Source organism: Mesorhizobium ciceri WSM4083 (assembly GCF_000519305.1).
Lineage (GTDB): Bacteria > Pseudomonadota > Alphaproteobacteria > Rhizobiales > Rhizobiaceae > Mesorhizobium > Mesorhizobium ciceri_B.
This window is the reverse complement of the sequence record NZ_JAFG01000007.1, coordinates 54,329-165,343: the sequence shown is the minus strand read 5'-3', so window position 1 is coordinate 165,343 and position 111,015 is coordinate 54,329. Positions and strand designations below refer to the sequence as shown.

Sequence of the window (111,015 nt, the reverse complement as noted above, 5' to 3'; positions counted from 1 at the left end):
GCTTCCGATTTGCCGGAAGGTGCGGTCTTGCGGATGTCGAGGCTGGTGCGCGAGACCGAGACTTCTTCGCGGGCACGAGCGGCACGATAGTTGATGCGAAAGGCGATGTAGACGGCGGCCACGTCGAGGCCGAAGAAGCCGAACACCGGCCAGGCGCCGCGCGACAGGAAAAACGCGCCTGTCACCAGCCAGCCGAACAGCAGCGCGCCCATCAGGATGAAGAAGCCCGTCCGGCCCAGAGACCGGTGGGGGGTGAGTAGCGCCTGAAAGAATGGCTCGTCGGCCTGAAACGAGGCGTTTGTGTCGCTCATGAGGGGATATTATAGGAGGGAAATGGCGAGCCCCAAGTCCAAAGATTCTTCCCTGTCCAAAAAAGAGCTGTTGCCCGCACGACGCGATGGGTCGAACGCCAAGCCGCGCCCGCGGCCGGTGCGAAGCTCGTCACGCTACAGCCCGGCCGAAGTGAACGAGATATTCCGGCGCTTTTCCGTCCAGCGGCCCGAGCCGAAGGGCGAGCTCGAACATGTCAACGCCTTCACGCTGCTGGTCGCGGTGGTGCTGTCGGCGCAAGCGACGGATGCCGGCGTCAACAAGGCGACGCGGGCGCTGTTCAAGGCCGCCGATACGCCGCACAAGATGCTGGCGCTGGGGGAGGCAAGGGTCGGCGAATATATCCGCACCATCGGGCTGTGGCGCAACAAGGCGAAGAATGTGATTGCGCTGTCGCAGGCGCTGATCCGCGACCATGGCGGCGAGGTACCCGATAGTCGTGATGAATTGGTCAAGCTGCCCGGGGTCGGGCGCAAGACCGCCAATGTCGTGCTCAACATGGCCTTCGGCCAGCACACGATGGCGGTCGACACACACATTCTGCGCATCGGCAACCGGCTCGGATTGGCGCCCGGCAAGACGCCGGAACAGGTCGAGCAAGGATTGTTGAAGATCATTCCGGACGAATATATGCGCCATGCACATCACTGGCTGATCCTGCATGGCCGCTACGTCTGCAAGGCGCGCAAGCCGGATTGCCCGGCCTGCGTCATCGCCGACATCTGCAAGGCCGAGGTCAAGACGACCGATGTGCCGGCACCGCTGGTGCCGATCGCACCGCTCGACCCGGTCGACGAGATTCGGGGCGGCAGCGGAACGGCGTAAAATTCAACTCTCCTCCACAAACACCTCTTCGCGCTTTTTCTTGACCGCCGGCAGGAAGACGACGGCGAGCACGGCGAGCGCGATGAGCAGCAGGCCGGCGCTGATCGGTCTGGTCACGAAAGTGCTCGGGTCGCCGCGCGAGAGGATCATGGCGCGGCGCAGGTTTTCCTCGAGCAGCGGGCCGAGCACGAAGCCGAGCAGCAGCGGCGCCGGTTCGCAGCGCAGCTTGGTCAGGAGGTAGCCGAGGAAGCCGAAGAAGGCGACGGCGTAGAGGTCGTAGACGTTGCTGTTGACGCTGTAGACGCCGATCGAGCAGAACGCCATGATGATCGGGAAAAGCACGTAATAGGGGATCGTCAGCAGCTTCACCCAAAGCCCGATGAGCGGCAGGTTGAGGATGATCAGCATCAGATTGCCGATCCACATCGAGGCGATGATGCCCCAGAACAGCGCCGGCTGTTCGGTCGCGACATTGGGGCCGGGTACGATGCCCTGGATGATCATGGCGCCGATCATCAGCGCCATGACCGGGTTGGCCGGAATGCCGAGCGTCAGCATCGGGATGAAGGAGGTCTGCGCACCGGCATTGTTGGCCGATTCCGGTCCGGCGACGCCTTCGATAGCGCCCTTGCCGAACTCCTGCGGGTTTTTCGAGACGCGTTTTTCGACCGTGTAGGACGCAAAAGCTGCCAGGATCGCGCCGCCTCCCGGCAGGATGCCGAGCGCCGAACCGATGATGGTTCCGCGCACGATGGGCGCTGCCATGCGCCGAAAGTCCTCGCGGGTCGGCATAAGGCCGGTGACCTTGCGGATCATCACGGAACGCTCATCCTCGTTTTCGAGGTTGCGCAGGATCTCGGCGACTCCAAAGACGCCAACCGCCACCGCAACGAAATTCAACCCGTCGGCATATTCCCGGATTCCAAGCGTGAAGCGCGGCGTGCCGGTGTAAATGTCGGTGCCGACAATGCCGAGCAGCAGGCCGAGCACGACCATGGCCAGCGCCTTGACGATCGAGCCGTGGGCGAGTGCGACGGACGAAACCAAACCGACGATCATCAGCGAAAAATACTCGGCCGCGCCGAACTTCAGCGCTATCGCCGTCAGCGGCGGGGCAAAGATGGCGACGAGGAACGTCGACACGGTGCCGGCAAAGAACGAGCCGATGGCCGCGATCGCGAGGGCCGCGCCGGCGCGGCCGTTCCTGGCCATCTGGTAGCCGTCGATCGCAGTGACGGCGGACGAGGATTCGCCGGGCATGTTGATGAGAATGGCGGTGGTCGAGCCGCCATATTGCGCACCGTAATAGATGCCGGCGAGCATGATGAGGGAGGAAACCGGGTCGCCGATCTGGAAGGTGATCGGCAAAAGCATGGCGATGGTCGCGGTGGCGCCGATGCCGGGCAGAACGCCGATCAGCGTGCCGAGAAGGACGCCGATCAGGCAGAAACCGAGGTTGGTCAGCGACGTCGCCGTCGAAAAACCGAGCGCGAGGTTGTCGAGCAGATCCATGCTCATCGCTTCACGACACCAACCATGGGGCCAGCCACGGGCCGAAGCGGCGGAACGGCAGGCCGAGCGCGTAGCTGAAGACGAGGTACGCAAACAATGTCAGGCCGGCCGACAGCACGAGCGCGGTCAACGGCTTCATGCGGCGGCTGGCAAACGACGCGATCAACGCCGTGAGAAAGATCGACGGGATGAAGCCGAGGCCGCGCACCGTCAGGCCGAAGAAGATCGGAGCAGGCAGGATGAGCAGCATGCCGCGCCACGCAATGTGCCCGATTGCTTCGCCCCCGACGCGTACGGCCTGGACGAGAATGACGGCGCCAAGCAGGATCAGCACGATCGCCAGGACCAGCGGAAAATAGCCTGGACCCATGCGCAAGGCGGTGCCGATTTCGAGGCCGAGCGATTGCAGCGCGAACCATGCGCCGAAACCGATGAACAGGGCGGCGCACAGGCCGTTGGCCCTGTCGATCGCGAAAGGTTTCATGATGGTTCTCCCAAGCCCGCAGTGGCTGGTGGATGCCGAGCGAACAGGGGCGCCGGTGGCGCCCCTGTTCAACCCTTAGTCGGCGTACTGGCCGGCGGCTTCGATAATCGGCTTCCAGCGCGCGATCTCGCTTTCCAGCTTGGCCTTCAGTGCGGCGGGCGTCGCATCGGCCTCAAGCGACGGCTTGGTGCCGAGTTCGGCGAAGCGGGCCGCGACGTTCTGGTCCTTCAGCGCGACCTGCAGCGATTTCGACAGGCGTTCGGTGATCTCGGCCGGCGTGCCCTTGGGTGCGTAGAGACCGTGCCAGATGCCGACCTGCACCTCGGGCAGGCCGCCTTCCACCGTGGTTGGGACGTCTTTCAGCACATCGAGACGTTCCGGCGAGGTGACGGCATAGGCCTTGATCGTGCCGCCCTGAATCTGCTTGGTGGTGTTGGTCGTCTGGTCGCACATGATGTCGACCTGGCCGCCGAGGAGATCGGTCATGGCCGGGCCGGTGCCCTTGTAGGGCACGGTGACCAGCGGCGTCTTGATGGCGCTCATGAACAGCATGCCGCACAGATGCGAGGCCGCACCGATGCCGGCATTGGCGACGGTTATGGAATCCTTGTTGGCCTTGGCGTACTCCACCAACCCCTTGAGATCGGTCGGCTCCAGGTCCTTGCGGCCGACGATGGTCATCGGCACCTCGGTGACGAGGCCGACATATTCGAAGGCGTTCAGCGTGTCGTAGGCGAGCTTTCTGTACAGCGTCGCACTTGTCGCCATGCCGATATGATGGAGCAGCAGCGTATAGCCGTCAGGCTCGGCGTTGGCGACGCGGCCGGCACCCAGCGTGCCGCCGGCGCCGCCGACATTCTCGACGATGACTTGCTGGCCGAGATCCTTCGACATGGCTTCAGCGACGAGGCGCGTGACCGTGTCGGTCGGGCCACCGGCCGCAAAGGGCACCACAACGGTGATGGTGCGTTCAGGATAGGTCTGCGCGCCGGCAGTGAACCCATAAAGCGTGACGGCCGCGGCAGCAGCCAGAGTGGCGACAAATCTTCTCATCGTGATCTCCTCCCGGGATATGAATCTCCAACCGCTGTGCGGAACTCCTCTCAACACCGGCTGCGCATGAAGCAACAACCAGGGCAAGCTAGCAGACTACAATCGGACTCAAATGGCAAACTGCCGATATCCGCAGACATCTGCACTCAAGGGATGGAAAGGTTCTCAGAGTTTGGGTTCACAAAGCTGGCGATTGATAGCGAGATGCGGCTGCAATTTCATGCGGCATCCCATTCCGGTGCGAAGGGCGGCCGGACGAAGCGCTGGTCCTTCGGGAGAGCCGCGATCGCCGCCCGATCCTCATCGTTGAGCCGGATGCCGCGCGCGTCGATATTGGACTTCTGGCTTTCAGGGCGAGCGGCTTTCGGGATCACGATGACGCCCTCCTGATCCAGAAGCCACGCGATGGCCAGCTGCGCGGCGCTACAGCCATGCTTGCGCCCGAGGGCAGCGAGCGTTGCGTCGTTCGCGGCCCGGCCCTGGGCGAGCGGTGCGTAGGCCGTCAACGGGATGCCTTTGCCCCGCAGGTAGTACAGCATCCGGTCCTGCGACAGGAATGGGTGGTATTCGACCTGTACGCTCGCGATCGGCGCGCCGATCTCTTCCACGGCGCGGCGGATCATCGGCAGATTGAAGTTGCACACGCCGATCGCACGCGTGAGGCTGCGCTCTCGCAGCGACATCAGCGTCTGCAGCGTCGCCGTCATGTCCATTTCTCTGGACGGCCAGTGGATCATGTAGAGATCGACATGGTCGAGCCGCAGTCTGCCCAGGCTGGTGTCAAAGGCCCGGCGGAGCGCATCCGGCGCAAGCTGGTCGTGCCAGACCTTCGTCGTGACGAAGAGCTCGTTCCGGTTCACGCCGGACGCCGTGATGGCGGCGCCTACGGCGGCCTCGTTCTCGTACATCGCCGCGGTGTCGATATGCCGGTAGCCGAGCGCAATCGCGCTCTCGACGACCGGTTGGGCGTCGCCTCCTGGCATGCGGAACGTGCCGAAGCCGAGGCGTGGAATCGCAACGCCTTGTGCGGTGATTGATTCCATGGTGGTGTCCTTTCGCGGATGTGGCGGCGGGGCTACACGCGCCCCCGCCGCATCGCGCCGCCGCTGGTTCGGGTATCCATGCGGTAAGTCGTGATCGTGTCAGGCAGCTGTCTTGGCTTGGCTCGCCCTGACGAGTTCGACGATGACGCTTTCAAGTGTCGTGGTGCCCTTCACCGCCGATCGGCCGTGGTCGCTGAACTCGATCCAGCCCTCGTTGAAGCCGTCAAGCATCCGGATCCGGGGTGACGGATTTTGCGTGCCTTGGGAACGGAAGATCTCCTCCCAGCTTTCGCGCGGCACTGTCTCGACCCTGACCGGGCGCTCCAGCACCGTGGCGAAGGCGCGGGCGAGATCGTTGGGCGAGACGCGTGCGGGCCCTTCCAGCTCGACGACCCGCGTCCCGCTCCAGTCCTCACGGAGGAGCATGGCGGCCTGGCGCCCGACATCTTGCGTCCCAACCATCGGGAACGGCCTGTCAGCCGGCTGCAGGAAGCTGCACAACACGCCTTCATCGCGCGCCGAGGGAACGTCCCAGAGCGCATTTTCCATGAACCAGCCGGGCCTCAGGAAGGTGACCGGAAGGCCGATCTCCCCCAGCGACTGTTCCATCAGCGTGCGCTGGGTCAGCAGGTTCTCGTGCGGAGCATCGGCGCCGATGGTCGACAAGCAGACCACCTTGCCGGGACGCGCCTCGGCCAAAGCCGCCGCCACGGCCGCGATGACGCGCCTGGCCTCGGGAAAGCCTGGCTCCGGGTCGAACTCGGAGGGCGGCAGGATGAAGACGCCCGTGGCACCCCTGAAGGCTGAAGTAAGGCTTGCCGTATCGTTCATCTCGGCCAGAGCGACGTCACAGCCCCGGGTTCTCCACTCCGCCGCCTTGGTCTCGTCGCGCAGAACGGCGCGGACGGGCTGTCCTTCGGCGAGAAGGCTGCGCGCAAGTGCGCCGCCGACCTTGCCGCTGATTCCGGTGATTGCGTACATGATGGTTCTCCAGATGTTGATGTCGATCGCTGGGCTCAGGCAAGCCCGGCATAGAGGCCGCGCTCGAACGCGCCGTAGAGCGCGACGACCCGCTCGTCGTAGAAGGGCAGGACCTGGGTGAAGAGCGCGCCGGTGACGTGCTTCACCGGGTCGAGCCAGAAGTAGCAGTTGAGCAGACCTGCCCAGGAGATGCTGCCGGCGGAGCGCCCGTTCGGTCCTGCTTGCACGTTGATGTCGAAAGACAGACCCCATCTGTGCGGCTGTCCCGGGAACTGGTCGAAGCTGCGGGAATAGGACGGCTGCGCCGAACGCATCTCCTGGACGTTCAGCTCGCCGATCTGGTTCTGCATCATCATGGCGACCGTCTCCGGACGCAGGATTCGCACGCCATGCAGCGCGCCGCCGTTCAGCAGCGCCTGCAGAAAGGCCATGTAGTCGCGCGGCGTCGAGAAGGCGCCGCCGCCGCCCATGAAGAACTCCGGCCGCTGCGGCATCTCGAAGGGTGCCGGCTGCAGCCCGCCATCGGCGCGGCGGCTGTGGAAGCTGGCGACACGCCGCTTCTGCTCGGTGCCGATCAGGAAGCCTGAATCCTTCATGCCGAGCGGCGCGAAAATGTTTTCGCGGAAGTAGATTTCGAGCGACTGATCGGACACCGCCTCGACCAGCTTGCCGACCCAGTCCATGCTGATGCCATATTCCCATCGCTCGCCGGGCTCGAATTCGAGCGGGGCGGTGAAAGCGGCGTTCCTGCAGGTCGCGATGTCGGGCATGCCCGTCACCTTCTCGTAGCGGGTCAGAGCCTCGCTCCAGATCGAGTAGGTGTAGCCGGAGGTATGCGTCAGCAGATGGCGAACCTTGATCGCGCGCTTGGCCGGCCGCAGTCGCGGCGTTCCATCCTCGGCAAAGCCGTCGAGGATTTGTGGAGAGGCCAGTTCCGGCAGGTATTTCGCCGCATCATCGTCCAGATGCAGGCGGCCCTGTTCAATCAGCTGCATACAGGCCGTCGCCGTGAACGCCTTGGTCATCGACAGCAGCCAGAATACCGTGTCGAGCGTCATCGGTGCGTCCGTTGCGACGTTCGCCTTGCCGAAGGCACCCTCGTAGATCATGCCTTTGCGTGTCGCCGCGACGGCGATGACACCGGCCACGTCATCCTTTGAGACGCCTGCCTGCAAGGCGGCGTCGATCGCCTTGAACCGCACTGACGAACCGGCTGGCATTCTTTTGGCCAGGGCGGGGCTGACCGTATCGAGAGCCAGAATGGCCCCCAGCATTCCTCCGCGCTGAAGCATGGTTCTGCGTGTGATCTGGTTCATGACCAACTCCTTTCTGGATCGAGGGAAATCCGATTTTCTCGGCCGGCTCGTCCGCAATGTTGCCAGGACGTCACCTTGTAAGTCGTGCCATGACATGATTCACGCGCATTAGAATCAATGTTACAGTGACTCAGATTCACTGATTGCTGCCTCTAAGTGAGGCTCCGGCCTGGACCTGCTGAGACGAAGGAGAATCGAATGGTTTTCGACACGCGGCTTCTGACCGGCGTCGGGGTCCTGGCAGCGGTTGCGGAGGCTGGGAATTTCGCTCGCGCCGCGGAGATGCTCGGCCTGACGCCATCAGGGGTGAGCCGGGCCGTCGCGCGTCTGGAGGCGCGGGTCGGCGTGCGGTTGTTCGATCGCAATCCGCGCGCAGTCACCCTCACCGAGGAAGGACGCCGCTTCCACGCACAGGTGATGCCGCTTCTTGCAGGCCTGGATGAGGCGGCGGCCGAGGCCGCGGGCGCCGCGGCGCTCGTACGCGGCCGGCTGCGCGTATCGGTGGACCCGTGGTTCGCACGCATGGTGCTCGCGGCCGGGCTGCAGCGGTTCCTCGCCCGCTATCCGCTGCTGATGCTGGATTTCTTGACCAGCAATTACCGCGAGGAGATGATGACCGGCGTGGACGTGGCGATACGCTTCGGGCCGCCCGATGCCTCATCCCTCATCATACGCAAGCTCCTGGAAACCCCGATCCTGACAGTTGCGGCGCCGGCCTATCTCGAACGGCACGGCCAGCCACAGTCGCCGCACGACCTCGTCCATCACGAGGCGCTTCTCTTCCGTGATCCTCAAACCGGCCTTCCTTTTCCATGGGAGTTTCACCGGGGCGGAGAGATCGTCAGGGTCGAGGTCTCAAGCCGCCTGGTGTTGGATGATCCTTCCGTCGCGGTCACAGCCTGCGTGGCGGGCCAAGGCATTTTCCAAAGCCTCGCCATCGGCCTTGCGCCGTTCCTGGCACGGGGAGACCTCGTGCCGATCCTGCGGGAGTGGTCGGAAGAACTTTACCCGCTCTACGCCTATCACCCATCGCGCCATCTGCCGCCGGCTAAGGTCAGAGCATTTCTGGATTTTATCCGGGAGATTGCCGCTAGTTTGTGATCGAGACCAGCTTGCGAGTAGAGGTTCGGCCTCAGTATCCGTAGCCGCGCGCCATCACCGCGGCAAAGACCGGGATCAGCAGGAAGATGAAAGCTTCGGCGCGGATGTAGGTCTTCACGGACGCAAGCTCGGTCGCCGGCACCTGGAACGAGGCATTGGCGCTCGCCTGCCTGTTCCAGGATATGAAGCGGACGGTTGGGATGATCGACAGCAGGCCGACAGGGCCGAACGCCGCTATCTTGGCCCAGAACACCCAGTTGTAGACGTAGAATTCCCAGCCCTTGAGGCCATAGAAGACGCGGCCGATGCCGACGACGATGATCAGCGTGGCAATGATGCCGTAATGGCGGTCGATGCCTGCGAGCCTCTTGAGCGTCGCAGCACCCAGGTCGCCGCGGATCAGGACGAATTCGGCGCCGATGATCCCCGCCAGCGAAAACACCAGCAGATGATGGAAGATCGCAAGCACAAGATCGGTAGTGTCCATGCTCTTTCCCTGGGTTTGACGGCGCCAATGCGCGCTTGAAAGTCGCGCTGGCAGGTGTTGAAATCGGCCTGCGGTGAAAATAACACCGTCTCGCAAAATTCCCATAGCGGCGCCTGGATGATGGGCCGTGTTGCCCTGGCCCCTTGCGCCGCACCGGCGATTTGCTAAGCGCTGACGATCCGTGCGAGGCAGATCCCATGAACAATCCACAAGCGACCAGCGCTCCTGTCATCGAAACGAAGCGCACCATCCTGCGGGCACACCGGCTGGACGATTTCGACACCTATGCCGCGATGTGGACGGATCCCGTCGTCACCCGCTTCATCGGCGGCAAACCGCGCACGCGCGAAGAAAGCTGGATGCGCTTCCTGCGTCACGCCGGCCTGTGGTCGCTGCTCGGCTATGGCTTCTGGGCGATCGAGGAGAAGGCGACCGGCCGCTTCATCGGCGAGGCCGGGTTTCACGACCTGAAGCGCGACATGGAACCATCGATCGAAGGCATTCCCGAAGCCGGGTGGGCGCTGGTGCCGGCCGCGCACGGGGCGGGCTTCGCCACCGAGGTGGTTGGCCGCATCCTGGCGTGGGGCGAAGTGATTTTCGGGCGCGAGAAGACCGTCTGCATCATCGATCCGGAAAACGGCGCTTCGCTGAGGGTGGCTGCGAAGTGCGGTTACCGGGAAGTGGTGAAGACCACCTATCACGATACTCCGACCATCCTGCTGGCCCGGTGACCTGAGCGGGGGCTTCCAACGAGGACGTGTTCTACCGCATGGCGTCCGCTGCCAGGCTTGCCCGCTCGAGCATGGAGGCGTCCTCGCCGAAGGCGCGGGTGGCGCGGGCCGCCGCCTCGAGCAGCGGACGCTTCATACGCTGCAGAAATGCCGCATCGACGCGCGTGCTTGGTCCAGCCAGGGTCAAGGCGCCGAGCAGGACGCCCCCCGGCCCGAACACCGGCGCCGACACGCCCCCCGTCTCGGGATCGCGGTCGCCGACGGCGAGACAGTTGCAGGTCTTGCGGATGGTCTCGTAGGGTTCGCCCTGCTGGCCCGAAAACGCTGCGAGCACGCGGCCGCCCGAGCCGAGCAGCAAAGGCAATACGTCGCCTTCGCGTATCGTGTAGCGGATCGGGTGCTTGGATTCGACGCGGTAAAGACAGGTGCGGACGTCACCCGAGCGAACGTAGAAGGCAACGCTCTCCCAGCTTCGCTCGGAAAGATCGCGCATGATCGGCAGCAGGATATCGACCGCCACGACCGAACGCTGGTAGAGCGCACCGAGCCGAAAGGTCGCGGGTCCGACGCGGTAGCGCCCATTGTCGAGGCGCTCGAGCAATCGTCCGCGCATAAGGGAATTCGCAAGCCGCAGGATGGTGCTCTTGTAGAGGCCGGTGCGCGCCGCGATTTCGGCCAGGCTGAGCGACCGGTCATCCGTGGTGAAGGCATCGAGGATGGCAATGGCCCGATCAAGCGCGGCAACACCGTCCGCCGAGGTGCGATCTATTTCCCCATCTGCCGATTTGCGTGGCGAGTCCATGGCGGTTCCAGTTTGAAGAAAGCCGAGCGACGCGACTGTGTCGCGCCACCATATCGTTCTGTCCAGTAGAATATCGTTTCCGTTGACAGAACTCCGTAACATCTGCTTGAAATCGATGACGGGTCTGGATGCAGGCGCGTTTTGGCGGGCACCGGAGGAGGTGTCGTGATTTGGAGGAATCCCCATGCTGAACAGACGCAGATTTTTGATGAGCACCGCAGCCGTGGGCGCCGGGCTGATGACGTCGCATCTTTCTCCCGCTTTCGCCGAAGGCGCGCCCCAGATACAGCTCTTCGTGCCTGCCGCACCCGGTGGCGGCTGGGACCAGACGGCGCGCACGATCGACCAGGTGCTGCGCAGTGAAAAGCTGATCTCGGGTTCGCAGATCACCAATGTCGGCGGCGCCGGCGGCACTGTCGGGCTGCCGCAATTCATCAGCCAGTGGAACGGCAAAGGCAATTCCCTGATGGTTGCCGGCATGGTCATGGTTGGCGCCATCATCGCCAACAAGGCCGCGAACAATCTGACGCAAGTCACCCCGATCGCCCGCCTCACCGGCGAGTTCGAGGCCTTGGTCGTGCCGGCGGAGTCGCCGTTCAAGACGGCCGCTGATTTCGTCGCCGCGCTCAAGGCCGATCCGACAAAGGTTCCTGTCGCCGGCGGCTCGGCAGGCGGTTCCGATCACATCCTGTTCGGCTTGATTGCCAAGACCGTCGGCGTGCCGGCGACTAACCTGTCCTACGTGCCGTTCGCCGGCGGCGGTGAGGCGTTGTCGGCGCTGCTCGGCAACCAGGTCGCGGCTGGCATCTCCGGCTTTGGCGAGTTCTCCGAGCAGGTCAAGGCGGGCGCGCTCAGGCTGCTCGCGATCTCGGCAGACAAGCGCCAGGACGGCATCGATGCGCCGACGCTGAAGGAGGCCGGCATCGATGTCGAGCTGTTCAACTGGCGCGGCGTCTTCGCACCGCCCGGCGTTTCCGACGCCGACAAGGCGGCGATGGTCACAATGATCGAGACCATGGCCAAGAGCGATGCATGGGCAACCGAGTGCAAAAACCGCAACTGGACGCCCATCCTTTTGACTGGCGACGACTACGCAAAATTCCTCACCGAGGACACGGCCCGCATCACCGCGATCCTCAAGGATCTCGGCCTCGCCTGATGTTTTCAGGGGGCGGTTAGAGTGCCGCCCCCTTCCCATCTCGCCTGCCGCATGGACATATGATGCGGCGAAACTGCGGATGCGGCCGGCTGGAGGATGCCGGACACCTTGGGAGGATACCGATGAGCACCAGCGACCAGCAGGCGGCGCCGTGGCGCCTTGCCGTGCCGGAATTGTTGATAGGCATCGGGCTCCTGGCCTGCGCCGGCGCCGTCGCCTGGCAGACGCTGGCAATCCCGGTGTCGCCGCTCTACTCCAAGGTCGGCCCGACCGTCTTTCCCTACCTCACCATGTTCGGCCTGGTGGTTCTTTCGCTGTTGCTCATCCTCGCTGCCTTGCGCGGCGGCTGGCAGCCGGAGGAGGAAAAGGAGACGCCGACCGACTGGAAGGCGATGGGCTTCGTCGTCATCGGCCTGATCGCCAATCTGCTGCTCATCCGACCGCTCGGCTTCACGGCGGCATCCGTCATCATGTTCGTGCTCGTCTGCTACGGCTTCGGCAGCAAGCGCACACTGCGTGACGCAGTGCTCGGCCTGATCCTGGCGCTGGCCGCCTATTTCGGCTTCGCCAGGGCGCTTGGCGTCAACATCGGTGCCGGTTTCATCGAGAACCAGCTGAACACGGTCATCGATGCATTCATCACCATGTTGAGGGGCTGACGCCATGGAAACGCTCGGACATCTCGCACATGGCTTCTCGGTCGCCTTCACCCCGGTCAACCTTCTGTGGTGCCTGCTTGGCACCACGCTTGGCACCGCCATCGGCGTGCTGCCCGGTCTTGGGCCGGCACTGACCATCGCGCTGCTTTTGCCGATCACCTATCAGGTGGCGCCGGAAGCGTCCTTCATTCTGTTTGCCGGCATCTACTACGGCGCCATGTATGGTGGTTCGACGACGTCGATCCTGCTCAACACGCCCGGCGAAAGCGCCACCATCGTCACCGCCCTGGAAGGCAACAGGATGGCGCGGTCCGGCCGTGGCGGCGCGGCACTTGCCACCTCGGCGATCGGCTCCTTCGTCGCCGGCACGCTCGGCACGCTCGGCGTCGCCTTCCTGGCGCCTGTGGTGGTCAAATTCGCCCTGGCCTTCGGCCCGGCCGAGTATTTTTCGCTGATGGTGCTGGCCTTCATCACCGTTTCGGCCGTGCTTGGCTCGTCCTCGGTGCGCGGGCTCACCAGCCTGTTTGCCGGCTTCGTCATCGGCATGATCGGCGTCGACCTGCAGACCGGCCAGCCGCGCTTCACCTTCGGCTCGACCGAACTGCTTGATGGCGTCGATGTCATCATTGCCGCGGTCGGCCTGTTTGCCGTCGGCGAGACGCTCTACATGGCTTCGCGCCGCTATGCCGGGAAGGACGAGATCGTGCCGCTGAAGGGCTCGCTTTACATGACGGCGGCCGAGTGGGGGCGTTCGTGGAAACCCTGGCTGCGCGGCGCCGCGATCGGCTTCCCGATCGGCGCCATGCCGGCCGGCGGCGCCGAAATCCCGACCTTCCTGTCCTATGCCATCGAAAAGAAGCTGTCGAAGCACAAGGAGGAGTTCGGCACGGTCGGCGCCATCGAGGGCGTCGCCGGCCCCGAGGCCGCCAACAATGCCTCCGCAGCCGGCGTGCTGGTGCCGATGCTGACGCTTGGCCTGCCGACCTCGGCGACGGCGGCGATCATGCTGTCGGCCTTCCAGAGCTACGGCATAAACCCCGGACCGCTGCTTCTCACGACCCAGGGCGACCTCGTCTGGGGATTGATCGCCAGCCTGTTCATCGCCAACGTCATCCTGGTCATCCTCAACCTGCCGCTGATCGGCCTGTGGGTGCGGCTGCTGAAAATCCCGGCGCCGCAGCTCTATGCCGGCATCCTGGTGTTCGCCACGGTCGGCACCTATGGCATTTCGCAATCGCCCATCGACCTCGTCATCCTCTATCTGCTGGGGGCGGCCGGTTTCCTGATGCGGCGCTTCGATTTCCCGACCGCGCCCGTCATTATCGGTATGATCCTTGGGCCGCTCGCCGAAACCCAGTTCCGCCGGGCGATGACCATCTCGAATGGCGACTGGTCGGTGTTTTACACCCACAAGCTGTCGCTGACGCTGCTGACGCTCGCCTTCATCGGCCTCGCCGGGCCGCATATCTGGGCCTTCATCGAGCATCGGCGTCGGCGCGGACCGGAGCATGTGCCCGGCGATGCCTGATCGATCCATGAAGCCATGACAGAACTGCTTTCCGGTATCCGCGTCCTCGACCTGACCAATGTCCTGGCCGGTCCCTACTGTGCCTATCAGCTGGCGCTGCTTGGTGCCGACGTGATCAAGGTCGAGGCGCCGCAAGGCGGCGACCTGGCCCGCCAGCTCGGCGGTTCGCCAGAGCTCAACAGCGCCGGCATGGGCGCCTCGTTCCTGGCGCAGAACGCCGGCAAACGGTCGGTTGTGCTCGACCTCAAGAAGCAAGCCGATCGCGAGCGCTTTTTCGATCTGGTGGCCAGCGCCGACGCACTGGTGGAGAATTTCCGCCCCGGCGTGATGGATCGGCTCGGCCTTGGCTACGAGGCGCTGAAGGCGGTTCGTCCCGGCCTCGTCTATTGCGCGATATCGGGCTTCGGCCAGACCGGGCCGATGCGCGACAATCCCGCCTATGACCAGATCATCCAGGGCCTGTCTGGGATCATGAGCATCACCGGCACACCGGAAACGGCGCCGCTGCGGGTCGGCTATCCCGTGGCCGACACGCTTGGCGGACTGGTCGGCGCGTTCGCCATTACCTCGGCGCTGCTGCGGCAGAAGACGAGCGGCGAGGGTGCCTTTCTCGACGTCTCGATGCTCGAATGCACACTTTCCGCACTTGGCTGGCCGGTTTCCAATTATCTGACCGCAGGTATCGACCCCAAGCCGATGGGCAATGAGAACATGACGGCGGCACCCTCCGGTGCGTTTCGCACCGGCGACGGGCTCATCAACATCGCCGCCAACAAGCAGGAGCAGTTCGTGGCGCTGTGCCGGCTGATCGGCCGGCCGGAACTGGCTTCCGATACCCGCTTTGCCGAGCGCGAGACGCGCAAGCGCAACCGTGCGGCGCTTAAAGTCGAGATCGAGGACGCCCTGGCGGGCGCGCCGGCCGCGGCCTGGGAAGAGATGCTCAATCGCGCCGGCGTGCCTGCCGGCAGGGTGCTGACGATCCCGCAAGTGCTGGCCGAGCCGCAAGTCCTCGAACGCCAGGTGACCGCGAATTTCGACGATGTGGCTGGCATGGACAAGCCGCTGACCGTTCTGCGCGGCGGCTTCTTGGTCGATGGCGAGGCGCCCTTGCCGACAAAGCCGCCGCCGGCGCTCGGCGAACATATGGGCGAGGTGTTCGCCGACCTGCCACCCCGCGCCAAGACAAAGGCACGAGCATGAGCGGCACGGAGAAGAAGACTGGCCGTGAGCGCGGCGAGGAATGGTGGCAGACCGATATCATCGAGATGCGGCCTGGTGTCATCCGGCTGCGCGGCTACGAGATCCAGGATCTGATCGGCCGCGTCAGCTTCCCGGCTGTCATCTGGCTGATGCTGCGCGGCGAACTGCCCAGCGAGGACCAAGCCGAGTTGCTCGGCATTGCCTTGGCTGCCGCCGTCGACCACGGACCGCAGGCGCCATCGATCGCCATCGCCCGCATGGCTGCAACCTGCGGCGTCGGTATCAACAGCGCCATGGCCTCGGCCATCAACGTTCTCGGCGACGTGCACGGTGGCGCCGGCGAGCAGGCGCTTTCCTTCTATGGTGACATTGCTGGGGCGATCGATGCCGGGATGACGCCGAATGAAGCGGTCTCGGCGCGGCTCGACCGGTTCTTCGCCGAGGAGAAGGGCTATGTGCCGGGGCTCGGACATCGCTTCCATCCTGTCGACCCGCGCGCGCCGCGGCTGCTGGAACTGACCCGCGAATTTGCCGTGCGCGGTGCCGTCAATGGACGTTTCGCCGACATTGCAGAAGCGATCGAGGCTGACGTCGCGCGACGCAGGGGGAAAAAAATACCGCTCAACATCGATGGCGCAACCGCCGTCATCTATGGCGAACTCGGTTTCCCGCCGCCGCTGACGCGAGGGCTTTTCGTGCTGTCGCGCTCGGTCGGCATCCTGGCGCATGCCTGGGAGCAGTCGCAGCAGGCCGAGCGAAACAAAGGGCCGCTGCCGCGCGAGTGGCTGTGGGCCTATACCGGCACGCCGGTGCGGCCGTTTCCCGAAAGCGATGAGCCCGGCGAGTGAGGCTTTACGCCTGGTCCACCGGCACAGGCTGAGGGATCTTCAGTGTCTTCACCAGCGTTGAAAGATCCGGCTCGTCGATGAGCATGGCCGCATCGGCTGGCGCCAGCCAGGCCCGCTGGCGTCGTTTGGCTTCCTGCCAGTCGGCCAGTTCCTCGCTTACCTCGAGCAGATAGACGATGACGTCGACGCGGACAAAGCGATTGGCCAGCCGCTTCCAGTAGGAATAGGTGCCCGCCGGCTGCTTCAGCGTCTTGCCGAGCACGCCGGCTTCCTCCTGCGCCTCGATGGTGGCCGCCTTGCGTCCGCTCTTGCCCTTCATCGGCCAGCCCTTGGGGACGATGAAGCGCCTGGTGGTACGCGACGTGACCAGCATAACCTCGATGTCGCCGTGCGGGGTCAGCCGAAAGGGAATAGCCGCCACCTGGCGGATCCTCTCGCCCTTCTTTGCCTTGCGTACGGCCTTCTTCTTGGTGGCTGCCATTCGTCAATCCAGTCGATGCAATGCCGCATAGCCCGACAAGGCGTCGTTGCAAAACCAAAACTTTCGAATGTGCCGAAAGACACTCGAAATACATAAGTCGGCTAAATAAACGAAAAAGGCCTTGATGTCAGCGACAATTGCTCACGGCGGTGGTGCCGATTATCTGGGTTTGGCAGCTTGGCTTGAGCTGCTGCACGACCGGTGGCGGTTGCTGAACGATCTGGCGGTCCTGGGCGCGATTCTGCTGTTGTTGCTGCTGATATTGCTGCCGTTGTATCCTGTTTTGCAGGATTTGCAGGTCGTTCTGCCGGATCAGCGCATTGTTGCCGGTAGCGGAATTGAGCGCTTGCGCGGAAGCCGGCAGGCAAGCGCCCGCCAGCACTGCCGTGGCCAGCATTGCCACTGTGAAGGTCGTTGATGGCCGAAGTGCCGACATCCGCTCATTCCGCGCAAAGACTCTGTCCACTGATATAGGACGTTTGCGCGGCGATGCCATGGCCAGCGGGTCGAGGATCGCGAAATCGGGCAGTTCAATCGCTTTGTTCTGCGATTCCGGCCGCGAAACGGCAGATAGTCGTCATATGACGACTATGAAACGTCAGTGGCTTTGGTCAGTGTTCCCCACGTAAATTTTCGGTTTCATCCGGCATAAGTTAATGTATTCTAATTGAGCCAGAGCTCCGCAAGTGGGAATGCGGATGCTCTGTTTTAATGCATTGAACCTTATTGCGCAGTGCCGGCATCCTTATTGCAATTGCATGAGCAGAGCATAGCGGTGGCGTCGGACTCAAGCAGGCATTGAGGGCGCGCCCCCGTAAAACGGGGGGTAAGTGCATGGCTTTGTTTTTGAGGCGCGGTGGCTTTGCCATCAAACGCGCATTCGCGGTTTCGGGTTCCGGTATCGACGCTGCCAATGCCCATGTGGCAGAAGTATCCCAGCAAGCAGGGCTTGCCCGCCAAGCGCTGCCCGGCAGTTCGCCTTGTTCGCTTCGTGCGGCGCAAGCGTGGACTTTGTTTAAACTTGGACCGGCGGCATGTGCGCAAGAAGCGTCTGGCTCGGGTCGCCGTCGCCGGCCAGGTGTGATTGCCGGACGGTTCATGGTCCTCCTCGGCGCCACCGCGCTGGTGGGTTTTCCGCCGATACCGGCGGCGCATGCTCAGTTCGTCATAGACGAGAACGGCCCGGATGCTCCGGACAGGGGACCTGGTGGTTTTGACGCAGATGGTGATAATGGCGATCCCGGCGGATCGATTACAAATGCCACCCCTGGAGCCGTAAACAACACCCCGCAGATAAACGTCAACGCATCTGGATTTGGCGGCACTGCCAATGGCGGCGACGGCGGCGACGGCGGCGAAGGCCTGGCTGGAACGCCCATTGAAACCAATGGTGGTGAGGGCGGCAATGGCGGTGTTGGCGGATCCGTCGATGTTCTCAACAACGCCACGATTTCGACCATCGGCTCGGGCCATCATGGATTCATAGCTTCCGCGATCGGCGGCGATGGCGGCAGTGGCGGTGGCGCCCTTCCGGCGATCGCGAACCTCGGCGGCGACGCCGGAAGCGGCAACACCGGCGGCAGCGCCAACGCCGTTGCGTCTGGCACCAGCGATATCACGACGACGGGCGACTTCTCCTACGGCATCTTTTCCAACGCCAGCGGCGGCAATGGCGGCCAGGGCGGTGACAACATCGTCAGTCTCGGCGTCGATGCTGGTGACGGCGGTGATGGCGCTTCCGGCGGCACCGCATCGGCAAGCAACGCCGGCAAGGTGGAAACATCGGGATTGGCCTCTTATGGCATGCTGGTGCGGTCGGCAGGTGGTGTGGGTGGCAATGGCGCCGATGGCGTCGGGGTCGTCAGCGGCGGCGGCAACGGCGGCGGCGCCACTTTGGGCGGAAATGCCACGGGCAGCAATTCGGGCGGCATCATAACGCATGGTGATTTCGCCAGCGGCATGGCCGTGCAGTCGGTCGGCGGCGGCGGTGGTGGCGGAGGCGACGCCTTCGGCCTGTTCGGTGGCGGTGGCACCGGAGGCGCGGGCAATGATGGCGCCAATGCAACCGGTACCAACACTGGCAACATCACCACCGATGGTCGGGGTGCTATTGGCATGCTGGTCGAATCGGTCGGCGGCGGCGGCGGTGATGGCGGCGGGGCAGCCGGCATCGTATCGATCGGCGGCACAGCCGGCGGCGGCGGCAAAGGCGGAACTGTCATCGCCAATGTCGGCGGCACGATAACAACTGGCGCTGACGGCAGCGGCGATGGCGCGCATGGCGTGCTGGCTCAGTCGGTCGGTGGTGGTGGCGGCAATGGCGGCTTTGCCCTGTCGGTCGCCCCGGCAGTCGCTGTCGCGGTCGGCGGCGGCGGCGGAACCGGCGGCAATGCCGGAGCCGTCAACGTCAACCAGGCCGCGACCGGTCCGACGGTCGACACCAACGGTCGTTCGGCCATTGGCATCCTCGCACAGTCGGTGGGTGGCGGCGGCGGCAATGGCGGTGGCGCCTTTGCGCTTGGCGGCATCGTGTCTGTTTCGGTCGGCGGCAGCGGCAGCGCGGCCGGCAACGGAGACGAGGTCACCTACAACATCGCAAACGCCAAGGTCACGACGCGCGGCACCGATTCCATCGGCATCCTCGCCCAGTCGGTGGGCGGCGGCGGCGGCAATGGCGGCTTCGCTCTCGGTGGCGCGGGTCTCGTGGCTGTCGGCGTCGGCGGCTCGGCTGGCTCAGGCGGCTTCGCCAGGAAAGTCGACGTCACCACCGGCGGCTCGGTCGAAACCCTGCAGGACCGGTCGGGAGGCATCGTCGTCCAATCGCTTGGCGGCGGCGGCGGCAATGGCGGCTTTGTCGTGGAAGGCGCCCTCTTCGGAGCGAGCGTTGGAATCGGCGGCAAGGGCAGCGGCGGCGGCGATGGCGGCGACGTGTTCTTCCGCACCGCCAATGGCGGCCAGCAATCGATCATCACGCGCGGCACCGACTCGATCGGCCTCGTCGTACAGTCGGTCGGCGGCGGTGGCGGCAATGGCGGCTTCGTCGGCACGTTTGGCGCGATCGCCAATCTGGGCATCGGTGGCGGCGGCGGCGCGGCAGGCGCGGGCAAGGCAGTCGATGCGACCTATAATGGCTCGGTCGAGACCTTCAAGGAAAGGTCGGCCGGTATCATCGTGCAATCGATCGGCGGCGGCGGCGGCAATGGCGGCGGGGTCATCGGTGTCGGCCTTGGCCTGACCGTCGGCATCGGCGGCAGTGGCGCCGGCGGCGGCGCCGCGGGTAAGGTCGTCTACAACTCCACCACCTCGAATATCACAACCCACGGCGCCGACTCCGCTGGCCTGATCGTTCAATCGATCGGCGGCGGCGGCGGCAATGGCGGCTTTTCCTTCAATGGCGCTATCGCTGCGACCATCGGCATCGGCGGCAAAGGCGGAGCGGCCGGCGAGGCCGAGACGGTCAGGGCCACAATTGGTGGCGGCTTGATCCATACGATCGGCGATCGCTCGACGGGCATTGTCGCGCAATCCATCGGCGGTGGCGGCGGCACCGGCGGCGGTTCCGCAGGGCTGAACCTGGGCCTCGGCATCGGGATCGGTGGCAAGGGCGCCGGCGGTGGCGGCGGCAAGACCGTTGATGTCATCAATGGCGCCGTCGTGCAGACCGAAGGCGTCCACTCGCACGGCATCATGGCGCAGTCGGTCGGCGGCGGCGGCGGCTCCGGCGGCTTTGCGGTGACGGTTGGCGGGCCTTCCTTCTCGCTCGGCGGCAATGGCAGTTCCGGTGGTGGCAGCCAGAAAGTCTATGTCGAAAATACGGCTCGGATCACCACTGACAGGGACCTCTCGATCGGCATCTTCGCGCAGTCGGTCGGTGGTTCAGGTGGTGATGGAGGCCTGGCGGGCGCCGGTGGCGCCTTTGCGGCTGTCGCTGTCGGTGGTCAGGGCGGCGCTGGCGGGGCAGGTGGCCAGGTCGAGGTCAAAAACACCGCAAACATAACCACCAAAGGCGCGCTCGCGCATGGCATCCTGGCGCAATCGGTCGGCGGTGGCGGCGGTAATGGCGGTAGCGCCGGCGCGGTCGCGGTCGGTGTATTCGGTGCAGTTGGCGTCGCGATCGGCGGCGGAGGCGGGGATGCGAACCTGAGCGATCAGGTCACCGTCACGCACAAGGGCGACATCCATGTCGGAGGCGCGGGCGCCAAAGCCATCCTGGCGCAATCGGTCGGCGGCAGCGGCGGCAATGGCGGCAACGCCTATTCCGGAGCTTTCAGTGCGGGTTTCTACGCATCGGCAGCGGTCGGCGTTTCGGTTGGCGGCGAGGGCGGCGATGGCGGCCCTGGTGGCAAGGTTACGGTCAGGGCGGACGGCAACATCATCGCCGACACCGACGCGGTCGGCTCGGGCGGCATCGTGGCACAGTCGATTGGCGGCGGCGGCGGCAATGGCGGCCGTGCGGCCACGATGGCCGGCTCGGTCAGCAACGGCGTCAATGTCAGCCTCGGCGTTACTGTCGGCGGCTGGGGTGGCGACGGTGGCCGCAGCGATCTGGTGATCGTCGATACCGGCCTCAGCGGCGGCGGCAGCATCGTCACCAAGGGTTACCAGGCTGGCGGTATTCTTGCCCAGTCGGTTGCGGGCAGCGGCGGCAATGGCGGCGATTCCTGGGCTGCGGCTGGCGGCTATGGCGTCAATGTCAGCGTCAACGCCACGGTGAGCATCGGCGGCGGCGGCGGCGACGGCAATGTCAGCGACGATGTGCTCGTCCACAATGCCATGACGGTGCAGACGGATGGCGACATGAGCGCGGCGATCCTTGCGCAGTCGATCGGCGGCGGCGGCGGCAATGGCGGCTCGACCAACGGTGCGACCGCCGATCTGGGCGGCGGCCAAGGCGTCAACGTTGCGGCCAATGTAACCGTCGGCGGCGGTGGCGGCACCGGCAATATCTCCGGCGCGGTCGACGTGATCAACACCGGCAATTTGACGACCAAGGGCGATTTCTCCTCGGGCATCGTCGCGCAATCGCTGGGCGGCGGCGGCGGCATGGGCGGATCGAGCAACGCCAAGGCGTTCCACCTTGGCGGCACCAGCGAGACGAGTGTCACCGTCAATGTCGGCATTGGCGGTTCGGGCGGCTCCGGCAACGATGCGGCGTTGTTCCGCCTGGATGACGGCAACAACGTCATCGGCGCCGGCGTGCATGTCGACAATTCCGGGGTAATCCGGACCCAGGGCTTCAACTCCATCGGTATCCTGGCGATGTCGGTCGGCGGCGGCGGCGGCGGCGGCGGCGCGGCTTCGACCGACGAGGAGATCGTTGGCGGAGGCAGCGAAGGCGAGACGTCCGTCGGCATCGGCGCGGCGATCGGCCTCGCCGCGGGCGGCGCCGGCAATGGCGGCACGGTCTCTGTAACCAACCGGAGCCTGATCGTGACCGACGGCGCCGATTCGTATGGTATCAGCGCCAACTCGATCGGCGGCGGTGGTGGTGTCGGCGGCTCGGCGACATCGGGCGTATTGGGTAAATATGCGATCGGTGGCGCGCTTGGCGGGGCGGGCGGCGGCGGTGGCAGCGCTTTCCAGGTCGACGTCTTCAATCTCGCCACGGCCGGCATCTGGACCCAGCAGGAGCGTTCCATCGGCATCTTCGCACAGTCGGTGGGCGGCGGCGGTGGCGCCGGTGGCGCCGGCGAAAGCACCGGTCATACCGATGAATCGGAAGTCAGTGTCAACCTGTCACTGGGCGGGTCCGGCAACGTTGGCGGTAATGGCGGCAAGGTCAATGTCGAAAACAGCGGCTGGATCCAGACCGAGAAGGCCTATTCGCACGGCATACTGGCGCAGTCGATCGGCGGCAGCGGCGGCGTCGGCGGCGCTTCGGGCACCTCGGCCAAGGACTCCAATGTGGCCATAACCTTGAGCCTCGGCGGCGCCGGCGGCACCGGCGGCAAGAGCGGCGAAACCGTTCATGTGACTAATTTCGGGTCGGGCGAGATCCTGACCAAGGGCGATAATTCACACGGCATCTTCGCGCAATCGGTGGGCGGTGGCGGTGGCGCGGCGGGCGCCGGCTCGACCGAGACAGGCAGCGCGGAAACGTCGGTGACGCTGGCGATCGGCGGGCTGGGCGGCGGGGGCAGCAGCGGTGGCGAAGTAATCGTCGACAATCATGGCAAGATCACCACGCTCGGCTATCTTTCGCACGGCATTTTCGCGCAATCGGTAGGCGGTGGCGGCGGTGCTTCAGGTGCCGCGGCCAACGCTTCGGAGGCCGACATGACGATCGGCGGCGCGATTTCTCTGCCGAGCGGCGACGGCTCCAATGGCGGCCATGTCACGGTCAACAATGACGGCATCATCGAAACCTGGAAGGATGGGGCGCTCGGCATCTTCGCCCAGTCCGTCGGCGGCGGCGGCGGCTATGGTGGCGTGGTATCGGCCGACACGGCGGGAGACGATTCGGTCGCGCTGCAGCTTGGCGGCTTCGGCGGCAATGGCGGCAATGGTGGCAAGGTCGATGTCACGGTTTCCGGCATCATCATCACCCATGGCGAGCGCGCGCATGGCGTGGTCGCGCAATCGGTCGGCGGCGGTGGCGGCTATGGCGGCGACGCCAAGGGCAAGAGCTCGAATGCGTTGGCCATTGGCGGTCTCGGCGGCAATGGCGGCGATGGCGGCGATGTTACCGTCATCCGCACCGGCACGATCACGACGACGGGCAAGGATTCCATCGCCATCATCGCGCAGTCGGTCGGTGGTGGCGGTGGCATCGGTGGTGCCGGTTTCGGCCGCTTTGGCGCCGACGACGACGGCGGCGGGCCGAATGCCATCGGCTTCAACACGCCTGGTGGCACCAAGGGCACCGGCGGCAAGGTTACCATCATCCAGTCCGGCGCCATTGAGACCGATGGCGACCGTGGCCACGGCATCGTTGCCCAGGCGGTCGGCGGTGGCGGTGGCGCTGGCGGCATGGATTCGCTGGCCATGGGCCAGTCGGCGGCCGGCTCGCAAGGTGGTATCGGCGACGCTGCGGCGTCGGCCGCAAGCACGGACAGCCAAGTCTGGGTCAAGGGCGCAAGTTCGTATGCGATGTTCGGCCAGAGCGCGACAGGCGACGGCAATGCCCATGCGGTCGATCTGACGGCGGGTGACAGCCTCTTCGCGCAAGGTGCGGATTCCGTGGCTGTCTATGGCGAGAGCACGGCCAAGGGCGCCAAGGGCAACATCACCATCAACCTGAATGGCCAGTACACGATCGGCGGTGCCGGAACCGGCGTGGCGGCGATGCTTGTCGGCGGTGCCGACAACAATCTGATCAATCACAGCCTGCTCTATGCAATGGGCGCAACGCCGAGCTTCACCATCCAGGCGTCGCAATTCCAGGCATTCCAAGCCTTCCTGTTGGCGCCCGGTCCCGTCGTGCCGACGAATGCGATCCTGGAATCGCTTCTGGACGATTTCAGCCCACTGGCTATCACCGGCACATCGGGCGATGACCATGTGGAGAATTCGAAGATTGCCGACACGCTCGGGCGGGTGATCGGCAACATCGATCTCGGCGGCGGCACCAACAGCTTCCACAATATCGCCGACGCCTCCATGGTCGGCCTCAAGACCATCGATCTCGGCGGCGGCAAGTTCACCAATGACGGGCTGTTCACCAACCAGGGCATCGGCGTCGTGGCCAAGGTGGATGTCACAGGCGGCTTCACGCAGATATTCTCGGGCGACTTCGTCACCGACGTCGATCTCAACAACCAGATCACGGATGCCCTGGCGCTGAGCGCGGCCGGCGACTTCGACGGCGAGGCGCCGCTGAACTTCCTGTCGATCGACAAGCTGTTCACCGAATATGTGCTGGCCAAGGGTTCGGCGATGACCGATTCCGGCATCACCCCGACGACGCTGCATCCGGCGGTCGGCTTCAATTTCCTGACCAAGGTGGTCGGTGGAACGGATCTGGTTCTCTACGCCGACAATCCGACCTTCCTGGAGTTGGCACAGGATCCGAACTCCGGCACGACCGATCCCGGTGTCTTCCAGATGGCGCAGTATCTCGACGATGTCGAGGCTTCATCGAGCCCGGACAATCCGATGGCGCTTCTGATCAACATGCTGCGCTTCCTGCCCGATGAAATGGAGCTCGGCGCGGCCCTGACGCGGCTGACGCCGCACTATGCCGTGCACACATTCGAGATGATCAACCGCTCCACCGACATCATGCTGGAGACGGCGCGCGAATGCACCGGGGTTCCGGCCTACAAGAACCCCGACGGCCGCTGTGTCTGGGCATCGATCAGTCCGCAGGCCGAATACAGCCGCGACGCGGGTGCCGGAACCACCAGCCGAGACGACGTCATGAAGACGATGTCGCTTGGCGGCATTGGCGAGGTCAGTCAGCACTGGTCGCTTGGCGCAACGATAGGCCGGACCGAATTCGACTCGAAAATCGATTTCAACGGCGAGCTTCTGTCGGCGACGAGAGGCGAATCCTGGCAGGCCTATGCGCTGGCGAAATATGCCGACAAGAACTACTTCATCGACTTTGCGCTCGGCGGCGGCACCGGCTCCTTCAAGGGCGAGCGCGATACGCACCTCGATCAGGTGGCCTTCATTCCTGGCGAAACGCTGGTCGGCGACTATCTGCCGGAGGAATTGCTGCCCGGCATCGGCAACAGCGTCACCTACACGCAGAAAACCGCCCAGTTCGGCGGTTCGGCGCGGCTCGGCATAACGCAGGAGATGGGTGCTTTCTACCTGCAGCCGACCCTGCAGTTCGACGCGCGCTGGCTGCGTGTTTCCGGCACGGAAGCGGGCTCGGTTGCCGCCTTCAACTTCGACGGCAGCGCCAACATGTATTATTCGGCGACGCCGGCTTTCGAGATCGGTACCGACATTGCACTCAGCGACATTGCCAGCCTTCGCGTCTACGGCAAGGCTGGCGTGGAGTTTTCCAACAAGGAGTGGGAAATCGAAGGTCGCTTCGCGGCGGCGGAGAATCTGCCTGGCAACCCCGCATTGCACTTGACGGAGGCTGTCGATTCGCCGCTCTATCGGGTCGGCGCCGGCCTTGAGCTGAATGGCGTCAATGGCGTCGGCATGTCCGTCAGATATAATGGCGCCTTCGGCGAAACGGTTAAACAGAACGCGATCAGCGCGTCTCTCAAGGTCAGCTTCTAGCTGGCCCGAGGCGGAGCCGGGGCGGGAGGGATCTTGATGAGGAAGTACGCGTATTTCGTGGCGATGCTGGGTGTTGCCTGCACCGTCGGTGTGCCGGCCGTGGCGGCGCAAACCAAGACCGACAAGGCGGTCGCTGCACCCGCTGCCGCCAATGCGCCGCAGTTGCCCGGCGGCGCGTCGGCACTGTCCGAAACCCATGGCGACTGGACGGTCAATTGCCAGATATCGGGCACGGCCAAGACCTGCAGCCTGTCGCATCAGCAATTCAACAAGCAAAACAATCAGCGCCTGCTGGCGATCGAGCTGTCGAGCAAGACCGGCGAGGATGCCACGGGAACGCTTGCGCTGCCGTTCGGCCTGGCGCTGGCCAAGGGAGTGAGCCTGACCATCGACGATCAGAAGCTTGACGGCAGCCTGGCATTCAACACCTGCCAGGTCGTCGGCTGTCTGGTGCCGGTGGTGTTCGATGCGACTGTCACGCCGCTGCTGAAATCAGGCACCACCCTGAAGATCGACGCTTTCGCGGCAGACACCGGACAAGCGGTGAGCTTTTCCATTCCGCTCAACGGCTTCGCCGGCGCGCTTGCCCGGACCGCGCAGCTTTTGACCAATTGATGTAGAGCCGCAGGACTTGAAGCGCGCCGCCTGAATGCCGTTCCGTGGCAGGGGCGGTGTGTCACTGCAGCAGAACGTCTTTCAGCTCAAACGACGATCGTTTTAAGCCTTTCGGCGATCAAGGCGGCGAGCCGCGCCGCCACATCGTCCTTGCTCATCTCCGGCCATTCCTCGACGCCAGCCTTTGACACGATCCGCACCCGGTTGCGATCGCCGCCCATCACGCCCGAAGAACCGACGCCGCTTCCCTGCGACACGTCGTTGGCGACGATGAGATCGGCGCCTTTCTTCTTGAGCTTGGCCTCCGCGTTGCGCAGGAGATCCCGTGTCTCGGCGGCGAAGCCGATAACCAGGCCGGGTCGCTGGCTGTGATGGCCGACGCCGGCGAGAATGTCTGGATTCTCGACCATGCGCAGCACCGGCGGACCTTCGCCCGCGACCTTCTTGATCTTCTCACCGGCCGAGTTCTCGGTGCGCCAGTCGGCCACGGCGGCGACGAACACCGCCGCGTCTGCGGGAAGGAGCTGTTCCACCGCGTCGCGCATCTCTTGCGCACGTTCGACATGGATGGTCTTCACGCCTGCCGGATCGGCGATGCCGACAGGGCCGGAGACGAGGTGCACATCGGCACCGAGCCTGGCCAATGCTGCCGCGATGGCATGACCCTGCTTGCCGGACGAACGGTTGGCGATGTAGCGCACCGGGTCGATCGGCTCATGCGTCGGGCCGGAGGTGACGATGATCTTGCGTCCCGACAGCGGCTTCGGGCCGACATCGAGCAGCGCCTCGATCGCGGCGACGATCTCCAGCGGTTCGGCCATCCGGCCTTCGCCCGCCTCATTGCTTTCGGCCATCTCGCCCTTGGCCGGACCAACGAAGGTGACGCCGTCCTTCTGCAGCGTCGCGCGGTTGCGGCGGGTGGCCGGATGCGCCCACATCCTCGGGTTCATGGCCGGCGCTATCAGCACCGGCTTGTCGGTGGCGATGAGCACCGTGGAGGCCAGATCGTTGGCGTGTCCATTGGCGAGCTTGGCCATCAGGTCGGCGGTGGCTGGCGCCACCACCAGTAGGTCGGCCTCGCGCGACAACCTGATGTGGCCGACATCGTGCTCGTTCTGGCGGTCGAACAGTTCGGTAAAGACATGGTCGGCGGAGAGCGCGCCGGCCGACAGCGTGGTGATGAATTCCTGCGCGGCCGATGTCATGAGCACCCGAACCGCGGCCCCGCGCTCGCGCAGCCGGCGGATGAGATCCAACGCCTTGTAGGCGGCGATGCCGCCGCCGATGATGAGCAGGATGCGCTTGCCGGAGAGGCCGCGGGGCATGATTTTCCCTGCGACAACTGGGGTCGCCAAGCCGCGCGCGCTTGCCAGTTCGCGCAAGGTCTGTTCGATCTGGTCGATGCGGCCGGCCGAACCAAGCTGGCCTTCGACGGCAGCACGGATCATGACCCGCGCCTGTTCTTCCATGGAACGGTCGTTCTCTGCCGCCAGTCGGCGCAACAGCTCCTTGACCTCGTCGTCAAGGTTGCGGATGGTGATGCTCGCCATTTGATTGCACTCTGCTGCGATTGGTGAAGGCAATGATAGCAATGCGATCAGAATGCTGCAAGTTTGCGGCTCCCGGGGTCGAAGCAGCTCGGCGCTAGATGATCTTCCAGGCGATATAAACCAGCGTCAACGCAATCACCCAGAGTGCCCAGCGGCCGGAGCGGCTGTAGCGCGCCTCGGCCTTGCCGATGGCGTGGGCGGTGGTCTCGTCGAAGCGCAGGCCGTGCTCTGCCATCAGGTCGATCTCGCGCGACAGCCGGTCGGTGCGCGCCGCAAGCTCGGGCACCTGGCGGGCCAGCGTCAGCAGCGCCTTGGCGCCATCGCGTGCATCGATCATCATGCCACGCGGCCCAAGATTGCCTGATATCCAGTCGCCGACCACCGGCTCAGCCGTCTTCCACATGTTGAAGGCCGGGTCGAGCGTGCGCGCCACGCCCTCGACCACCACCATGGTCTTCTGCAGCAGGATCAATTCGGGCCGCGTCGCCATGTCGAAGAGCTCGGTGACCTCGAACAGCAGCGTCAGAAGCTTGGCCATCGAGATGGTCTCGGCCGGCTGGCCATGGATCGGCTCGCCGATCGCCCGGATCGCCTGCGCGAAGGCCGCGACATTGTGCTGGCGCGGCACATAGCCGGCCTCGAAATGCACCTCGGCGACGCGCAGATAGTCGCGCGTGATGAAGCCGTAGAGGATTTCGGCGAGGAAACGGCGCTCCTTCTTGCCGAGCCTGCCGGCAATGCCGAGATCGACGGCGACGATGGTGCCGTTCGCCTCGACGAAGAGGTTGCCCGGGTGCATGTCGGCGTGGAAGAACCCGTCGCGCAGCGTGTGGCGCAGGAACGACTGGATGAGATTGGCTGCGATCGCCTTCAGATCGTGGCCGGCGGCTTCCAGGCCGGCAATGTCGTTCATCTTGACGCCGTCGACCCACTCCATGGTCAACACGTCGCGGCCGGTGCGCTCCCAGTCGACGGACGGCACGCGAAAGCCGGGGTCCTCCCTGGTGCTTTCGCCGAGCTCCGAGAGAGCCGCCGCCTCAAGGCGAAGGTCCATCTCGATCTTGGTGGTCTGCGCCAGCGTCTGGGTGACCTCGACCGGCCGCAGCCGGCGTGACGAGGGGATGTATTTCTCCTGCAGGCGAGCGGCAAGGAAATAGCTTTCGAGATCCTGGAAGAAGCGGCGGCGCACGCCGGGCCGGATCACCTTGACCGCCACCTTGGTGGCAACGCCGTCATGCATGGCATCGGCGGCATGGACCTGGGCGATGGAGGCGGCGGCGACCGGGTCGCCGAATTGCGTATAGAGATCGCCGACCTTGCGCCCGAGCGAAGCCTCGATCGCCGCGATGGCCTCGGCCCGGGGGAAGGTGTGCATCTTGTCCTGCAACATGGCGAGATCGAGCGCCATGTCGTTGCCGACGACATCGGGCCGTGTCGCCAGGAACTGGCCGAGCTTGACGTAGGATGGACCGAGCCGGACGACCGCCTTGGCCAGCCGGTCGCTGCGCTCATAGGCCAGCGCGCGGCGGCGGGTGAACAGCCGCGCCATGCGCCATCCGAACTTCGGCAGGCCGGACAGTTCCTCACCCGGCAGAGCGGCGACGACACCCTCGCGGACCAGCACCCAGCCGGCCCTTACGAGCCGGAAACCTGCACTGACATTGCTCATGGCAGCGCCAACCCTGCCGGCTCTTTGAGCCGGCATAGCACACGTCGATTGTGAGAAATGCGGTCCGGACTCAAAGCTTCCAGCCCGAATGAAGTGCTGCAATACCGCCGGAATAATTGCGGAAGGAAACGCGATCGAAGCCGGCGCGGGAAATCATCGTCGCGAAATTCTGCTGGTTGGGAAACCTGGCGATCGATTCGACCAGATAGGAATAGGGCTCGCCGTCACCGGTGACCATCTTGCCGATCTTGGGAATGGCATTGAACGACCAGGCTTCGTAGGCTTTGTCGAGCAGCGGCATCTCGACCTCGGAAAATTCCAGGCACAGGAAGCGCCCGCCCGGCTTCAGCACGCGAAACGCTTCGCCCAAGGCCACCTCTATGCGCGGTACGTTGCGGATGCCGAAAGCGATGGTGTAGGCATCGAATGTGGCATCAGGGAAGGGCAGCTCCTCGGCATTGGCCTCGACGAAATCGGTGTTGCCGGACAGGCCTTTCTTTTCGGCCCGGTCGCGGCCGACGGCCAGCATCGAGCCATTGATGTCGAGCACGGTGGCATGGGCGGTGCCGTGGCTGGCATCGACGATGCGGAAGGCGATGTCGCCGGTGCCGCCGGCAACGTCCAGCACGCGCCAGCCGATCCTTTTGGGAGGATTGAGCCAGGTGACCATGGCGTCCTTCCACAGCCGGTGCAGGCCGGCCGACATCAGATCGTTCATCAGGTCGTAGCGGTTGGCGACCTTGTGGAAAACATCGTTGACCAGGGACTGCTTGTCGCCAGCCCCTACACGCTTGAAACCATAGGAGGTTTCCATGCCGCCCGCGGCCGTGGTTCTCTCAACTGACATTTTTTTGATCCGTCATAAAACCGGCGGGACCATAGCCGATCGATGGTGCGGGCGCTATTGTTTAAGGCGCGGTGTTCAGCCGCGCTTCCAGGTGGCGGGTTTTCAAGACCTGGACGGACCGACGGGATGATTGAATGCCTTTGAAAGCGGAACTGCACTGCCACATCGAAGGGGCAGCGGCGCCCGAACTCGTCATCCGCCAGGCGCAGAAATACGGCAAGGACACCTCGCCCTATATCCAGAACGGTTCCTTCGTCTGGCACGATTTCACCTCCTTCCTGGCGGCTTATGATTTTTCCGCCGATCTGTTCCGGACCGAGGAGGACTATGCGCGGCTGGCCGACCATTATCTGACCAGTCTCGCTCGCGATGGTGCCATCTATTCCGAGGTGTTCACCTCGCCGGACCACGCGAAAAAGGCCGGCCTGTCGCCCAAGGCCTATACCGATGCGCTCGGCGAAGGCATGGCCCGCGCCAAGGCCAAGACCGGCATCGAGGGCCGCATGATCGTCACCGGCGTACGCCATGTCGGGGTCGAGTCGATCGAGCAGGCGGCGCGCTTCGCGGCGCGCTGCGGGCATCCGCTGGTCACCGGTTTCGGCGTTGCCGGCGATGAGCGCATCGGCGATATGGAGGACTATGTCAGGGCTTTCGAGATCGCCCGCGAGGCCGGGCTCGGCATCACCGTCCATGCCGGCGAACTGACGGGCTGGGAGACCGTCCAGGCGGCGCTCGATCACATCCGCCCGTCCCGCATCGGCCATGGCGTGCGCGCCATCGAGAACCCGGACCTCGTCCGGCGCATCGCCGACGAGGGCGTCGTGCTGGAATGCTGCCCCGGTTCCAACATTGCGCTCAAGGTGTTCGACAGTTTCGCCGATCATCCGTTTCCGGCCCTGCAGGCGGCCGGCTGCAAGGTGACGCTCAATTCCGACGATCCGCCCTATTTCTGGACCTCGCTGAAGCGCGAATACGACATTGCCGCCGAGCATTTCTCGATGAACGAAAAGGCGCTGGCCGCCGTCACCCGCACCGCCATCGAAGCCGCTTTCGTCGATAGAAAGACGAAGACCGCGCTTCTTGCCCGGTTGAACGGCGCGGCGCGCTGATTTCCGCCGACAAAGCTGTGGTCGGTGCGGGCCAAGCGGTTCCTTGGCCGGCGCATTGCCGCTAGGGTTCGCCCAGGCAGCTTGAAGCGCGGCGCGTCCGAAAGGGCCATGCGCGCATTTTCGGGCGCAGGCATCAGGAGAACACCATGAAGGGCGTCACCGTCGTCGACCACCCGCTTGTCCAGCACAAGCTGACCATCATGCGCAAGAAGGAAACCTCGACGGCCGGCTTTCGCCGGCTGCTGCGCGAAATCTCGCTGCTGCTCGGCTACGAGGTCACCCGCAACCTCGAACTGACGACGACGACCATTGAAACGCCGATGGAAACGATGGAAGCGCCGACGCTTGAGGGCAAGAAGCTGGTCTTCGCCTCGGTGCTGCGCGCCGGAAACGGCTTGCTGGAAGGCCTGCTCGACCTGGTGCCGGCGGCGCGCGTCGCCCATGTCGGTCTCTACCGCGATCACGAAACGCTGGAAGCGGTCGAATATTTCTTCAAGGCGCCGAGCGACCTCGCCGACCGGCTGGTGATCGTCGTCGATCCGATGCTGGCCACCGCCAATTCGGCGATCGCGGCGATCGACAAGCTGAAAGAGCGTGGCGCCACCAACATCCGTTTCCTTTGCCTGTTGGCGGCGCCTGAAGGCATCGACCGCTTCATCAAGGCGCATCCGGACGTTCCCGTCTTCACCGCTTCGATCGACCGCCAGCTCAACGAGAAGGGCTACATCATGCCTGGCCTCGGCGACGCCGGCGACCGCATGTACGGGACCAAGTAATACCAGGCGAAGTCGCTTGGTACGATTTACCAAATGTTTACGCAAAGGCGCGGTTTTGGCGCGCGTTAAAGCGGCAAACACCATCCGGGCTTAACGATCGGCTGTCACTGCAGCGCCCCGCGTCCATTTCGGACGCGCAAAGGACACTGCAGCACTTTGATTTGCGCGTGAGCCTTCGAAAATCGATCCCGATTTTCGGGGTCATGCGGCGAGGCCGACCCATGCTGCGCAAACTTCTGATCCTAGCCGTTTTCGCCGGTACATCGGCCTCGATACCGATTGTGTATCAGTCGAATCCGCAACTCGTCGAAAATCTGCTGAGGTCGGCGGTGCCGGGCAAACAAGCGGCCGAAGCCCAACCGGACGTCAATCTGGCATCGGTGCCCAACAAGCCCGCGGCACCGCTGCCGATGGGCCGCAAGGTCGTCGTTGCGGCAGACGAGCGCGGACATTTCTCATCGGCCTTCAAGCTCAATGGACGTCAGGTCGACGGCATGATCGACACCGGCGCCACGCTGGTCGCCATCAACATTTCGACGGCGCGCCGGATCGGCCTGTCGTTGAACGCTTCCGACTTCAACCGCGAGGTCAACACCGCCAACGGCACCATCAAGGCGGCCGTGGCCACGATCGACCGCCTGCAGATCGGCAACATCACGGTCAATGACGTCCAGACCATCGTGCTCGACGACAGGGCGCTGCGCACCAATCTGATCGGCATGAGCTTCCTCAACCGGCTCGACAAATACCAGGTCGAGAACGGCACGCTGCTGCTCGTCCAGTAACGCTATCCGTTTTCCGCAATTCCCAAGGAAAAGCGCTATGCGCTTTTCCCGGGAAGCCGTTTCACACTTTTCCTGGAATTGCTCTAGCCGCGCGGCAGAATCCGCCGGATGACCGACTTGTCGGCCGGCGGCTTCGAGGCGCCGACCGTATAGGCCGAAAGCACGGTTGCCGCGGCGGCCTCGGCATCGGCCGATGAGCGGGCATGGATCAGCGCCAGCGGCTCGCCGATCCCAACCTCCGCACCGACCGGCAACAGCCTGGTGATGCCGACCGCGGGGTCGATCTGGTCGTCCGGCCGCGTGCGCCCACCTCCCAGGCCGACCACGGCGAGCCCGATATCGCGGGTGGCGATGCCGGTGACGAAGCCGTTTGCGGTCGCCTTGACGGCAAATTCGATCGCTGCCGCTGGCAGATATTTTTCCGGTTTCTCGACGAAATCGACGGGGCCGCCAAGCGCGGCCACCATGCGCGCGAAAGTGGCGGCGGCGCGGCCGCTGGCGAGCGTCTCGGTGGCGCGCCGCATGCCATCCTGATTGGACGATACCAGTCCCGCCGACTGCAGCATTGCGGCGGCGAGCGCCAGCGTCACGTCCTCAAGCCTCCGGTCGCGAAACCGGCCGGTGAGGAAATCGACGGCGTTGCGCACCTCGACGGCGTTGCCGGCGGCCGACGCCAGCGGCTCGTTCATCCCGGTGATCAACGCCGAGGCCTTCAGTCCGGCGCCGTTGGCGATCTCAACCAGGCTGTTGGCGAGTGCGGTGGCGTCGCGCGATTTTTCCATGAAGGCGCCGTTGCCGACCTTGACGTCGAGCACCAGCGATTGCAGCCCGGCCGCCAGCTTCTTCGACAGGATCGAAGCGGTGATCAGCGGCACCGATTCGACCGTGCCGGAGACGTCGCGGATCGCGTAGAGCCGTCGATCAGCGGGCGCGAGGTCGGCGGTCTGGCCGATGATGGCACAGCCTGTTTCGAGCACCGCCTTGCGAAACAGCGCGACGTCGGGCTGGCTGACGTAGCCGGGGATGGCATCCATCTTGTCCAGCGTACCGCCGGTGTGGCCAAGGCCACGGCCCGAGATCATCGGCACATAGGCGCCGCAGGCGGCGACGATCGGCGCCAGCATCAGCGAGACATTGTCGCCGACGCCGCCGGTCGAATGCTTGTCGGTGACCGGGCCGGGCAGGTCCGACCAGTCGAGCACATCGCCGGAATCGCGCATCGCCAGCGTCAGCGCCACGGCCTCGTCGCGGTTCATGCCGTTGAAGAACACCGCCATGGCGAAGGCGCCGGCCTGGCCATCGGTAACGGCGCCTGACGTCACGCCCTCGACGAAGCCGGCGATCTCTCCTTCCGACAGCCTGAGGCCATCGCGCTTGCGGCGGATGATTTCCTGGGGAAGCATCAGGTCTCCAGCAGTCCGTCGTGGAACACGCGCTGCAGGATCGTCGCCAGCCGCGCGCCGCCGACCGGCGCCATGTCCTTGGTTTCCTGGTGCGATAGCTCGGCCCCGGTCATGCCGGCCGCCAAATTGGTGATGACCGAACAGGCGGCGACGCGCAGTCCGAGGAAGCGGGCGAGAATGACTTCAGGTACGGTCGACATGCCGACCGCATTGGCGCCCATGATGCGCGCCATGCGGATTTCGGCCGGCGTTTCGAAGCATGGGCCGGAGAACCACATATAGACGCCCTTGTGCAGGGTGGTGCCGGTCGCATTTGCCGCCCCTTCGATGGCCTGGCGGATGCCGGCATCATAGGGTTCGGTCAGGCCGACGAAACGCCGGTCGCTGGGTTCGCCGATCAGCGGATTGGTGCCCGAGAAATTGATGTGGTCCGATATCAGCATCACCGAGCCCGGCGGCATGTCCGGATCGACCGAGCCGGCGGCATTGGTAAGGATCAATTTCGTGATGCCGATGCCGGCAAGCACTTCCAACACCGGGCGCATCGCCGCGGCGTTGCCGTGCTCGTAGTAATGGGCGCGGCCCGACAGCATCAGCACCGGCACGCCGGCAAACAGCCCTGCCACCACTTCGCCGGCGTGCCCGGTGACGCCGCTTCTGGGAAAACCCGGCAGGTCGGCATAGGAGATGCGGATCGGGTCCTCTATCTGGTCGACCAGACCGCCGAGGCCCGAACCGAGCACCAGTGCGGTGGCCGGCGCCAGGCCGTCCAGCCTTTCGACGAGATGATCCAGGGCTTTTTCAGTCATCGCCGCCAGCTGTTCATTTGAGCCCGTTGTTCATTTCAAAATATCGCCGCGGAAACCGTAAGGCAGCATGTCGCCCATGGTCACGGTCTCGGCCACACCCGCATTGTCGCAGAGATAGAGCTTTGTTTCCGGCCGGCAGAATTCGGCAAGCCGCTGGCGGCAGCCGCCGCAAGGCGAGCATTTGGCCATGCGTTCGGCAAGGACGGCGATCTCCACGATCTTGCCGCCGCCGCCCATGATGTAGTGGCCGAGCGCCGTGGTCTCGGCGCACCAGCCTTCCGGATAGGAGGCGACTTCGATGTTGGCGCCGGTAAAGACGCGCCCGTCCTCGGTGCGCAAGGCAGCGCCGACCGGAAACTTGGAATAGGGCGCGTAGGCCTTGGCCATGGCGGCCTTGGCGGCCTCGAACAGATCATGCGACATTCAGGTGTTCTCTCCGATGATCGTGTTCAAAACCCGGCGCAAAGCCGACCTGCCGCTCAACGTTCCTTGACATAAGGCACGCCGCCGGCGCGTGGCGGAATGGCCTTGCCGATGAAGCCGGCGAGCAGGATGACGGTGAGGATGTAGGGCAGCGCCTGCATGAACTGCGCCGGCACCTTGCCGATGATGGGCAGCGGTGATCCTTGCAGGCGGATCGACGCCGCGTCGAGGAAGCCGAACAGAAGGCAGGCGAACATGGCGTTGACCGGCTTCCACTTGGCGAAGATCAGGGCTGCCAGCGCGATGTAGCCCTTGCCGGCGGTCATGTCCTTCACGAAGCCGCCATTTTGCACCATCGACAGGTAGGCGCCGGCAATGCCGGTGAGAATGCCGGTGCAGATCAGCGCCCTGTAGCGCAGCCAGGCGACGGATATGCCGGCGGTGTCGACGGCGGCCGGGTTCTCGCCTACGGCGCGCAGCCTGAGGCCAAAACGGGTGCGAAACAGCACCCACCAGGTGAACGGCACCATCAGGAAGGCAAGATAGACCAGGATCGAGTGGCCCGACAGGAGTTCGGCATAGATCGGTCCGATGATCGGCACGTCGCGGATGGCCTCGGCGCCCGGCAGGGTGATGGCCTCGAAGCGCTCGCCCGGTTGCAGCGCCGGCGTGCGCCCGCCCTGCTGGAACCAGGCCTGGCCGAGGATGATGGTCGAGCCGGCGGCGATGAAATTGATCGCCACGCCGGAGACGATCTGGTTGCCGCGATGGGTGATCGAGGCAAAGCCGTGGATCATGGCAAAGGCGACCGAGATCAGGATCGCCATGCCGAGGCCGAGAAAGGCCGAATGAAACACGGAAGCCGCCGCCGCGCCGGCGAAGGCGCCGACCAGCATCTTGCCTTCGAGGCCGATGTCGAAGATGCCAGCGCGTTCCGAATAGAGGCCGGCGAGGCAGGCAAGCAGCAGCGGCACCGAGAGGCGGATGGTGGAGTCCAGTGTCTGGATGATCGCGTTGAACACATCCATCTCAGGCACCTTTCCCCTTGACCGCTTCCATGCCGACCGATCGCGGACTGAACGAGGCGAACAGCGCCTGGATGTAGGGCCGGAACATGTGCTCGAGGGCACCGGCAAACAGGATCACCAGGCCTTGAATGATGACGATCATGTCGCGGCTGATTGCCGGCATCTCGAAGGCGAGTTCGGCGCCGCCCTGGTAGAGCATGCCGAACAGGATCGCCGCCAGCACGATGCCGACAGGGTGCAGGCGGCCCATCAGCGCCACGGCGATGCCGACGAAGCCGGCGCCGGAAACGAAGTCGATGGCGACATTGTGCTGATCGCCCATCACCGGATTGAGCGCCATCATGCCGGCCAGCCCGCCCGAGATCATCATGGCGGTGATGATGATGCGGGTTTCGGAAATGCCGGCATAGCGTGCCGCTTTCGGGCTGTGACCGTAGGTGCGCATCTCATAGCCGAGCTTGGTGCGCCAGATCAGCAGCCAGACCAGGAAGGCCATGACCAGCGCCAGCAGGAAGGTGACGTTGAGCGGCGCCGACCGGATCTTGGCGCCGAACAGCTCGATGATCCAGTTGAGCTTGGGCAATTCCGCGCCGGCGAGGAAGTTGCGCGTCTGCGGCGCTTGCGAGGCGGCTGGCTTCAACGGGCCGACCAGCAGGTAAACCATGATCGAGGCGGCGATGAAGTTGAACATGATGGTGGTGATGACGATGTGCGAGCCACGCTTGGCCTGCAGATAGGCCGGGATGAGCGCCCACAATGCGCCCACTGCCGCCGCCGCAATGATCGCCAGCGGGAAGGTCAGCCACCATGGCAGTGTGCTGTCGAAGCTCAGGCAGACGATGGCGATGCCGAGGCCGGCGATGTAGGCCTGCCCCTCGGTGCCGATGTTGAACAGGCCGCAATGCGCGGCCACCGCCACCGAAAGGCCGGTGAAGATGAAGGTGGTGGCATAAAAGAGGGTGAAGGCGATGCCGGTGCCTTTGCCGAAGGCGCCTTCGACCAGGATGACGGCTGCGCGCAGCGGATTCTCACCGACCAAAAGCACGACGAAGCCGGCGACGACGAAGGCGACGAACAGATTGATCAGCGGGATCAGGCCATAGTCGGCCCAGGCCGGCAGTTTGGCGTAAGGCGTGCTCATTCGGCTGCCTCCTGGTGCTCGATGCCGGCCATGAGCAGGCCGAGCTCGCCCTCGGTCGCTTCGGGACCGCGCTCGCCGACGATGCGGCCGGCAAACATCACCAGGATACGGTCGGACAGCGAACGGATCTCGTCCAGCTCGACCGACACCACCAGCACCGCCTTGCCTTGGTCGCGCATGGCGATCAGGCGCTTGTGGATGAATTCGATGGCGCCGACATCGACGCCGCGTGTCGGCTGGCCAACGATCAGAACACCCGGGTCCTGTTCCATCTCCCGCGCCAGCACGATCTTCTGCTGGTTGCCGCCGGAGAAATTGGCGGTCTTCAGCCGACAGTCGGCCGGCCGGATATCGTATTTCGTGATCTTGTCCTTGGCATCGTTGCGGATGGCATCGATGTTGAGGAAAGGACCCCGGAGATAGCGGGGATCGTCGTGATAGCCGAGGATCGAATTCTCGTTCTCCTCGAAGGCCAGCACCAGCCCGACGTGATGGCGGTCCTCCGGCACATGCGCCAGGCCACGGTCGCGCAATTCGCCGGGATCTGCCGCACCGGTCAGGTCGATCGGCTTGCCGTCGAGCATGACCGAGCCGGACACGGCGCGCCTGATGCCGGAAATCGCCTCAAGCAGTTCGGATTGTCCGTTGCCGGCGACACCGGCGATGCCGACGATCTCGCCCGCCCTGATATCGAAGGAGATGTCGTCGACCATGGTGACGCCGCGCGTATCCCTGACCGTCAGGTTCTTGACCGCGAGCTTGACGGCGCCGGCTGCCGCCTCGCCCTTCTCGACCCGCAAGAGCACGCGCCGCCCGACCATCAGCTCGGCCAGTTCCTCGACCGTGGTCTTGGCTGTCTCGCGCGTCGCCACCATCGTGCCCTGGCGCATCACCGACACGGTGTCGGTGATGGCCATGATCTCGCGCAATTTGTGGGTGATCAGCACCACCGTCTTGCCCTGGTCCTTCAACTGCCGAAGGATGCGGAACAGATGGTCGGCCTCGGCCGGTGTCAAAACGCCCGTCGGCTCGTCGAGGATCAGGATCTCGGCGCCACGATAGAGTGCTTTCAGGATCTCGACACGCTGCTGCAGGCCGACCGGCAGTTCCTCGATGATTGCATCGGGATCGACTTCCAGCCCGTATTCACGCTCCAGCCGCTCCAGTTCGGAGCGCGCCTTGGCGATGCTCTTCTTCAAGAGCGCATCGCTTTCGGCGCCGAGGATGACGTTCTCCAGCACCGTGAAATTGTCGACCAGCATGAAGTGCTGATGCACCATGCCGATGCCGAGCGCGATGGCGTCATTGGGGGTCTTGATCGAGGCCGGCTGGCCGCCAACGCGGATCTCGCCGCTGTCGGCCTGGTAGAAGCCGTAGAGGATCGACATCAGTGTCGACTTGCCAGCTCCGTTCTCGCCGACAATGCCGTGGATCGTGCCGCGACCGATCTCAAGGTTGATGTCCCGGTTGGCGCGCACCGCACCAAAACTCTTGTTGATGCCGATCAACTCGATTGCGGCTTGCGCCATGCAGCCTGTCCCACTCTTATTTTTTTATCGCTTGGTCAAAACGCCTAGCATGACACTCCGCCCGTGCCAATTGGCGGAGCAGGTTCACTCTCGACAAATCCCGGTGCGCTTGTCAATTTGCAACGTGGCCGGGGCCTTCACATTCGCTAGTATGACGGAGCCGAAATTCGCATCACGGCGCAAGACATCGCGGTCAACGACATCGCGGTGAACGTCATCGCGGTGAAGATTGGGGAATTCACATGATCATGCCCGCCGACCGGCTGACGACGCTGGAAATTCGCGCCACCGAGCAGGAGAAGACCATCGAGGAACTGTCCGGCCAGATCGCCGAGCAGTGGAAAGTGATCGAGCGCATGCAGCGCAAGCTCGACGCACTGAGCGATCGCTTCCTGGCGCTGGAGGAGCAGACAGGCGATGATGTGCCGGTAACCAAGCCGCCGCACTGGTGAGAGACTGTTTGGAAATTCTACTCTGGCGGCCATCTGATGGCGTTTTCTGCGCTTCCCCGTTCTACTGCGTGCAGTAGAACTGAGCTCACGCACCAAATGTCCGCTCCGCTACGGTTCTCGAAAGCACCATCATATGACTCTCCAGAGCGAATTTCGAACCAGTCTCTGAGGTTCGAACCAGTCTCTGAGGAAAAGGGGGAGGGTGCACGCCGTGGTCAGTGAAAGCGATCGCATCGCGCGGGCCGGCGACTACGTGCTCGGTCTTATGAACGATGTGGACCGTGAAAGGGCAGAGCGCGACCTGGAGATCGATCCCGCCTTCCGCGACGCGGTCGTGCAGCTTGCCGAACGCATGCACATCTTTGACCGTGCCGACCCAGCCAGCGGCGAGGAGCGCTGGAAACAGATCACGCAGCGGATTGGCGACCTGCCGCAGATGCGTAGTTCTGGCCTGAGCGACGCCAGGCCGCCAACCGTGATCCGAAGCCTGTCGCAGCGGCCGCATGGCATCGGCCTGCACACGCTGGGCGGCCGGCGCGGATTTGTGGTTGCCGCCGGACTGATAGTGGCGTTCGCGCTGGGCTGTCTCGTCGCGAAGCTGCTATAGGCGAGGCCGGCGTGACATCAGCGCCATCGTCTCGCCGTCCGAACCGCATATCTCAACGGTATTCCAGCCAAGGGTCGCGTAGAAATCACGCGCATCCCATGTGTAGAGATAGAGCGTCTCGACGCCCCGTGACGCGGCATGGGCTTCCGTTGCCTTGACCAGCGCGGTGGCGATGCCTCGGCGTCGATACCTTGCATCGACAACCAACCCGGCCAGCCATGGCGTCAGATCATGCGCGGGCTCCAACTCGTGGCGGACCAGCAGGCATGTCCCGACCGGGGTGTCGCCGACCCGGGCCACGAATGCCGCCTCGAAGCCGTCACCGGCGATCAAGTCGCGAAGCCCTGCCGCATCTTCCCCGAGGCTCCTTCCGGTTCCCTCGAAAAAGGCAGCCAGGCGCAGTTGCGCGGCAGCTGCTACGTCGTGCTCGCCCATGGGTTCGATCGTCGGCTGCATCTGTATCCCGAAACGGTGTCCGGCACGGAGCGAAGGTTTCGCTCGAACCCGTATAAGGCAAAACCGCCGGGCTGGCGCCCGGCGGTTTGCAGATCATGGCTGTGTGTTCGTGCCGCTCAATAGGGGCAAGCGTTGTCAGCCGTATAGTCGTGTACTTCGACCTTGCCGGCAATGATGTCGGCCTTGGCTTTTTCGACGGCCGCCTTCATCTCGTCCGTCACCAGCGCCTTGTTGTTGTCGTCCATGGCGTAGTCGACGCCGCCTTCCTTGAGGCCCAGATTCTCGACTCCGCCCTTGAAGGTGCCGTTCTTGCCGTCCATGAAGGCGGTGTAGACGGCGACGTCGACGCGCTTCAGCATCGAGGTCAGCACCTTGCCCGGCTGCAGGCCGTTCTGGTTGGAATCGACGCCGATGCCGAGCTTGCCGGCATCTGCCGCCGCCTGCAGCACGCCGACGCCGGTGCCGCCTGCCGCGGCATAGACCACGTCGGAGCCCTGGTCGATCTGCGTCTTGGCGATCTCGCCGCCCTTGGCCGGATCGTTCCAGGCAGCCGGCGTATCACCCGTCATGTTCTGGATGACGTCGGTCGCGCCCGCTGACTTGGCGCCGCCGACATAGCCGCATTCGAACTTGCGGATCAGCGGGATATCCATGCCGCCGACGAAGGAGACCTTCTTCGACTTCGAAGCCATGGCCGCCAGGACGCCGACGAGGTAGGAGCCCTCCTGTTCCTTGAACTTCAGCGACCGCACGTTCGGCAGATCGACCTGGTCGTCGATGATGGCGAAGTTCAGGTCGGGATATTCGGCGGCGACCTTGGCCAGCGCGTCCGTCCAGGCAAAGCCCGCCATGACGATCGGGTTGCGGCCGTCCTCGGCGAAGCGGCGCAGCGCCTGCTCACGCTGCGAGGCATTGGAGACCTCGAATTCGACGTAGGCCGTGCCGGTTTCCGTCTTGAATTTTTCGGCGCCGTTGTAGGCAGCCTCGTTGAAGGATTTGTCGAACTTGCCGCCGAGATCATAGAGGATGGCCGGCTGGACATCCGCGGCGAAAGCCGGAAGAACCATTGCGGTTGCGGCCAGGAGGCCGAGAACGATACGTTTCATGTGATCCACACCCTGTCGGTTATTTTTTCCGTTACGCGCCGCATGCCGGCCCGGTTCTCCGGCAGGCATACGACGTCAGCCAGGAGTGTACTCCCTCCCGCTCGGCGGCAATCTGGCATGGCCCGAAACAAAATTCACGCGGAATTTTGACCTTTTGGAAAAGCTTGGTGCGGGCAAGCCGCACCGCAGCTTGTCCTTGCGCCAAGTGTCAGGCGGAGGCGGCGGCAGGGATGGCGCAAGCGACGCCGTTGCCTTTGAGGTTGCACGTGCCGTAAGGGTTCTTCGCCAGATATTGCTGGTGATCGGCTTCGGCGAAGTAGAATTCGGCCGCCGGGGCGATCTCGGTGGTGATCCTGCCGTGGCCGGCACCGCGCAGCGAGGTCTCATACGCATCGCGCGAGGCGCTCGCCGCCGACAATTGCGCCTCGTCGCTCGTGTAGATCGCGGAGCGATAGGCGGTGCCGACATCATTGCCCTGGCGCATGCCTTGCGTGGGGTCGTGGCTTTCCCAGAACAGCCTCAGAAGCCCAGCATAGGAGGCGATCTCGGGGTCATGGACCACCAGCACCACTTCGGCATGACCGGTAAGCCCGGTGCAGGTCTCCTGATAGGTCGGATTGGGCGTGAAGCCGCCGGCATAGCCGGCCGCGGTGACCCAGACGCCTTCGATCTGCCAGAACAGCCGCTCCGCAGCCCAGAAGCAGCCGAGTCCGAACATCGCCGTCTCCAGCCTCTCGGGATAAGGACCCTTGAGCGGTCTTTTCAAGACCTTGTGCCTGGATGCGGTCGGGATCGCCCTGGCGCGGCCCGGCAGAGCCTCGGAGGGCTTCGGCAGATTGAGCTTCTTGTTCAGCATGTCGCTGAGAAAGAACATGCGCGGCTCCTCTTCGGGTGAACGCAAAAAGCCGCATGACGGCGGCTTTGTTTGAGCATCGGGTTTCCCAAAACCGGCAACCGCTTTTGGGTCCGATGCTCTAGGTGGCGGCGAATTGACCGGTACGCGGTGACCGCCTGTAGCCTATCGCATAGAGCAGGAAAGCCAGCACCGCGAACACGGCGAAGCCCGGCTGGTTCAGCACCCAGGCGATGGCCCCGTCCCACAGCAGCGGGCTGGCCTTGGTCCGGATGAAGGTCTCGAAGGCGGCCCGCGTGTCGGGCGAGACCGCCAGCCAACTGGTGTTGAGCGGGGTCAGCACCAGCACGGAGGCCGCCACGGTGCGTGTCGCGTCGAGCACCGCCATGATGACGGAAATCGACAGCGCGATCATGGCGGCAAGACGAAAGACGAAGCGAAACATCAGAACCCTCCTCCGGGCAGGTCCCCCTCCCGAGGGGCCTTTCAGAGATAGAATGCGCATGGCCGGATCGCAATCGCCATACGCGAATTTGCAGGTTCCAAACTCAGGTCAACAGAAGGCCGCACAACAGTCGGCCGGGTGGCTTTTCATTGACATGTGAGGGCAGCTATGCTACTAATTTCGATATGGTGCTGACTTGCGCCGACCACCCGCCGCATAGGCGGGTTTTTGCATTTGGTGCCTCGCAAATCGACGCGCCGGCGAAGTCTCGAAAGCCCGGGGGAACCCGGATTCGTTGCCCTGCGCGAACTATACAGCCGGCTTCCTTTTGCGCCGATGGACACGCCAGACGGCGAAAATGCCGCCGCCGATGGCGCCGATCACGAGGCCGGCCAGGCCGGTGAACACGGCAAAATAGCCGCAGGCGCCCTCGAAACAGCTCATCTCGGTGGCATCAGCGATCACCGAGCCGATGGCGAATCCGGCCACGGCGCCGATAACCGCGCCCAGGACGATGCCGAGCAGCGCGGCGATGACGGAGACGAAGACAGGCGGGCTTTCGGTTTCCGGATTGACATAAACGGCATCGGCTTCGGATCCACGGCGCAGCAGATGGATGCAGAGACCGCCGATGGCGATTTGAGCAGCCGTGATGGCAAGCGCCTGACCCGAAAAGACGAAATCCGAAATCGTCAGTGCAGCGGTCTGCCAGGCCACCAGCCAGACGATTGTGGCGACCTGCCAGATGATGAACCGGCGCGGGAAGCGGGCCGAGCGGCCGAAGGCGAGGCCTAGCAGGTAAAGCCCCCACAGGATGGTGACGACGTCGATGAAGAGCCCCGCATAGATAAGGTAAAACACGCTGTCTGGCAGGCCGGTGGCGCCGACCGCGGGCCAGACGGAGATCAGGCCGTAGACCGACCACGCCATGACGAAGACAAGCCAGCCCACCGGCACGAAGGAAAGCCCGCTGTCCGGCCGCCTGACTGGCGTCTGTCCATTGCTCGATGTCATGTCCGCTCAATGCCCCCGCAAAGCCTCGGCACCCGACAGGCAACTCCGGGGGAAGTCAAGGGCGGCCGGCCCGGCGGTCCTGCCTGTGCACACCATTGCAGCGGCGGCGCCCGCAAAAACGGGCATGCCGGCGGCCCTGCGAACACTGTGTGGCCGGCAAAGCGAATAGACGGCTGATATGGCTTGGCATTCGGCGCCGGATCGACTAGATGAGCCCCGCGCCTGTTGCTTCGACGGCTCAGGTGCAGGGGAAGGTGTTTGCTGGTTGGCGACGCCGATGGCGGAAGTTCCGCCTTGCCCAAAGGGAGGTGCATCTCCCCAACCCGCGCGGCAAAACCGGCCGACGCGACATGCATGGACGGAGAGGTGGCCGAGTGGTTGAAGGCGCACGCCTGGAAAGTGTGTTTACGGGAGACCGTAACGCGGGTTCGAATCCCGCTCTCTCCGCCATCCCGCTTCGTTCTACGAGCTTCGCAGGACAAGCCCGAGCCTCTGCGCGAAGGAGGGCGGTAAACATCCCGCCGCGCTTTGCCCTTGAAACCTGCCAATCACAGGAGATGGCATGCCGAACGATGTAATCGTGCGCGACAGCAATGGCGCTCAATTGAATGACGGCGATTCCGTCACGCTGATCAAGGACCTCAAAGTCAAAGGCACTTCGGAGACGATCAAGCGCGGCACGTTGGTGAAGGCCATCCGCCTGAACGGCAATCCCGGCGAGATCGAATGCAACACCAAGCAAGTGAAAGGCCTGGTGCTCAAGACCGAGTTCGTGAAGAAGGCGTGAGCCTCAAGGCGGGGAGGAGCGATCTCGATGGCTCCTGCGGGATTTTGGAGAGCCTGCCGTCGCCAACTGGGCTGCGGAGCCGTTGAGCGTCCGGCACGCGATCGTTGCGCTGCGAATTGATAATTTCGCCGACCAGGCACAATCAAAAATCGCCAAGTCCCAAGCTGGAACCTCCGGCCTCGTTGCGCGTTTCACGGCGTCCCGTTCGCGGACCCGCCCGGATATCTCTCCAAGCGCGCGAAAAACCAGGAGCCCGCTTCATGCACGACAAGCTGTTTCATTCCCCGGTCGCACTGTCGGTCGGACTCGGCTTCAAGCGCGAGATTGCCTCGCTGGCCGAAATGCACGATTTCCTCACCAATTGGACGACCTCCCGCCGCGGCCCGCTTTACCGCAACGCGGTGGAAGCATGTGAACTCGCCATCCCAGGCTATGTGACCATCGAGCAGGCGCGCCAAGCGCTCGTCCAGTTTGCGCAAGCTTCTTGTATCCTGTGGCCGGACCTCGAGCCGGTGGCGGGCGTGCACGCCGTTGCGCGTGGCTATGGCGGCTACGCCGCCTGAAGATCGTACCCTCCGTGGCGGCTAAAGCCACACCACCATAGAAAGCCCGGCTGGTCCCCAGCCGGGCTTTCCCGTTTCCGGCAGTTCGCAGGGAAATCGCAATCCTGTGGCTGGCCGCGTGTCTTGCGCGACAATCCCTGCGTGTCGGGAAGAGCCCGCGCAAAAATCTTTATGAAATTCCTATTTCTTTCCACTGCGCCCCGTCTCGAACCTTTATGGCGATCGGGTCCATATTCCTTTCAGAAAACACAATCGGTTCCGTCGCCAAAGATGCGCCGGGCCACTTTCGAGATATTGCGAACTCTCTTGTCAAATTCGCAAAGTACAAAGAACAAAAGGAATAAACACAATGGATATGACCGTTATCGGGACCGGAATTTTGTTCTTTGCCCTTTGTTTCGCCTACATCAAAGCTTGTGACGCGCTCTAGAGCGAGGCTGAAAAAATGATCGTCGACTATATTCTCGGTGGCGGCGTGACGCTGTTCCTGCTCGCCTACCTGACATACGCCCTCGTTCGTCCAGAACGCTTCTGAAGGCACCGAAAGCCATGACACTGAACGGTTGGATACAGATCCTGGTCTATTGCGGGATCGTCATATTGCTCGTGAAGCCGCTCGGCGGCTACATGCACCGCGTCTTCAACGGCGACCGGACGCTGCTTTCGCCCCTCTTCGGCCCGCTTGAGCGCGGGCTGTACCGCCTTTGCGGAACCAGCGAACGCGAGGAACAGCACTGGACCACCTACGCGGTCGCCCTGCTGCTCTTCAACCTTGCCGGCTTCCTGGTGCTTTATGCCCTGCAGCGCCTGCAGGGCAGCCTGCCTTACAATCCGGCCGGCATGACAGCGGTCGAGCCTGGGCTCGCCTTCAACACCGCCGCCAGCTTCATGACCAACACCAACTGGCAGAACTATGGTGGCGAGAGCACGATGTCATATCTCGTGCAGATGGCCGGACTGACGGTGCAGAACTTCGTTTCGGCGGCCACCGGCATTGCCATCGCCATTGCGCTGATCCGCGGCTTTGCGCGGGCGTCGGGCAAGTCGATCGGCAATTTCTGGGTCGATATGACCCGCTCCACACTTTATCTGCTGCTGCCGTTCTGCATCGTGCTGACGCTGGTCTATGTCTGGCTCGGCATGCCGCAGACGCTCGGCGCCTACGTCAACGCCACGACGCTGGAAGGCGCGCAGCAGACCATCGCCGTTGGCCCGGTCGCCTCGCAGGTGGCCATCAAGATGCTCGGCACCAATGGCGGCGGTTTCTTCAACGCCAATGCCGCGCACCCGTTCGAGAACCCCGACGCGATCTCCAACCTGATCCAGATGGTGTCGATCTTCGCCATCGGCGCCGCCTTGACCAATGTCTTCGGCCGCATGATCGGCAACCAGCGCCAGGGCTGGGCGATCCTCTCGGCCATGGGCGTCATGTTCATCGCCGGTGTCGCCATCTGCTACTGGGCGGAAGCCGCCGGCAACCCGCTGGTGCATGCGCTGGGCATCGACGGCGGCAACATGGAGGGCAAGGAGAGCCGCTTCGGCATCGCTCTGTCGGCGCTGTTTGCCGTCATCACCACGGCCGCTTCCTGCGGTGCGGTGAACGCCATGCACGGCTCGTTCACGGCGCTCGGCGGCATGATCCCGATCATCAACATGCAGCTTGGCGAAGTCATCGTCGGCGGTGTCGGCGCGGGTCTCTACGGCATCCTGATGTACATCGTCGTCGCCGTCTTCGTTGCCGGCCTGATGGTCGGCCGCACGCCCGAATATCTCGGCAAGAAGATCGAGGCCAAGGAGGTCAAGATGGCGATGCTGGCCATACTGTGCCTGCCGCTGGCGATGCTGATCTTCACGGCCATCGCCGTCGTGCTGCCGACCGGCGTGGCGTCGATGGGCAATGCCGGCCCGCACGGCTTCTCCGAGGTTCTGTACGCCTACACTTCGGCGGCGGCCAACAACGGTTCCGCCTTTGGCGGCCTCAGCGGCAACACGCCCTGGTACAACATCACGATCGGCATCGGCATGCTGATGGGCCGCTTCCTGGTCATCATCCCGGCGCTGGCCATTGCCGGCTCGCTGGTGGCGAAGAAAACGGTTCCGGCCTCCGCCGGCACCTTCCCGACCGATGGCCCGCTGTTCGTCGGGCTGCTGGTCGGCGTCATCCTGATCGTCGGTGGCCTCACCTTCTTCCCGGCGCTCGCCGTCGGGCCGATCATCGAGCACCTGGCGATGGCTCACGGGCAGACCTTCTGAGACCGTCATGTCCTGGTTCAATGCCATGCGCCGCAAGGTCGGCCACAGCGCCGATCACGGAAAGGAGGAGAGACCTCCTCCTTTCCCGACCCTGTCGACGTTTCTCGGCCTTGCGGCAGTCATGCTCGTCCTCTGGCTGCTGGCCTACGGGCCGCCCCATCTCTTTTCGGCATCCGATCATCCGGTGCCGTCCAACAACACCGAAGCCGGAGCTTCAAAATGAGCAACTCGAAATCAGCCAGCATCATGGATGCCAGCATCCTGCTTCCCGCCATTGGCGGCGCCTTCCGCAAGCTCGACCCGCGCACGTTGGCCAGGAACCCGGTGATGTTCGTCGTTGCCGTCGTCTCGGCGCTCACCACGGTGCTGTTCGTCAAGGACCTGGTCACCGGCGGCGGCAATCTCGGCTTCACGCTGCAGATCATCATCTGGCTTTGGTTCACCGTCCTGTTCGCCAACTTCGCCGAAGCGGTCGCAGAAGGCCGCGGCAAGGCGCAGGCGGATTCGCTGCGCAAGGCACGCACCGAGACCCAGGCCAAGCTTTTGACCGGTGAGGACCGCACCAAATACAAACTCGTGCCCGGCACCAGCCTCAAGGTCGGCGATGCCGTGCTGGTCGAGGCCGGTGACATCATCCCGTCCGACGGCGAGGTGATCGAAGGCGTCGCTTCGGTCAACGAGGCTGCGATCACGGGCGAATCCGCGCCGGTCATCCGCGAATCCGGTGGCGATCGTTCGGCGGTCACCGGCGGCACGCAGGTGCTGTCCGACTGGGTCCGCGTGCGCATCACGGCGGCTTCCGGCCACACCTTCCTCGACCGCATGATCTCGCTGGTCGAAGGTGCCGAGCGCCAGAAGACGCCGAACGAGATCGCGCTCAACATCCTGCTCGTCGGCATGACGCTGATCTTCGTGCTGGCCACCGCGACGATCCCGAGTTTTGCTTCCTATTCGGGCGGCTATATCTCGGTGACCGTTCTGGTGGCGTTGTTCGTCACCTTGATCCCGACCACGATCGGCGCGCTGCTTTCGGCCATCGGCATCGCCGGCATGGACCGTCTGGTGCGATTCAACGTGCTGGCCATGTCGGGTCGCGCCGTGGAAGCCGCAGGCGACGTCGACACGCTGCTGCTCGACAAGACCGGCACGATCACGCTCGGCAACCGCCAGGCGACGCAGTTTCGCCCGGTCAAGGGTGTCACCGAGCAGGAACTGGCCGACGCGGCCCAGCTGGCCTCGCTCGCCGACGAAACGCCGGAAGGCCGCTCGATCGTCGTGCTGGCCAAGGAGAAATACGCCATCCGCGCCCGCGACATGGCAACGCTGCACGCAACCTTCGTGCCCTTCACCGCGCAAACCCGTATGAGCGGTGTCGACATCGATGGTTCGTCGGTGCGCAAGGGCGCCGTCGATTCCGTGCTTGCCCATGTCAACCAGTCGACGGTCGCAGCCCACGCCACGCGGCCCGGCAGCGATACCGTCAGGGATCTCCAGGCCATCGCCGACGAGATCGCCAAGTCCGGCGGCACGCCGCTGGCGGTCGAACGCGACGGCCGCCTGCTCGGCGTCATCCACCTCAAGGACATCGTCAAGGGCGGCATCAGGGAGCGCTTCACCGAACTGCGCCGCATGGGCATCCGCACGGTGATGATCACCGGCGACAATCCGATGACGGCAGCAGCCATCGCCGCGGAAGCCGGCGTCGACGACTTCCTCGCCCAGGCCACGCCGGAGGACAAGCTCAAGCTGATCCGCGACGAACAGGCCAAGGGCAAGCTGGTGGCCATGTGCGGCGACGGCACCAACGATGCGCCAGCCCTCGCGCAAGCCGATGTCGGTGTCGCCATGAACACCGGCACGGTCGCAGCGCGCGAAGCCGGCAACATGATCGATCTCGACAGCGATCCGACCAAGCTCATCGAGATCGTCGAGATCGGCAAGGCGCTCTTGATGACGCGGGGCTCGCTGACGACCTTCTCGATCGCCAACGACGTGGCCAAGTATTTCGCCATCATTCCGGCGATGTTCGCCGTCTTCTACGTCGCGCCGGGACAGACGACCGGCCCGCTGCAGGCACTCAACGTCATGCATCTGGCGACGCCGCAGAGTGCCATCCTGTCGGCCATCATCTTCAACGCGCTGATCATCATCGCGCTGATCCCGCTGTCGCTGAAGGGCGTCAAATATCGGGCCATCGGCGCCGGCGCGCTGCTCAGCCGCAATCTTCTCGTCTACGGCCTCGGCGGCCTCATCGTGCCTTTCGTCGGCATCAAGGCGATCGACATGATCGTCACCGCACTTGGCCTCGCTTAAGGAATTACGCTCATGTTCAAACAGATACGACCCGCGATCATCATGATCGTCTTCTTCACGGTGCTGACCGGCCTGATCTATCCTCTGGGCATGACCGGCATCGCCCAGGCGCTGTTCCCGCGTCAGGCCAATGGCAGCCTGGTCGAGAAAGACGGCAAGATCATCGGCTCCGAACTGATCGGCCAGGGGTTTGCCAGCGACAAGTATTTCCACGGCCGCCCGTCGGCTGCCGGCGACGGTTACAATGCGGCCGCCTCGAGCGGCAGCAATCTCGGCCCGACCAATCCCAAGCTGATCGACCGCATCAAGGGCGACGCCGAGAAACTGAAAGCGGAAAACCCGAACCAGCCCGTGCCGATGGATCTGGTGACGACGTCCGGCAGCGGCCTCGATCCCGACATCAGCCCGGAAGCCGCCTACTTCCAGGTCGCCCGGGTGGCCAAGGCCAGGGGTATCGACGAAGCCAAGATCAAGGCGCTTGTCGATGCCCAAGTCGAGGGCAGGGAGCTTGGCTTCATGGGCGAGCCTGTGGTCAATGTGCTCGGTCTCAACCTTGCGCTGGACGCCGCGAAACAGTGAATGGTGCGGGCCGGGGATCGACAGTATCTCCGGCGCCATCCATGATCGGTCCCGATGCCGGACGACAGAAACAACGACGCCAGACCTTCTCCCGACGCACTGCTTGACCATGCCGAGCGGGAAGGTCGCGGCCGGCTGCGGATATTCCTGGGTGCCGCTCCCGGCGTAGGCAAGACCTACGAGATGCTGATGTCGGGCCGCGCCAGGCTGACCGACGGCGTGGATGTGGTGATCGGTGTCGTCGAGACGCATGGGCGCAAGGAGACACTGGCCCTGGTCGAGGGTTATGAGGTCATTCCCCGCCGCAAGGTCGACTACAAGGGGCGCATCCTCGACGAGATGGATATCGATGCCATCCTCGCCCGGCGCCCGGCGCTGGTTCTCGTCGACGAACTCGCCCACACCAATGCGCCCGGCAGCCGGCACCCCAAGCGCTATCTCGATGTCCAGGAAATCCTGACGCACGGTATCGACGTCTACACGACGCTCAACATCCAGCATGTCGAAAGCCTGAACGACGTCGTCGCCCAGATCACCAAAGTCAGGGTTCGCGAGACGGTTCCCGATTCCATCATAGACCAGGCCGACGATGTCGAGATCATCGATCTCACCCCCGACGACCTGATCAAGCGGCTCGAGGAAGGCAAGGTCTATTTCCCCAACACCGCGCAGCGCGCGATCGAGAACTATTTCTCGCCGGGCAATCTGACGGCGCTCAGGGAACTGGCGCTGCGCCGCACCGCGCAGCGCGTCGACGACCAGTTGCTGATCCATATGCAGGCCCACGCCATTCCCGGACCGTGGGCCGCGGGGGAAAGGGTTCTCGTCTGCGTCGACGCGCGACCGGGCGGGGCTTCGCGTATTCGCTACGCGCGCAGGCTGGCCGACCGGCTCCGTGCCCCGTGGACGGCGCTGCATGTCGACAGCCCTCGCTCGGCCAGCATGCCCGAAGCGGACAAGGATCGGCTGGCTACGAACCTGCGGCTTGCCGAACAGCTCGGCGCCGAGGTGACCACCATTCCCGGTCAGAACATCGCGCAGGACATTGTTCGCCATGCGACGGCGAACAATTTCACCCATATCGTGGTCGGCAGGCCGACCCGGTCGCGCTGGCGGGAGTTGATCGAAGGCTCGCTCACCTACGATCTCATCCGCAATGCCGGCGACATCAGCGTCCATGTCATTTCAGGAACCGAACGCAACGCCGAGGTGACGTCGAGGAGCGTCAAGGCGGCGGACGAGCAGTGGCAGTTCGAGATCTGGCCCTATCTCAAGGCCACGGCCTTTGTCATCGGTTCGCTCGCCTTCGCCGTCGTTCTCGACCAGTTTCTCGACGTTCGCAACCTGGCGATCATTCTTCTCATCGGCGTACTGGCATCGGCGGTAACCGGCGGTCTGTGGCCGGCTCTGTACGCTTGTTTCGCCAGCGCCCTTGCTTTCAATTATTTCTTCCTGGAGCCTCGTTATACGCTGACGATCCGGGATCCGGAGAGCATCGTGGCGCTCGGCGTCTTTCTCGTCGTTGCGGTCATCGCCAGCAATCTGACGGCGCGCGTGCAGCGCCAGGCGGTTGCCGCCCGCTCGCGGGCGCGGGCCACGGAAGACATCTACCTCTTTTCAAAAAAGCTCGCCGGCGCCGGCACGCTCGACGACGTCCTTTGGGCCACGGCCTTCCAGATCGCCTCGATGCTGAAGCTGCGGGTGGTGCTGCTTTTGCCGGAGGACGGGACCATCACCGTCAAGGCCGGCTATCCGCCCGACGACACGCTGGCCGAGGCCGACATCGCCGCCGCCCGCTGGGCCTGGGAGCACGATCGTGCCGCGGGTCGCGGCGCCGACACGCTTCCGGGCGCCAAGCGCCTCTATTTGCCCTTGCGCACCGGGCGCACGGCGATCGGCGTCGTCGGCCTCGACAACGACAAGCAGGGGCCGCTGCTGACGCCCGAGCAGCAGCGGCTGCTCGACGCACTGGCCGACCAGGCGGCGGTCGCCATCGAGCGTATCCAACTGGTCGCCGACGTCGACCGCGCCAAGCTCGCGGCCGAGGCGGACAGGCTGCGCTCGGCACTGCTCACCTCCATTTCCCATGATCTGAAGACGCCGCTCGCCGCCATCATGGGCGCGGCCGGCACGCTGCGGGATTTTTCAGCAGCACTTCCCGAACCGGACCGGGCCGAACTGCTGTCGACGGTGCTCGACGAATCCGAGCGGCTGAACCGCTTCATCGCCAATCTGCTCGACATGACCAAGATCGAGTCCGGCGCGATGGAGCCGAACTACGCCTTTCACTATGTCGGCGACATCGTCGGCTCCGCCCTGCAAAGGGCCAGGAAAATCATTGGCGAGCACAAGATCGAGACGGACATCCCCAGGGATCTACCGATGTTGAAGGTCGACCCGGTGCTGTTCGAGCAGGCGCTCTTCAATCTTCTCGACAATGCGGCGAAATATGCCCCGGAAGGCTCGACGATCCGCGTGCAGGGCTGGACCGACAATGGCTCCGTCTTGCTGCAGATCATGGATGAAGGGCCGGGCATTCCTCCCGGCGATCTTGAGCGGATTTTCGACACCTTCTACCGGGTGCGCAAGCGCGACCAGATCCGCGCCGGCACCGGGCTCGGCCTGTCGATCTGCCGCGGCTTCATCGAGGCGATGGGTGGCACCATCATGGCGGCAAACCGGACAGATCGTTCGGGCGCGGTGTTCACCATCAAGATGCCCAAGCCGGCAAACCCGCCCAATTTCGACGCTTCGAATACTGACGATGTGGGTGACCTGGCATGACAAACTCGAACGTCAGGATACTGGTCGTCGATGACGAGCCGCCGATCCGCAAGCTGCTGCGCGTCGGGCTCGGCAGCCAGGGCTACGCGATCAGCGAGGCGCCGAATGCCAGGGCGGCGATCGAGCTGATGGAGGCGGAGAGGCCGGACCTCGTCCTGCTCGACCTCGGCCTGCCCGGCATGAGCGGCCTTGAGCTGCTGCGCAAATGGCGCGACGACGGGCTCGACATTCCAGTGGTCATCCTGTCCAGCCGGACCGACGAGGCCGGCATCGTCCAGGCCCTGGAACTCGGTGCCGACGACTATGTCACCAAACCTTTCGGCATGAACGAGCTGGTGGCGCGCATTCGCGTGGCGCTCCGCCACAAGTTCCAGCAACAGGGCGAGAAGCCGATTTTTCAGACCGGCGATCTCAGCGTCGACCTGGTCAAGCGCATCGTCAAGGTAGAGGGCAAGGAGGTAAAGCTGTCGCCGAAGGAATACGACATCCTGCGCATGCTGGTGCAGCACGCCGGCAAGGTGCTGACCCATCATTTCCTGTTGAAGCAGGTCTGGGGCGACTCGACCGACGTGCAGTATCTCAGGGTCTATGTGCGCCAGCTCAGGCAGAAGATCGAGAAGAGCCCCGACCAGCCGCGCTACATCACCACCGAGACGGGCGTTGGCTACCGCCTGCGCGAGGTCGAGTGAGCAGGCCAGGTTTTAGCCGATAGCTTCCCGCGGCTGATCAAGGGGCGTGGACACGCGCAAAGCCGCCAGGCAGCCGACAATGCCGAGCGGCACGAAGGCGAGAAACAGCCAGGACGCGACATTCGCCGCCGCGTCGTGGTTCAAGCCTTGCGAAAAGCCACTGGCATTGGCGACGATGCCGGCAAGGGCTGCACCCACGGCATAGCCGATGCGCTGCATGGTCGGCACCGCCGCCGAGGCGATGGTCTGCTCGCCCTCCGGTGCGGAGGCGACGATGACGCGTGTCAGGAACGGCCAGGCGATGCCGAAGCCGCCGCCTTGCAACAGGGCGCACATCAGGATCAGCGGGATGGAGCCCAGGGGTATCGTGTAGGCAAAGCCGGCGATGCCGGCCGCGATCATCACCGCGCCGCCGATGATGATCAGCCGCTCGCGTTGCGGCGGTGCGTTGGCGACGAGGATCGACAGGATCGACCAGGCGATCGATTCGGCGGCGATGATGTAGCCGGTGGTCAGCAGCGGAATGTCGTGCAGGCTGGTCAGCAGCAGCGGCCCGTAGACGCCGAAGGAACAGGTCGCCACCGAAAAGGCGGCAACCATGGTCATGCCGGCGCCGACCGGCGTGCGCCATGAGAACAGCCGCGCCGGGAACAGCCGCGAACGCGGCTTCAGCGCGTCGATGGTGAAGAACAGCACCAGGCCGATGAGGCCGACGGCCATCAGCAGCGAAGAGCGCAGCAAGGCGATGTCGACGCCGGCCGAGGCGATCAGCACCACGGCGACGGCAAGGCAGCCAAGGGCCGCGAACGGGAAGGGCGGCGCCCCGCCTGTGCTTGCCCTCGGCCTCGTCGCCTCCGGCGTGTTGAGCACGAGGAAGCTTGCCAGCGCCATGGCGGCGCCGCCGAGGGTGAAGATGCCGAAGGCCCAGCGCCATGACAACAGCTCGGTCATGATCGCGCCGAGCAACGGTCCGCTGAAGGCGGCGACGCCCCAGATCGCCGACATGATGCCGAAAAGCTGCGGCCAGATTGCGCGCGAGAACAGCCGTTCGACCGAGACGAAGGCCAGCGACACCAGCGCACCGCCGCCAAGTCCTTCGATCAGGCGGCCGGCGAGGAACAGTTGCATGGAAGGCGAGGTGGCGCAGATCAGGGCGCCTGCTGCGTAAAGCAGCGCGGCGACCACCATGTTGGTGCGCAAGGGGACATAACTCACCAGTCGTCCGGCGGCCGCGCCGGCAACGATGGCGCCGAGTTCGTAGATGGCCAGCGACCAGCCGACGAGCTGTACGCCCGCCAGTTCGCCGACCATGGCCGGCATCACCGTTGCCACCATCGTCTCGTTGGTGGCGTGCAGCAGGATGCCGAGGCTGATGAAGCAGAAGCGCGCCAGGTCGCCGCTTGCCCACAATACGCGCCAGTCGACCCTGTTTGTGCTGATCTCGGTCATTTCCACCCCTGTCTTGCATATCTCGACGCCAGCGCAGCACGCCAGAAGCCAGTACAAGTTTCCGGCAGGACCATGCGAATCGACAGCGCCGGATCGAGCGTTGTTGCGCTCGAGGCAGGCTTGTAAAACCTCAACTGGGGTTGAGCTCAAGCGGTTTTTTGAGGATCGTTCGCGCGGCAGCCTTTCCGCCTGGCGGGTTCGTAGCGCGATCAGTTCTCGGTGCTGCGCAGCTGGAACTGGCTGACGCCGATCGCGAGGTTTATGCCGGTCTGCGTCTGCAAGCTGAGCGGCTGCAAGGTGAAGGCCTGAGAGGAGCCGCCGACCAGTAGATTGGCGCCAGCGCCGACGGCGGCCGTCACCTCCGCGCTGGCGCCGATGTAGTCGCCGGCCAGCGCACCCGGCGCATAGATGTTCTTCAGCGGCGTCAGCACGATCCACTGCATGATCGTCTGCTTCGTCGTGCCGATATCGAGGCCGTATTTGTTGACGGCGCCGAAATAGGCTTCCGGCGCGAAGCTTTTGTCGGCGGGGTTGAAGGTGCAGCTCAGATCCTTGCTCGAGCCGAAGATGAAGCCGGTGCCGCCGCCAATCGCACAGTCAAGCGTGCCGAGTTCCATGCCTCGGTCCTGCGCCTGCACGGCTCCGGATAGCGTGGTGAACATGGCGGCAGCGATGGCTGTCTTCAGCATGATGGTCCCCTCAAAAATCAACGGCGCGGAACCATCCTATCTGGTTCCGCGCCGCGGAGTGAGGGGGCATGGAGCGCATGGCTCCATGCAATCACTTGAATGAATGGATCAGCTGCAGCGAAGTCACGGCCACGGCAAGGTTGACGCCGGTCTGCGCCTGGACGCTGAGCGGCTCCAGCATGAAGGCGCTGTCCAGGCCGCCAACCAGCAGATTGGCGCCGCCGCCGGTCACCACGCTCGCTTCGGCGTTGACGCCGTAGTAGCTGCCGGCGAGATCGCCTCCGTCACTGTCCCGGGTCGCAGCCAGCACGGCCCAGACGAGCTGGCCCTGATGCGTCTGCCCGACATCGAGGCCGATCTTGGAAATGACGCCTGTGTAAACCTCGGACGGCCCGTGATGATGAGGCCGGAAGACACAGGACACGCCCTTGTTGGAAGCGACGATATAAGCGGTGCCGCCGTCGATGGTGCAATCGAGCGTGCCGAGTTGCAGCTTGCCGGCGCTGGCCGGAGCCACCGCGAACATCGTCGTGGCGAGGGCAGCGGCGCAGGCGAGTTTCTTGATCATGGGAGGGTCCTTTCGCAAAATACTTTCAACAACGGCTTGGGTGGGTAGACCGTTCCGCCGAAAACTTGGCGCGATCAAGGCAGGGGCCGAAAGCCTCCTGCCGGGGTTAATGCGCGGTTGCGAAGTGCGTCCTTTCGGACACGCAAAGGATCCCGCGGCACTTGGATGTCACGCGGATTCGTATGGGAAGCGCTTGCCGAAACCGGGATCAGCTGACGCGGGCGAGGCCATCCTTGGCCGGCTGGTAGGTCGGATCGAGCCGAACGGCTTCCTTGTAGGATTTCGCTGCCTTGGCCTTGTCGCCGCGCCGCTCGTAGATCAGCGCCTGGTTGGACCAGGCCTCGGCATTCCTGCCGTCGAGCTTGATCGCCATGTTGAAATCGGAGAAGGCGTTGTCCTCGTCGTTGGTCGCCAGATAGGAGAGGCCGCGGCCGTTGTAGGGCTCGGCGGCGTCCGGCGCTAGCGAGATGGCTGTCGAGAAGTCCTCGATGGCGAATTTGTGCTGGCCCTGGCTCTGATAGATCAGGCCTCGATTGTGGTAGGCGCGCGCGTCGGTCGTATCGAGCTGGATCGCCTTCTGGAAGTCGTTGAAGGCGTCCTGGGTGCGACCCGCCTTGCGGTAGAGATTGCCGCGGCCGATATAGGCGGCGTCATAGTTCGAGTTGATCTGGATCGAACGGTTGTAGTCCGCGAGCGCGGCTTCCTGGTTGCCGAGGAAGCGCTGGATGAGCGCGCGATTAGAATAGGCCTGGAAGAAATTCGGATTGAGCTGGATGGCTTGATTGAAATCCTTGAGCGCCGCCTGGTACTGACCGCCACGGCCATAGGCCGAGCCGCGCACATTGTAGCCTTCGGGATCCTGGGGATTGCGCTGGATGACCCCCGACAGCGAGGAAATGTTCTCGCTCGACCCTTGCGCCTTGTCGATGTTGTTGAATTCACCGGTCGGGCCCGCCGTTTGGCAGCCGGCAAGCGCCAGTCCGGAGAGCAGGGCTGCTGTCAGGGCGAAACCACGCAATGCGGTCCCGCGCTCCACGCTTGTTGCGTTCATGTCTGCCCTGTCCTCACTTCAAGCCGCGTCGTTCAGGTCCGGCTCCCCCTCCGGACCGGTCACATCAAAACAAAAAGGTGGCGGCGATTCCACATCGCGCCACCTCTGATATCCTTCGAAAAGGACGAAAAATTGGCGTTAGAACCGCGGCGGACGCGGAGCGCCACCTGGACCACCAGCGGCGCCAGCAGCAACAGGGCGCGGCGTCATCGGCAGCAGGCCTTCGCGCTGGGCGCGCTTGCGGGCCAGCTTGCGGGCGCGGCGAACGGCTTCAGCCTTTTCGCGGGCGCGCTTCTCGGACGGCTTCTCGTAGTGACCGCGCATCTTCATTTCGCGGAAAATGCCTTCGCGCTGCATCTTCTTCTTGAGAGCGCGAAGCGCCTGATCAACGTTATTGTCGCGGACGAGTACCTGCACGGGCAATCCTGTCTTTCGGGTTTGATATCAACAGGCAAGCAGCCATAGCCACTAGCCTCCGCGGCGGTTTACACCACGAATTGGGGCGGCTGATAGCAGAATCATGCCGCGCTGTCCACAGCGGAAATGATTTTGCGGGGCCAGCCGCCGTCTGTTTGCCCTGGGACAAGTGTGCCACTTGCCCATGAGATAAGGAGCCGACTAGGCGGTCGCGAGGTGCAGCCGCTCGAAACCCTCGAAGAACTCGCCGTAGTCGCAGGTGATCTCCTCGCCCACGGCGATGTCGCGGGTTGCGGTGGCCCCGCCATATTGCGAAAAATCCGTGTTCGGATTGCTGGAATGGTTCATGAAGCGGCCATTGTCGACTTCATAGACCATGAAGCCCGGCCGGTCCGGGCTCGGATAGGCATAGCGGTCGAGCAGTTCCCTGAGATGCGGGGGTGCCGTCTCGTATTTGTCCATGGGGATCAGCCGGTCGAAATCCGGATCGAGCCGCCAGATCGAAGCGCCTTTGCCGATAGGCTCCGCGGCGAACACGCCGACGCCTTCGATCGCACTCGCAGTCACATAGGTTCTGATCAGCATCATGGTTCCAGACCCGCTTTTGGACAGAAACGGAATCACCAAATCGCGGCGAAAAATCAAGACCGGCCGTCTGCCCGGAGGCTATGAACATGCATCCCGCCGCTAGAATTCTTCACGTCCGGTTGATCGACACGCCGCCATCGGTAAACAGAGCCGCTCCGGTGGTGAAGCTCGAGGCGTCGGAGGCGAGATAGAGCGCCGAACGGGCGATCTCCTCCGGCATCGCGATACGCTTCAAGGCATGCAGGCCTTCGACGAAGGCCCGTGATTCCGGGGTCTTGAAGGTTGCCGCCGGTGTGTCGGTCCCGCCGGGCAGCAGCGCGTTGACCCGCACGCCTTTCGGGCCGTATTCGGCGGCAAGCACCTGTGTCAGTCCGATCAGGCCGGCCTTGCTCGCGGCATAGCTTGTCATGCCTGGCATGCCGACTGTGTGGCCGACGAAGGTGGAGGTGAAGATCAGCGAACCGCCGCCACGCTCGATCATTGCCGGCACCTGGTATTTGGCGCCGAGAAACGCGCTGGTGAGATTGGTGTCGAGCGTCTCGCGCCAGCCTTCCAGCGGCAGGTCCGAAATCGGCCCCATCCGGCCGACAGCGCCTGCATTGTTGAAGGCGATGTCGAGCCCACCGAACTTTTCGACCGCCAGATCGACAAGGGCTTTCGCGTAGGCTTCGTCGCGAACATCGCCGGCAAGCGCGACGGCGATGCCGTCGGCGTCCGCGATTTCCGCGACGAGCGCATCGAGCTCGGCATGGCGGCGGGCGGCGACGATGACCCTGGCGCCTTCCTCGGCAAAGAGTTTTGCGGTGGCCCGGCCGATGCCGGAACTGGCGCCGGTGACGATGGCGACCTTGTTGGCGAGTGCAAACATCTTCTGCATCCTTTTCTTCGCGCCGGCTTCACCGGCAGTTGGGATGCTTGGTCGCAGATGGGGCAAGCACGAGCCACCCGATACCTGCCAATGTGTGGAAGCGCCGGATGCGTCTTTTTCACCACGGCGCAAAACGGCAAGCGCCGTCGCAAACAGCGCAAGGGTGGAAGCGCTGTTTCGCTAGTGATACACCTCGCGCGCCGGGACCGAATGAATGCCGGCCGCCATTCGCGAAGCCTTTTTGGGGCGAGGTTGGGACGTTGAAGAAATATTCGGTATTCGCCATCGCCCGTGAAGCCATGCGCGGTCACAAGGGCTGGGAGGAACAGTGGTCCTCGCCTGAGCCGAGGAAAGAATACGACGTCATCATCGTCGGCGCCGGCGGCCATGGCCTGGCCACAGCCTATTACCTCGCCACGGTGCACGGCATCACCAATGTCGCGGTGCTGGAAAAGGGCTGGCTCGGCGGCGGCAACACCGGCCGCAACACCACCATCATCCGCTCCAACTATCTCTATGACGAGAGCGCCGGCATCTACGACCACGCGCTGAAGCTGTGGGACGGGCTCAGCCAGGAGCTCAACTACAACGTCATGTATTCGGCGCGCGGCGTCATGATGCTCGCCCACAATGTGCACGACGTGCAGGTGCTGAAGCGCCACGTGCACGCCAACCGGCTGAACGGCATCGACAATGAATGGCTGACGCCGGAACAGGCGAAGGAATTCTGCCCGCCGCTCAACACCTCCAAGGATGCGCGCTATCCGGTGGTCGGTGCGGCGCTGCAGCGGCGCGGCGGCACGGCGCGCCACGATGCGGTTGCCTGGGGCTATGCACGCGGCGCCTCGGCGCGCGGCGTCCACATCATCCAGAATTGCGAGATCACCGGCGTCAAGCGGGCAGCCAATGGCGCGGTCATGGGCGTCGACACGACGCGCGGCTTCATCGGCGCCAAGAAGGTCGGCGTCGTTGCCGCCGGCCATTCCTCCGTCATCATGAACATGGCCGGCGTGCGCATGCCGCTGGAAAGCTATCCGCTGCAGGCGCTGGTGTCGGAACCGGTCAAGCCGGTGGTTCCCTGCGTGGTGATGTCGAACACGGTGCACGCCTATATCTCGCAGTCCGACAAGGGCGAGCTGGTGATCGGCGCCGGCACCGACCAGTATGTCTCCTATTCGCAGACAGGCGGCCTGCACATATTGCAGCATACGCTGGACGCCATCTGCGAGATGTTCCCGATCTTCACACGCATGAAGATGCTGCGCTCGTGGGGCGGCATCGTCGACGTCACGCCCGACCGCTCGCCGATCCTGGCCAAGACGCCGGTGCCCGGCCTCTATGTCAATTGCGGCTGGGGCACGGGCGGCTTCAAGGCGACGCCGGGTTCGGGCCATGTCTTTGCCCACACCATCGCCAAAGATGATCCCCATCCGATCAACGCGCCCTTCACCATCGAGCGCTTCCGCACCGGCCGGCTCATCGACGAGGCGGCGGCGGCGGCGGTGGCGCACTGATGATGGCGCAGATGGCTGTCGCGATGCCGCTGATGCTGGCGGGGGAACAAGTGCTGGCGGGGGAACGGGGCATGTTCCATTTTCCGTCGGCGGACGAAGTGCGCACGCAGCCGATCAGCCGCACCGGCAACGAAACCGTCTGGCCGTTTTCGGTCGACGACGGCACGCTGGCCTGCGTCTGGAGCGGCGGCCAGAGGGTGGTTGTCTTCTTCGAAAACAGGCCTTCCGATCTAGACGAGGACGAGACATTCCAGCCGCGTCAAGTCATCGTCACCACCGATCCGATGCAGCTCACTCTCGGCAACATGGCGTCCCGCGATCTGTTTCGTCCCGCTGCAAGTGTGGAAGAACGCATCCGGCTCGTCGCGCCGTTCGCGACGCTGGGACAGAAGCTTTGCGATCAACCGGCGGGCGCCCGCGTCGGCCACGGCGAATTGTAGGAACGAACCAAATGCTTCTCATCCGCTGCCCCTATTGCGAGGAAGAGCGTCCGGAACTCGAGTTCCGCAACGCCGGCGAGGCGCATATTGCGCGCTCGGCCAATATGGCCGGCGAGAGCGACGACGATTTCGAAAAGTTCTTCTTCATCCGCTCCAACCCCAAGGGCATCATCTATGAGCGGTGGCGGCACATGCATGGCTGCGCGCGCTTCTTCAACGCCGTGCGCGACACCGTCACCGACAAGTTCGTCATGACCTACAAGGCCGGCGAGCCCAAACCCTCCAAGCTGCCGGGAGCTGGCAAATGAGCGGCGCGTTCCGCATTCCAGGAGCCGGCCGCTTCAAACAGGCGAAGACCGCGCGCTTCAGCTTCGATGGCCAGTCCTACACAGGCATCGAAGGCGATACGCTGGCCTCGGCGCTGCTCGCCAATGGCGTCCATCTCGTCGGTCGTTCGTTCAAGTATCACCGTCCGCGCGGCATCCTTTCGGCGGGCGCCGAGGAGCCCAACGCCTTGGTCGAGATCAAGCGCGACGCGGCGCGCAAGACGCCGAACGTGCGGGCGACCGTGCAGGAGCTTTATGAGGGGCTCGACGCGCAGTCGCAGAACCGCTGGCCGTCACTGTCCTTCGACCTCGGTGCGGTCAGCGATGTCGCCTCACCGCTGCTTTCGGCCGGCTTCTACTACAAGACCTTCATGTGGCCGAAGGCGGCGTGGAAGAGCCTCTACGAGCCAAAGATCCGCGCGGCGGCCGGGCTTGGCGTTTCCCCTGATAAGCCCGATCCCGACCATTATTCATCGCGCTATGCGCATTGCGACGTGCTGGTGCTGGGTGGCGGTGCCGCGGGCATCGCGGCGGCATTGGCAGCGGCGGAGACCGGCGTGCGCGTCATCCTCGCCGACGAGCAGGCCGAGTTCGGCGGCAGCCTGCGTTTCGAGAGCGGCGCGAAAATCGACGGCCAGGACGGTTTTGCCTGGGCGCAAGCTGCGGTGGCGAAACTCGCCGCCATGGACAATGTCCGCGTGCTCCCGCGCACGACGGCGTTTGGCTATTACGCTCAGAATTTCATCGGGCTGGTCGAGCGTGTCAGCGATCATCTGAAGGCTCCCGGCCACGATCTGGCGCGCGAGCGGCTGTGGCAGGTCCGGGCCAAGCGCGTGGTGCTGGCCTCGGGCGCGATCGAGCGCCACATGGTGTTTGCCGACAATGACCGGCCGGGCATCATGCTGGCGGGTGCCGCACGCACCTATCTCAATCACTATGGCGTCGCGGTCGGCAGGAATGTCGGCGTCTACACCGCCAATGACTCGGCTTACGCGGCGGCGATCGACCTGAAGAAGGCCGGCGTCAACGTGGCGGCGATCGTCGATCTGCGCGACAATCCGACCGGACCGGTGATCGATGAGGCGAGGGCGCTCGGCATCGAGGTCAATTTCGGCCGCGCGGTGATCCGCGCCGGCGGCAAGCTGCGCGTTTCCTCGATGACCGTACAGCCGAAGAATGGCGGCGGCGAACGCACCATCGCGGTCGATGCGATCCTGATGTCGGCCGGCTGGACGCCGTCGGTGCATCTGTTCTCGCAGTCGCGCGGAAAGGTCGCCTTCAACGACGAGACCAAGCGCTTCGTGCCGGGCACCTATGCGCAGGACTGCGTCTCGGTGGGCGCCTGCAACGGCACCGATGGGCTGTCGGCGACGGTGGACGAGGCCTATGCGGCGGGCGCCAAGGCGGCGAAAGATGCCGGCGCCAAGGCCGCCAAGGGCAACAAGCCGAAGGTCGACGCCTCGGAGAGCTGGTCGCGCGGTATGTTGGGCGCGGCGCCCGGCGCCGGGCCGGACACGACGGTGAAGGCGTTTGTCGATTTCCAGAACGACGTCACCGCCAAGGATATCCGTCAGGCGGTGCACGAAGGCATGCGCTCGATCGAGCACGTCAAGCGCTTCACCACCAACGGCATGGCGACCGACCAGGGCAAGACCTCCAACATGCACGGCCTGGCGATTGCCGCCGAGACGCTGGGCAAGGCGATCCCGGAAGTCGGCCTGACCACGTTCCGGGCGCCCTACACGCCGGTCACCTTCGGCGCGATCGTCAGCCATGCGCGCGGTCCGCTGTTCGACCCGACACGCAGAACCGCGATCCATCCCTGGGCCGAGGCGCAAGGTGCGGTGTTCGAGGATGTCGGCCAGTGGAAGCGCGCCTGGTATTTCCCCAAGGCGGGCGAGGACATGCACGCCGCGGTCGATCGCGAATGCGTCGCCGTGCGCAAGACGGCCGGCCTGTTCGATGCCTCGACGCTGGGCAAGATCGAAGTGGTCGGGCCGGATGCGGCCAAGTTCATGGAACTGCTCTACACCAACCCGTGGGAGAAGCTGGAACCCGGCCGCTGCCGCTACGGCATCATGCTGCGCGAGGACGGCTTTATCTATGACGACGGCGTCGTCGGCAGGCTGGCCCCCGACCGTTTCCACGTGACGACGACGACCGGCGGCGCGCCGCGTGTCATGAACCATATGGAGGACTATCTCCAGACCGAGTTCCCGCATCTCAACGTCTGGCTGACCTCGATTACCGAGCAGTGGGCGGTCATCGCGGTGCAGGGACCGAAGTCGCGTGACATCATCGCGCCGCTGGTCGAAGGCATCGACATGTCGGACGAGGCGCTGCCGCATATGTCGGTGCGCGAAGGCAAGATCTGCGGCGTGCCGACGCGGCTGTTCCGCATGTCGTTCACCGGCGAGCGCGGCTTCGAGGTCAATGTGCCGGCCGACTATGGCCAGGCGGTCTGGGAAGCCCTGTGGGCCGAGGGCCAGAAGCATGGTGCGGCCGCCTACGGCACCGAGGCGATGCACGTGCTGCGCGCCGAAAAGGGCTATATCATCGTCGGCCAGGACACCGATGGCACGGTGACGCCGAACGATGCCGGCCTCGACTGGGCGGTCGGCAAGAAGAAGGCCGATTTCGTCGGTATCAGGGGCATGGCGCGGCCAGATCTGGTCGCCAAGGGCCGCAAGCAACTGGTCGGCCTGAAGACCAAGGACCCCAAGGTGGTGCTGGAAGAGGGCGCGCAGATCGTCGAGGATCCGAAGCAGGCGATCCCGATGAAGATGATCGGTCACGTCACCTCGAGCTACTGGTCGGAAAATTGCGGCCGCTCGATCGCGCTGGCGCTGGTCGCCGGCGGCCGCGAGCGCATGGGCGAGACGCTCTATGTGCCGATGCCGGACGGGGTGATCGAAGTGGAGGTTACCGGCATGGTGTTCTTCGACGAGACGGGAGGGCGCCTCAATGGCTAAGGCCGCTGCAAGGAAGACGGCTCCGGCCGCATCGCCTTCGGTTGAACGCCGCCCGGCGCTGACTGGTCGCAGCACCACTGCTGCCGGCGTCAAGGTCGAGGTGCTGCCGCCGGCCGAGCGCATGTCATTGCGTGCGCCGGAGGCCTCGGTTGCAGCGCTTTCGAAAGCGCTCGGCGTGACCTTGCCGAAAAAGCCGAAGACGCTTGCCTCGAAGGGCGGGCGCACCGCTTTGTGGCTCGGCCCCGACGAATGGCTTGTTATCGACGAGGCCGGCAATGATCCGCTCGCCGATTGTGCTGGGGTTTCCGCTTTGCACTCGGCGGTCGGTATCTCGCATCGCAACATCGCTATCGCCGTGACGGGCGCCGGGGCAGCGGCGACGATCAATGCGGGCTGCCCGCAGGATCTGTCGCTCGATGCCTTCCCGGTGGGAGCGGCGTCGCGCACGATCCTGGGCAAGACCGAGATCGTGCTGCTGCGCACGGCGGCGGACGCCTTCCGGGTTGAATGCTGGCGTTCCTTCTCGGACTATGTCTTTACTTTCCTGTCCGAGGGATCGCGGGACGCGGCGGTCTGAACTCGGAACGCTTTGCAGGGCACGCTCGTTCTGCATCCGCACGCCGAGGGAGAATTCCCATGCTGTCGAATTCCGCGCCGAAGTCACCGGTCAAAAAGACATCGGCCGTCCGTTCGCTCGAACGTGAGCGGCACGAAAAGCCGAGCGCTGAAGAGGAACTCGAGGAGGGCCTCGAAGACACGTTCCCGGCCAGCGATCCGATATCCATTACCGGAACCGCCATCGCCGGTGCACCGGCGAAACCGGGCAAGGCCAAGACCGTGCCGGGGCGCAAGAAGCGCAAGACCTAGTATTCCATCGGGCCAGATCGCATCGGACCTTCTCAATCCCTTTGGGCGTGCTATTTAAAGCGCTTTGGGAGATGAAAATGCCGACAAAAGCGATAGTTTGGGGCGAGAACGTCCACGAGCAGACCAATGAAGCCGTGCGCGACCTCTATCCGTTGGGGATGCACGGCACCATTGCCGCCGCCCTCAACCAGGACATGGGCATCGAGGCGACCACCGCCACCTTGCAGGAGCCCGAGCACGGCCTGAGCGAAAAGCGTCTGGCAGCCACCGACGTGCTTTTGTGGTGGGGCCACGCGGCGCATGGCGAGGTCAAGGACGAGATCGTCGAGCGGGTGCAGAAGCGGGTGTGGGAAGGGATGGGCCTGATCGTGCTTCATTCCGGCCACTACTCGAAGATATTCAAGCGGCTGATGGGCACGCCCTGTTCGCTGAAATGGCGCGAGGCGGGCGAGCGCGAGCGCGTCTGGGCGATCAACCGCGGCCACCCGATCGCGCAAGGCATCGGCGAGTGCCTGGAGATCGGCGAGACCGAAATGTATGGCGAGCCGTTCGCGGTGCCGGAGCCGCTGGAGACGGTGTTCGTCTCCTGGTACGAGGGCGGCGAGGTGTTCCGGTCCGGGCTGACGTACCAGCGCGGCGCGGGACGGATCTTCTACTTCTCGCCCGGCCACGAGACCTATCCGATCTATCACAATGAGGGCGTGCAGCAGGTGCTGCGCAACGCCGTCCATTGGGCGCACAATCCGGCACCGGCATGGTCCGGCATCACCAATGCGCCGAACGTGCCGACGGATGCGGCCAAGGAGAAGATCGTGCAGAAGGGGCTGCGCTTGCATGCCGACGGCGACAAGGGCCTGAGTTGATTGGGGCCTGAGCTGATCGGGGCCTGAGTTGCTTAAGGCGTGAGTTGATTTGGGGGCTTGGGGCTAATGCATCGAATTCTTCTGCTCGGCACCGGCGGTATCGCCGGGCATCATGTCGAGGAGTTTGCCGGGATTCCCGGCTGCAGCATCGTCGCCTGTGTCGACCAGGTGCCCGGCCGCGCGGCGGCGTTCGCCGCGGCCAGCAAGATCGGCGACTTCTTCGAGAGCCTGGAGGCGGCGATCGCCTGGGGCCAGTTCGATGCCGCCATCAACGCGACGCCGGATGGTGCGCATATGGCGACCACGCTGGCGCTGCTTGCCCAGGGAAAGCATGTGTTTTGCGAAAAGCCGCTGGCGCCGAACCACGCCGACGCGCTTGATATGACGCAAGCGGCCGAGGCTGCAGGGGTGGTCAACATGGTCAACCTGACCTATCGCAACTCACCGGCGATCCACGAGGCACGGCGCATGGTTCAGGCCGGCGAGATCGGCGCGTTGCGCCATGTCGAGGCGAGCTATCGGCAAAGCTGGCTGGTCAGCCAGTCGTGGGGTGACTGGCGGGTCGAGGACAAATGGCTGTGGCGCTTGTCGAGCCGGCACGGTTCAACCGGTGTGCTGGGCGATGTCGGCATCCATATCCTGGACTTCGCGACCTATGGCGCCGGCCAGGACATCGTCAGCCTGCATGCCGATCTGGTGACGTTTCCGAAGGCCGAGGGCGAGCGCATCGGCGACTATGTGCTGGACGCCAATGACAGCGTGGCAATGACGGCCCGGCTTAGCTCCGGCGCGCTCGCCACGATCGTGGCGAGCCGCTACATGACCGGCCACGCCAACGATCTGTCGCTGGCCCTGCACGGCACCAAGGGCGCCATCAAGGCCCAGACCGACGGCAAGGCATCGAGCCTGTCGGCCTGTCTCGGCGGGGATGTCGATCTGCAGCGTTGGCGAACGCTGGCGCTGCCCGATGTCAAGCGCAATGCCCGGCGCTTTGCCGACGCGCTGGATACAGGCCGCAACGGCGATCCGTCGTTTCGGCGCGCCGCAGACATGCAGAAGCTGATTGATGCCGCCTTCGAGAGTTCAGCGGGCAAACGGCCGATCATGGTCGCCTGAAACTGGCCGGCTTGCGCCGGCCAGACGTGATTTCTGCAGATAATCAGAATGCGCTCGGCACAATCCATGGATTGATGCTGATGCCGAGGCGCGGGCCCTTGCCTTCAGCGGTGTTTTCCGTGGCACCCTTCTTCTCGACCGAGCCGGTCGAAGCGCAATCGAGCTTCACGTTGGTCTTGATGTCGATGCAAGTTGCAGCCGGCGCATGCTTGACCGGGTGGGTGGTGTTGGCGGCGAAGGCCGAACCCGAAAGTGCAAGCACTGCGGCGAGGGTGAGAAGTGTCTTTTTCATCGTCAGTCTCCGTTTTCCGGGGTCGAATTCAATTCGTACCGGCGGGTAAATTTTTCTCGTACATGTACGATACGTTGTACAGATACGTCCGCCGCTCGCGAAGTTCAAGGCAAAACCGTACGCGTACGGTAAATTTTTTGTTAACCAAGAAATTCGCCCCGGTTTGGTGGGGAAGGGTGGGGAGGAAATATGGAAACGAACGGAGCTGGCGTTCAGCAGTTGACCGGGGTCTCGGTCAGCGGCGGCACGTTTTGCGTGCTGAGCGTTGCAAGCGTGAAATCGCACATCCGCTTCACGAAGGCCTGCGGGTCGCCGAAGGGGTAGAACGGAAAGGTGATGAGCAACGAGATCGTGCCGTGGCCGACCGCCCACAGCATGGTGGCGATGGCGCGCGGATCGCCCTGCAATTTGCCGGCGGCGACGCAGGCTTCGACCCGGCTGATCAGCGCCTTCATCGCCGGGTTGCTCTCTTCCATTTCGTTGTAGCCTTCCGGCAGCTTGGTCTTTTCGGTCATGAACACGGTGCGGTATTCGTTGGGATTGCCAAGCCCGAAGGCGGCGTATTCGGTCATCACCGCCTGCAAGGCCTCGATCGGATCGTCGGAGGGATGCTCCTCGATGCGGCGGGCCAGCGTCTCGAACGCATCCTCGGCCAGAGCGAACAGGATGTCCTGCTTGTCGGCGAAATAGGAATAGACCGACATAGGAGCATAGCCGACCCGCTTGGCCAATTTGCGTATGGTCAGGCCCTCATAGCCCTCTTCATGGACAAGCTTGTGCGCGGCCTCGAGCAATTCGGAGCGCAGTTCTGCCTTTTGTTTCTCGCGGCGTGTCTGGACGCTCTGCGGCAAGATCTGGGGCCTTTGGTTGGGTTGGTGCCTGGCTAAATTATATACGCTGTACGGAAACGGACAAGGGCACGGGAAGTTCCCAAACGGTATGCTTCGGATCGTGCCGGCGCTTGTCGAAGTTGGCGGCACCCGTGATCGGCACTGTTGCTCGCCCAGGCGCACATCGTCACGCCTTCTTGTCGATCAATCTTGCGGCGAGATGCGAAAGCAGTTTCACCGCCTCGCCATAGGTTTTCGCCTTTTCCGGATTGGAGGCGTTGCCGTCCAGCGCCCTTTTGAAGACACCCTGGCAGATCGCGGCCAGCCGGAAGAAGGAAAAGGCCAGGAAGAACGTCCAGTTGCCGATACCGCTGAGCCCGCGCCGCCGGCAGTAGCTGGCGACGTAGTCCGTTTCGGAGGGCAGCCCGAGCGCCGCGCGGTCGATGCCGCCCAGGCCGCGAAAGCCGGAAGCATGCGGCAGCCGCCATTGCATGCATTGATAGGCGATATCGGCGAAGGGGTGGCCTGATGTCGACAGTTCCCAGTCGAGCACCGCCAGCACCGTTGGCCGGTCCGGCGCGAAGATCAGATTGTCCAGCCGGTAGTCGCCATGCACCAGCGAGATCCGGCCGTCATCGGCGGGCATATGCGTTTCCAGCCAGGCAATCAGCTGGTCCATATCGGTCACGGTGCCGGTTTCCGAGGCACGGTACTGGCTCGTCCAGCGCGCCAACTGGCGCTCGAAATAATTGCCCGGCCGGCCGAAATCGCCGAGACCCACAGCCTCGACATCGACCTCGTGCAGCGCCGCGAGGGTATGGTTCATGGCATTGTAGATGGCAGCGCGTTCTTCGTTGTCGCGAGCCTCCGGCAGGGCCGGATCCCAGAAAATGCGGCCGTCCAGGAAATCCATAACGTAGAACATGCGGCCGATCGGTGAGTCCTCAGCCGACAGATGCAGCATGGCAGGCACAGGCACGGCGGTGCCGGCAAGCGCGCTCATCACCCTGAATTCGCGGTCGACCTGGTGCGCCGATTTCAGCAATTGCCCCGGCGGCTTGGCGCGCAGCACGTAACGGCCGCTTGCCGCCGTCAAAAGGTAGGTCGGGTTCGATTGGCCGGATTTGAATTTTTCGACCGCAGCAAGCCCGGAAAAGCCAGGTATGTTCGCCTCCAGGTAAGGCGCAAGCGCTGCCTGGTCGAGAACGGGATCACTCATGCGGTCTCGGGCTGGCGTTCTATCAAGGTCAGCGTCAGCCAGCGCGCGGTCAGTGCCGGCTTCTTCGAACCCTCGATCTCGATCGTCACGTCATGCGCGGTCTGCACCCAGCCCGACGGCCTGACCTTGACGTCGGCCAGCACGAAACGCGTGCGGATGCGCGCGCCGGTTTTCACCGGCGCCAGGAAGCGCAGGGAATCGAAGCCGTGGTTGACGCCCATCTTGCCGTTTTCCAGCGGCGGCATGGTCTCGAAGGTCATCGCCGATAACAGCGACAGCGACAGGAAGCCGTGCGCGATGGTGCCGCCGAACGGCGTTTCGCGCATCGCCCGCTCCGGATCGCAGTGGATGAACTGGTGGTCGTCGGTGGCGTCGGCGAACTGGTCGATCATGCGTTGCGTCACCACCCGCCACGGCGATACGCCAACCTCCTTGCCGACACTGGCCAGAAGCACATCGAGACTGATCGGTTCCACGCGGATGTCCTCCAGTTCACCCCCGGCTTCCATGGCCGGAAAATGTCATTCCTTGAACAGCGTCAGCCCATGCTGCACCGACTGTCCGCCGTCGATCGGCAGTATGGCGCCGGTGACATAGCTGCCTGCACGGCTGCACAAATAGAGCGTTGCGCCGGCAATGTCATCCGGTGCGCCGATACGGCCGATCGGAACATGGTTGCCGACGTGCGTGGCCTGTTCCTCTGTGGCGGTGGCAAATGCCGTCATCCGGCTCTGGAAGGGGCCGGGGGCAAAGGCGTTAACGGTGATGCGGCGGGCGGCGAACTCGAGCGCCAGTGTGCGCGTCAGATGATGAACCGCCGCCTTGGAGGCGGTGTAGGAATAGGCGTCGTCGGCCAGCGGCTGCGTGCCCATCACCGATCCCAGGTTGATCACCCTGGCCGGATCGGCATCGCTGGCGGCGGCATCGAGCAGCGGCAGCAATTCGCGGGTCAGATGGAAGACCGCGGTGACGTTGATGCCGAGCACCTTCGCCCATGCCGAATAGGGGAAGCTTTCCAGCGGTGCGCCCCAGGAGACGCCGGCATTGTTGACCAGGATGTTGAGCCTGTCGGTCCGCGCCTTGACCTCGGTGACGAGTGCGGCGATGCCGGCTTCGCTGGAGACATCGCCGGCAAAGCCTTCGGCCCGGCCGGAAGCGCCAAGACCGTTCAGTTCTTCGGCCACCTTGATGCAGTCATCGCCCTTGCGCGACGCGATCATCACGCTGGCGCCGGCCCTGACCAGTGCGGTCGCCGCCATGCGGCCGATACCGGTCGCGGCACCCGTCACCAGCGCGGTCTTGCCAGCCACCGAAAACAGCTCGTCCAGATAGCTCATCACAATCCTCCGCGCTCGGCATGCGGGCAAACAGTTCGCGTTGACAAGGCTATCCGAAATACGGTCATCCTTGCCACTGACAAAATGCCTAGCGTGTATGAAGGGTTAGCGACCGATGACGGAGATGAATCTCGGCATGACCGAGCGGCTGAAGCCGATCCACGCGCGCGTCGCGGCCATGGTGCGCGACGAAATCATGCCGCTCGACAGGGAGTTTCTCAGCGAGGTGGGCAAGGAAGGCGACCGCTGGGTCTACAGTGCGCGCCAGAGCGAGATCCTCGAAGGGCTGAAGAAGACCGCACGAGAGCGCGGCCTGTGGAATTTCTGGCTGACCGGCTCGGAACGCGGCTACGGCCTTTCCACCGTCGAATACGCCTATCTGGCCGAGGAGATGGGCAAGGCGCATCTCGGCGCCGAGACCTTCAACTGCTCGGCGCCCGACACCGGCAACATGGAGGTGCTGGAGCGGTACGGCTCGGCCGACCACAAGAAAGCATGGCTGGAACCGCTGCTCGATGGCAAGATCCGTTCGGCCTATCTGATGACCGAGCCGGACGTCGCCTCGTCCGACGCCACCAACATTGCCATGCGCTGCGAGCGTCAGGGCGACGACTATGTGCTCAACGGCGAGAAATGGTGGGCCTCTGGCGCGGGCGATCCGCGCTGCGCCATCTACATCGTCATGGTCAGGACCGGCGGTGATGAAGAGCCGCAGCACCGCCGCCACTCCATGATCCTGGTGCCTTCCGACACGAAAGGCGTGGCCAAGGTCCGGGCCATGCAGGTCTATGGCGACGATGACGCGCCGCATGGCCACATGCACCTTCGCTTCGACAATGTGCGCGTACCGGCGTCGAACCTGATCCTGGGCGAGGGCAGGGGGTTCGAGATCGCGCAAGGGCGGCTCGGCCCCGGCCGCATCCATCACTGCATGCGCGCCATCGGCCATGCCGAGATGGCGCTCGAGATGCTGTGCCAGCGTTCCATGCGCCGCGAGGCCTTCGGCCAGAAGCTGGCAAAGCTCGGCGCCAATTTCGACATCATCGCCGAATGCCGCATGGAGATCGAGATGGCCCGCCTGCTCTGCCTCAAGGCGGCGTGGATGATCGACCAGGGCGATGCGCGGGCCGCCGCCCCCTGGATCAGCCAGATCAAGGTGATCGCACCGCGCGTCGCGCTGAGGATCACCGACGAGGCTGTGCAGATGTTCGGCGCGCAAGGCATCAGCCAGGACACGCCGCTGGCGCGGTCGTGGACGCATCTGCGGACCTTGCGCCTTGCCGACGGGCCGGACGCCGTGCATCGCCGTCAGGTGGCGCGCACCGAGCTGAAGAAGTACACGCAGGAAAAGGTCTGAGCGCCGGCATCGTCATCCGGCGACGCCGACGGGGCCAGGCGAGGAGTGTTCCGATGACCGTCCCCTCCGAAATGAAGGCGCTGCTGCTGGTCGGCGACGGCTACACCAGGACGCCGAGCGGCAGCGTGCTGGAGGCGATGGAGCCCTATCTCGAGCCGGGCAACATCGCGGTGCCGACACCAGGGTCGACGCAGGTGCTGATCAAGGTCAGCCTCGCTTCGATCAATCCGTCCGATGTCGCCTTCATCAAGGGTCAGTACGGCCAGCCGCGCGCCAAGGGCCAGCCGGCCGGCTTCGAGGGTGTCGGCATCGTCGTCGCCAGCGGCGACGAGCCCTATCCCAAAAGCCTGATCGGCAAGCGCGTCGCCTTTGCCACGGGCGTCACCAACTGGGGCTCATGGGCCGACTATGCCGTCGCTGAAGCTGCTGCATGCATTGCGCTGCTCGACACGGTCCGCGACGAGGATGGCGCGGCGATGATCGTCAACCCGCTCACCGCGCTTGCCATGTTCGACATCGTCAAACAGGAAGGCGAAAAGGCCTTCGTCATGACCGCCGGCGCCAGCCAGCTCTGCAAGCTGATCATCGGCCTGGCCAAGGAAGAGGGTTTCCGGCCAATCGTCACCGTGCGGCGTGACGATCAGATCGCTTCGCTGAAAGCGCTTGGCGCGGCGCACGTCCTCAATGAAAAGGCGCCGGATTTCAAGGCGGCACTGCGCGAGGTGATGAAGGCCGAACAGCCGCGCATCTTCCTGGACGCGGTGACCGGGCCACTTGCCTCCGCCATCTTCGACGTCATGCCGAAGCGTTCGCGCTGGATCATCTATGGGCGGCTCGATCCCGAAGCCACCGTTATCCGCGAGCCCGGTCAACTGATCTTCCAGCATAAGCATATCGAAGGTTTTTGGCTGAGCGAGTGGATGCGCCAGTTCCGCGACCGCCGCGGCCCGGCGATCCTGGAAGCGCAGAAGCGTTTTTCCGATGGGCGCTGGTCGACCGACGTGACGGCGGTGGTGCCGCTCGCCGAGGCAATGGCGCGGGTGCCAGCGGAACTGGCCAAGCCTAACGGGAAGGTGTTCATCCGGCCTTAGGCCAATTCGAAAGATTCGAGAAGCTTGGACGCGGGGGACCTCGGAGTGCTTTGCGGGCAGAGATTGCCGGTTATCCGCCGCCGCGGGACCGTCAGGCCGATATCCGCGTCCATCAACCCCCTATGCCACGCCGCTTCGTCCGTGATATGCCGCCGCCATCGAATGCCGGGACAGGCTGGACTGATCCAGTTCCGGGATTGTGTGGAGCGCCTTGATGACGATTTCCAAGCCGGTTTTCGACCGTTTGGGGTTTGGCCTGTGGATCGGAGCGTTCCTGGTCGTTCTTGCCCTGGTCCTGTGGTCACCGCACACGCGGACGGTATGGCAGGCCTATATCGACGGCAGCGAGGCGCTTCAGGCCGGTCTGCCGCTCTACGACACCCAATCCGAGATGGGGTATCTCTACGCGCCGGCCTTCGCCGCGCTCTACACTCCAATAGTCAAGCTCGGTCCGCATCTGGGCGGCGTGGTGTGGCACTCCCTCGGGTTTGCGGTGCTGACCTATGCCGCGATGCGGCAGGTGCGCAAGCTCGGCGGCGGCGAACTGACATGGCTGCTTTCTTTCGGCCTTTTTCTCGCTTTGCCGATGGCGGTGGGGGCGATCCGCAACGGCCAGGCGACGATCCTTTTGACCGGCGCTTGCTGGCTTCTCACATTGTCGGCGCTGGAAGGCCGGCGGGCGGAGACGTTCTTCTGGGCTTCGCTTGCCATCATCGCCAAGCCGACCGCGATCATCATGCTGTTGTTGGCAGGAGCCCTTCGGCTCCGATTGATACCGGTGCTGGTGCTGGCGGTGCTGTTCGTGCTCGCACTGCCTTACGCTTTTGCTCCCGCGGGCTATCTCAACGATCAGTATCGTGCCTTCGCCCAGATGCTGACCTCCATGGCTGTCGACAACACCAGCCATTTCGTGTCCACCGATTTCACGGCACCGTTCACCACGATAGGACTGCCGATTCCGGAATTTGGCGCAACGATCGTGCGCATGGTCATGGCCCTGCTTACGCTCTCTGCCGTCATCTGGTTCGACCGCAGGCTCGAACAGGGAAAAGCGGCGCTGGCGATCTTCCTGACAGCCACTTTCTACATGTGCGTCTTCAACCCGCGCGTCGAGCCCAACACCTTTGCCATGATCGCGGCGCCAGCCGGTCTTGCCATCGCCCTGTTGTGGCGCGAAGAACGAGGCGGCGTCCTTGCCTCGGTGCTGTCGATGACGCTGTTCGTGACCGGGCTGAGCGGCGTCGAGCGCCATGTGCACGATTTCCTCTTCCCCTGGTTCCGGCCGGTCGCCGTCACTCTCATCGCCGGTTCGCTGATCTGGTGGTTCTGGGCCAAGGCACGGGAAAAGGTGGTGAATGCGGGAGTCGCGAATGGTTGAGTTGCGGCCGAGCCTCGATATCGTCGCACCGTTCTTCAACGAGGCGGCATCGGCATCGGCCTTCGCGCGCCTGCTGGGCGAACTCGAAGCGGCCGTGGCACAGCGCTTTGGCATGACCGTGCACAAGATCCTGGTCGATGACGGCAGCCGTGACGATGGCGCCGGACGATTTTCGCAGGCGCTGACGGGATCGTGGGAGATCGTGCGCCTCAGCCGCAATTTCGGCAAGGAAGTCGCTGTGCTCGCCGGCCTCGACCAGTCGCGCGGCGACATGGTGCTGATCATGGACGCCGACCTCCAGCATTCCCTGGACATCAGCCTGAAGCTGATTGCCGAGTTGGTGGACCATCCCGACATCGACGTCGTCTATGCGCAGAACGACCGCCGCGAGGCGAGCTGGCGGCGCAGCCAGCTGGCACGGCTCTTCTACAGCCTGATCAACTCGAGCCAGCGTTTCGACATTCCCGAAAATGCCGGCGACTTTCGCGTCATGCGCGGCGCCGTGGCGCGCGCACTGACCAGCCTGCGTGACAAGCGTCGCTTCAACAAGGGCCTGTTTGCCTGGGCGGGCTTTCGCCAGAAAGCATTGCCCTATTCGCCGGAAGGCCGCGCCAGCGGCACATCGAAATGGAGCCGGCTCAACCTGATCGCCTTCTCGCTCGAAGGGTTCACCTCGTTCTCCGTCATTCCGCTGCGCCTGATCAGTCTTAGCGGGCTGCTCGCGGCGTTGGCCGGCGCGCTCTATGGCGCCAAGGTGTTCTTCGAGGTGATCTTCTACGGCATCGCCGTTCCGGGCTACCCCAGCCTGCTGGTTGCTGTCGTTCTGCTCGGCGGCCTCAACCTGACCCTGCTTGGCCTGATCGGCGAATATGTCTGGGTGACGCTCAGCGAGAGCAAGGATCGGCCGGTCTATCTCGTGCGCGATGTCGTGCGCAGCGATGCCCCCGCCGCCCGGCCGGAGCCGGGCTCTTCGAACAGATGACGCGGCGCATTCGCCTGATCGCCGACGATTACGGCCTGGCGCCTGGCGTTTCCGCCGGGATTCTCGATCTTCTCGATCGGGGGCGCCTGACCGGCACCAGCTGCATGACCGGCTTTCCGGAATGGGAAGCGGAAGCAGAGCGCATAAAACCGCTGTGCGGCCGGGCCGCGGTCGGGCTGCATCTCACCTTGACCGACCAGTTGGCCGTTACCGGCCGGTCGGCCCTGGCGCCGGAAGGCCGGCTGCCACCGCTCCGCGCACTGGCGTTGCCTGTTCTGCGCGGCCGGATCGCCGAGCGCCATGTCCATGCGGAACTCGACGCCCAGTACAGCCGCTTCGTCGAGGCGCTTGGCCGCCGCCCCGATTTCGTCGACGGGCATCAGCATGTGCATTTCCTTCCCGTCGTGCGCACATGGCTGCGCGCGCGGTTTCCAGAAGGCGCCGACAGGCCGGCCCTGCGCGGCGCCCCGGCGCTGGCCGCAGGGTCGAAAGTCGCCGCGATTGCCGCGCTCGCTGCCGGGTTCAACCGCTCGATGCAGCGCGCCGGGTTCATCGTTTTCCAGCCGCTCGCCGGCATCTATGACTGGCGGTATCCTGAAAAGTTCACTGCGGTTCTGCAGGCCGCCGTCGAAGGGTTGCCGGAACGAGGGCTGTTCATGTGCCATCCCGGTCATGTCGACGAGACGCTGCGCGCACGCGACACGATGCAAGGTGCGCGCGAGGTCGAATTCGCGGCCCTGGCATCGGACGCGTTCGGAGCCAGCCTGGCCCGCGCCAACGTCGCAATCATGGATGGTAGGGGATGAGCGACGCCGAGCGGCCCCCGCGTTCGACCGGCAACAAGATCGTCCGCTTTGCCATTGTCGGACTGGCGAACACGGCCATCGACCTTGCCAGCTTCTTCCTGCTGCTCAAGCTCGGGGTTTCGCCGCTGCCGGCCAACATCGCTGCCTGGTTCATCGCCGTCACCTTCTCGTTCGCGGCGAACGGCTTCTGGTCATTCGAGCGCAATCGAGCCATCCGTTTGCGTGACGCCTTCCTTCGTTTCGCTTCGCTTGGGGGGCTGATTTCGCTCGGCGTCTCCAGCCTCTCGATCGCGCTGTTTGCCGGCATCGCCGGAGTGTGGCCGGCAAAGATCGGCGGCGTCGTGGTGGCGGCGGTGCTGAATTTCCTCGCCGCGCGCTGGTCGATCGAAGGCCGGTTCCTGAGATAGGCGAACTATTTTTCTTACGAAATTCCGGAGGGAAAACCGCTAAACACTTTTCCCTAGATTTCTCTACTCCGCCGGTTCCACATTGGTGTAGGCGGCTTCCTCCAACTCGCGCTTCAGTCGCGCTTCCTCATGGGTCTTCGGCGTGACGAAGCGGCCAAGCAGGAGATAGGCGACCGGCGTCAGGAACAGCGTCGAGACGGTGGCCAGTCCCAGGCCGCCGACGATGACCCAGCCGAGCGCGACGCGCGCCTCGGCACCGGCGCCGCTCGCCAGCACCAGCGGCAAGCCGCCGAGCACGGTGCAGATCATCGTCATCATCACCGGCCGCACGCGGATGATCGAGGCCTGCTCGATCGCTTCGCGCACGCCAAGCCCGCGGTCGCGCAGCTGGTTGGCGAATTCGACGATCAGGATGCCGTTCTTGGCCATGACACCGACCAAAAGCACCAGGCCGATCTGGCTGTAGGCGTTGAGACTGGTGCCCGAGAGCAGAAGCGCGAAAATCGCGCAGGCCAGTCCGAGCGGCACCGTCGCCATGATGATGACGGCACTGACAAAACTTTCGAACTGGGCGGCCAGCACCAAAAGGATGATGACCAGCGCGAAGCCGAAAATGGTGACCATGGCGCTGTTGGTCTCGCCCAGCGTCGCCGCCTCGGCCAGCGGCAGGATCCGGCTGCCCGCGGGCAGCAGCGGCGTGGCGATCTCCTCGGCGCGGGTGAGCGCATCGCCGAGCGCGAAGTCGCCACTAAGGTTGGAGGTGATGGCCACCGAGGGCTGCTGCTGTTCGCGCGACAGTGATGGCGGCACGGCACGTTCGGTCAGCGTGGCGATGGTCGACATCGGCACGAAACGTCCGTCGGCCGTTTTCAGGAAGATGTTTTCCAGATCCGTCGGATCGTTGATCGGATTGGTGGTCGAGACCAGCTTCACGCCGTAGCTGCGGTCGGCGATGTAGACGTCGACGACATCGTTGCCGTCGAGCATGGCCTGCAAGGTGTTGGCCAGTCCTGATATGTCGATGCCGAGGTCGGAAGCGCGCTCGCGGTCGATGGCCACGGCGAGCTGCGGCTGCGTCGGGTCGATCGACAGGCGCGGTGTCTGGAAGCGCGGGTCCTTCTGCATCTCGGCGATGATCTTCACGGCGGCGTCACCGAGCGCCTTGCGGTCGTTGCCGACCAGCGCGAATTGCAGGCCGTTGCCGGCGCCGCGGATGCCGAGGCTGTTGGGCTGAACCGGGAAGATGCGCACGCTCGGCACCTGCCTGGTCAGCTGGCTGATCTCGGCCATGATCTCCTGCTGGCTGCGGCTGCGCTCGTTCCACGGCGCCAGCGTCATCACCATGAAGCCCGAGTTGTAAGAGCCGTTCTGGCCGGCATTCTCGAAGGTGCTGCGGATCTCGCCGGAATCGCGCATCGGCTGGATCAGTCTTTCGATCTTCTGCATCTGCTGCGTCGTGTAGTCGAGGCTGACGCCTTGCGGGGCGCTGATGCGCAGAAGCACGGCGGCGCGGTCCTCGGTCGGCGTCAGTTCCTGGCGGATGGTGCCGAACAGGGTAAAGGCGGTGCCGGCAAACAGCACCGCGACCAGAAGCACGATCCATGGCGCGTCAAGGCAGGCGTGCAGGCTGCGCTTGTAGGCCGTATTGAGCGCACCGCCGATGCGGGCGCCGATGCCGTGGCCACCTTCGTGGTGGAGCGATGCGCTGGTCAGCATGCGTGACGCCAGCATCGGGCACAGCGTCAGCGCCACCACACAGGACAAGAGCACCGACATGGCAAGCACGAAGCCGAATTCGCGGAACAGGCCGCCGGTCTGGCCGGGCAGGAACGAAATCGGCACGAAGACGGCGACCAGCGTCAAGGTGGTGGCGATGACGGCAAAGAACACTTCCTGCGCGCCCAGCACGGCAGCGGCACGCGGTCCCATGCCTTCATTGCGTCGTCGCACGATGTTTTCGAGCACGACGATGGCGTCGTCGACGACAAGTCCCGTTGCCAGGACCAGAGCGAGCAGGGTCAGGATGTTGACCGAGAAGCCGGCCAGATAGATGGCGGCGATGGTGCCGATCATGGCGACCGGCATCGACAGGCCGGGGATCAGCGTCGCACGCCAGTCGAGGAGAAACACATAGATGACGATCAGCACCATGGTCACGGACAGGCCGAGTGCGATCTCGACCTCGTGCACCGCGCCCTTGACGAAGACGGCGTCGTCGCTGGTGATCTTGATCGACATGCCCTTGGGCAGGTTTTCCTGCAGCTTGGCGACGGCGGCCTGGACACCGGTCGAGATGTCCAGCGTGTTCGATTCCGCCTGGCGGATGATGCCGATGCCGATGCCGGTCTTGCCGTCCGAGCGCAGCGTGGTCTGGCCGACGTCGGGGCCGAGCGTGACGGTGGCGACATCGCGGATGCGCGTCGTGCCGCCGACAATGATGTTTTCGAACTCTTCAGGCGTGGTCACGTCGGCAGTCGTGCGGACGATCAGGTCCTGGTTGGTCGTGGTGATCGAACCGGCGGGGGAATCGAAGGCGACCGAGGCAAGGGCGGCCCTGAGGTCGGCGACCGTGAAGCCGAGGCTGGCCAGCTTGTTCTGATCGACGTCGATGCGGAAGATCTTGTCGCGGTCGCCATAGACCTGGACGTCGGCAACGCCGGGCACGGCGGCCAACTCGTCCTCGATCTGGTCCTGGACCACCACGGTCATGTCCTGGATCGACATGTTGTCCGATGTCACCGCCAGTCGCATCACCGCGTCGGAATTGGCGTCGGCCTTGACGATGCGCGGCGGATCGGCGGTGTCGGGCATCTGGTTGGCGACGCGGCCGACGGCATCACGCACATCCGAGGCGGCGACATTCAGATCGACGCCGTCGTTGAACTCGATGGTGACCCGGCTCGAGCCGAATGAGGAAGACGACGAGATCGACTTGACGCCTGAGACGCGGGCGACGGCGCCCTCGATGGTGTCGGTCAGTTCGCGGTCGACGGTCTCGGCCGCCGCGCCCTCGAAGGTGGTGGAAACAGTGACGACCGCGCGATCGACATCAGGCAGTTCGCGGATTTCGACGCCGTAGAAGGCGGCCAGGCCGGCGACCGCGATCAGCGTGTTGAGCACGAAGGCCATGACCGGCCTGCGGATGAACAGCGCGGTGAAGCCGGTATCGCTGGCGGCGTTGATGGTTCCGGTCATGAGCCTTGGGCCGCGTCCGCCGCGCGCTGCTCTTCGCCGGCAAGGCGAACCGCGCCGCCCTCGCTGACGCTCTGGGTGCCTTCTGTGACCACCATGTCGCCATTGTCGATCTCGGCGTCGATCAGCACGGTCTCGGTGTTGCGCTGTATGATGCGCACCGGGACCCGCCTGGCCTTGCCATCCTCGATCTGCCAGACATAGGCGCCGTCCGACCCCCACAGGATCGCCAGCGGGCTGACGGCCGGATAGGTTTGCCCTGGAAATTTCATGGTGATGCCGAACGACATGCCGGCGCGCAGCGAATCGGCCGGGTTGGCGATCTTGGCCTTGACCAGCAGGGTGCGACTCTTTTCATCGATGTGGTTGTCGATGGCCGAAACGGTGCCGCTATAGGCGTTGCTGGGATTGGCGATCGGCGTCGCCGTCAATTGCGCACCGACCTTGACGGCGGCGGCGAAGCGCTCGGGCACCAGGAAGTCGACCAGGATAGAGGACCGGTCGTCGAGCGTGGCGATGGCCGACTGGTTGGTGACATAATTGCCGGCCGAGATCGGCAGGATGCCGACAGTGCCGGCGATCGGCGCCAAGATCGACCGGCGCTGCAGTGCAAGTTCCGCATCCTGAAGCGCCAGCTTGGCGCCCGCCAGCACTACCTCGGCGTCAGCCACGGCCACCGGGGTCGCGGCATTGGAGGCACGAAGCGACTTGACGCGGTCGAGCTTGGATTGCGCGTCCTGCAAGGCGAGCTTGGCACGGTCCTGAGAGATCACTTCGGTCTCGGAATCGAGGGTGGCGAGGATCTGTCCCTTGTCGACATGGCTGCCGGATTCGACCAGCAGTTCGGCGAGGCGGCCGGAGCTGTAGGGATTGACGGTCACCGAGGCGTTGGCACGGCCGGTACCGATCGCCTGCAGGCGGTCGTTGATGACAGCCGAAGTGGCCGCCAGGGCGACCACGTTCACCCGCTGGTTGCCGTTGCGGCCGTCCGCCTGCCTCGCGTTCGCGGCGCCGCTTGCAGCCGGGGGCGTTGCCGCGTAGGCCCAGTCGATGCCCCAACGTGCCAGCACGTCCGGCGCGCTTGGATAAAAGCGCAGCCAGGCGACTGCCGCCACCACCAGCACCACGAGTGCAAAAAGTATCTGTTTCCAGGCGGCCATCGGCACTCCGGTTGGTAAAACAGTCCTTCCGTCTACCGGTTTCCCGAAATGAAGCAGACGCAGCGAGGCTATTGTAAGGCAAAGAAGCCGCCTCGATATCGCGTCTTTATGACAATTCTCCGGGGCTGCGCACATTAAATATATGTAACGTTTGAGAAAATATGCGTAACGCCTTGGATCATCGCACAGGCACTAACGCAGACTTTCCATCTCGCGAATGCGTTTGGCGCCTTCTGCTTCCAGTTGCCTGGTGACGGCGCCGATCAGCGTTTCGGCGACGACGAAAAGGGCAGCTGATGAATCCCATGCCGACGGGACCGCGGTTCGTCCGGCGATAACATGGCGAGCAAAGCGGGCGATCGGCGACAGCCACTGGTCGGTGAACAGCACGATCTGGACGCCACGCTGATGCGCTTTTTCGGCGAAGCGGAGGAGGCTGTCCTGGTAGCGCCTGATGTCGAAGATCACCAGCACGTCGCGCTTGCCCATGTCGATCAATCGGTCGCGCCACATGCTCTCCTGCCCGGCGAGGTGAAAGACATCCGGCTGGATGATGGCGAGGTGGGCAGCCATGTAGCGCGCCAGCGGATCGGTGAAGCGACCGCCGATCAGGAAGGTCTTGCCGCGCCGGTCCGCGAGCCGGGCGGCGATGTCGGCGAGCTGCTTGTCGGACAGGTGCCTGAACGTCTCGCGCATATTGTCGAGCGTCGCTTCCAGCATCGGCGACACGGTGCCGCCGCCAGGCGAGGGCGGGTTGAGTGTCCTTGTCGCCGGCGATTGCAGTTGCGCCGCCAGTTCGTCCTGCAGGCTCGACTGGAATTCCGGATAGTTCTGGAAGCCGAGCCGGGCGACGAAACGCAGAATCGTCGGCGAGGAGACGCCGGCCGCGGCCGAGAATTCAGCGACCGTTTTCAGGCCGATCATCGGATAGTTGGCGATCAGTGTCTGGGCCGCGCGCCGTTCGCCGGCCGGCATGGAACCGATGCGGTCGGCGATCAATTCGGCAATGCTGGAAATCATGTTTTCCCCACCCCTGGCTCGGTCGACGGTCTTTTCCGAGATCGCATTTGACAAAGCCGGACAAACTGTATGAAATCATCCACAGGGACGCAATGAGGCAAAATACGTAACATACGATACAGCGCTCCCCGGGGACGGCAGAGTATGGAGAAAGCACGGCCCGCCAGCCTTGCATCGTCTGATACCGTAAGGGTGACGAACCCCGGCGGATCAAGCCCTTTCGTGCTGACTTGCGATCACGCCTCGAACTTCCTGCCCGCCGAATTCGGTACGCTCGGCCTTGCCGCCGAGGACCTGTCGCGCCACATCGCCTGGGATCCCGGCGCGCTGCCGGTTGCCCGCCGCATGGCGCAGGCGCTCGACGCGACGCTGGTCGAAACCCGCATTTCGCGCCTTGTCATCGACTGCAACCGGCCGCTCGATGCGCCCGACCTGGTACCGCCGGTCAGTGAGACAACGGCCATACCGGGCAATACCGGCCTGTTGGAAAGTGAGCGCGCGGCCCGTGTCGCCCTGTCATGGCGGCCTTTCCACGACGCAATTGCGGGTGTCATCGAAAACAGGCTGTCACACGGTCAGGAAACGCGGCTGGTTTCGGTCCATTCCTTCACGCCGGTATACAAGTCCAAAAACCGGCCCTGGCATATCGGCATCATCCATGACGAGGATCGCCGGCTGGCGGCACCGCTGATATCGGCGCTGAAGCGGCTTGCCGGCGTCACCGTCGGCGTCAACGAGCCGTACTCACCTGATGACCGCGTCTATTTCACGCTGGAACGGCATGCGCGATCGCGCGGCCTACCTTGCGCGATGATCGAAATCCGCAACGACGAAATCGCCGGCGAGACCGGGCAGCGGAAATGGGCGGATCTGCTCACGGGCATTTTTTCGGATCTGGAGCCAGAGGAGGCCGGACACACCAGATCGCATTCAGTCGGAAAGTCAGTTCAATCGGCTAGCTAGGGCGGGATGAGACTGACTCATCTCGCTCGGAGAACAACAGGGGACTTCCAATGGCAGCACCGGGTTATACTGAAGTTGACAAGGCGGAGGACGTAAAGCACCTCCACAGCATGGGCTATGCCCAGGAACTGGAGCGGCGCCTCAGCCGCTTTTCGAACTTCGCCGTTTCCTTCTCCATCATCTGCATCCTGTCGGGCGGCATCAATTCGCTGGCGCAAGGCACCTCCGGCGCCGGCGGCATCGGCATCGGCATCGGCTGGCTGGTCGGCTGCTTCGTCTCGCTGACCTTCGCGGTCGCCATGTCGCAGATCAGCTCGGCCTATCCGACCGCCGGCGGCCTCTACCACTGGGGTTCGATCCTCGGCAACCGCGGCACCGGCTGGGTCACCGCCTGGCTCAACCTGCTCGGCCTGATCACCGTGCTCGGCGCCATCAATGTCGGCACCTGGACGTTCTTCATAGGCGCCTTCGGGCCGACGCTCGGCATTGAAGGCACGCTGACCAACCAGATGATCTTCCTGGTCATCATCACCGGTGCCCAGGCGCTGATCAACCATCTCGGCATCAAGCTGACGGCCAAGCTGACCGACTTTTCGGGATATCTGATCTTCTTTGGCGCGATCCTGATTGCCGTCGTCTGCCTGATCTCGGCCGAGACCTGGGATTTCAGCCGTCTCTTCACTTTCCACAATTACTCCGGCGATGCCGGCGGCGGCGTCTGGCCGGCGGTTTCGAATGCCTGGGTGTTCGCGCTCGGCCTGTTGCTGCCGATCTATACGATCACCGGTTATGACGCTTCCGCGCACACCTCGGAGGAAACCATCAAGGCGGCTTCTTCCGTGCCGCGCGCCATGGTCATGTCGGTGATCTGGTCGGCCGTTTTCGGCTATTTGTTCCTGGCCGCCTTCGTGCTGATGATCCCGAATATGGACGATGCCGCCAAGCAGGGCTGGAACGTGTTCTTCTGGGCGTTCGACCAGCGCGTCAGCCCCGGCATCAAGGAGTTCGTCTACCTCGTCGTGTTCGTCGCGCAGTTGCTGTGCGGTCTCGCAACCGTGACCTCGGCTTCGCGCATGATCTTCGCCTTCTCGCGTGACGGCGGCCTGCCGGGTTCGGCGGCACTCGCCAAGGTCAGCCCGACCTACCGCACGCCGGTCGCGGCGATCTGGACGGCCTCGATCCTGTCGGTGCTGTTCGTCTGGGGTTCGACGCTGGTTTCCGTCGCCGGCACCTCGGCCTACACCATCGTCGTATCCTGCACCGTCATCTTCCTGTTCCTGTCCTTCACCGTGCCGATCGTGCTGGGCATGTTGGCCTGGGGCACGCCGAAGTGGGACAAGATGGGGCCGTGGAACATGGGGCGCGGCGTGTTCATGCTGTTCGCCTTCCTGTCGATCGTGTCGATGATCCTGATCTTCATCATCGGCATTCAGCCGCCGAACGACTGGGCGCTCTACATCACCGTCGGCTTCTTCATCCTGACGGCGGTCGTCTGGTTCGGTTTCGAGCGTAACCGCTTCCAGGGTCCGCCGCTCGGCGACATCATCGCCGCGCGTCAGGCGGCCATCAAGGCAGCCGAACAGGCCGTCGGCGAAACCGGCCACTGACATCGACCATCATGGCCATGGCCGGCATCGTGCCGGCCATGGTTTCGTTCAACTCATTCAAAGCCCAAGCGCTGGAGTGCCAAAGGAATGGCCGGAAATTTCTCGTTCGATCAGTTGAAGAAAGCGGTCTCCAGCGGTGAGATCGACACCGTGCTGGCCTGCATCGTCGACATGCAGGGACGGCTGGCGGGAAAGCGCTTCCTGGCGCAGTACTTCGTCGATTCCGCGCATGACGAAACGCATGGCTGCAACTATCTGCTGGCCGCCGACATCGATATGGAGCCGGTGCCGGGCTACAAGGCGGCGAGCTGGTCGAAGGGCTATGGCGATTTCGTCATGAAGCCGGATCTCGCCACGCTGCGGCGCATTCCCTGGCTGGAAAAGACCGCACTCGTGATCTGCGACGTGCTCGACCACCACACCCATGACGACCTGCCGCACTCGCCGCGCGCCATCTTGAAGAAGCAGGTCAAGCGGCTGAGCGAGCGCGGCTATATCGGCTATTTCGCTTCCGAGCTCGAATTCTATCTGTTCAACGAGACCTATGATTCCGCGCGCAAGAAGCACTGGCAAGGTCTCGACACCGCATCGCCCTACATCGGCGACTACCAGATCGGCATCACTACCAAGGAAGAAGGCGTCATGCGCCGGCTTCGCAACGAGATGGAAGCGGCCGGCATCCCGATCGAAAACTCCAAGGGCGAGTGGGGTCCGGGCCAGGAAGAGATCAATGTGCGCTATGCCGAGGCGCTCGACATGGCCGACCGCCACGTCATCCTGAAGAACGGCGCCAAGGAAATCGCCGAGTCCGAGGGCAAGGCGATTTCGTTCATGTCCAAGTACAATTACGGGCTCGCCGGCAATTCCAGCCACATCCACAATTCGCTGTGGAGCGCCGACGGCAAGACACCGTTGTTCTTCGACAAAAAGGCCGACTGGACGCTGTCGACACTTGGCCAGCAATGGGCCGCCGGCCAACTCAAATATGCCAAGGAGTTCACCTGGTTTCTGGCGCCCTACATCAACTCCTACAAGCGCTTCCAGGCCGGTACCTTCGCGCCGACCAAGATCATGTGGAGCGAGGACAACCGCACCGCCGGCTTCCGCCTGTGCGGCGAGGGCACCAAGGGCATCCGCATGGAATGCCGCATCGGCGGCGCCGATCTGAACCCGTATCTTGCTTTCGCAGCGCTGATCGCCGCCGGCCTTGCCGGCATCGACGAGAAGCTGGAATTGCAGAAGCCGTTCGTCGGCGATGCCTATCAGGCATCGCGCCTGCCGGAGATTCCGAAGACGCTGCGCGATGCCACCGAGACGCTTGCGAAGTCGAAGATGCTCAGGCAGGCGCTCGGCGAGGACGTGCTCGAACATTATGTCCACACCGCTAAGTGGGAGCAGTTCGAATACGACCGCCGGATTACGGATTGGGAACTGCACAGGGGGTTCGAGCGGTATTAGTTACCGACCGTTCGCGCCGCCCCTCACCCATCCTCTCCCGTGAAGAACGGGGAGAGGGGTACCGGCAGGCGGATGAGGGGCAGCGCCAGCCCATACGATTTTTGATGTAGAATACGAGGACTTACAAAATGACCGAGACGGTCAAACTCATTACCCCCGTCGATGGCTCGATCTATGCCGAGCGGCCGATCGCAACAGATCAGGCGATCAATGCCGCGGTCGAGCGCGCCAAGGCGGCGCAAGAAAAGTGGGCTGAGACGCCGATTGTCGAGCGCGGCAAGTACATGCTCGCCATGCTCGAAGCGCTGGTCGCGATATCAGACGAGATCGTGCCGGAGATCGCCTGGCAGATGGGGCGTCCAGTGCGCTACGGCGGCGAGTTCGGCGGGGTCAGGGAACGCACCACCTACATGGTCGAGATCGCCGAGCAGGCGCTCAGATCCGTGCCTGCCTCCAACCCGAAGGATGGCTTTCGCCGCTATGTGAAGAAGGACCCGCTTGGCGTCGTCATGGTGATCGCGCCGTGGAATTACCCCTATCTCACCGCCGTCAATACCATTGTGCCGGCGCTGATGGCAGGCAACACCGTGATCCTCAAACATGCGGCGCAGACACTGCTGGTCGGCGAACGCTTCCAGCAGGCTTTTGACAAGGTCGGCCTGCCCAAAGGTGTGTTCCAGAATGTCGTGCTCAATCACGCCCAGACCGAAAAACTGCTCGGCTCGGGCAAGATCGACCATGTCAATTTCACCGGCTCGGTCGGCGGCGGCAGCGCCATCGAAAAGGCGGTGGCCGGCACCTTCATGACGCTCGGCCTCGAGCTTGGCGGCAAGGATCCGGCCTATGTGCTGCCTGACGCCAAGATGGATCATGCCGTAGCCAACCTAGTCGACGGCGCTTTCTACAATTCCGGCCAGTGCTGCTGCGGCATCGAACGTGTCTATGTGCACGAGAAGGTCTATGACGAATTCGTCGAAGGTTTTATCGCCGAGACCAAGAACTATGTCGTCGGCAATCCGCTCGACCAGACGACGACGATGGGACCGATGGCGCAGGCGCGCTTCGCCGACCTGATCCGTGAACAGAAGGCCGAGGCACTGCGCAAGGGTGCCAAGGCGCACATCAACATGAAGGTGGCTAACGACAGGGCCGGCTCGCCCTATCTGGCGCCGGAAGTGCTGACCAATGTGGATCACCAGATGAGCGTCATGCGCGAGGAAAGCTTTGGCCCGATCGTCGGCATCATGAAGGTGCGCAACGACGAAGAGGCGATCGCGCTGATGAACGACAGCCCCTACGGACTGACCGCTTCGATCTGGACGCGCGATACCGAGCATGCCGTTGCGATCGGCAACCGCGTCGAGACCGGCACGGTGTTCATGAACCGCTGCGACTACCTCGATCCGGCCTTGGTGTGGACCGGCGTCAAGGACACCGGCAAGGGCGCGGGCTTGTCGGCCATCGGCTATGACAATCTCACCAGGCCGAAATCATTCCATCTGCGCGAAGCCATCTGATTTATTGAAAGAAAAAAATGTCCAAGCTGATCTCCAAATGGAACTATCCCACCACCGTCCGCTTCGGCGCCGGCCGCATTAAGGAATTGCCGGAGGTACTGGCGGCCACCGGCATCAAGCGGCCGTTGTTCGTCACCGATCCGGGCCTGGCGAAACTGCCGGTCGTCGCCTCGACGCTGAAGATACTCGACGAAGCCAAAGTTCCCTACGGCGTCTTCTCCGAGGTCAGGCCGAACCCGGTCGAATCCAATCTGACCGCCGGCATCGCCGTGTTCAAGAAGGGCAAGCATGACGGCGTCATCGCCTTCGGCGGCGGTTCGGCGCTCGATCTCGGCAAGCTGATCGCCTTCCAGGCCGGGCAGGTCAGGCCGGTGTGGGATTTCGAGGATGTCGACGACTGGTGGACGCGCGCCAATTCCGATGCGATAGCGCCGATCATCGCCGTGCCGACCACAGCCGGCACCGGATCGGAGGTCGGCCGCGCCGGCGTCATCACCAATGAGGCGACGCACACCAAGAAGGTCATCTTCCATCCGAAACTTCTACCGGCAATCGTCATCGCCGATCCGGAACTGTCGGTCGGCATGCCCGGCTTCATCACCGCCGGCACCGGCATGGATGCGCTCGCGCACTGTCTCGAAGCCTATTGCGCGCCGGGCTATCATCCGATGGCCGACGGCATTGCCGTCGAAGGTGTGCGCCTAGTCTTCGAGAACCTGCCGAAGGCCTATGCCAACGGCGGGGATCTCGTCGCCCGCGCCCATATGATGAGCGCCGCTGCCATGGGCGCCACCGCGTTCCAGAAGGGGCTCGGCGCCATCCATTCGCTGTCGCATCCGATCGGCGCGCTCTACGACACCCATCACGGTATGACCAACGCGGTGTTCATGCCCTATGTTCTGGCCTTCAACCGGGACTCCATCGAGGAGCGTATCGGCCGGCTCGCCGCCTATTGCGGCATCAAGGGCGGCTTCAACGGGTTCGCCAAGGCGATCATCAGGCTGCGCAAGGAATTGAAGGTGCCGCATGCGCTGCCGGGCCTTATTAAAGGGCTCGACATGGACAAGAAACGCAAGGCGCTGATCGCCGACATGGCGGTGGTCGATCCGACCGCCGGCGGCAACCCGGTCAAGCTGACCAAGAAGGCGGCGCTGACCTTGCTCGAAAACGCCATCGCCGGCACGATCTGAGGCGTTTTCCGCGCCGCAAAGTGATCTGAAAAGGGGCTATGAAAACAAGGGGGAGGATGACGGGCAAGGCAAAAACTAGTTAGCCGGAAAAAGAATCGCGGAGCGATTGCTACATCAGGTTAAAAAGAGTTTACTTTTTCGCACTGCGAGCAGCCGCTTTCACAAAGCTTTCATCTGGCTGTCACATGAAAACGATACCGCATCGCAGGCGTCCAACGGCGTCAGTTCAACGGAGAGAACACATGTTCAAATTCACGGGGAAAGTGCTTTCCCTTTCGGCCGCGGCGCTTTTCGCGTCGACGGTGATTTCGTCCGCGGATTCGCTGGACGATCTCGTCAAGGCCGCCAAGGCGGAAGGCCAGCTCACCACCATCGCGCTGCCGCATGACTGGTGCGGTTACGGCGACGTCATTGCAGGCTTCAAGGCGAAGTATCCGGAAATCACCGTCAACGAACTCAATCCCGATGCCGGTTCCGGCGACGAGATCGAGGCGATCAAGGCCAACAAGGACAACAAGGGCCCGCAGGCGCCCGACGTCATCGACGTCGGCCTGTCCTTCGGCCCGACCGCCAAGGCCGATGGCCTGATCCAGCCCTACAAGGTGTCGACCTGGGACTCGATCCCCGACAGCGCCAAGGATGCCGAAGGCTTCTGGACCGGCGACTATTACGGCGTGCTTTCCTTCCAGGTGAACAAGGACCTCGTCAAGGAATCTCCGGCCGACTGGGCCGACCTGCTGAAGCCGGAATTCGCCAACTCGGTAGCCCTAGCCGGTGATCCGCGGGCCTCGAACCAGGCTATCCAGGCGGTTTATGCCGCCGGCCTGTCGTCAGGCGCCGCCGCCGGTGAAGCTGCCGGCACCGCTGGCCTCGACTTCTTCAAGAAGCTCAACGCCGCCGGCAATTTCGTGCCGGTCATCGGAAAGGCCGCGACGCTCGCCCAGGGCCAGACTCCGATCCTCGTCACCTGGGACTACAACGCGCTCGCCGGCCGCGACACGCTGAAGGGCAATCCGCCCGTCGACGTCGTCGTGCCGAAGACCGGTGTTGTCGCCGGTGTCTACGTGCAGGCGATCAGCGCCTACGCGCCGCATCCGAATGCAGCCAAGCTCTGGCTCGAATACCTCTACTCGGACGAAGGCCAGATCGGCTGGCTGAAAGGCTATTGCCACCCGATCCGCTTCAACGATCTCGCCAAGAACGGCAAGATCCCGGCTGACATCCTGGCCAAGCTGCCGCCGGCCGAAGCCTATGCTTCCGCCGTGTTCCCGACACTCGACGAGCAGGGCAAGTCCAAGGAAGCCATCACCAAGAACTGGGATGCCGTCGTCGGCGCCAACGTCAAGTAATTCACACCATGCCGGGCGGCTTCGCGGCCGCCCGGTCCTTCTCTCGAAGACGGTAGCCGGCGCATGACCGATATCTCATTGTCCGACCACGCTGTTACCGGGAAGACCGCGCCTCCCGCCGAAGCACGCAGCATGCGGCTGCCGACACAATGGCTTGGTGTCGCGCCTTTCTTCATCTTCGCCATCATGTTCCTCATCCTGCCCACGCTCTATCTGATGCTGGGTGCATTCCAGAACGATGCCGGCGAATTCACTCTCGAGAACATCGCAGCGCTGGCGCAACCGTCCATCGTTGCCGCCTACTGGATTTCGATCAAGATCAGTCTTGCTTCATCGCTGATTGGCGCATTTGCGGGCCTGGCGATTGCCATCGCCATCGTGCGCGGTGGCCTGCCGGACTGGATACGTTCGGCGACACTGACGTTTTCCGGCGTGGCCTCCAATTTTGCCGGCGTGCCGCTGGCCTTTGCCTTCCTCGCCACGCTCGGCCGCCTCGGCCTTGCGACGGTGATCCTGAACACCGTGTTCGGCCTTAACATCTACGCGCATGGCTTCAACATCCTGTCATTCTGGGGCCTGACACTGACCTATGTCTATTTCCAGATACCGCTGATGGTGGTGATCATCGTGCCAGCCATCGACGGGCTGAAGAAGGAATGGGGCGAGGCAGCCGCGACGCTGGGCGCGACCATGTCCCAGTACTGGCGCATGGTGGTCATTCCGGTGATCTGGCCGAGTTTCCTCGGCACCGTGATCCTGTTGTTCGCCAACGCCTTCGGCGCCATCGCCACCGCCTATGCGCTGACCGGCTCGTCGCTCAACATCGTGCCGATCCTGCTTTATGCACAGATCCGTGGAGATGTGCTGCACAATGCCCATCTCGGCTATGCCATCGCCTTCGGCATGATCGTCATCACCGGTCTTGCCAATGTGTTCTACATCTGGTTCCGGACCCGTTCCGAGAGGTGGCTGAAATGAAGTCGGGAAAGTTCTGGGCCTGGCTCGTCTTCGCTCTTGGCGCGGCCTACTTTTTCATCCCGCTGATCGCGACCGTGGAGTTCTCGATGCGCATGCGGCGCGGGGAGTACTCCTTCGACGCCTACAAGGTCGTGTTGGGCGATGCCCGTTTCCAGGCCACCTTCGGCTATTCGGTACTGGCAGCCGTTTTCACCATCATTCTCGGCGTGCTGATCGTGGTGCCCGCCGCTTATTGGATCCGGCTTCGGCTGCCGCAATTGCGGCCGATCGTCGAATTCATTACCCTGCTGCCGCTGGTCATTCCGGCCATCGTCATCGTCTTCGGCTACATCAGAATGTACGGGTCGAATTCGCCGCTGCCGTTCCTGGCGACCGATACAGGCACCAATGCGTTGCTGGTCATCGGCTATGCGACACTGGCGCTGCCCTATATGTATCGCGCCGTCGACACCGGGCTTCGCACAATCGACGTGCGCACCTTGACGGAAGCTGCACAGATCCTTGGCGCTGGTTGGGGAACGATCATCACCCGTGTCATCCTGCCCAACGTGCTGATCGCGGTGCTCTCGGGGGCCTTCCTCACCTTCGCCATCGTCATCGGCGAATTCACCATGGCGAGCCTGCTCAACCGGCCTGCTTTCGGCCCGTATCTGCAAAATATCGGCGCCAACCGCGCCTATGAGCCGGCGGCACTTGCCATCATTGCCTTCGCCATCACCTGGGGCTGCATGTCGCTGATCCAGATACTGTCCCGCTTCGCGCCGAAATCGGCGAACCGCCCAAATTGATCGAGAGAACCACCCCATGGCCGACCCATTCCTCTCCATCCAGCACGTTCGAAAATCCTTCGGCGCCACCACGGTGGTGGAGGATTTCAATCTCGACGTAGAGCGCGGCGAATTTGTCTCTTTCCTCGGGCCATCCGGCTGCGGCAAGACGACGGTGCTGCGCATGGTGGCTGGTTTCGAGGAACCGAGCGCCGGCACGATCGTCGTCAGCGGCAAGGACATTACGAGGCTGAAGCCCAACCAGCGCAATGTCGGCATGGTGTTCCAGGCCTATGCGCTGTTCCCGAACCTGACCGTGGCGCAGAACATCGGCTTCGGCTTGAAGGTCGCCGGCATGCCGAGGGCGGACATCGATGCCCGTGTCACCGAGATGCTCGGCATTATCAAGCTGCCGCAGATGGCGGATCGCTATCCCTATCAGCTCTCGGGCGGCCAGCAGCAGCGCATCGCGCTGGCTCGCGCCATCGCGCCGAAGCCGAAGCTCTTGCTGCTCGACGAGCCGCTGTCGGCGCTCGATGCCAAGGTGCGCGTGTCGCTGCGCGAGGAAATCCGCTCGATCCAGAAGAAGCTCGGCATCACAACCATTTTCGTGACGCACGATCAGGAGGAGGCGCTGTCGATCTCGGACCGGATCGCCGTCATGTATGGCGGCAAGGCCGAGCAGGTCGGCACGCCGTTCGAGATCTACAACCGCCCGGCGACCAAGTTCGTCGCCAATTTCGTCGGCACGCTGAACGTGCTCGAAGGCACCGTCACCGATGCCGCCGCAGGCACGGTGCGGGTCAATTCCGAACAGGTCTCGCTCAAGGGCAAGCTCAACGGTTCCAAGTCGGGCGACACGCTGTCGCTGGCGTTGCGTCCGGAAGCCATCTCGCTTGGCCGCCAGCCCGGCCGCGACTCCAGCCTGTCCGGCGAAATCTCCGAAGTGCATTTCCTCGGCTCGGTCATCCGGGTTCGCGTCGGCATTGGCGGCAACACGGTATCGCTCGACACATTCAACAGCCCGGCGACACCGCCGCCCGCGGTCGGTGAAAAGGCCGAGATCTCGTTTTCGTCGAGCGATATGCTGGTGCTGCACTAGGCTGCCGCGCTTGTTTGGAATGAATGGCTGCATCCCAGTCTACGAGACGGGAGGATGCTTGCGCCCGCGTGGCATGGGGCAATGCAGCGAAGTCGGTTGTTTAAGCAAACCCGATATCAGGTGATCTCGATGCCGGTGGGGTCAGCGCATTTGTCAAATTAGCAGAAAGGCAATTCGAGGTATCCTGCCGGCTCGAGCTTGCTGGGCAAATCAACAGTTTCCAGCCGCTTTGCCGCTGCCAGAACCTCGCTTCCCGGCTATAACAGGCCATGGTTCTTTTCGAACTGACACTCGTTCTGCTGTTGATCGCCGTTGCGCTGACGGCGCTGTCGCGACGGCTGGAGGTTCCCTACCCCTCTTTGCTGGCGCTGGCGGGGGTAGGCATCGCCTTCGTGCCTGGCGTGCCGACCATCGAGATCGACCCGGAACTGGCGCTTGCCCTGTTCATCGCGCCGGTGCTGCTCGATGCCGCCTATGACACGTCGCTGCGCGATCTCAACCGCTACAGGGTGCCGCTTGTGCTGCTGGCGCTTGGTGCCGTCCTTTTCACGACGGCGACGGTCGCGCTGGCCGGCTGGGCGATGGCAGGTCTGCCGATCGCCGCGGCCATAGCGCTTGGCGCCATCGTGGCGCCGCCCGATGCGGTTGCGGCATCGGCCGTGCTTGGCCAGTTCAAGGTGCCGCACCGCATCACTGCCATTCTGCAAGGCGAGAGCCTGCTCAACGACGCCACCGCCTTGCTGATCTACCGGATGGCGATTTCGGCGGCAGCAGGTTCCATTCTGCTGAGCAGCGCCGTTCCGATGATCCTGCTGTCCACGCTCGGCAGCCTTGCCGCCGGCTACCTGCTTGGCCGGTTGTCTCTGATGACGCTGGGCCGGATCGAAGACCCGGCGAGCGGCACTGTGGTGCAATTTGCCGGCACATTCGGGGTCTGGATCCTGGCCGACAGGATCGGACTGTCGGCCATCATCACCATAGTCGTCTATGCCATGACGATCGCGCGCACCGCGCCGCGCCGCATGCCGGCCAGAAACCGCATCAGTTCTTATTCGGTCTGGGAAACGGCGGTCTTCGTGCTCAACGTGCTGGCTTTCGTGCTGATGGGCCTGCAGGCGCGTACGATCGTCGGCCGGCTTGCCGGGCAGGGGCAGACCGATGCGTTCGTCCTGGCCGGGACAGTGCTTGCCATCGTCATCGTCTCACGCCTCATCTGGGTGCTGGGGTGCGGCACGATCATCAGGTGGTTTGGCCGTTTCGGCGTGGCTGATCGTCAGCGTGACGCTCCGTCGTTTCGTGGCGGCGTGCTGATCGGCTGGTGCGGGATGCGCGGTTTGGTGACGCTTGCGGCGGCATTCGCCCTGCCGGCTGACTTCCCGGCCCGCGACCCGATCGTGCTCGCTGCCTTCACGGTTGTGCTCGGCACGCTGGTGCTGCAAGGCATGAGCCTGAAGCCGCTGCTGCGCCTGCTGAACCTCGACCCTGACGAAACCGTCGACCGCGAGGTTGCGCAGGCACGCGTTGTGGTCATGCAGGCGGCGCTCGACATATTGAGCGGCAAGACATCGGACGCGGCGGCCGCGGTGCGCGAGCAATATGCCGCTCAACGCAAGATCGCCAAAAATCCCGACGATGCCCAGGCGGCGACCGAATATGACCGCTTGCGTCTTTACGCGATCAAGAGCCAGCGCGACGCGCTGGAGGAATTGCGCCGCAACGGGACGATTGGCGACGAAGCCTATCATCGCCTTGAGGAAGAGATCGACTGGACCGAACTGGCGGCGTCGCCACCCGGCCGGTTCCAGCCGCTGAATACTTAAGGCATCGCGCGCCGTTTTCCGGCGCACGGAAGATACCGAAGTGCTTCGGGATCGGTGCATGATCCCGGTTAAGCAAGGCTGGTCCAAGCCACGTCCATTCTCCTGCACATTGCAACCATGGCATCGAACCGCTACTGCCAACACGAAATTGAGCCGGATAAGCAATGAAGCTGGTCAGCTACAACATCCAGTACGGGTTCGGCGGCGACGGCCGCTACGATCTTTCGCGCGCCGCGCGCATCGTTGCCGGCGCCGACATCATTGCGCTGCAGGAAGTCGAACGGCATTGGCAGCGCAGCAATTTCGACGACCAGCCGGAGTTGCTTTCCCGTCTGTTGCCCGAACATCACTGGGTCTACGGCCCGGCCTTCGACATGGATGCCAGCGAAAGGCGCGACGGCCGTCTGGTCAATCGGCGCCGCCAGTTCGGCACCATGGTGCTGTCGAGACTGCCGATCGTCTGGTCGCGGCTGCATGCGCTGCCGATGCGCCGCACGCAACGGCCGCTCAACACCCGCAATGCAGCACTTGAATGCATGATCCGCACGCCGGCAGGGCCGGTGCGGGTGTTGTCGCTGCATCTCGCCCACATCGCGGCCGAGGAGCGGCTGGAGCAGATCGACTATCTCCTGGGCGAGCATCGCCGGGCACCGTCCGATGGCGGACCGTGGAGCGGCGTCGACGACGAGCCCACGCGCAACTGGACCAGCGGCGAGGCGGAGCCGGAAAACCCGCTGGCGGCGATCTGGATGGGCGATTTCAACATGGAGCCGGACAGCGCCGAGTATCGCCGCATCGTCGGCAGCACGCCCTACCATCGGGGTGCCGCCTATCTCAGCGGTTTCGTCGATGCCGCCGCCGTTGCCGGGGAGCCGGTTCCGGACTTCCACACCCATGTGAAGACCATCGACGGCAGGCTGGCAAAACGCCGGCTCGACCATTGTTTCGTCGGCGGCATGTTGGCCGCGCGGGTGCGTTCGATCAGTGCCGATATCGACGAGGTTGCCTCGGATCATTTTCCGCTGCGGGTCGACATCGACCTGGAAACGCCCGGCATTGCCACATGACGCTTTTCGTCTTTTTCGCAGTGCTTGCCGCCGCCGCCATGCACGCGATCTGGAACGCGCTGGTCAAGGTCCATCTCGACCGCTTCCTGTCGATCACGCTGATGACGCTGGGCATGGGCGCTGCGGCACTCGTGGTGCTGCCTTTCGTCGAAGTGCCGAAGGCGGAGGTGTGGCCCTACATCATCGCCTCCGTCATTTTCCACATGGGCTACCGGACCTTCCTGATCGGCGCCTACAAGGCGGGCGATTTCGCCCAGACCTATCCGCTGGCGCGAGGCACCGCACCTCTGCTCTCGGCCTTTGGCGGCATGTTCGTCGTTGCCGAGATCCCCGGCCCGTTCGCCATGCTCGGTATCTTCCTGTTGTCGGCCGGCACGCTGGTGATGTCGTTTCGTGGCGGCGCGCATCTGGAAAAACTCAATCTGCGCGCGGTTGGCTTCGCGCTCGGCACTTCCATCTTCATTGCCAGCTATACGCTGTCGGACGGCAGTGGCGCGCGGCTGGCGGCAACCGCGCAGAGCTATGCCGCCTGGCTGTTCATCTGCGATGCTTTAGGCGCGTTGGTGCTGTGCCTCATCTTCCGCGGGCCGAAGGCACTGCCGGTGCTGGCGCGCGACTGGAAGGCAGGGCTGTTCACCGGCGTGCTCAGCGGCGCCGCCTACTGGATCGTCATGTGGGCGATGACCAAAGCACCGATCGCCTCCGTGGCCTCGCTGCGCGAAACCTCGATCCTGTTTGCCATGACGATCTCGGTCTTCGCTCTCGGCGAAAAAATGACCGGCTGGCGCGGTGCCGCCGCGCTCAGCATCGTGGCCGGTGTCGTCGCGCTGAGGCTTGGTTAGGCGCCGCTCAGGTCAGGACGGTCATCACCTGGCCACGTCGTTCCGGGCTGAAGCGGATGACGACGATGATGCAGACGGCGACCACGCCTGCGAACAGCGCCAGGGCATAGCCATAGCTGCCTCCGGCGCTTTCAGCGATTCCTGCTTGATAGGGGCCGCCATAGGACGCGGCGAGATTGCCCGCCTGATAGATAAAGCCGGGCAATGTCGCCCGCACCGCTCCGGGCGAAAGCTCGTTGAGGTGCACGGGGATGACGCCCCAGGCGCCCTGGACCGCGACCTGCATGACGAAGGCGCCGATGGCGAGCATGAACGGCGTGGTCGAGTAGGCCCAAAGCGGAATCGACGGCAAGGCGATCAGGCAGGCCAGCGTGATGGCGTTGACGCGGCCGATCTTCTCCGACAGCGCGCCGAATGCCAGGCCGCCGACGATGGCGCCGATATTGGCGACGATGGTGATCCAGCTCACCGTATGCGGATCGAAGCCGTGCTGCTTTTTCAGAAAGGTGGGGTAGAGGTCCTGCGTGCCATGGCTGAAGAAATTGAAGAACATCATCAGCACGACGGCATAGAGCGCGACGCCCCAGTGTTTCTGCAGGGTTTCCCACATGCCCGGTCTCGCGGTCTTCTGCGCTTCGACGAAGGCTGGCGATTCCGGCACGTGCGAGCGGATGAAGAGCACAATCAGCGCCGGCACGAAGCTGAGCAGGAACATGGCACGCCAGCCGATCGTGTAGCCGCCGATCGTTTGCTGATAGAGCAGGCCATAGACCACCGCCGCCAAGAGATAACCGGCCGGATAGCCGCATTGCAGGATGCCGGAGACCATGCCGCGTGCGCTCGGCGGGATGGATTCCATGGCCAGCGAACTGCCAAGCCCCCATTCGCCGCCCATGGCGATGCCGAACAAAGCACGCAGGGCGAGGAATATGCCGAGATTGGGTGAGAAGGCGGCCAGCGCGCCGATCACCGAATAGCTCACGATGTTGAGCATGAGGATCGGCTTGCGCCCGTATTTGTCGGCAAGCATGCCGAAGAAGAAAGCGCCGATGAAGCGCGTTGCCAGCGTCAGGAACAGCGCCTTGGAGACCGCGGGCACGTCGGCGTGGAATTCGGTCGCGATATCGGTAAGCAGGAATGTCAGAAGGAAGAAATCGAAAGCATCGAGCGTCCAGCCCAGGAATGAGGCGAGGACAGTCTTCTTCTGCTGCGAATTAAGGGGCAAATCTTCCTCCATCATCAATGGGGGAATTATCGGCCAGTTCAGGGAAGACGGTGGTCACTTTTTCGCGCGGTACATTTGATCGAACGCCCGCTGGAATGGCGGAAGGTGCGACCGGTGCCACCTGTCGATGAACTCGATCGTGGCTTGAGGATGAGGTCTAGATTTCGAGATCAAACACCATCAGTCCGTCCGTGCCGCCTTCCAGGGCAGCGACCAGGCGCGCGCCGGCGCGCTGGTGCGCCTCATGCACCAGATAGGCGTCGCGCGCGGCGGCGTCGCGGAAGTCGATGGTAAAGCCATGGGTAAAACCGCGTGCGAACGGCTCCGGGCTGACATTGGCGCTGAATTTTACTGCGTCCATGCCGTCGATCACCTGTCGAAGCGCCTCGAGAACGGCATGGATCGCCGTGCGCTCGGTGGCGGCGACATCATTGCGAAACGTGACGAAAACACAGTGCCTGATCATGTCTTACTCCTCAGTGGCTAAGCAGCCCGGTTTCCGGAAAACACCGCCGGCGGCAGCGGCTCGCGGCCGAGGACCAGATCGGCTCCTTTTTCACCGACCATGATTGTCGGCGCATTGGTGTTGGATGAAGGCACGCGCGGCATCACCGAGGCGTCGCAGACGCGCAGGCCCTCGATGCCGCGCAGCCGCAGGTCCGGCGTCACGACAGCCATATCGTCATGGCCCATGCGGCAGGTGCCGACCGGATGGTGGTCGGTCTTGGAACTGCGGCAGGCATAGTCGAACAGCTCGTCGTCGCTGGCGAGCGACGGGCCGGGCAGCACTTCGCGCAGCACGTAAGGGGCAAGCGCCTTCTGCCGCATGATCTCGCGCGCGAGCCGCAGCCCCTTGATCGACATGGCGCGGTCATAGGGATCGGACCAGTAGTTCGGATCGATCAGCGGGTGATCGGCCGGGTCGGCACTTTTCAGTCGCACTGTGCCGCGCGAACGCGGCCGCAGGAAGGCCGAGTTCAAAGTGACGCCGGGGTTTTTCAGCTTCTCGACGCCGGCTTCGATGCCGGAACCCAAGCCGAGATGGAACTGGATGTCGGGCGAGGCGGCTGTCGGGTCGGCGTACCAGAAGCCGCCGGTCTCGAACAGGCTGGAGGCCACCGGCCCCTTCTTCAGCAGCAGATATTGCAGGCCGGCCCATGCCGTGCGGTGCAGCTTGGCGTAGTTGTCATAGGTGTGATCGCCCGTACATTCGGCGATGACGAACAGATCGAGATGATCCTGCATGTTGGAGCCGACGCCGGGCAGGTCATGCACCGGCGTGACGCCGACCGACTTCAGATGGTCCGCGGGGCCGATGCCCGATTGCATCAGGAGTTTCGGCGAGCCGATGGCGCCGGACGAGACGATCACCTCGCGTTCGGCGCGCAGGATTTTCTTCTCGCCGCCCGGCCTGTCGACCACCTCGACGCCGATGGCGCGGCCCTTCTCGACGACGATGCGCGTCACCAGCACGTCGGTTCGGACGGTCAGGTTCTTGCGGGCGCGGATCGGCTTCAAATAGGCGACTGAAGCGGACGAGCGCCGGGCATCCTTCTGGGTCAGCTGGTAGTAGCCGACGCCTTCCTGGGCAGCGCCGTTGAAGTCCGGATTGAAGGGGATGCCCATCTCCTGGCCGGCACGGAAATAGGCTTCGCAGATCGGCAACGGCGCAATCGGGTTCGAGACGCCGAGCGGCCCCTGGTCGCCGTGAAAATCGTTGGCGTAGCGCTGGTTGTTCTCAGCGCGTTTGAAATAGGGCAACACATCGCGATAGCCCCAGCCGGCGAGGCCCTCTTCCTTCTCCCAGGCGTCGTAGTCGCGGGCGTTGCCGCGTGTATAGATCTGGGCGTTGATGGAGGAGCCGCCGCCGACCACCTTGGCCTGCGTGTACCAGAAGACGCGGTTCTTCATGTTTCTCTGCGGCACGGTCGACCAGCCCCAGGAGGCGATCCCCTTCGTCATCTTGGCGAAGCCGGCGGGCATGTGAATATAGGGATGCCAGTCCTTGCCGCCGGCTTCCAGCAGCAGAACGGAATTGCTGGGATCCTCGCTCAGCCGGTTGGCCAGAACGCAGCCGGCCGGACCGGCACCCACGATGATGTAGTCGGTCATTTTTTCATCCGTTCACAGCCGTGGCACCGAGAGCGCACCATCGACATTGATGATCGAGCCGGTCGAAAAGCCGAGCTTGCCGCCGGCGAGCGTCGCCACCACCGCCCCGATGTCCGATGCTTCGCCCCAGCGCTTTGCCGGCACCAGACCACCGTCGATGAGTGCGTCATATTTGGCGGTCACGCCTGAGGTCATGTCGGTGCGGATGATGCCGGGCCGCACCTCGAACACGCCGATGTTTTCGGGCGCGAGCCTGAGCGCCAGGTTCTTCACCCACATCGAAAGCCCGGCTTTCGAGATGCAGTAATCCGGCCGCTCCGGCGACGCCATTTCGGCGCTGACCGAGGTGATGGTGATGATTGATTTCGGGTGATCGCCTGGGGCAGCCAGCATCGCCTTGGCCACGGCCTGGCTGAGGAACACAGTGCCGCGCAGATTGATGCCGAGCGTGCGGTCGAAATTCTCCGGCTTGAGGTCCAAGAGGTCTCCGCGCACCACGGCGGCCACGCCGGCATTGTTGACCAGGCAGTCGATGCTGCCGAAGGCGTTCGTTGCGGCGACGACGAGGGCTGGATGGTCGTCGAGGTTGGCGATGTCACAACGCACATAGGCGAATTTTGAGCCGCGGGCGGCAATGGCGGCGGCAAGTTCGTCTGGAGCTTGGTCAGCAAGATCGGCGACCAGAATATCGAAGCCGGCATCGGCCAGCGCCTCGGCGCATGACAGTCCGATGCCGCGCGCGCCGCCGGTTACAATGGCTGCGGGGCGGGTCATTGGAAGCTAGCCTTGCGGATGTCAGCGCCGCCCCTCATCGCCCTGCCGGAGCGTTCGTCGTTCGAGAAGCCAAGCAGTTGGCTTTTCGTCCGCTGCGCGGACCACTCCTCAACCCCCCGTATAGTGACGGGGAGAAGGACGCTGTCGCCGCTGGCTTTGCCAATCGACAAAGAAGCGCCGCGGTTGCGGTCAGCATTCTTCTCCCCGTTTACGGGGAGAAGGTGCCGGCAGGCGGATGAGGGGCGGCGCAAACCGATCATGCCGTAAGCTCCACCTTACGGATGTGATCGGCGACACGCAGCGCCTGGGCTGCAATCGATAGCGCCGGGTTGACGGCGGCCGAGTTCGGTAGGAAACCGGCGTCGACGACGAACAGGTTCCGGTGGTCGAAGGAGCGGCAGTAAGGGTCGAGCGCCGCCGTCGCCGGATCATCGCCCATCTTGACCGTGCCGCACTGGTGCGACGGCGTGCGTTTGTCGAAGGGGCGCGAGAGAACGATGGGATAACCGCAGGCGCGGAAATTCTCGCGCATTACCTTGGTCAGCCCCTCGAGCGACTGCATGTTGGAGCGCCGCCACTGCATGACGATGTCCTTGCCGTCGACCATGATGCGGCTTTCCGGATCGGGCAGGTCCTCGCACATCAGGTACCAGTCGACGGCATGACCGGCCATAAAATCGAGCGCGAATTTCGGCGTGTACTTCACATTGGCCCGCAGCATATTGCCGTCGATTTTGCCGAGCAGCTGGACGTTGCCGAGCGGCTTGCCGCCCTTGCCGTCGGACAGATAATAGTCGTTCAGCATCAGCGTCTTTTGATAGACGGCATCGTTCCTGCGGCGCGGATCGATCGCCAGCATGGCGCTCGAATTGTGGTTCATGAAATTGCGGCCGACCTGGTCGGACCGGTTGGCGAGGCCTTTGCCATCCCCACTGCCGCTGTTGGGAGAGGGCGAGCGCAGCAGGATGACGGCGGAATTGACCGCGCCGGCCGACAGGATGACCAGCTTCGGTGATACTTTCTTCAGCTCGCCATTCTGCCGGTAGTGAACGGCTGATATCGTCGTGCCGTCTGGCGAGGCTTCGAGATATTCGACGTAAGCGCCGGTCTCGAGCTTGATGTTCTGATCGGTCAGGGCAGCCGTCAGCGGACCCGTCTGCGCGTCGACCTTGCCCTGGCCGGTGTTGGGAAAAGCATCCCAGCCGGTCTTGCCTTCTTTCAGCCAGGTGTCGATGTCGACGCCGAGCGGCAGCGAGGCTGGATGCAGGCCGAGGCCCTTCAGCTCGGCGCGGGCGCGGGCGATCGGTGCCTCGTCGGGCACCGGCTTGTAGGCGTAGGGGATCGAATGGAACGGCTCGGTCGGGTCCTCGCCCAGTGCACCGCGCACGCGAAACAGCTGTTCGGCTTTCGAATACCAGGGCTCGAATTCGTCATAGGTGAACGGCCAGGCCGGAGAGACGCCGCCGAAATGCTCCATGGCCGCAAAGTCCTCCTTGCGGTAGCGGATCAGAACCGCGCCATAGAACTTCGAATTGCCGCCGACATAGTAATAATTGCCGGGGTTGAAGGCGGCGCCGCCGGCCTCACGCCACATCTCCTTCGGCCTGTAATGGCCGTCGACGAAGATCGAGCGCGTATCGCGTGCGTGCGGCGTCGCCGGCAGCGGCTCGCCGCGCTCCAGCATCAGGATCGAGGCGCCGCTGCCGGCAAGGCCGGAAGCGATCGTGGCGCCGCCGATGCCGGAGCCGATGATGACGATGTCCGGATTTGTCATGGCCTAAATCGCGTCCCGACGCGCTTTAGTTTTTTGTTTTGATGCATGTCGTTGCCCCAAAACCGGATCCACTTTTGGGCGACATACATTAGCGAATACGGGTCTCGGTCGCCGGGTCGAAGAACACCGCCTTGGTCAGGTTGAAGGCAAGCGGCGTGTTGGTGCCCGGCTGGATGTTGGCGTCGGCACGCAGCCGCGCCACCACGCCCTTGCCGCCGAGATTGGTGACGGCGAAGGTGTCCGAGCCGGCCGGTTCGACGACCTCGATGTGACAGTCGGCGGTTGCGATGTGCGAGGCATTGCGTTCGGCACCTTCCGGATCGGTCAGGGCTTCGGGGCGGACACCGAAGATGATCGGCTTGCCCTGGAATGCCGACAGGCCGGCCGGTGCATTGGCCATCGGCAGCGAGATCGGCTCTCGTGCTTCGCGCTGCAGCACGACGGACAGCGCGTTGCCTGACGTGCCGATCGTCGCCGGGATCAGGTTCATCGCCGGCGAGCCCATGAAGTCGGCGACGAAGAGGTTGGTCGGGTTGTTGTAGATTTCGGCCGGGGTGCCGAACTGCTGCACCTCGCCATCGCGCATGACCGCGATCTTGGTAGCCAGCGTCATCGCCTCGATCTGGTCGTGGGTGACGTAGACGATGGTGGTGCCGGTGGTGGCATGCAGGCGCTTGATTTCGATGCGCATGTCGACGCGCAGCTTGGCGTCGAGGTTGGACAATGGCTCGTCGAACAGGAACAGTTTGGGGTCGCGCACCAGCGCCCGGCCCATGGCGACGCGCTGGCGCTGACCCCCTGAAAGCTGGCTCGGTTTGCGCTGCAAGAGGTGACCGATCTGCAGCACCTTGGCCACCTTGTCGATCGCCTTCTGACGTTCCGCCGCCGGCACGCCGCGCATCTCCATGCCGAAGGAGATGTTTCCGGCCACCGTCATGTTCGGATAGAGCGCATAGCTCTGAAACACCATGGCGATGTCGCGCTTGGAGGGGTGCAGATCGTTGATGGTGCGGCCGTCGACACGGATTTCACCCGAGGTGATCGTCTCCAGGCCGGCGATGGTGTTGAGCAAGGTGGACTTGCCGCAGCCGGAAGGGCCGACCAGCACCAGGAAGCCGCCTTTCTCGAGCTCGACATCGATCCCTTTCAGGATCTCGACCTGGCCGAAGCGCTTTCTCAGACCATCAATTTCCAGAAAAGCCATCAGATTATCCTTTGACGGCGCCAGCCATGAGACCGCGCACGAAATAGCGGCCGGCGAGCACATAGACGAGAAGGGTGGGCAGTGCGGCGATCATCGCGGCGGCCATGTTGACGTTGTATTCGACGACGCCGGTCGACGTGTTGACGACGTTGTTGAGCGCCACCGTCATCGGCATCGCGTCGCCGGTGCCGGCGTAGGCGGAAGCGAACAGGAAGTCGTTCCAGATGTTGGTGAACTGATAGATGACGGTCACGACGAAGATCGGCATCGAGTTCGGCAGCATGATGCGGCGGAAGATCTGGAAGAAGGATGCGCCGTCGACCTGTGCCGCCTTGACCAGTTCGGTCGGGAACGCCTCGTAGTAGTTGCGGAAGAACAGCGTGGTGAAGCCGATGCCGTAGACGACGTGGACGAAGACGAGGTTGACCGTCGGGTTGCCGAGGCCAAAGCTGGTTCCCGTCGCATTCTGCAGCGTGACGCCGAAGCGGCCGAGGCTGCCGAGGATGGTCGCCATCGGCAGCAGCACCGACTGGAACGGGATGAAGCAGGCGAACAGCATCAGCCCGAACACCAGCGTTGCGCCGCGGAAGCGCCATTTGGTCAGCACGTAGCCATTCAGCGCCCCAAGCATCGTCGAGATCAGGACGGCCGGGACCACCATCTTGATGGAGTTCCAGAAATAGCCCTTGATGCCGGCGCAGGTGAGGCCGACGCAGGTCTCGCCCCAGGCCTTCAGCCAGGGATCGAAGGTCGGTGCCCTGGGCAGCGCCAGCATGTTGCCGTTCTGGATCTCGTCCATGGTCTTGAACGAGGTCACCAGCATGACGAACAGCGGCATCAGATAAAATAGCGCAAACAGCGCCAGCAGCCCGTAGATGACGATGCGGTTGATAACCTTGACGTTGACGCCGCCGGAGGCCTGGCGGGCTGGAGTGGTGACGGCGCTCATCGCGGCTTCTCCCGCAGTTCCGAATAGAGGTAGGGCACGATGATAGCGACGATGGTCATCAGCATGATCACCGCACTTGCCGAGCCGACGGCCATTTCGTTGCGCTTGAACGTGTACTCATACATGAAGTTGGAGGGCAGCCAGGCCGAGCCGCCGGGGCCGCCGCTGGTCAGCGCCACGACCAGATCGTATGACTTGATGGCGAGGTGCGCGAGCACGATGAAGGCCGACAGGAAGATCGGCCGCAGCAGCGGGATGACGATGCGGCGGTAGAGCTGGAAGGTGGTGGCGCCGTCGATCTGCGCCGCCTTCATGATCTCGCCGTCGATGCCGCGCAGGCCGGCCAGGAACATCGCCATGATGAAGCCGGAAGCTTGCCAGACGCCGGCAATGACCACCGTGTAGATGACGAAATCCTTGTTCTTGATCCAGTCGAAATGGAAGCTCGTCCAGCCCCATTGATGCAAGGTCTGCTCGAGGCCGAGGCCGGGATCGAGGAACCATTTCCAGGCGACGCCGGTGACGATGAAGGACAGCGCCATCGGGTAGAGATAGATCGGTCTCAACACGCCTTCGCCGCGGATCTTCTGGTCGAGCAGGATGGCCAGGAACAGGCCGAGCGCCAGGCAGATTGCGATGTAGAGGAAACCGAAAATACCCATATTGGTGATCGACGTGTACCAGCTCGAGGGCGGGTCGGTGTCGAAGGTCCAGCCCCACAGCCGCTGATAGGCGCGCGAGCCTGTGATGACATAGGACGGGAAGGTCTTGGAATTGGTGAAGGAGAGATAGACCGTCCACAGGATGAAGCCGTAGACGAAAACGATGGTGATGGCGAAGCTCGGCGCCAGCACGATCTTCGGCAAGGCGTCCTGAAGATGCGAGCGCACCGAGGCGCGCGGCCGCTCTGGCGTCAGCTTGATCTGGCTTGTCGCTACCGTGCTCATGGGGCTCCTCCCGTCGGCGCGAGGCCGACCAGGTTCGCAGATCGAAGCCTTCCCCGCCGGAGCGGGGAAGGCATTTTCGGTGTGTTGCGCTTACTTGGCGTCGTCGATCGCCTTGACCAGCTCGGTCACGGCCTCGTCCGAGGTCTTGATCTGACCATGGACGAACTTCGAGACGACGTCCTTGTAGGCATTGGCGACCGCCGGAGGCGCGCCATAGCCCTGGGCCAGCGAGCCGAACAGCGTGCCGCCTTCGTTGGCTGCCTTCAGGTCGGCGATGCCCTTCTTGCCGCAAGCGTCGAAGTCGGTGTCCGGAACATCGGTACGGGCCGGAACCGAACCCTTGACGACGTTGAAGGCCGACTGGAAGCTCTTCGACAGGGTGGCGGTGGCCAGCGCAACCTGGGCGGCCTTGCGGTCGTCCGGAACGTTGAACATGCCGAACATGTCGGAGTTGTAGATCACCGAGCCGTCGGTGCCCGGGAAGCGATAGCACAGGAAGTCGGTGCCCGGCGTTTTCTTGGCGGCGTTGAACTCGCCCTTGGCCCAGTCGCCCATGACCTGCACCAGGGCATCGCCCTTGATGACCATGGCGGTGGCAAGGTTCCAGTCGCGGCCGGAGAAGTTGGGGTCGACATAGGTGACGAGCTTGGCGAGGTTGTCGAACGACTTCTTCATCGTGTCGGACTTGAGCGACGCGTCGTCGAGGTCGTTGAAGGCCTTCTTGTAGAACTCGGGTCCGCCGGTCGACAGCACGACGGAGTCGAACATGGTGGCTTCCTGCCAGTTCTGGCCGCCGAGAGCGAGCGGGATCACGCCTGCCGCCTTGGCCTTGTCGAGCAGGGCAACGAAGTCGTCGAAGGTTTTCGGCTCGGTGCCGCCGATCTTGTCCAGGACGGCCTTGTTGATCCACAGCCAGTTGACCGAGTGAACGTTGACCGGCGCCGCGACCCACTTGCCGTCATAGACCGAAAACTTCTGCAGGGCCGCCGGAACCGACTTGTCCCAGCCTTCCTTCTTCGCCGTCTCGGTCAGGTCGCCCATGACGCCCGCCGCCGCATAGTCGAGCACGGTATAGCCGAGCATCTGCGATGCGGTCGGGTAATTGCCGGCCGCGACCATCGCCTTCAGCGCGGTCATGGCCGCGTCGCCGCCGCCGCCGGCCACCGGCACGTCCTTCCAGGCATAGCCTTCCTTGGCCAGATCGCCCTTGAGGACGTTGAGAGCAGCCGCTTCGCCACCTGACGTCCACCAATGCAGCATCTGCACTTCCTTGACGTCCTCGGCATGGGCCGCGAAAGCCAGGCCGGATGCGAGAGCGGTTCCGATAAGCAGTTTGCGCAACATGTACTACCTCCCTTGTTGCATTACACGACCGGTGAAGCCCACCGGGTTCTTCTCAACTCAGCCGACCCACCACCCGGTGCGCTGGCCGCGATGAAACTGGATTGTCTTTTCCTCGGTATAGTCCTCTACGGCGCGTTTGCCGAGTTCGCGTCCGAGACCGGACTGCTTGTAGCCTCCGAAAGGCAGCTCGGGATAACCTTCCATGAATGTGTTCACCCAAACGGTTCCCGAACGCACTCCACGCGCGACCGACATGCAAGTGTCGATGCTGGCGCTCCACACGCCCGCCGACAAACCATAGGGCGTGTTGTTGGCGATGTGCAACGCCTTTTCAATCGATTCAAAAGTCAGCACCGAGAGCACCGGGCCGAACACTTCCTCGCGCGCTATGGCCATCTCCTCGGTAACGCCGCGGATGATGGTGGGATCGAGGTATTGGCCGACATTGGAGACCAATTGCTTGCCTCCGCTGTAAACCTGGCTGCCGTCGCCTTCAGCGGCAGAAACATAGCCGGCTACCTTCTTCAGATGGTCGGACGAGATCATCGCGCCGACCTTGGTTTGGTCATCGAGCGGATCGCCGACCGTCACCCTGGCTGTGAGCGCCTTGACGGTGCTGAGAAAATCGTCGGCGATCGCCTCGTGCACGATCAGCCGGCTGCCGGCATTGCAGCACTCGCCGGCATTGAAGAAGCCCCCGAACACCGCCGCATCGGCGGCCGCTTCGAGGTCGGCGTCCGGGAAGACGATCTGGCCGTTCTTGCCGCCGAGCTCCATCGAGACCTTCTTCAGCGACTGCGCGGCGGACGCCATCGTCATCTTGCCGACGCGGGTGGAGCCGGTGAACGAGACCATCTCGACCAGCGGATGGCTGACCATCGGCGCACCGACATCGGCGCCAAGGCCGGCGAGGACGTTGACGACGCCGGCGGGCAGGCCGGCCTGCATCAGGATGTCGCCGAGCACGAAGGTCGAGGCTGAGGTCATTTCGCTCGGCTTCACCACCGCCGTGCAGCCGGCGGCGAGCGCGAAGGGCAGTTTCTGGCTGACGATCAGGAACGGGAAATTCCACGGCGTGATGATCGAGACGACGCCGATCGGTTCGCGCAGCACGACGCCCAGCATGGCATCGCCGAGATTGGCGTAGGATTCACCATGCAACGTGCGGGCAAGCGAGGCGGCATAGCGCCAGATGTCGACGGCGCCGCCGATCTCGCCGCGCGCCTGGGCGATCGGCTTGCCGGATTCCAGTGCATCGAGCCGGGCGATGTCTTCCAGCCGGCCCTCGATCAGGTCGGCCGCCTTGAGCAGGATCGCGGCACGCTCGGCCGCCTTCATGCGCGGCCATGGGCCGGTCTCGAAAGCCTTGTGCGCAGCCTGCACAGCGGCTTCCACCTCGGCTTCGCCGGCCTGCGCATAGTGCGAAACGATAAAGCCGTGGCCGGGGCTCTGGCGCGCAATCGTGCGGCCGTCGCGGGCATCGACATGCTTGCCGTCGATCAGCAGTCTGTACGCTTTCGGTGCCGCAGCCGCCTCGGCCGGCATGGCGATCTTGAGGGGGGCGTTCATCTGTTTTCCTCTAGGATCTCGAAAAGGCCGGCTTCTGCTTGGCCTTGAAGGCGTCGACGCCGGCCTTGAGATCGCCGGTCAGGGCGATGAAGCCGCTGGCCAGCGCTTCGGTGGCGGCGGCACTTTCCTCGCCTTCGGCGACCGCGATCATCAATTTGGCGGCTTCGGTCGCCAGCGGGCCGCGCTCGGCGATCTTTTCCGCCCACGCCCTTGCTTCGTCGTATGCCTTGCCAGTCGGGGCCACCCGGTCGACGATACCCAGAGCGGGTGCCTCGGGGGCGAGAAAGATCTCGCCGCCGAGCGCCATGCGCCGCACCGTCTGCGCGCCGAGACGGCGCACGGCGCGCTGCGTGCCGGACCAGCCGGGCACGACACCGATCGAAGTTTCAGGGAAGCCTAATTTCACTTGTGTTTCCGCCACGCGGAAGTCGCAAGCTACAGCCAACTCCAGGCCGCCGCCCAGCGCATGGCCGGACAGGACGGCGATGGTCGGCTGCCTGAGCCGCGCCAGCCGGTCGAAGACGCGGTGGCCGTAGCGCACCCATTGCACCTGAAAATCGGCGGCGCTCATCTGCGCCCACGCCTCGACATCGCCGCCGGCGCAGAAGCCCTTGCCTTCGCCACGGATGAGCACGACGCGCACGCCGTCGGCCGCTTCCGCTTCATTGAGCGCTGTTTCGAGCGCGCGAAGCATGGGGATATCCAGTGCGTTGAATTTCTCCGGCCGGCGCAGCGTGACGATGCCGACGGCGCCATCCTGTTCGAAAGTGACGAGAGGCTCAGCCATGCGCGCCTCCAAGCGAGGCGCCGCCATTCAGCGACAGGCCGATCGGTTGATCGCGATAAAGCGCCTCTGGCGTTGTCCTGAGATCCTTGGCAACGCTCAACGGAATTTCCGACTGCGCCAGCACGTCGCGCTGGAGATCGATGCCGGGTGCTAATTCGGTTACCACCAGTCCCTCCGGCGTCAGCCTCATCACGCAGCGCTCGGTGACATAGGTGATGTCCTGTCCCTGCGCCACCGCGCGCTTGCCCGAAAACGAGATGTGCTCGACTTCGTTGACCACCTTCTTGACCTTGCCCTCCGCCTCGATGCGGATGCCGCCATCGGCCAGAGACAGCTTGGCGCCGGCATTGAAGAAGCCGGAGAAGACGATCTTCTTCGCCCGTGCGGTGATGTCGACAAAGCCGCCGGCGCCAGCGGTGACATGCGGGCGCGCCGAAAGCTTCGAGACATTGACCGAGCCATGGCGATCGATCTGCAGGAAGGACAGCAGCGAAGCGTCGAAGCCGCCGGCCTGGAAATAGATGAACTGGTGCGGCGAGGGCATGAAGGCGTCGGCGTTCGACGAA

The 111,015-nt window shown here is 63.9% G+C and carries 102 protein-coding genes and 1 tRNA gene (2 of these 103 only partly in view); 51 read left to right on the top strand and 52 right to left on the bottom strand.

Going from position 1 to position 111,015, the window contains the following annotated elements:
- Positions 1 to 311 carry the 5' portion of a DUF2244 domain-containing protein gene (locus MESCI2_RS0117420; RefSeq protein WP_024502816.1) on the bottom strand. It extends 184 nt beyond the left edge of the window, so the window shows 311 of its 495 coding nt (coding positions 1-311); it begins with the start codon at positions 309 to 311; its stop codon lies off the left edge, out of view.
- A 22-nt stretch (positions 312 to 333) separates the two neighbouring features.
- Here MESCI2_RS0117420 and nth point away from each other — a divergent pair, with 22 nt between their 5' ends.
- Complete coding sequence (gene nth, locus MESCI2_RS0117415) at positions 334 to 1,155, top strand: endonuclease III (RefSeq protein ID WP_027037700.1); 822 nt, start codon at positions 334 to 336, stop codon at positions 1,153 to 1,155.
- 3 nt (positions 1,156 to 1,158) lie between these two features.
- Here nth and MESCI2_RS0117410 read toward each other — a convergent pair whose 3' ends face one another.
- The 6 genes from MESCI2_RS0117410 to MESCI2_RS0117385 form a co-directional block, all read right to left on the bottom strand.
- Entirely contained in the window at positions 1,159 to 2,667 is a 1,509-nt protein-coding gene (locus MESCI2_RS0117410; protein ID WP_027037699.1) for a tripartite tricarboxylate transporter permease, read from the bottom strand.
- A gap of 10 nt (positions 2,668 to 2,677) precedes the next feature.
- On the bottom strand, positions 2,678 to 3,151 hold the full coding sequence (locus tag MESCI2_RS0117405; protein ID WP_027037698.1) for a tripartite tricarboxylate transporter TctB family protein: 474 nt from the start codon (positions 3,149 to 3,151) through the stop codon (positions 2,678 to 2,680).
- Between the two features lie 75 nt (positions 3,152 to 3,226).
- Positions 3,227 to 4,204 carry a tripartite tricarboxylate transporter substrate-binding protein gene (locus MESCI2_RS0117400; RefSeq protein WP_032900909.1) on the bottom strand — a complete coding sequence of 326 codons (978 nt, stop codon included), beginning with the start codon at positions 4,202 to 4,204 and terminating at the stop codon, positions 3,227 to 3,229.
- A 218-nt stretch (positions 4,205 to 4,422) separates the two neighbouring features.
- A complete protein-coding gene (locus MESCI2_RS0117395; RefSeq protein WP_027037696.1) occupies positions 4,423 to 5,247 on the bottom strand; it encodes an aldo/keto reductase in 825 nt (274 codons plus the stop codon).
- Between the two features lie 99 nt (positions 5,248 to 5,346).
- Complete coding sequence (locus MESCI2_RS0117390; RefSeq protein WP_027037695.1) at positions 5,347 to 6,228, bottom strand: NmrA family NAD(P)-binding protein; 882 nt, start codon at positions 6,226 to 6,228, stop codon at positions 5,347 to 5,349.
- A 35-nt stretch (positions 6,229 to 6,263) separates the two neighbouring features.
- Entirely contained in the window at positions 6,264 to 7,544 is a 1,281-nt protein-coding gene (locus MESCI2_RS0117385) for a serine hydrolase domain-containing protein (protein WP_027037694.1), read from the bottom strand.
- A 198-nt stretch (positions 7,545 to 7,742) separates the two neighbouring features.
- Here MESCI2_RS0117385 and MESCI2_RS0117380 point away from each other — a divergent pair, with 198 nt between their 5' ends.
- The gene (locus MESCI2_RS0117380; protein WP_027037693.1) at positions 7,743 to 8,645 is read left to right on the top strand and encodes a LysR family transcriptional regulator; all 903 of its coding nucleotides are present in this window, start codon (positions 7,743 to 7,745) and stop codon (positions 8,643 to 8,645) included.
- A gap of 31 nt (positions 8,646 to 8,676) precedes the next feature.
- On the opposite strand, the gene MESCI2_RS0117375 is transcribed toward MESCI2_RS0117380, so the two are convergent.
- Complete coding sequence (locus tag MESCI2_RS0117375) at positions 8,677 to 9,132, bottom strand: DUF2214 family protein (RefSeq protein WP_027037692.1); 456 nt, start codon at positions 9,130 to 9,132, stop codon at positions 8,677 to 8,679.
- Positions 9,133 to 9,329: 197 nt separating this feature from the next.
- Between MESCI2_RS0117375 and MESCI2_RS0117370 the strand changes: the two genes are divergently transcribed.
- Positions 9,330 to 9,863: a GNAT family N-acetyltransferase gene (locus tag MESCI2_RS0117370; RefSeq protein ID WP_027037691.1), complete on the top strand. Its 534-nt coding sequence runs from the start codon at positions 9,330 to 9,332 to the stop codon at positions 9,861 to 9,863.
- Positions 9,864 to 9,894: 31 nt separating this feature from the next.
- On the opposite strand, the gene MESCI2_RS0117365 is transcribed toward MESCI2_RS0117370, so the two are convergent.
- Complete coding sequence (locus tag MESCI2_RS0117365; protein ID WP_027037690.1) at positions 9,895 to 10,665, bottom strand: IclR family transcriptional regulator; 771 nt, start codon at positions 10,663 to 10,665, stop codon at positions 9,895 to 9,897.
- Positions 10,666 to 10,849: 184 nt separating this feature from the next.
- Between MESCI2_RS0117365 and MESCI2_RS0117360 the strand changes: the two genes are divergently transcribed.
- The 5 genes from MESCI2_RS0117360 (at position 10,850) to MESCI2_RS0117340 (ending at position 16,059) form a co-directional block, all read left to right on the top strand.
- Positions 10,850 to 11,824 (top strand): Bug family tripartite tricarboxylate transporter substrate binding protein, encoded by a 975-nt coding sequence (locus MESCI2_RS0117360; RefSeq protein ID WP_027037689.1) that lies wholly within the window; start codon positions 10,850 to 10,852, stop codon positions 11,822 to 11,824.
- Between the two features lie 122 nt (positions 11,825 to 11,946).
- Positions 11,947 to 12,483, top strand: coding sequence for a tripartite tricarboxylate transporter TctB family protein (locus MESCI2_RS0117355; RefSeq protein ID WP_027037688.1), 537 nt, complete (start codon positions 11,947 to 11,949; stop codon positions 12,481 to 12,483).
- 4 nt (positions 12,484 to 12,487) lie between these two features.
- A complete protein-coding gene (locus MESCI2_RS0117350; protein WP_027037687.1) occupies positions 12,488 to 14,011 on the top strand; it encodes a tripartite tricarboxylate transporter permease in 1,524 nt (507 codons plus the stop codon).
- A 15-nt stretch (positions 14,012 to 14,026) separates the two neighbouring features.
- Positions 14,027 to 15,211, top strand: coding sequence for a CaiB/BaiF CoA transferase family protein (locus tag MESCI2_RS0117345; RefSeq protein ID WP_027037686.1), 1,185 nt, complete (start codon positions 14,027 to 14,029; stop codon positions 15,209 to 15,211).
- On the top strand, positions 15,208 to 16,059 hold the full coding sequence (locus MESCI2_RS0117340) for a citryl-CoA lyase (RefSeq protein ID WP_027037685.1): 852 nt from the start codon (positions 15,208 to 15,210) through the stop codon (positions 16,057 to 16,059). Before MESCI2_RS0117345 ends, MESCI2_RS0117340 begins: the two co-directional genes overlap by 4 nt.
- Positions 16,060 to 16,063: 4 nt before the next feature.
- Here MESCI2_RS0117340 and MESCI2_RS0117335 read toward each other — a convergent pair whose 3' ends face one another.
- Together MESCI2_RS0117335 and MESCI2_RS0117330 are read right to left on the bottom strand one after the other, a co-directional pair.
- The gene (locus MESCI2_RS0117335) at positions 16,064 to 16,540 is read right to left on the bottom strand and encodes an NUDIX hydrolase (RefSeq protein WP_027037684.1); all 477 of its coding nucleotides are present in this window, start codon (positions 16,538 to 16,540) and stop codon (positions 16,064 to 16,066) included.
- A gap of 127 nt (positions 16,541 to 16,667) precedes the next feature.
- Positions 16,668 to 16,976 carry a hypothetical protein gene (locus MESCI2_RS0117330; RefSeq protein ID WP_027037683.1) on the bottom strand — a complete coding sequence of 103 codons (309 nt, stop codon included), beginning with the start codon at positions 16,974 to 16,976 and terminating at the stop codon, positions 16,668 to 16,670.
- 662 nt (positions 16,977 to 17,638) lie between these two features.
- On the opposite strand from MESCI2_RS0117330, the gene MESCI2_RS1000000139165 reads away from it, so the two are divergent.
- Together MESCI2_RS1000000139165 and MESCI2_RS0117320 are read left to right on the top strand one after the other, a co-directional pair.
- Complete coding sequence (locus tag MESCI2_RS1000000139165) at positions 17,639 to 25,720, top strand: autotransporter outer membrane beta-barrel domain-containing protein (protein ID WP_210164814.1); 8,082 nt, start codon at positions 17,639 to 17,641, stop codon at positions 25,718 to 25,720.
- A gap of 36 nt (positions 25,721 to 25,756) precedes the next feature.
- Positions 25,757 to 26,335, top strand: a complete 579-nt coding sequence (locus MESCI2_RS0117320) for an invasion associated locus B family protein (RefSeq protein ID WP_027037681.1) — start codon at positions 25,757 to 25,759, stop codon at positions 26,333 to 26,335.
- An 86-nt stretch (positions 26,336 to 26,421) separates the two neighbouring features.
- Here the strand turns inward: MESCI2_RS0117320 and coaBC are convergent, their stop codons facing one another.
- The 3 genes from coaBC to ubiE form a co-directional block, all read right to left on the bottom strand.
- Positions 26,422 to 27,885 carry a bifunctional phosphopantothenoylcysteine decarboxylase/phosphopantothenate--cysteine ligase CoaBC gene (coaBC, locus tag MESCI2_RS0117315; protein WP_027037680.1) on the bottom strand — a complete coding sequence of 488 codons (1,464 nt, stop codon included), beginning with the start codon at positions 27,883 to 27,885 and terminating at the stop codon, positions 26,422 to 26,424.
- A 94-nt stretch (positions 27,886 to 27,979) separates the two neighbouring features.
- The gene (gene ubiB, locus MESCI2_RS0117310) at positions 27,980 to 29,554 is read right to left on the bottom strand and encodes a 2-polyprenylphenol 6-hydroxylase (protein ID WP_027037679.1); all 1,575 of its coding nucleotides are present in this window, start codon (positions 29,552 to 29,554) and stop codon (positions 27,980 to 27,982) included.
- Positions 29,555 to 29,624: 70 nt separating this feature from the next.
- Positions 29,625 to 30,401 (bottom strand): bifunctional demethylmenaquinone methyltransferase/2-methoxy-6-polyprenyl-1,4-benzoquinol methylase UbiE, encoded by a 777-nt coding sequence (ubiE, locus tag MESCI2_RS0117305; protein ID WP_027037678.1) that lies wholly within the window; start codon positions 30,399 to 30,401, stop codon positions 29,625 to 29,627.
- A 134-nt stretch (positions 30,402 to 30,535) separates the two neighbouring features.
- On the opposite strand from ubiE, the gene MESCI2_RS0117300 reads away from it, so the two are divergent.
- From MESCI2_RS0117300 to MESCI2_RS0117290, 3 genes are all read left to right on the top strand, one after another.
- Entirely contained in the window at positions 30,536 to 31,510 is a 975-nt protein-coding gene (locus MESCI2_RS0117300) for an adenosine deaminase (protein WP_027037677.1), read from the top strand.
- A 146-nt stretch (positions 31,511 to 31,656) separates the two neighbouring features.
- Positions 31,657 to 32,286, top strand: coding sequence for a uracil phosphoribosyltransferase (gene upp, locus MESCI2_RS0117295; RefSeq protein ID WP_027037676.1), 630 nt, complete (start codon positions 31,657 to 31,659; stop codon positions 32,284 to 32,286).
- A 221-nt stretch (positions 32,287 to 32,507) separates the two neighbouring features.
- The gene (locus MESCI2_RS0117290) at positions 32,508 to 33,071 is read left to right on the top strand and encodes a TIGR02281 family clan AA aspartic protease (protein WP_027037675.1); all 564 of its coding nucleotides are present in this window, start codon (positions 32,508 to 32,510) and stop codon (positions 33,069 to 33,071) included.
- Between the two features lie 83 nt (positions 33,072 to 33,154).
- Here MESCI2_RS0117290 and deoA read toward each other — a convergent pair whose 3' ends face one another.
- Genes deoA through MESCI2_RS0117260 form a run of 6 tightly spaced genes read right to left on the bottom strand, consistent with a single transcriptional unit; the run spans position 33,155 to position 39,404 of the window.
- Complete coding sequence (deoA, locus tag MESCI2_RS0117285; protein ID WP_027037674.1) at positions 33,155 to 34,474, bottom strand: thymidine phosphorylase; 1,320 nt, start codon at positions 34,472 to 34,474, stop codon at positions 33,155 to 33,157.
- Positions 34,474 to 35,283: a purine-nucleoside phosphorylase gene (locus tag MESCI2_RS0117280; RefSeq protein ID WP_027037673.1), complete on the bottom strand. Its 810-nt coding sequence runs from the start codon at positions 35,281 to 35,283 to the stop codon at positions 34,474 to 34,476. Before MESCI2_RS0117280 ends, deoA begins: the two co-directional genes overlap by 1 nt.
- 30 nt (positions 35,284 to 35,313) lie before the next feature.
- Positions 35,314 to 35,706: a cytidine deaminase gene (gene cdd, locus MESCI2_RS0117275; protein WP_013529630.1), complete on the bottom strand. Its 393-nt coding sequence runs from the start codon at positions 35,704 to 35,706 to the stop codon at positions 35,314 to 35,316.
- Between the two features lie 56 nt (positions 35,707 to 35,762).
- Positions 35,763 to 36,734 carry an ABC transporter permease gene (locus MESCI2_RS0117270; RefSeq protein WP_027037672.1) on the bottom strand — a complete coding sequence of 324 codons (972 nt, stop codon included), beginning with the start codon at positions 36,732 to 36,734 and terminating at the stop codon, positions 35,763 to 35,765.
- Position 36,735: 1 nt separating this feature from the next.
- On the bottom strand, positions 36,736 to 37,875 hold the full coding sequence (locus tag MESCI2_RS0117265; protein ID WP_027037671.1) for an ABC transporter permease: 1,140 nt from the start codon (positions 37,873 to 37,875) through the stop codon (positions 36,736 to 36,738).
- Entirely contained in the window at positions 37,872 to 39,404 is a 1,533-nt protein-coding gene (locus MESCI2_RS0117260) for an ABC transporter ATP-binding protein (RefSeq protein ID WP_027037670.1), read from the bottom strand. The genes MESCI2_RS0117265 and MESCI2_RS0117260 overlap by 4 nt, the downstream gene beginning before the upstream one ends.
- A 245-nt stretch (positions 39,405 to 39,649) precedes the next feature.
- Between MESCI2_RS0117260 and MESCI2_RS0117255 the strand changes: the two genes are divergently transcribed.
- Entirely contained in the window at positions 39,650 to 39,856 is a 207-nt protein-coding gene (locus MESCI2_RS0117255; RefSeq protein WP_197031562.1) for a SlyX family protein, read from the top strand.
- Between the two features lie 211 nt (positions 39,857 to 40,067).
- Positions 40,068 to 40,463, top strand: coding sequence for a hypothetical protein (locus tag MESCI2_RS0117250; protein ID WP_027037668.1), 396 nt, complete (start codon positions 40,068 to 40,070; stop codon positions 40,461 to 40,463).
- Here MESCI2_RS0117250 and MESCI2_RS0117245 read toward each other — a convergent pair.
- The 5 genes from MESCI2_RS0117245 to MESCI2_RS0117225 all read right to left on the bottom strand — a co-directional run bounded on the left by MESCI2_RS0117245 (position 40,458) and on the right by MESCI2_RS0117225 (position 44,337).
- Positions 40,458 to 40,919, bottom strand: a complete 462-nt coding sequence (locus tag MESCI2_RS0117245) for a GNAT family N-acetyltransferase (RefSeq protein ID WP_027037667.1) — start codon at positions 40,917 to 40,919, stop codon at positions 40,458 to 40,460. The genes MESCI2_RS0117250 and MESCI2_RS0117245 overlap by 6 nt on opposite strands.
- A 116-nt stretch (positions 40,920 to 41,035) precedes the next feature.
- Positions 41,036 to 42,025 (bottom strand): BMP family lipoprotein, encoded by a 990-nt coding sequence (locus tag MESCI2_RS0117240; protein WP_023812582.1) that lies wholly within the window; start codon positions 42,023 to 42,025, stop codon positions 41,036 to 41,038.
- Positions 42,026 to 42,233: 208 nt separating this feature from the next.
- A complete protein-coding gene (msrA, locus tag MESCI2_RS0117235) occupies positions 42,234 to 42,899 on the bottom strand; it encodes a peptide-methionine (S)-S-oxide reductase MsrA (protein WP_027037666.1) in 666 nt (221 codons plus the stop codon).
- Between the two features lie 100 nt (positions 42,900 to 42,999).
- Positions 43,000 to 43,323 carry a hypothetical protein gene (locus MESCI2_RS0117230; protein ID WP_027037665.1) on the bottom strand — a complete coding sequence of 108 codons (324 nt, stop codon included), beginning with the start codon at positions 43,321 to 43,323 and terminating at the stop codon, positions 43,000 to 43,002.
- Between the two features lie 309 nt (positions 43,324 to 43,632).
- Positions 43,633 to 44,337 (bottom strand): hypothetical protein, encoded by a 705-nt coding sequence (locus MESCI2_RS0117225; RefSeq protein ID WP_027037664.1) that lies wholly within the window; start codon positions 44,335 to 44,337, stop codon positions 43,633 to 43,635.
- A gap of 360 nt (positions 44,338 to 44,697) precedes the next feature.
- Between MESCI2_RS0117225 and MESCI2_RS0117220 the strand changes: the two genes are divergently transcribed.
- The 10 genes from MESCI2_RS0117220 (at position 44,698) to MESCI2_RS0117170 (ending at position 54,305) form a co-directional block, all read left to right on the top strand.
- Positions 44,698 to 44,787: transfer RNA gene (locus MESCI2_RS0117220), tRNA-Ser, on the top strand.
- Positions 44,788 to 44,899: 112 nt separating this feature from the next.
- Positions 44,900 to 45,124 (top strand): alkylphosphonate utilization protein, encoded by a 225-nt coding sequence (locus MESCI2_RS0117215; RefSeq protein WP_013529641.1) that lies wholly within the window; start codon positions 44,900 to 44,902, stop codon positions 45,122 to 45,124.
- 260 nt (positions 45,125 to 45,384) lie between these two features.
- On the top strand, positions 45,385 to 45,687 hold the full coding sequence (locus tag MESCI2_RS0117210) for a DUF982 domain-containing protein (protein WP_027037663.1): 303 nt from the start codon (positions 45,385 to 45,387) through the stop codon (positions 45,685 to 45,687).
- Between the two features lie 445 nt (positions 45,688 to 46,132).
- Positions 46,133 to 46,222 (top strand): K(+)-transporting ATPase subunit F, encoded by a 90-nt coding sequence (locus MESCI2_RS01000000134830; RefSeq protein WP_032808122.1) that lies wholly within the window; start codon positions 46,133 to 46,135, stop codon positions 46,220 to 46,222.
- A gap of 14 nt (positions 46,223 to 46,236) precedes the next feature.
- Positions 46,237 to 47,940: a potassium-transporting ATPase subunit KdpA gene (kdpA, locus tag MESCI2_RS0117195; protein ID WP_027037662.1), complete on the top strand. Its 1,704-nt coding sequence runs from the start codon at positions 46,237 to 46,239 to the stop codon at positions 47,938 to 47,940.
- 7 nt (positions 47,941 to 47,947) lie between these two features.
- On the top strand, positions 47,948 to 48,163 hold the full coding sequence (locus MESCI2_RS0117190) for a hypothetical protein (protein WP_027037661.1): 216 nt from the start codon (positions 47,948 to 47,950) through the stop codon (positions 48,161 to 48,163).
- Positions 48,160 to 50,253, top strand: a complete 2,094-nt coding sequence (kdpB, locus tag MESCI2_RS0117185; protein ID WP_027037660.1) for a potassium-transporting ATPase subunit KdpB — start codon at positions 48,160 to 48,162, stop codon at positions 50,251 to 50,253. Before MESCI2_RS0117190 ends, kdpB begins: the two co-directional genes overlap by 4 nt.
- A gap of 12 nt (positions 50,254 to 50,265) precedes the next feature.
- Entirely contained in the window at positions 50,266 to 50,832 is a 567-nt protein-coding gene (gene kdpC / locus MESCI2_RS0117180; protein WP_027037659.1) for a potassium-transporting ATPase subunit KdpC, read from the top strand.
- Positions 50,833 to 50,886: 54 nt separating this feature from the next.
- Positions 50,887 to 53,616 carry a sensor histidine kinase gene (locus MESCI2_RS0117175; protein WP_027037658.1) on the top strand — a complete coding sequence of 910 codons (2,730 nt, stop codon included), beginning with the start codon at positions 50,887 to 50,889 and terminating at the stop codon, positions 53,614 to 53,616.
- Entirely contained in the window at positions 53,613 to 54,305 is a 693-nt protein-coding gene (locus MESCI2_RS0117170) for a response regulator transcription factor (RefSeq protein ID WP_027037657.1), read from the top strand. The genes MESCI2_RS0117175 and MESCI2_RS0117170 overlap by 4 nt, the downstream gene beginning before the upstream one ends.
- Positions 54,306 to 54,317: 12 nt before the next feature.
- Here MESCI2_RS0117170 and MESCI2_RS0117165 read toward each other — a convergent pair whose 3' ends face one another.
- The 7 genes from MESCI2_RS0117165 to MESCI2_RS0117135 all read right to left on the bottom strand — a co-directional run bounded on the left by MESCI2_RS0117165 (position 54,318) and on the right by MESCI2_RS0117135 (position 59,935).
- Complete coding sequence (locus MESCI2_RS0117165) at positions 54,318 to 55,754, bottom strand: MFS transporter (RefSeq protein WP_027037656.1); 1,437 nt, start codon at positions 55,752 to 55,754, stop codon at positions 54,318 to 54,320.
- A gap of 209 nt (positions 55,755 to 55,963) precedes the next feature.
- Positions 55,964 to 56,443: a DUF992 domain-containing protein gene (locus MESCI2_RS0117160; protein ID WP_050596579.1), complete on the bottom strand. Its 480-nt coding sequence runs from the start codon at positions 56,441 to 56,443 to the stop codon at positions 55,964 to 55,966.
- Between the two features lie 91 nt (positions 56,444 to 56,534).
- Positions 56,535 to 57,011: a DUF992 domain-containing protein gene (locus tag MESCI2_RS0117155; RefSeq protein WP_027037654.1), complete on the bottom strand. Its 477-nt coding sequence runs from the start codon at positions 57,009 to 57,011 to the stop codon at positions 56,535 to 56,537.
- Positions 57,012 to 57,219: 208 nt separating this feature from the next.
- Entirely contained in the window at positions 57,220 to 58,062 is an 843-nt protein-coding gene (locus tag MESCI2_RS0117150) for a tetratricopeptide repeat protein (RefSeq protein WP_027037653.1), read from the bottom strand.
- Between the two features lie 138 nt (positions 58,063 to 58,200).
- Positions 58,201 to 58,479, bottom strand: coding sequence for a 30S ribosomal protein S21 (rpsU, locus tag MESCI2_RS0117145; protein WP_023671138.1), 279 nt, complete (start codon positions 58,477 to 58,479; stop codon positions 58,201 to 58,203).
- 201 nt (positions 58,480 to 58,680) lie between these two features.
- On the bottom strand, positions 58,681 to 59,067 hold the full coding sequence (locus MESCI2_RS0117140; protein ID WP_027037652.1) for an SET domain-containing protein: 387 nt from the start codon (positions 59,065 to 59,067) through the stop codon (positions 58,681 to 58,683).
- 109 nt (positions 59,068 to 59,176) lie between these two features.
- Positions 59,177 to 59,935 (bottom strand): SDR family oxidoreductase, encoded by a 759-nt coding sequence (locus MESCI2_RS0117135; protein ID WP_027037651.1) that lies wholly within the window; start codon positions 59,933 to 59,935, stop codon positions 59,177 to 59,179.
- A 260-nt stretch (positions 59,936 to 60,195) separates the two neighbouring features.
- Between MESCI2_RS0117135 and MESCI2_RS0117130 the strand changes: the two genes are divergently transcribed.
- From MESCI2_RS0117130 to MESCI2_RS0117095, 8 genes are all read left to right on the top strand, one after another.
- Positions 60,196 to 61,449 (top strand): sarcosine oxidase subunit beta, encoded by a 1,254-nt coding sequence (locus MESCI2_RS0117130; protein WP_027037650.1) that lies wholly within the window; start codon positions 60,196 to 60,198, stop codon positions 61,447 to 61,449.
- A complete protein-coding gene (locus MESCI2_RS0117125) occupies positions 61,449 to 61,889 on the top strand; it encodes a hypothetical protein (RefSeq protein WP_027037649.1) in 441 nt (146 codons plus the stop codon). The genes MESCI2_RS0117130 and MESCI2_RS0117125 overlap by 1 nt, the downstream gene beginning before the upstream one ends.
- Positions 61,890 to 61,900: 11 nt before the next feature.
- Positions 61,901 to 62,197, top strand: a complete 297-nt coding sequence (locus tag MESCI2_RS0117120; RefSeq protein ID WP_027037648.1) for a sarcosine oxidase subunit delta — start codon at positions 61,901 to 61,903, stop codon at positions 62,195 to 62,197.
- Complete coding sequence (locus MESCI2_RS0117115) at positions 62,194 to 65,187, top strand: sarcosine oxidase subunit alpha (protein WP_027037647.1); 2,994 nt, start codon at positions 62,194 to 62,196, stop codon at positions 65,185 to 65,187. The genes MESCI2_RS0117120 and MESCI2_RS0117115 overlap by 4 nt, the downstream gene beginning before the upstream one ends.
- The gene (locus tag MESCI2_RS0117110) at positions 65,180 to 65,764 is read left to right on the top strand and encodes a sarcosine oxidase subunit gamma (RefSeq protein WP_027037646.1); all 585 of its coding nucleotides are present in this window, start codon (positions 65,180 to 65,182) and stop codon (positions 65,762 to 65,764) included. Before MESCI2_RS0117115 ends, MESCI2_RS0117110 begins: the two co-directional genes overlap by 8 nt.
- A gap of 59 nt (positions 65,765 to 65,823) precedes the next feature.
- Positions 65,824 to 66,054 carry a hypothetical protein gene (locus tag MESCI2_RS0117105; protein ID WP_027037645.1) on the top strand — a complete coding sequence of 77 codons (231 nt, stop codon included), beginning with the start codon at positions 65,824 to 65,826 and terminating at the stop codon, positions 66,052 to 66,054.
- A gap of 77 nt (positions 66,055 to 66,131) precedes the next feature.
- Entirely contained in the window at positions 66,132 to 66,917 is a 786-nt protein-coding gene (locus MESCI2_RS0117100) for a ThuA domain-containing protein (protein ID WP_027037644.1), read from the top strand.
- Positions 66,918 to 66,983: 66 nt separating this feature from the next.
- Positions 66,984 to 68,033 (top strand): Gfo/Idh/MocA family protein, encoded by a 1,050-nt coding sequence (locus MESCI2_RS0117095; protein WP_027037643.1) that lies wholly within the window; start codon positions 66,984 to 66,986, stop codon positions 68,031 to 68,033.
- Between the two features lie 43 nt (positions 68,034 to 68,076).
- Here the strand turns inward: MESCI2_RS0117095 and MESCI2_RS0117090 are convergent, their stop codons facing one another.
- From MESCI2_RS0117090 to MESCI2_RS0117070, 5 genes are all read right to left on the bottom strand, one after another.
- Positions 68,077 to 68,325 carry a DUF680 domain-containing protein gene (locus MESCI2_RS0117090; RefSeq protein WP_027037642.1) on the bottom strand — a complete coding sequence of 83 codons (249 nt, stop codon included), beginning with the start codon at positions 68,323 to 68,325 and terminating at the stop codon, positions 68,077 to 68,079.
- Between the two features lie 212 nt (positions 68,326 to 68,537).
- A complete protein-coding gene (locus MESCI2_RS0117085) occupies positions 68,538 to 69,176 on the bottom strand; it encodes a TetR/AcrR family transcriptional regulator (RefSeq protein WP_027037641.1) in 639 nt (212 codons plus the stop codon).
- Between the two features lie 166 nt (positions 69,177 to 69,342).
- The gene (locus tag MESCI2_RS0117080; RefSeq protein WP_027037640.1) at positions 69,343 to 70,374 is read right to left on the bottom strand and encodes a phosphotransferase family protein; all 1,032 of its coding nucleotides are present in this window, start codon (positions 70,372 to 70,374) and stop codon (positions 69,343 to 69,345) included.
- Positions 70,371 to 70,883: a MaoC family dehydratase gene (locus tag MESCI2_RS0117075; protein WP_276325616.1), complete on the bottom strand. Its 513-nt coding sequence runs from the start codon at positions 70,881 to 70,883 to the stop codon at positions 70,371 to 70,373. Before MESCI2_RS0117075 ends, MESCI2_RS0117080 begins: the two co-directional genes overlap by 4 nt.
- Positions 70,884 to 70,895: 12 nt before the next feature.
- Entirely contained in the window at positions 70,896 to 71,711 is an 816-nt protein-coding gene (locus tag MESCI2_RS0117070; RefSeq protein ID WP_027037639.1) for an SDR family oxidoreductase, read from the bottom strand.
- A 115-nt stretch (positions 71,712 to 71,826) separates the two neighbouring features.
- On the opposite strand from MESCI2_RS0117070, the gene MESCI2_RS0117065 reads away from it, so the two are divergent.
- The 6 genes from MESCI2_RS0117065 (at position 71,827) to MESCI2_RS0117040 (ending at position 77,732) form a co-directional block, all read left to right on the top strand.
- Positions 71,827 to 73,068, top strand: coding sequence for an acyl-CoA dehydrogenase family protein (locus tag MESCI2_RS0117065; RefSeq protein WP_027037638.1), 1,242 nt, complete (start codon positions 71,827 to 71,829; stop codon positions 73,066 to 73,068).
- Positions 73,069 to 73,121: 53 nt separating this feature from the next.
- Entirely contained in the window at positions 73,122 to 74,159 is a 1,038-nt protein-coding gene (locus MESCI2_RS0117060) for a zinc-binding dehydrogenase (protein WP_027037637.1), read from the top strand.
- Between the two features lie 214 nt (positions 74,160 to 74,373).
- Positions 74,374 to 75,537 carry a glycosyltransferase 87 family protein gene (locus MESCI2_RS0117055; RefSeq protein WP_032900905.1) on the top strand — a complete coding sequence of 388 codons (1,164 nt, stop codon included), beginning with the start codon at positions 74,374 to 74,376 and terminating at the stop codon, positions 75,535 to 75,537.
- Entirely contained in the window at positions 75,530 to 76,519 is a 990-nt protein-coding gene (locus tag MESCI2_RS0117050; protein ID WP_027037635.1) for a glycosyltransferase family 2 protein, read from the top strand. Before MESCI2_RS0117055 ends, MESCI2_RS0117050 begins: the two co-directional genes overlap by 8 nt.
- Positions 76,516 to 77,325, top strand: coding sequence for a ChbG/HpnK family deacetylase (locus MESCI2_RS0117045; RefSeq protein ID WP_027037634.1), 810 nt, complete (start codon positions 76,516 to 76,518; stop codon positions 77,323 to 77,325). Before MESCI2_RS0117050 ends, MESCI2_RS0117045 begins: the two co-directional genes overlap by 4 nt.
- On the top strand, positions 77,322 to 77,732 hold the full coding sequence (locus MESCI2_RS0117040) for a GtrA family protein (RefSeq protein WP_027037633.1): 411 nt from the start codon (positions 77,322 to 77,324) through the stop codon (positions 77,730 to 77,732). Before MESCI2_RS0117045 ends, MESCI2_RS0117040 begins: the two co-directional genes overlap by 4 nt.
- 63 nt (positions 77,733 to 77,795) lie before the next feature.
- On the opposite strand, the gene MESCI2_RS0117035 is transcribed toward MESCI2_RS0117040, so the two are convergent.
- From MESCI2_RS0117035 to MESCI2_RS0117025, 3 genes are all read right to left on the bottom strand, one after another.
- Positions 77,796 to 80,927, bottom strand: a complete 3,132-nt coding sequence (locus MESCI2_RS0117035) for an efflux RND transporter permease subunit (RefSeq protein ID WP_027037632.1) — start codon at positions 80,925 to 80,927, stop codon at positions 77,796 to 77,798.
- Positions 80,924 to 82,084 carry an efflux RND transporter periplasmic adaptor subunit gene (locus MESCI2_RS0117030; protein WP_027037631.1) on the bottom strand — a complete coding sequence of 387 codons (1,161 nt, stop codon included), beginning with the start codon at positions 82,082 to 82,084 and terminating at the stop codon, positions 80,924 to 80,926. The genes MESCI2_RS0117035 and MESCI2_RS0117030 overlap by 4 nt, the downstream gene beginning before the upstream one ends.
- A 192-nt stretch (positions 82,085 to 82,276) precedes the next feature.
- Complete coding sequence (locus tag MESCI2_RS0117025) at positions 82,277 to 83,104, bottom strand: MurR/RpiR family transcriptional regulator (protein WP_027037630.1); 828 nt, start codon at positions 83,102 to 83,104, stop codon at positions 82,277 to 82,279.
- A 144-nt stretch (positions 83,105 to 83,248) separates the two neighbouring features.
- On the opposite strand from MESCI2_RS0117025, the gene MESCI2_RS0117020 reads away from it, so the two are divergent.
- From MESCI2_RS0117020 to MESCI2_RS0116965, 12 genes are all read left to right on the top strand, one after another.
- Complete coding sequence (locus MESCI2_RS0117020; protein ID WP_027037629.1) at positions 83,249 to 84,067, top strand: N-formylglutamate amidohydrolase; 819 nt, start codon at positions 83,249 to 83,251, stop codon at positions 84,065 to 84,067.
- A gap of 50 nt (positions 84,068 to 84,117) precedes the next feature.
- Positions 84,118 to 85,674 (top strand): amino acid permease, encoded by a 1,557-nt coding sequence (locus MESCI2_RS0117015; RefSeq protein WP_027037628.1) that lies wholly within the window; start codon positions 84,118 to 84,120, stop codon positions 85,672 to 85,674.
- A gap of 87 nt (positions 85,675 to 85,761) precedes the next feature.
- Complete coding sequence (locus MESCI2_RS0117010; RefSeq protein ID WP_027037627.1) at positions 85,762 to 87,132, top strand: glutamine synthetase family protein; 1,371 nt, start codon at positions 85,762 to 85,764, stop codon at positions 87,130 to 87,132.
- A gap of 128 nt (positions 87,133 to 87,260) precedes the next feature.
- The gene (locus MESCI2_RS0117005; RefSeq protein ID WP_027037626.1) at positions 87,261 to 88,649 is read left to right on the top strand and encodes an aldehyde dehydrogenase family protein; all 1,389 of its coding nucleotides are present in this window, start codon (positions 87,261 to 87,263) and stop codon (positions 88,647 to 88,649) included.
- A 17-nt stretch (positions 88,650 to 88,666) separates the two neighbouring features.
- Positions 88,667 to 89,839: an iron-containing alcohol dehydrogenase gene (locus MESCI2_RS0117000; protein ID WP_027037625.1), complete on the top strand. Its 1,173-nt coding sequence runs from the start codon at positions 88,667 to 88,669 to the stop codon at positions 89,837 to 89,839.
- 242 nt (positions 89,840 to 90,081) lie between these two features.
- Complete coding sequence (locus tag MESCI2_RS0116995) at positions 90,082 to 91,188, top strand: ABC transporter substrate-binding protein (protein WP_027037624.1); 1,107 nt, start codon at positions 90,082 to 90,084, stop codon at positions 91,186 to 91,188.
- 63 nt (positions 91,189 to 91,251) lie between these two features.
- Positions 91,252 to 92,166, top strand: coding sequence for an ABC transporter permease (locus MESCI2_RS0116990; protein ID WP_023810098.1), 915 nt, complete (start codon positions 91,252 to 91,254; stop codon positions 92,164 to 92,166).
- Positions 92,163 to 92,954, top strand: a complete 792-nt coding sequence (locus MESCI2_RS0116985; RefSeq protein ID WP_027037623.1) for an ABC transporter permease — start codon at positions 92,163 to 92,165, stop codon at positions 92,952 to 92,954. Before MESCI2_RS0116990 ends, MESCI2_RS0116985 begins: the two co-directional genes overlap by 4 nt.
- A gap of 16 nt (positions 92,955 to 92,970) precedes the next feature.
- The gene (locus MESCI2_RS0116980) at positions 92,971 to 94,035 is read left to right on the top strand and encodes an ABC transporter ATP-binding protein (protein WP_027037622.1); all 1,065 of its coding nucleotides are present in this window, start codon (positions 92,971 to 92,973) and stop codon (positions 94,033 to 94,035) included.
- Between the two features lie 269 nt (positions 94,036 to 94,304).
- Positions 94,305 to 95,855, top strand: coding sequence for a cation:proton antiporter (locus MESCI2_RS0116975; RefSeq protein ID WP_027037621.1), 1,551 nt, complete (start codon positions 94,305 to 94,307; stop codon positions 95,853 to 95,855).
- Positions 95,856 to 96,019: 164 nt separating this feature from the next.
- Positions 96,020 to 96,922: an endonuclease/exonuclease/phosphatase family protein gene (locus tag MESCI2_RS0116970; protein ID WP_027037620.1), complete on the top strand. Its 903-nt coding sequence runs from the start codon at positions 96,020 to 96,022 to the stop codon at positions 96,920 to 96,922.
- A complete protein-coding gene (locus MESCI2_RS0116965) occupies positions 96,919 to 97,764 on the top strand; it encodes an EamA family transporter (RefSeq protein ID WP_027037619.1) in 846 nt (281 codons plus the stop codon). The genes MESCI2_RS0116970 and MESCI2_RS0116965 overlap by 4 nt, the downstream gene beginning before the upstream one ends.
- A 7-nt stretch (positions 97,765 to 97,771) precedes the next feature.
- Here MESCI2_RS0116965 and MESCI2_RS0116960 read toward each other — a convergent pair whose 3' ends face one another.
- The 12 genes from MESCI2_RS0116960 to MESCI2_RS0116900 form a co-directional block, all read right to left on the bottom strand.
- Positions 97,772 to 99,001, bottom strand: coding sequence for an MFS transporter (locus tag MESCI2_RS0116960; protein WP_430981667.1), 1,230 nt, complete (start codon positions 98,999 to 99,001; stop codon positions 97,772 to 97,774).
- A gap of 145 nt (positions 99,002 to 99,146) precedes the next feature.
- Positions 99,147 to 99,455: a Dabb family protein gene (locus MESCI2_RS0116955; RefSeq protein WP_027037617.1), complete on the bottom strand. Its 309-nt coding sequence runs from the start codon at positions 99,453 to 99,455 to the stop codon at positions 99,147 to 99,149.
- A gap of 17 nt (positions 99,456 to 99,472) precedes the next feature.
- On the bottom strand, positions 99,473 to 101,101 hold the full coding sequence (locus MESCI2_RS0116950; protein WP_027037616.1) for a GMC family oxidoreductase: 1,629 nt from the start codon (positions 101,099 to 101,101) through the stop codon (positions 99,473 to 99,475).
- Between the two features lie 12 nt (positions 101,102 to 101,113).
- The gene (locus MESCI2_RS0116945; protein ID WP_027037615.1) at positions 101,114 to 101,875 is read right to left on the bottom strand and encodes a 3-ketoacyl-ACP reductase; all 762 of its coding nucleotides are present in this window, start codon (positions 101,873 to 101,875) and stop codon (positions 101,114 to 101,116) included.
- A 256-nt stretch (positions 101,876 to 102,131) separates the two neighbouring features.
- The gene (locus tag MESCI2_RS0116935) at positions 102,132 to 103,649 is read right to left on the bottom strand and encodes a GMC oxidoreductase (RefSeq protein WP_027037613.1); all 1,518 of its coding nucleotides are present in this window, start codon (positions 103,647 to 103,649) and stop codon (positions 102,132 to 102,134) included.
- 88 nt (positions 103,650 to 103,737) lie between these two features.
- Positions 103,738 to 104,853 carry an ABC transporter ATP-binding protein gene (locus tag MESCI2_RS0116930; protein ID WP_027037612.1) on the bottom strand — a complete coding sequence of 372 codons (1,116 nt, stop codon included), beginning with the start codon at positions 104,851 to 104,853 and terminating at the stop codon, positions 103,738 to 103,740.
- A gap of 4 nt (positions 104,854 to 104,857) precedes the next feature.
- Positions 104,858 to 105,802 carry a carbohydrate ABC transporter permease gene (locus MESCI2_RS0116925; protein WP_023810088.1) on the bottom strand — a complete coding sequence of 315 codons (945 nt, stop codon included), beginning with the start codon at positions 105,800 to 105,802 and terminating at the stop codon, positions 104,858 to 104,860.
- Positions 105,799 to 106,749 (bottom strand): carbohydrate ABC transporter permease, encoded by a 951-nt coding sequence (locus MESCI2_RS0116920; protein WP_027037611.1) that lies wholly within the window; start codon positions 106,747 to 106,749, stop codon positions 105,799 to 105,801. The genes MESCI2_RS0116925 and MESCI2_RS0116920 overlap by 4 nt, the downstream gene beginning before the upstream one ends.
- A gap of 90 nt (positions 106,750 to 106,839) precedes the next feature.
- Positions 106,840 to 108,093, bottom strand: a complete 1,254-nt coding sequence (locus MESCI2_RS0116915; RefSeq protein ID WP_032900903.1) for an ABC transporter substrate-binding protein — start codon at positions 108,091 to 108,093, stop codon at positions 106,840 to 106,842.
- Between the two features lie 57 nt (positions 108,094 to 108,150).
- Entirely contained in the window at positions 108,151 to 109,662 is a 1,512-nt protein-coding gene (locus MESCI2_RS0116910; RefSeq protein WP_032900902.1) for an aldehyde dehydrogenase family protein, read from the bottom strand.
- Positions 109,663 to 109,672: 10 nt separating this feature from the next.
- The gene (locus MESCI2_RS0116905) at positions 109,673 to 110,449 is read right to left on the bottom strand and encodes an enoyl-CoA hydratase/isomerase family protein (protein ID WP_027037609.1); all 777 of its coding nucleotides are present in this window, start codon (positions 110,447 to 110,449) and stop codon (positions 109,673 to 109,675) included.
- Positions 110,442 to 111,015: the 3' end of an acyl CoA:acetate/3-ketoacid CoA transferase gene (locus tag MESCI2_RS0116900; RefSeq protein ID WP_027037608.1), read on the bottom strand. 1,028 nt of this gene lie beyond the right edge of the window; only the last 574 of its 1,602 coding nucleotides appear in the window; its start codon lies beyond the right edge, outside the window; the stop codon is at positions 110,442 to 110,444. Before MESCI2_RS0116900 ends, MESCI2_RS0116905 begins: the two co-directional genes overlap by 8 nt.

What these genes read in the sequence shown, in the direction of transcription:
- MESCI2_RS0117170 (WP_027037657.1), top strand. Translation starts at nt 53,613, where the DNA reads ATGACAAACTCGAACGTCAGGATACTGGTCGTCGATGACGAGCCGCCG.
- MESCI2_RS0117290 (WP_027037675.1), top strand. Translation starts at nt 32,508, where the DNA reads ATGCTGCGCAAACTTCTGATCCTAGCCGTTTTCGCCGGTACATCGGCC.
- MESCI2_RS0117165 (WP_027037656.1), bottom strand. Translation starts at nt 55,754, where the DNA reads ATGACCGAGATCAGCACAAACAGGGTCGACTGGCGCGTATTGTGGGCA.
- ubiB (WP_027037679.1), bottom strand. Translation starts at nt 29,554, where the DNA reads ATGAGCAATGTCAGTGCAGGTTTCCGGCTCGTAAGGGCCGGCTGGGTG.
- cdd (WP_013529630.1), bottom strand. Translation starts at nt 35,706, where the DNA reads ATGTCGCATGATCTGTTCGAGGCCGCCAAGGCCGCCATGGCCAAGGCC.
- upp (WP_027037676.1), top strand. Translation starts at nt 31,657, where the DNA reads ATGAAGGGCGTCACCGTCGTCGACCACCCGCTTGTCCAGCACAAGCTG.
- MESCI2_RS0117320 (WP_027037681.1), top strand. Translation starts at nt 25,757, where the DNA reads ATGAGGAAGTACGCGTATTTCGTGGCGATGCTGGGTGTTGCCTGCACC.
- MESCI2_RS0116950 (WP_027037616.1), bottom strand. Translation starts at nt 101,101, where the DNA reads ATGACCGACTACATCATCGTGGGTGCCGGTCCGGCCGGCTGCGTTCTG.
- MESCI2_RS01000000134830 (WP_032808122.1), top strand. Translation starts at nt 46,133, where the DNA reads ATGATCGTCGACTATATTCTCGGTGGCGGCGTGACGCTGTTCCTGCTC.
- MESCI2_RS0117090 (WP_027037642.1), bottom strand. Translation starts at nt 68,325, where the DNA reads ATGAAAAAGACACTTCTCACCCTCGCCGCAGTGCTTGCACTTTCGGGT.
- MESCI2_RS0116930 (WP_027037612.1), bottom strand. Translation starts at nt 104,853, where the DNA reads ATGGCTTTTCTGGAAATTGATGGTCTGAGAAAGCGCTTCGGCCAGGTC.
- MESCI2_RS0117135 (WP_027037651.1), bottom strand. Translation starts at nt 59,935, where the DNA reads ATGTTTGCACTCGCCAACAAGGTCGCCATCGTCACCGGCGCCAGTTCC.
- MESCI2_RS0117055 (WP_032900905.1), top strand. Translation starts at nt 74,374, where the DNA reads ATGACGATTTCCAAGCCGGTTTTCGACCGTTTGGGGTTTGGCCTGTGG.
- MESCI2_RS0117140 (WP_027037652.1), bottom strand. Translation starts at nt 59,067, where the DNA reads ATGATGCTGATCAGAACCTATGTGACTGCGAGTGCGATCGAAGGCGTC.
- MESCI2_RS0117395 (WP_027037696.1), bottom strand. Translation starts at nt 5,247, where the DNA reads ATGGAATCAATCACCGCACAAGGCGTTGCGATTCCACGCCTCGGCTTC.
- MESCI2_RS0117190 (WP_027037661.1), top strand. Translation starts at nt 47,948, where the DNA reads ATGTCCTGGTTCAATGCCATGCGCCGCAAGGTCGGCCACAGCGCCGAT.
- MESCI2_RS0117035 (WP_027037632.1), bottom strand. Translation starts at nt 80,927, where the DNA reads ATGACCGGAACCATCAACGCCGCCAGCGATACCGGCTTCACCGCGCTG.
- MESCI2_RS0117260 (WP_027037670.1), bottom strand. Translation starts at nt 39,404, where the DNA reads ATGGCGCAAGCCGCAATCGAGTTGATCGGCATCAACAAGAGTTTTGGT.
- MESCI2_RS0117355 (WP_027037688.1), top strand. Translation starts at nt 11,947, where the DNA reads ATGAGCACCAGCGACCAGCAGGCGGCGCCGTGGCGCCTTGCCGTGCCG.
- MESCI2_RS0117100 (WP_027037644.1), top strand. Translation starts at nt 66,132, where the DNA reads ATGCCGACAAAAGCGATAGTTTGGGGCGAGAACGTCCACGAGCAGACC.
- MESCI2_RS0117340 (WP_027037685.1), top strand. Translation starts at nt 15,208, where the DNA reads ATGAGCGGCACGGAGAAGAAGACTGGCCGTGAGCGCGGCGAGGAATGG.
- MESCI2_RS0117380 (WP_027037693.1), top strand. Translation starts at nt 7,743, where the DNA reads ATGGTTTTCGACACGCGGCTTCTGACCGGCGTCGGGGTCCTGGCAGCG.
- msrA (WP_027037666.1), bottom strand. Translation starts at nt 42,899, where the DNA reads ATGTTCTTTCTCAGCGACATGCTGAACAAGAAGCTCAATCTGCCGAAG.
- kdpB (WP_027037660.1), top strand. Translation starts at nt 48,160, where the DNA reads ATGAGCAACTCGAAATCAGCCAGCATCATGGATGCCAGCATCCTGCTT.
- MESCI2_RS0117230 (WP_027037665.1), bottom strand. Translation starts at nt 43,323, where the DNA reads ATGTTTCGCTTCGTCTTTCGTCTTGCCGCCATGATCGCGCTGTCGATT.
- MESCI2_RS0117065 (WP_027037638.1), top strand. Translation starts at nt 71,827, where the DNA reads ATGACGGAGATGAATCTCGGCATGACCGAGCGGCTGAAGCCGATCCAC.
- MESCI2_RS0116975 (WP_027037621.1), top strand. Translation starts at nt 94,305, where the DNA reads ATGGTTCTTTTCGAACTGACACTCGTTCTGCTGTTGATCGCCGTTGCG.
- MESCI2_RS0117160 (WP_050596579.1), bottom strand. Translation starts at nt 56,443, where the DNA reads ATGCTGAAGACAGCCATCGCTGCCGCCATGTTCACCACGCTATCCGGA.
- coaBC (WP_027037680.1), bottom strand. Translation starts at nt 27,885, where the DNA reads ATGGCGAGCATCACCATCCGCAACCTTGACGACGAGGTCAAGGAGCTG.
- MESCI2_RS0117365 (WP_027037690.1), bottom strand. Translation starts at nt 10,665, where the DNA reads ATGGACTCGCCACGCAAATCGGCAGATGGGGAAATAGATCGCACCTCG.
- MESCI2_RS0117345 (WP_027037686.1), top strand. Translation starts at nt 14,027, where the DNA reads ATGACAGAACTGCTTTCCGGTATCCGCGTCCTCGACCTGACCAATGTC.
- MESCI2_RS0117410 (WP_027037699.1), bottom strand. Translation starts at nt 2,667, where the DNA reads ATGGATCTGCTCGACAACCTCGCGCTCGGTTTTTCGACGGCGACGTCG.
- MESCI2_RS0117010 (WP_027037627.1), top strand. Translation starts at nt 85,762, where the DNA reads ATGGCCGGAAATTTCTCGTTCGATCAGTTGAAGAAAGCGGTCTCCAGC.
- MESCI2_RS0117125 (WP_027037649.1), top strand. Translation starts at nt 61,449, where the DNA reads ATGATGGCGCAGATGGCTGTCGCGATGCCGCTGATGCTGGCGGGGGAA.
- MESCI2_RS0117385 (WP_027037694.1), bottom strand. Translation starts at nt 7,544, where the DNA reads ATGAACCAGATCACACGCAGAACCATGCTTCAGCGCGGAGGAATGCTG.
- nth (WP_027037700.1), top strand. Translation starts at nt 334, where the DNA reads ATGGCGAGCCCCAAGTCCAAAGATTCTTCCCTGTCCAAAAAAGAGCTG.
- MESCI2_RS0117210 (WP_027037663.1), top strand. Translation starts at nt 45,385, where the DNA reads ATGCACGACAAGCTGTTTCATTCCCCGGTCGCACTGTCGGTCGGACTC.
- MESCI2_RS0116935 (WP_027037613.1), bottom strand. Translation starts at nt 103,649, where the DNA reads ATGACAAATCCGGACATCGTCATCATCGGCTCCGGCATCGGCGGCGCC.
- MESCI2_RS0117060 (WP_027037637.1), top strand. Translation starts at nt 73,122, where the DNA reads ATGACCGTCCCCTCCGAAATGAAGGCGCTGCTGCTGGTCGGCGACGGC.
- MESCI2_RS0116985 (WP_027037623.1), top strand. Translation starts at nt 92,163, where the DNA reads ATGAAGTCGGGAAAGTTCTGGGCCTGGCTCGTCTTCGCTCTTGGCGCG.
- ubiE (WP_027037678.1), bottom strand. Translation starts at nt 30,401, where the DNA reads ATGTCAGTTGAGAGAACCACGGCCGCGGGCGGCATGGAAACCTCCTAT.
- kdpA (WP_027037662.1), top strand. Translation starts at nt 46,237, where the DNA reads ATGACACTGAACGGTTGGATACAGATCCTGGTCTATTGCGGGATCGTC.
- MESCI2_RS0117330 (WP_027037683.1), bottom strand. Translation starts at nt 16,976, where the DNA reads ATGTCGGCACTTCGGCCATCAACGACCTTCACAGTGGCAATGCTGGCC.
- MESCI2_RS0116995 (WP_027037624.1), top strand. Translation starts at nt 90,082, where the DNA reads ATGTTCAAATTCACGGGGAAAGTGCTTTCCCTTTCGGCCGCGGCGCTT.
- MESCI2_RS0117270 (WP_027037672.1), bottom strand. Translation starts at nt 36,734, where the DNA reads ATGGATGTGTTCAACGCGATCATCCAGACACTGGACTCCACCATCCGC.
- MESCI2_RS0117070 (WP_027037639.1), bottom strand. Translation starts at nt 71,711, where the DNA reads ATGAGCTATCTGGACGAGCTGTTTTCGGTGGCTGGCAAGACCGCGCTG.
- MESCI2_RS0116955 (WP_027037617.1), bottom strand. Translation starts at nt 99,455, where the DNA reads ATGATCAGGCACTGTGTTTTCGTCACGTTTCGCAATGATGTCGCCGCC.
- MESCI2_RS0116980 (WP_027037622.1), top strand. Translation starts at nt 92,971, where the DNA reads ATGGCCGACCCATTCCTCTCCATCCAGCACGTTCGAAAATCCTTCGGC.
- MESCI2_RS0117350 (WP_027037687.1), top strand. Translation starts at nt 12,488, where the DNA reads ATGGAAACGCTCGGACATCTCGCACATGGCTTCTCGGTCGCCTTCACC.
- MESCI2_RS0117360 (WP_027037689.1), top strand. Translation starts at nt 10,850, where the DNA reads ATGCTGAACAGACGCAGATTTTTGATGAGCACCGCAGCCGTGGGCGCC.
- MESCI2_RS0117105 (WP_027037645.1), top strand. Translation starts at nt 65,824, where the DNA reads ATGCTGTCGAATTCCGCGCCGAAGTCACCGGTCAAAAAGACATCGGCC.
- kdpC (WP_027037659.1), top strand. Translation starts at nt 50,266, where the DNA reads ATGTTCAAACAGATACGACCCGCGATCATCATGATCGTCTTCTTCACG.
- MESCI2_RS0117225 (WP_027037664.1), bottom strand. Translation starts at nt 44,337, where the DNA reads ATGACATCGAGCAATGGACAGACGCCAGTCAGGCGGCCGGACAGCGGG.
- MESCI2_RS0116925 (WP_023810088.1), bottom strand. Translation starts at nt 105,802, where the DNA reads ATGAGCGCCGTCACCACTCCAGCCCGCCAGGCCTCCGGCGGCGTCAAC.
- MESCI2_RS0116960 (WP_430981667.1), bottom strand. Translation starts at nt 99,001, where the DNA reads ATGGAGGAAGATTTGCCCCTTAATTCGCAGCAGAAGAAGACTGTCCTC.
- MESCI2_RS0117075 (WP_276325616.1), bottom strand. Translation starts at nt 70,883, where the DNA reads ATGGAAGCCGGGGGTGAACTGGAGGACATCCGCGTGGAACCGATCAGT.
- MESCI2_RS0117375 (WP_027037692.1), bottom strand. Translation starts at nt 9,132, where the DNA reads ATGGACACTACCGATCTTGTGCTTGCGATCTTCCATCATCTGCTGGTG.
- MESCI2_RS0117405 (WP_027037698.1), bottom strand. Translation starts at nt 3,151, where the DNA reads ATGAAACCTTTCGCGATCGACAGGGCCAACGGCCTGTGCGCCGCCCTG.
- MESCI2_RS0117050 (WP_027037635.1), top strand. Translation starts at nt 75,530, where the DNA reads ATGGTTGAGTTGCGGCCGAGCCTCGATATCGTCGCACCGTTCTTCAAC.
- MESCI2_RS0116970 (WP_027037620.1), top strand. Translation starts at nt 96,020, where the DNA reads ATGAAGCTGGTCAGCTACAACATCCAGTACGGGTTCGGCGGCGACGGC.
- MESCI2_RS0117115 (WP_027037647.1), top strand. Translation starts at nt 62,194, where the DNA reads ATGAGCGGCGCGTTCCGCATTCCAGGAGCCGGCCGCTTCAAACAGGCG.
- MESCI2_RS0117400 (WP_032900909.1), bottom strand. Translation starts at nt 4,204, where the DNA reads ATGAGAAGATTTGTCGCCACTCTGGCTGCTGCCGCGGCCGTCACGCTT.
- MESCI2_RS0116990 (WP_023810098.1), top strand. Translation starts at nt 91,252, where the DNA reads ATGACCGATATCTCATTGTCCGACCACGCTGTTACCGGGAAGACCGCG.
- MESCI2_RS0117280 (WP_027037673.1), bottom strand. Translation starts at nt 35,283, where the DNA reads ATGACTGAAAAAGCCCTGGATCATCTCGTCGAAAGGCTGGACGGCCTG.
- MESCI2_RS0117335 (WP_027037684.1), bottom strand. Translation starts at nt 16,540, where the DNA reads ATGGCAGCCACCAAGAAGAAGGCCGTACGCAAGGCAAAGAAGGGCGAG.
- MESCI2_RS0117265 (WP_027037671.1), bottom strand. Translation starts at nt 37,875, where the DNA reads ATGAGCACGCCTTACGCCAAACTGCCGGCCTGGGCCGACTATGGCCTG.
- MESCI2_RS0117045 (WP_027037634.1), top strand. Translation starts at nt 76,516, where the DNA reads ATGACGCGGCGCATTCGCCTGATCGCCGACGATTACGGCCTGGCGCCT.
- MESCI2_RS0116945 (WP_027037615.1), bottom strand. Translation starts at nt 101,875, where the DNA reads ATGACCCGCCCCGCAGCCATTGTAACCGGCGGCGCGCGCGGCATCGGA.
- MESCI2_RS0117245 (WP_027037667.1), bottom strand. Translation starts at nt 40,919, where the DNA reads ATGCAGCCGACGATCGAACCCATGGGCGAGCACGACGTAGCAGCTGCC.
- MESCI2_RS0117015 (WP_027037628.1), top strand. Translation starts at nt 84,118, where the DNA reads ATGGCAGCACCGGGTTATACTGAAGTTGACAAGGCGGAGGACGTAAAG.
- MESCI2_RS0117080 (WP_027037640.1), bottom strand. Translation starts at nt 70,374, where the DNA reads ATGAGTGATCCCGTTCTCGACCAGGCAGCGCTTGCGCCTTACCTGGAG.
- MESCI2_RS0117215 (WP_013529641.1), top strand. Translation starts at nt 44,900, where the DNA reads ATGCCGAACGATGTAATCGTGCGCGACAGCAATGGCGCTCAATTGAAT.
- MESCI2_RS1000000139165 (WP_210164814.1), top strand. Translation starts at nt 17,639, where the DNA reads ATGGTCCTCCTCGGCGCCACCGCGCTGGTGGGTTTTCCGCCGATACCG.
- MESCI2_RS0117110 (WP_027037646.1), top strand. Translation starts at nt 65,180, where the DNA reads ATGGCTAAGGCCGCTGCAAGGAAGACGGCTCCGGCCGCATCGCCTTCG.
- MESCI2_RS0117040 (WP_027037633.1), top strand. Translation starts at nt 77,322, where the DNA reads ATGAGCGACGCCGAGCGGCCCCCGCGTTCGACCGGCAACAAGATCGTC.
- MESCI2_RS0117300 (WP_027037677.1), top strand. Translation starts at nt 30,536, where the DNA reads ATGCCTTTGAAAGCGGAACTGCACTGCCACATCGAAGGGGCAGCGGCG.
- MESCI2_RS0117155 (WP_027037654.1), bottom strand. Translation starts at nt 57,011, where the DNA reads ATGATCAAGAAACTCGCCTGCGCCGCTGCCCTCGCCACGACGATGTTC.
- MESCI2_RS0117150 (WP_027037653.1), bottom strand. Translation starts at nt 58,062, where the DNA reads ATGAACGCAACAAGCGTGGAGCGCGGGACCGCATTGCGTGGTTTCGCC.
- MESCI2_RS0117120 (WP_027037648.1), top strand. Translation starts at nt 61,901, where the DNA reads ATGCTTCTCATCCGCTGCCCCTATTGCGAGGAAGAGCGTCCGGAACTC.
- MESCI2_RS0117005 (WP_027037626.1), top strand. Translation starts at nt 87,261, where the DNA reads ATGACCGAGACGGTCAAACTCATTACCCCCGTCGATGGCTCGATCTAT.
- MESCI2_RS0117240 (WP_023812582.1), bottom strand. Translation starts at nt 42,025, where the DNA reads ATGAAACGTATCGTTCTCGGCCTCCTGGCCGCAACCGCAATGGTTCTT.
- MESCI2_RS0116910 (WP_032900902.1), bottom strand. Translation starts at nt 109,662, where the DNA reads ATGAACGCCCCCCTCAAGATCGCCATGCCGGCCGAGGCGGCTGCGGCA.
- MESCI2_RS0117030 (WP_027037631.1), bottom strand. Translation starts at nt 82,084, where the DNA reads ATGGCCGCCTGGAAACAGATACTTTTTGCACTCGTGGTGCTGGTGGTG.
- MESCI2_RS0117000 (WP_027037625.1), top strand. Translation starts at nt 88,667, where the DNA reads ATGTCCAAGCTGATCTCCAAATGGAACTATCCCACCACCGTCCGCTTC.
- MESCI2_RS0116915 (WP_032900903.1), bottom strand. Translation starts at nt 108,093, where the DNA reads ATGTTGCGCAAACTGCTTATCGGAACCGCTCTCGCATCCGGCCTGGCT.
- MESCI2_RS0117025 (WP_027037630.1), bottom strand. Translation starts at nt 83,104, where the DNA reads ATGATTTCCAGCATTGCCGAATTGATCGCCGACCGCATCGGTTCCATG.
- MESCI2_RS0117370 (WP_027037691.1), top strand. Translation starts at nt 9,330, where the DNA reads ATGAACAATCCACAAGCGACCAGCGCTCCTGTCATCGAAACGAAGCGC.
- MESCI2_RS0116965 (WP_027037619.1), top strand. Translation starts at nt 96,919, where the DNA reads ATGACGCTTTTCGTCTTTTTCGCAGTGCTTGCCGCCGCCGCCATGCAC.
- MESCI2_RS0116905 (WP_027037609.1), bottom strand. Translation starts at nt 110,449, where the DNA reads ATGGCTGAGCCTCTCGTCACTTTCGAACAGGATGGCGCCGTCGGCATC.
- deoA (WP_027037674.1), bottom strand. Translation starts at nt 34,474, where the DNA reads ATGCTTCCCCAGGAAATCATCCGCCGCAAGCGCGATGGCCTCAGGCTG.
- MESCI2_RS0116920 (WP_027037611.1), bottom strand. Translation starts at nt 106,749, where the DNA reads ATGAGCACGGTAGCGACAAGCCAGATCAAGCTGACGCCAGAGCGGCCG.
- MESCI2_RS0117020 (WP_027037629.1), top strand. Translation starts at nt 83,249, where the DNA reads ATGGAGAAAGCACGGCCCGCCAGCCTTGCATCGTCTGATACCGTAAGG.
- MESCI2_RS0117390 (WP_027037695.1), bottom strand. Translation starts at nt 6,228, where the DNA reads ATGTACGCAATCACCGGAATCAGCGGCAAGGTCGGCGGCGCACTTGCG.
- MESCI2_RS0117095 (WP_027037643.1), top strand. Translation starts at nt 66,984, where the DNA reads ATGCATCGAATTCTTCTGCTCGGCACCGGCGGTATCGCCGGGCATCAT.
- MESCI2_RS0117175 (WP_027037658.1), top strand. Translation starts at nt 50,887, where the DNA reads ATGCCGGACGACAGAAACAACGACGCCAGACCTTCTCCCGACGCACTG.